A 110822-nucleotide genomic window follows, 5' to 3' on the forward strand; every position below is an offset into this window, starting at 1 on the left:
CAAACCTCAAGGCGGACGCGGCGCCCCTCTCCCGTGTCCGTTCAAGCTCTTTCAACACCGAGCCTGAACGTCTGTGCCCGTGATACAAGCCGGTAGGGAAACCACGGCTTTGACAACAAATACGCGATCGGTACGGCGTGTTCGAAGAAGGCTCGCCCGTTTTGAATAAAATCTGCGTCTCCAGGCTTGACATTAACAGCCGATCAGATGATAGGCTTAAAATCCTTAGCCTAGGACGGAGCCCCCAGCCATGCAGCCTGAGATCGAGAACGGTCCGCCGCCCCTGTCAAAGGCGGAAATCCGCCGAAACGAGAAACGCGACGCGCACGCCAACCCGAACCAGACCACGAAGAGCTGGGAAAAAATGCCCGACTACGGCGGTCTGCATCCCCTCAGCGAGCCGCCGACGCCCGAAAGCGGGCAGCTCGTGCCGGGGTCGCGCTTCACGGAGGAGCAGTGGGAGCGTGCGACCTACATGATCGCGGGGGGCTGCCCCTTCATCCAGGTGGCGAAGACGGTGGGGGTCAGCCGCACGACGCTCTGGCGGGCCTATCATCTGGCGCCGGACTTCCGGCACCGAGTCCATTGGGAGCGCCGCAACATCAGCCGGGAGGCGCAGGCGCGCGTCCGCTCGCTGGAACACATGGTGTCGGTGCAGTTGGAAAAGGCGGTGGCGCGGGGCGAGATGAAGACGATCCGCTGGCTCGCGGACCGGCTGGGGGTGATCGTCCCGGCGATGCCGAACGACACCGGCCCCGACGGCTTTCGGGAGGAGATACCTCCCTCCGACACAGTGATGCAGAACTTCGCCACCCAGCCGGAAGAGGAAAGACCCTACGGCTACCATCCCTATTCGCCGGAGGTCATCGAGAACCAGCCGGATTGGGACGGGCTGTATGAGGGGGAATAGAGTGCCCGCGCACGGCTCCGCGCCGGCCCCGGCGGATGAAACATCACGACGTTTCACGTTTCACGGTGTTTCAAACGTTTCAAACCGCCCGGATACCGGCCGGGGTCCAGGGGCCGTCCGGCCCCTGGCGAAGGGGGCCGGGGGGAGGCGGCGCCTCCCCCCGTTCACAAACGAGCCGGCTTCAGCCCCGGTCGGGCGTGCGGTGGCCGCCGCGGATGTTGGGGTCGTCCACGCCGCCCATGGTTTCCGGGTCCTGGCCGCCGTCGCGTTCGCTGCGCGGGCTCGGCATCTCGCCGGCGCCCTTCACGGCTTCGCTGCTGGGAATGCCCAGGTCGGTGTCGGTCCCGGCGCCGGGGCCTTCGATGTTCTGGAAGCCCATCTTCTGTTCGTCGGGGCCGGGGTTGTCGCGGGTGTCCGTGATGTCCAGCGGCACGGGGCGCTGATCGGGGGAGCTGGTGTCGGGCGTGCTGGCGAGGTCGCGGTCGGCTGCCATGGTGGGCTCCTGTCGGTTCTCTTGGACTGTGCGTTGCCTCCTTCAACAGGGCGGGGCGGCAGACATTGCGCGGGCGGCGCCTATCCGGGCGGGATCAGCCCCGCCACGTCGAACCAGCCTCCGACCTCGTGGATCAGGTCGCGGCGGCGGTCGGCCTCCGGCGCGGGGGCGATGTCCCAGCGCCAGGCGCGGTCGGGCGGGGGCATGGCAAGGCCCCAGAGCGAATCGTCCCGCTCCACCGGCCGGCCCTTCTCCAGCCAGACGCTTTCGGTGTCCGTGAACAGCGCGGCGCGGTCGGCGGCCTCCGCCAGCCACTCCAGATGCGTGCGGGCGAGCGATTGGGCGAAGGCCGCGCGCTCGGCCTCCGTCACCGCCGGCGCGCGGGCCTCCACCGCCTCCAGCGGCATCAGGGGAAGCTGGGAGAGCAGGTTGCAGGACACGGCGAAGGCGAAGCGCCCGCCCGGCGGGGGCGGGGGCTCCGGCCGGGGCAGGGCGGCGGGGGCGCTGGTCCGCGTGGCCGCCTGGCCGGTCAGGAACCGGGCCAGCGGCTCCAGCGTGCCGGTCACGTCCAGTTCCACCAGCCGGACGTTGGGGAAGCGCGCGGCCCGCCGCCGGGCGGAGCGGGCGTGGACGACGTCCGCCAGCACCACCTCCGCGAATCGGGCGGCCATGGCCTCCAGCGGCAGCTCGATCAGCAGGCCGGACCCGGCGACCAGCGCGCGGCCGCCCCTTTCGCCGCCTCTATTGCCGCCCGCCGCCCGCTCCATCGCCTCTTCCATGAAATTCCGGCAGGCCGCCACATGCGGCGCCCAGGCCCGCCGCTGCCGCCGGTGCCGCGCCCCCAGCGCCACCGCCTCCCCCAGATACCCGAACCGCCGCGCCGTGCGCCCGCAGGGGGTGGTCAGATATTCGAAGGCTTCGCGCAGCATCGGCGTGTTCCGATCGGTTTTGGCGTTCCTGGGGCGGACGGGAATGCGCGGCACTTTGGCTTCCCAGCGCAAGAACGTCGGTAGAAACAAGAGCTTAGCCGTCATCCCCGCGAAAGCGGGGATCCAGAGCCCGGCGAAGCGGCGCCTTCGGGCACTCCTGGATCCCCGCTTTCGCGGGGATGACGTGCAAGGTAGGAGGACCAAGAGAGTGCCTGTCATGTCGGCGTTGCGGGGCGGTGTCCTTTGCCCTGTGCTCCGATCCCATCGTTCCGGCCATTCTTCCGCCCCGGTTTCCCTTGACCGGCGCGGGCGGCAGGGTACCTATGGCGGCATGGTCGAAATCAAGAGGAAAGCCGCCCTGGTCACCGGGGCGGCCAAGCGGATCGGGCGGGCCATCGCGCTGGATCTCGCCGCCGCGGGCTGGGACGTCGCCGTCCATTACAACCGCTCCGCCGGGGAGGCGCGGGCGCTCGCCGCGGAGATCGAGTCGGCGGGCGGCCGTGCGCTGCCCGTGCGCGCCGACCTGTCGGTCGAGGCGGAGGTGCAGGCGCTGGTTCCGGCCACGGCACCGCTGGGGCCGCTGACGCTGCTGGTCAACAACGCCTCCGTCTTCGAGCTGGACGAGGCGGCGACGGCCACGCGCGAGTCGTGGGACCTCCATATGGAAACGAACCTGCGCGCACCCTTCGTGCTGTCGCAGGCTTTCGCCGCGCAGCTCCCGGACGAGCAGCGCGGGCTGATCGTCAACATCATCGACCAGCGGGTCTGGAACCTGACGCCGCACTTCCTCAGCTACACCCTGTCGAAGGCCGGGCTGTGGACGCTGACGCGCACTCTTGCGATGGCGCTCGCTCCGCGCATCCGCGTCAACGGAATCGGACCCGGCCCGACCCTGCGGAGCGACCGCCAGTCGGAGGAGCAGTTCGCCGCCCAGCGCGAGGCAACCCCGCTCGGCCGGGGCGCCCAGCCGGAGGAGATCGCGGCGGCGCTGCGCTACCTGATCGACGCCCCGGCGGTCACCGGCCAGATGCTGGCGCTGGACGGCGGGGAGCATCTGGGCTGGGCCCAGCCGACACGCGGATTCGTGCCGGAGGAATAGCACTCTCCGCCCCGCATCCCGGCAGTTTCGGGCGGATTGTTAAGTTTTCGTGGCAAAGGAGGTAGGGCGAAAGGGTGGCCCTTTTACACAGGCGTATGGGCGGATGCAAGACCCTTTGCTTTGGTGAAGCAAATTTTGCGGCAGAGGCCTGTTTCGGCCCCTTGACAGAAGCGGAATCAAGCGAAAACAAGGGCTTATGCGAAATGCCCAAAAAATGGGCATGCGCCGGGAACGCCTTGAGTCCCCTTGTTCCACACGTGGAAGCCCTCACCTTATCGACAGAGTTATCCACAGGAATCGTGGATAGTCCTGTGCGCTTCCGACTCCTTAGGCTTAACACAATGGTGGAGGGGGCGGTTGACCCCTCCGTCCCTCTCGACGACATTGCAGACCATGCCAGACAGCCCCTCCAACGCCCTCGAAAACGACAGCGGCACCGACGGCCAAAGCGCCGGGACGGTCCCGCAGCCGGAGCCCGAATCGGTGGCCGGCGCCGCGCCGGAAACCATGCCCGAGGCCAGTGCCGGGTCGATTGCCGAGTCCGCCGCCGATAGCGCGCCCGAGGACGGCTCCGCCCCGGTGGAGGGTGCCACGCCGCGGCTCCGGCGGCGTCCGGCCGACCTCGCCCGCGGGGCCGACGTGATCCGCGAGCATCTGAAAACCCTGCCGCAGACGCCCGGCGTCTACCGCATGCTGGCCGGGGACGGGGCGGTGCTCTATGTCGGCAAAGCCAAGAACCTGAAGCGGCGGGTCACCAACTACACCCAGGTGAACAAGCTGCCGGTCCGGCTCCAGCGCATGGTGTCGGAGACCGAGACGATGGAGTTCGTCACGACCCACACGGAGGTCGAGGCGCTGCTCCTCGAATCGAACCTGATCAAGCGGCTGATGCCGCGCTACAACGTGCTGCTGCGGGACGACAAGACCTTCCCGCACATCATGATCACCAAGGACCACGACTACCCCCAGCTCACCAAGCATCGTGGCGCCCGCTCGCGCGAGGCCGACTATTTCGGCCCCTTCGCCTCGGCGGGTGCGGTGAACCGGACCATCACGGCGCTCCAGCGCGCCTTCCTGCTGCGCAACTGCGCCGACACGGTGTTCAACAGCCGCACGCGCCCCTGCCTCCAGCACCAGATCAAGCGCTGCACGGCGCCCTGTGCCGGGCGTGTCACGCCGGACGAGTACAAGGCACAGGTCGGGCAGGCCCGCGCCTTCCTCTCCGGCAAGAGCCGCGACATCCAGACGGAGTTCGCGGCGAAGATGACGGAAGCGGCGGAGAACCTGGATTACGAGGCGGCCGCCCGCTACCGGGACCGGATCCGGGCGCTGACCGCGATCCAGGCGCACCAGGACATCAACGTCGAAGGCGTGATCGAGGACGCCGACGTCATCGCCGCCTACGCCGAGGGCGGGGTGACCTGCATCCAGGTCTTCTTCTTCCGGGGCGGGCGCAACTACGGCAACCGCGCCTATTTCCCCAGCCACGACAAGTCCGCCGAGACGGAGGAGGTGCTGGCCGCCTTCCTCGCCCAGTTCTACGAGAACAAGGCCGCACCCGGCCTCGTGCTGGTCAGCCACGAGCTGGCCGAACAGGAGCTGCTGAGCGAGGCGCTGGACCTGCGCGCCGGCCACAAGGTGGAGCTGGCCGCGCCCAAGCGCGGCGACAAGCGGCGGATCGTCGAGCACGCGCTGACCAACGCGCGCGAGGCGCACGGGCGGCGGCTGGCCGAAAGCTCCTCCCAGGCGCGTCTGCTGGAGGGGGTGGCCGGGCTGTTCGGGATGGACGCCCCGCCGGAACGGGTGGAGGTCTACGACAACTCCCACGTCCAGGGCGCGCACGCCATCGGCGCCATGATCGTGGCGGGGCCGGAGGGCTTCATGAAGAACGCCTACCGCAAGTTCAACATCCGCGCGCCCGAGGCGGCCGGCGACGATTACGCCATGATGCGCGAGGTGCTGCTGCGCCGATTCGGGCGCGCGCTGAAGGAAGACCCGGAACGGGCGCAGGGCACATGGCCGGACCTCGTGCTGATCGACGGCGGGCAGGGGCAGCTCAACGTCGCCATCGAGGTCTTCAACGAGCTGGGCATCGACGACGTCACGCTGGTCGCCATCGCCAAGGGGCCGGACCGCAACGCCGGGCGCGAGCATTTCTTCATGCCCGGCCGCCCGCCCTTCCAGATGGAGCCGCGCGATCCCGTCCTCTATTTCCTCCAGCGGCTGCGCGACGAGGCGCACCGCTTCGCCATCGGCACCCACCGGGCGAAACGGACCAAGGCGCTGGGCAAATCGCAGATCGACGAGATCCCCGGAATCGGCCCGACGCGCAAGAAGGCGCTGCTGCACCATTTCGGCAGCGCGGCCGCCGTGGCCCGCGCCGGGCTGGCCGACCTGGAGTCCGTGGAAGGGATCAATCGGGCAGTGGCGAAAAAAATCTACGAGCACTTCCATACGGATGGTTAGAATGGGTTCCGCCCGGTATGTGGGCCTCCGCAGCCTTTCGAGTTCGGACCGATGCTGACCAGCCTGCCCAACCTGCTGACCCTGTCGCGCATCGCGGTGATCCCGGTGGTGGTCGGGCTCTTCTACGTGCCGGAGGCCTGGGCGGCCTACGCGGCCTGCGCCCTGTTCGCGGCGGCCTGCATCACCGACTACATCGACGGCTACCTGGCCCGCGCCTGGGAGCAGGAGAGCGTGATCGGCAAGTTCCTCGACCCGATCGCGGACAAGCTGCTGGTGGCGGCGACCCTGATCATGCTGGTGGCCGTCACGCGGCTGACCGGCATCTCGGTCCTGGCCGCCGTGGTGATCCTGCTGCGCGAGGTGCTGGTGTCCGGCCTGCGCGAGTATCTCGCCGGGCTGAACGTCAGCGTGCCGGTCACCCGGCTCGGCAAGTGGAAGACCATGCTCCAGATGGTCGCGATCAGCATCCTGATCGTCGGCGACCACGGGCCGGCCGGCCTCCCGGTCACGGCCATCGGCACCGCCGGGCTGTGGGGTGCGGCGATCCTCACCTTCATCTCGGGCTGGGACTACATGCGCGCCGGGCTGAAGCACATGATGGAGGACCCCGCCTCCAAGCGCCCGGAACCGGGCGACGGCCGCGCCCGCACGCTGGGTTGAGGCCGTCCGGATGAAGCTTTTCGGCCTGACCGGCTGGAGCGGCAGCGGCAAGACGACGCTGATGGTCCAGCTCATCCCCGCCCTGACCCGGCGCGGCATCACCGTGTCCACCATGAAGCACGCCCACAAGGGCTTCGACGTGGACCATCCCGGCAAGGACAGCCACAACCACCGGCTGGCCGGCGCGACCGAAGTGCTGGTCAGCTCGCCGCGCCGCTGGGCGCTGATGCACGAGATCCGCGGCGACGAGCCGGAATTCACGCTGCAGGAACTGCTGCCGAAGATCTCGCCCGTGGACCTGCTGCTGATCGAGGGCTACAAGCGGGAGCCCCACCCGAAGATCGAGATCTGGCGCGCGGAGGTCGGCAAGTCTCTGATCGCCCGCGACGACCCCAGCATCGTGGCGGTCGCCAGCGACGGGCCGGTGCCGGACCTGTCCGTGCCGCTCCTCGACCTGGACGATCCCGACTCGATCGCCGACTTCATCGTCGCGCATTGCGGCCTGACGCCGCGCGCCTCCACGCTCTAGGCGCCGCGCTCCAGCTTTGCCCTTTCAGTTCAGGCGTCGGCCAGGGCGGATTCGGCGCGGGACGCTGCCGTTCCTTCCATGCGGACGCGGAAGCCCAGCATGGTGATGTCGTCGCGCTGCGGCTGGCCGCCCTGATGGGCGGCGAGCCCCTGCTCCAGCAGCGCCTTCTGGCCGGGGAGGTCGAGGTGGCGGACCCGGCCGATGCCATCCAGCAGCCGGCGCTTGCCGAAGCAGACCCCGCGCTCCCCGCCGCCCTGTTCGATCAGTCCGTCGGTGCAGAGATAGAAGGTCTGGCCGGGGCGCAGCGCGACCGTCCGGTTGCTGAGGCTCGGGCCGGCATCGCCCCGGCGGTAGCCCAGGCTCTGCCGCTCGCCCCGGATCTCCACCGTGCCGGACTCGTCCGCCAGGAACAGCGACAGCCGGGCGCCGGCGAAGGTCATGCGGCCCCGGCGCGGATCGACATGGCAGAGCGCCATGTCCAGCCCGTTGTCGAAATCCACCGGCGCCCCATCCTGGTGCAGCGCGGCGCGCACCTTGCGGTCCAGCGCGGTCAGCACGGCGGCCGGGTCCGACGCGCCCATCCCGTCGATGACGTGGTTCAGAACCGCGCTGGCCGTCATGGTCATGAAGGCGCCCGGTACGCCGTGGCCGGTGCAGTCGGCGACGCCGACGACGAAGCCGTCCTCCACCGCGCGGCAGAAATAGAAGTCGCCGCTGACCACGTCGCGCGGGCGCCACAGGATGAAATGGTCGCTCAGGCCCGCCGTCAGGTCTTCCGCCTTCGGCAGGATGGAGGCCTGGATGAGCTGGGCGTAGTTGATGCTGTCCATGATCTGGCGGTTCTGCTCCGCCAGCTTCTCGTTGGAGACGGACAGCGCCTCGGTCCGCTCCCGCACGCGGGCTTCGAGCCGCTGGGTGTGGTCCTGCACCGTCTCCGCCATGACGTTGAAGGCGCGGGCCAGCACGCCGATCTCGTCGTTGCGGCCCTCGACCGACGGGTCCGCGAGGCGCGCCGCGTAGTTGCCGGCCCCCAGCGCGCGGGAGGTCTGGGTCAGCCGGCTCAAGGGCCGCAGCACCAGCCGGTTGGTCAGCACGCTGATCACCAGGATGGCCGTCGCCAGCGAGGCGAGCAGCAGCCCGATCACCGGCATCAGCGCGTCGGCCGCGGCCTGCTCCGCCTCGCCCAGGGAATAGACCAGCCGCAGCACACCGACGATCTTCGTCCCGCCCTTGGGGTCGGACAGGCCGATCAGCCGCTCCACCGTGGCGGTCGCGGAATCGTCGTGGCTGTTGGCGTGGATCTGGACGAAGGGTTCCGTCCGGCCGATCTCCGCCACCGTGACGGAGCGGATCGCGCGGTCGCGGTCGCGGAGCGCCGTGATGACCTCCTGCGCGCTGCGCTGGTTCAGCTCCCACAGGGCGCCGCTCAGCGTGTCGGCCTGGAGCGTCGCCACCAGCTCGGCGCGGCGCAGCAGGGCGTCGCGCTGCTGGGTCTGGGTCACATGGGCGGACAGGGCGATGGCGAGCAGCCCGACCGCCACCGTCGTGACCAAGAGGATCGTGTTGACGCGGAACAGCAGCGAGGTGTCGCGTTTTTCGGAGCCTGAATCCCGCACCGTCATTCCACGATCCCCTGCTTCTTCCATAAGGCGGCGAGCTTGCCCTCGGCCTCAAGCCGGTCGAGCATCCCATTGATCCAGTCCACCCCGACCGGCGCGCCGCTGCGGACCAGCATCGTGTGGGCGTAGACCTGATCCATGCGGTCCGACACCAGCAGCCGCTCCGCCAGCGACGGGTCGCGGCGCAGGAACTGCACGAGATAGGACCTCGTCACGATGGCGAGGTCGGCGCGGCCGGCGGCGACGCTGCGCAGGTTGCCCTCATGCGTGACGGTCAGCCGCGCGTTGAAGCGGCGCTCCAGCAGGTCCGGGTCGGCGTTGAAGCCCGCGAAGGCGTAATGGAAGCCGAGCCGCCCGAGGATGCTCTTGCCCTCCAGCCGGTCGAAATAGGGCTGACCGACGCCCGGTCCCTTGCGGGCGACGAACACCTCCCCGTCGCCCAGGAACACGCGCGAGGCCGAGACCGGAAGCTTCCGCCAGCCCCAGTCGAGGCTCTCGAAGGCGATGACGTCGAAGCGGGCGCGCTGGAGGTCGTCGAAGCGGCGCTGGGGGGAGGTGGGCACGATCTCGAAGCGGAACTCCGCCTGCTCCCGGTTCAGAAGCTCGACGAAGGCCGGGGTCACGCCCTCCCCGCGCTCATCCAGATAGGGCGGGAATTCGTAGGCGCCGACCTTCACGAGCAGCCGTGCCTGCGACGGCGCCGCCGCCAGCGGGGCGGAGGCGAGAGCCAGGCCGAACAGAACCGCACGCCGCCGCAACGTCCATCCGCTCATCCCAAACTCCCGTACTACGCCCTTCAGGAGAGTGTAGTTCCCCCGGTCGGGTAGGCGCAAGCCATGGACCCGCAGCGGCCCTTACGAGGAAGCCCCGATCAGGCCGCCACGGTCGTGGCCGTGCGGACCTCCGCCAGCGCGACGAGTTCGGCGCCGCTCAGCGTCTCCCGCTCCAGCAGGGTCTCGGCGATGGCGTCCAGCGCCGCCCGGTCGGTGCGCAGGACGGCGCGGGCGTGCTCCATCCCCTCGTCGGTGATCCGGCGGACCTCCTCGTCGATGCGCCAGGCCGTCCGCTCGGAGCGGGGGCCGTCGGCGTCCTTGCCGCCATGGGATACGAAACCGATGGCGTCGCTCATGCCCCAGGCGGTGACCATGCGGCGCGCGAGGTCGGTGGCGAAGCGGAAGTCCGCCTCCGCCCCGTTGGTGACGGCGTCGGCGCCGAAGATCAGCTCCTCGGCGGCGCGGCCGGCCATGGCGACGGCGATGTCCGCCCGCAGCTTGGCGCGCGACACCGACACCCGGTCGCCTTCCGGCAGGCGCACGACCATGCCCAGCGCGCGGCCGCGCGGGATGATGGTGGCCTTGTGGATCGGGTCGGCCTCCGGGCAGCGGATGGAGACCAGCGCGTGGCCGGCCTCGTGGAAGGCCGTCAGGCGGCGCTCATGGTCGGTCAGGGCGAGGCTGCGGCGTTCGCTGCCCAGCAGCACGCGGTCCTTGGCGGCCTCGAAGTCGCCCATGGTGACGGTGGTGCGGCCGTTGCGGGCGGCGGACAGGGCCGCCTCGTTGGTGAGGTTGGACAGCTCGGCGCCGGAAAAGCCCGGCGTGCCGCGCGCGACCGTCCGCACGCAGACATCCGTGCTCAGCGCCAGGCCGCGCACATGCACGCCCAGGATGGCCTCGCGCCCGGCCACGTCGGGCAGGCCGACATGGATGTGCCGGTCGAAGCGGCCGGGGCGCAGCACGGCCGGATCCAGCATCTCCGCGCGGTTGGTCGCGCCGATGAGGATCACGTCGCCGGCCTCCACCACGCCATCCAGCTCGACCAGCAGCTGGTTCAGCGTCTGCTCGCGCTCGCTGTGGGAGTTGGCCTCGCCGCGCTTGCCGGCGAGCGCGTCGATCTCGTCGATGAAGAGGATGCAGGGGGCGGCGGCCCGCGCCGTGCGGAACAGGTTGCGCACGCGCGCCGCACCCAGCCCGACGAACATTTCCACGAAGTCCGAGCCCGAGGCGGCGAAGAAGGGCACGCCCGCCTCGCCGGCGGCGGCCTTGGCCAGCATGGTCTTGCCGGTGCCCGGCGGGCCGACCAGCAGCAGGCCCTTGGGCACCCGCGCGCCGGCCATGGCGAAGCGGCGCGGGTCGCGCAGGAACTCCACCGTCTCGCGCAGTTCCTCCTTGGCCTCGTCCACCCCGGCCACGTCGGCGAAGACGGTGTGGCTGTCCTGCGGGCGGATGCGGGTGGCCCGGCTGGTGCCCAGGAACTGTCCGCTGCACATCACCAGGGCACCGATCATCAGCGCCACGATGATGACCGGGGCCAGCTTCTCGAACACCGTCATGGTCTGCGGCACCAGCCCGCCGGGGCCGTCGTCGAAGGACAGGGCCACCTTGCGCTCGCGCAGCTCCTTCAGGACGTCGTCGGTGACCGGCATCACCGCGCGGTAGCGGGTGCCGTCCTTCGCCTCCGCATGGGCGAGGTCGGCGCCGAAGGTGACGGAGGCGATCTCGCCCCGCTCGGCCATCGCCATCATCTCGCTGTAGGTGGCCAGCGTCTCGTCCTTCCGCTCCGCGAAGTCGGACCAGGCGGCGAAGGCGAGCCAGCCGAGCAGGAGCGCCACGATGGCGATGGCGGAAACGATCAGGGGCTTCGGCAACTGCGGCATGTCATCCCACGCAAGGCAAGGCGGATCGGGCTTTCGGGTTAATCAATGAAGACGGGTGCGGGAGGCTTCAACCGCTTTCTCCCTCCGCCTTTTCTTTGACACGCCCGCAAGCGCCTTGATCGGCGGGGCGGTCCTCGCTATAGCCTCGCCCCTTCGTTTTTGGGGAGGGAAGGTCATGGCGTCCTGCGGTCTCGACTTCGGCACGTCGAACACGACGTTGGGGGTTGCCGGTGTCGGCGACCTGCGGCTGCTGCCCCTGGATGGCGCCCGGCCGACCCTGCCCAGCGCCGTCTTCTTCGACTTCGAGAGCGGGGCCGTGACGGTCGGACAGGCGGCCATCGACGGCTATGTCTCCGGGGTGGAGGGGCGCCTGATGCGTTCCATCAAGTCGGCGCTGGGCACCGGGCTGATCGACGCGGACACGGCGCTGCGCAGCGGCCGGATCACGTTCCGCGAGGTGATCGCCACCTTCCTGCGCGCGGCGAAGGAACGGGCGGAGGCCCAGGCCGGCGCCGAGCTGGACGAGGTGGTGCTCGGCCGTCCCGTGCATTTCGTGGACGGCGACGCGGCCGCCGACGCGGCGGCGGAGGAGGCGCTGGGCGCCATCGCCCGGACGCTCGGTTTCCGGAACATCTCCTTCCAGTTCGAGCCCATCGCCGCGGCGCTCGACTACGAGCAGCAGGTCGATGCCGAGGAGCTGGCGCTGATCGCCGACATCGGCGGCGGCACGTCGGACTTCTCCATCGTGCGCATCGGGCCGGAGCGGCGCGGGCGCGCCGACCGCGCCGCCGACATCCTGGCGAACGACGGCATCCGCATCGGCGGCACCGACTTCGACCGCGACCTCAGCCTCGCGACCGCCATGCCGCTGCTGGGCTACGGCAGCCCGATGAAGCGGAACGGGCTGAACGCGCCGAACAGCCCCTTCCTGGACCTCGCCACCTGGTCGAAGATCAACTTCCTCTACACCGCCAAGTCGCTGGCCGAGCTGCGGCGCCTGAAACAGGATTCGGCCGCGCCCGAGCTGATCGAGCGGCTGGTCGGCGTCGTCGAGCACCGTCTCGGCCACGCGCTGGCGATGGAGGTGGAGCGCACCAAGATCGCCCTGTCCGACGCGCCGCAGGCGGCCCTGACGCTGGACTGGGGCGACGACCGGCTCGCCCGGCCGGTCGAGGTGGCGGAGCTGAACGACGCGACGGGCGCGCTCGCCGGCCGCATCGGCGCCAGGGTGCGCGCCTGCCTCGCGGAGGCCGGCACCCCGGCCGACCGCATCGACGCGCTGTTCCTGACCGGTGGCTCGACCCAGCTTCCGCAGGTGCGGTCGGCGATCCTCGCCGAGCTGCCGGGCGCCCGGGTGGTGGAAGGCAACATCTTCGGTTCGGTCGGGCTCGGCCTGACGGTCGAGGCGGCGCGGCGCTACGGCCGGGCCTGAGGGAAAGGCGTGGCGGCGGGCAGGCCGGTATCGGGGCCTTTCCCCTTTATCTACTGCCGCGCGATGGAATTCCTGAAAATTCCCACCACATGATCCTTTGGGCTGGGGTACATTGCGACCCGCCTTGCGCGCGCAGGGCGGACGTTCGTGCGTCTTTGCCTTTCGTGCGCTTTCGCCAAGACCACCGGGATAATCGCTGAATGACCATTGCCGTTACCGCCACGCCGGAGCCCAGCCCCGCCGTGACGCCCAGCATCGATTCCGGCGCGGATGCCGGAAGCCGCAAGCGCACGGCGCGTTTCTGGGCGGAGCGTCTGGCGGCCTACAAGGAGCCGGAGGCGCGCCGCAGCATCGGCCAGCTCGCCAGCACCATCCTGCCGCTCGCCGGATTGCTCACGCTCATGGGTCTCAGCCTCCAGGTCGGTTACTGGCTCACGCTGCTTCTCGCGGTTCCGGCGGCGCTGTTCCTGGCGCGGCTGTGGATCCTCCAGCATGACTGCGGCCACGGCGCCTTCTTCCGGACCAGCCGGGCGAACGACTGGGTGGGGCGCTGCCTCGGCGTGCTGACGGTGACGCCTTACGAGATGTGGCGGCGCGACCACGCCGTGCACCACGCGACGTCGGGCAACCTGGACAAGCGGGGCTTCGGCGACATCGATACGCTGACGGTGCGCGAGTACCTGGCTCTGTCGCCCTGGAAGCGCTTCTGCTACCGCGTCTACCGCAACCCGCTCGTCCTGTTCGGCGTCGGCCCGACCTACCTGTTCCTGATCCGCTTCCGTTTCCCGCTCGGCCCCTGGTCGGACGTCCGCGCCTGGCTCAGCGTGATCGGCAGCAACGCCGCCACGGCGGCGGCGGTCGGTCTCTTCATCTACCTGTTCGGCGCCGCCCCGGTTCTGGGCGTCTGGCTGCCGGTGGTCCTGCTGGCGGCGACGATCGGCGTCTGGATGTTCTACATCCAGCACCAGTTCGACACGGTCTATTGGCGTTCCGGCAAGGAATGGGACTTCCACGACGCGGCGATCCACGGCAGCTCCTTCTACGACCTGCCGGGCTGGCTGCACTGGATGACTGCCTATGTCGGCTACCATCATGTGCATCACCTGGCGTCGCGCATCCCCAACTACCGCCTTCCGGACTGCCACCGCGCCATCGCGGAGTTCCAGGCCGTCCGCTCGATCACGCTGAAGGAAAGCCTGAGGTCCATCCGCCTCGCCCTGTTCGACGAGGACAGCCGGCGCCTGATCGGCTTCGGCGAGCTCAAGGCCAAGGCGGCCTGAGGGCCGCCGACCACCCCGCCAGGACGCAAAAAAGGGGCTGCCATATGGCAGCCCCTTTTTCGTACCTGCGTCCTTCGGACCGGTCAGGCCGTCCGGCGGCCGGCGACCATGCGGTAGATGGCGAGGATGATGACGGCGCCGACGACGGCACCGATGAAGCCCGCCCCCTCGCCGGCGCGGTACCAGCCGACCGCCTCGCCGAGATAGGTGGCGACGAAGGCACCGGCGATGCCGAGCAGCGTGGTGATGATGAAGCCGCCCGGATCACGGCCAGGCATCAGGAACTTGGCGATGACGCCCGCGATAAAGCCGATGATGATCGTCCAAAGGATGCCCATGGTCACTCTCCCATATGTTTCAGGACCCTTCCCATCACCTAAACGCGTGCGCCGCCGTTTGGTTCAGACGTGCGTGGGAGCCCATTATGGGGAGGCCGAATTTTCCTTCCCCTTCACCCCTCCCCGAATGGAGGGATGAAGGGAAGGGTGCCGGGTCAGGCCCGCAGGGCGGCCATGTTCTCGGCGTAGCGCGCGGGGCCGCCGGTGAAGGTGGCTGTGCCGGCGACCAGCACGTCGGCGCCGGCATCGATGGCGAGGCGGGCGGTTTCCCGGTTGATGCCGCCGTCGACCTGGAGGTCGATGGCCTTGCCGAGCGCGTCGATTCGCCCGCGCAGCTCGCGGATCTTCGGAAGCTGGCTGTGGATGAAGCTCTGGCCACCGAAGCCCGGGTTCACGGTCATCACCAGCACGAGATCCAGATCCTCGAGCAGATACTGGACGGCATCGACCGGCGTCGCCGGGTTCAGCGACACGCCGGCCTTCTTGCCGAGCGACTTGATGAGCTGGACCGTGCGGTGCAGGTGGGCGCCGGCCTCCGGATGCACGGTGATGATGTCCGCCCCGGCGTCGGCGAAGGCGGCGATGTAGGGATCGGCGGGGGAGATCATCAGGTGCGCGTCGAAGACCTTCGCGCTGTGCGGACGCAGGGCCTTCACGACGGCCGGGCCGATGGTGATGTTCGGCACGAAATGGCCGTCCATCACGTCGATGTGGATGTAGTCCGCCCCGGCCTCGTCGATGGCGCGCACCTCTTCGCCGAGCCGGGCGAAATCGGCGGAAAGGATGGAGGGGGCGATCTTGACCGGGCGCATGGACAGGGTTTCCCTGGAGGTGTGGAACGGCGCCCTCCCATAGCACCCTTCAGGCCGCCGCCCAACAGTTTCGCCTGCTCCTTCCGCTGCCGGGAACCTTCAAAAGGCGGCTTTCCCGCGCGCTGAGTTGTGGCATGCTCGGGGGCATGAAGATCATCGCCTATCCGCTGTCCGGCGTGGTTCCGGACATCCGCCCCGCCAGCAGCAGCCGCGACTGGATCGACGCCCTGCCGGAACAGTACGGCTACCGCTGCCTGCCGCTGAACATCGCGAGCATGCATGGCTGGGAGATCGGCGCCCCATGCCGCGTTCGGGCGGTGTGGAACGGCGGCGCGGCCCTGGACGCCATCCGGGTCGTGGCGGACGAGGCCCACCCGCTGCTGCCCGCCAGCCATTTCGGGAGCGGAGTCCTGACCTTCCATGTCGGCGCCCTGTTCCGCACCCCGCCGGGGGTGAACCTGATGGTGACCGGGCCGCTCAACCATGTGAAGGACGGCATCCAGCCGCTGGCCGGCATCATGGAAACCGACTGGTCGCCCTATCCCTTCACGATGAACTGGAAGTTCACCGCGCCGGGCAAGGAAGTGACCTGGGAGAAGGGCGAGCCCTTCGCCATGCTGATGCCGATCCAGCGCGGCCTGCTGGACTCCCTGGAGCCGGAGGTGCGCGACCTGGACAGCGATCCGGAACTGGCCGCGCAGTATCGCGGCTGGGCGGAGGCGCGGACGAAGTTCAACAAGGACCTTCAGACGCCGGGCAGCGACGCCATGACCCAGCGCTGGCAGAAGGGCTATTACCGGGGCATGCGCCCGGACGGGGAGCCCGGCCACCCCGACCACCAGACGAAGGTCCGCGCGCGCCCCTTCAAGATCACGCCGAAGGCGTGAGGACGGGCATCAGGCGCCGGTCTCCGGGTAGCGGATCGCGATGACCTCGATCTGCTCCGGGCCGGCGGGGGTGCGCAGATCGACGAGATCGCCCTCCTGCGCCTTCAGAAGGGCACGGGCGATCGGCGACACCCAGCTCACCTGGTTGCGGTCGATGTCCACCTCATCCACCCCGACGATCGTGATGGTGTTCTCGGCGCCGTCCTCACGCGCATAGGTCACGGTCGCGCCGAAGAAGACGCGGTCACGGGTCTTCTGCTCGGCGGGATCGACGACCTGGGCGATCTCCAGCCGCTTCGTGAGGAAGCGTATGCGCCGATCGATCTCGCGCAGGCGCTTCTTGCCGTAGATGTAATCGCCGTTCTCCGACCGGTCGCCGTTCCCGGCGGCCCAGGAAACCACCTCGACGACCTTCGGCCGCTCGACGCGGAGCAGGTTCCGCAATTCGTCCTGGAGGCGCTGGAAACCCTGCGGGGTGATGTAGTTCTTCGCCCCCTTCGGCAAGGGCTGTGCGCCTTCCGGGAGATCGTCGTCGGCGTCGTTGTCGCTTTCCTTGGTGAAGGCCTTGCTCATCGCGGTCTCGTGCGTCCCTGTGCCGGGAAGGGGATTGGGCTGAAACAGAAAAGGCGCCCGGAGGCGCCTTTTCCAGTGCTGATCCGGGAAACTCCGGCGTCAGCGGGCCCACCAGCCCCGGCGCGGCTTCGCGGGCGGGGCGTCGTTGGCCTCCGCCGGGTTGGCCGTGCCGGTTTCCGGCTGCGGCGCGGGAGCCGCTTCCGGTGCCGGGGCGGCTTCCGTGGCCGGCGGCGCCGGCGGAGCGGCCTCAGGCGCGGTCGCAGCGGGCGCGGCCTGCTCGGCGGCCGGTTCAGCAGCCGGTTCGGCGGCCTTGCGGCGGCGGGGAGCCGCACGCTTCTTCGGCTCGGCCGCGGCGGGCGGCTCGCTGACCGTCGCGGCGGGCGCGGCCTCGGCGGCAGCCGGTTCGGCGGCCTTCCGCTTGCGGGCGGCCGGACGCTTCTTCGCGGCGGGAGCCTCCTCGGCGGCCGGGACCGGTGCGGCGGGAGCCTCGGCTGCCGGAGCCTCGGCGGCGGTGGCCTCCTCGGTGGCCTTGCGGCGGCGCGGCGTGCGCTTCTTCGCGGCGGGAGCCTCTTCCGCAGCCGGTGCGGGGGCGGGAGCCTCGGCAGCCGGCGCCTCAGCAGCCGGCGCCTCAGCAGCCGGTGCTTCCGCAGCCGTCTCCGGTGCCGCCGGAGCCTCGGTGTCGTTCTCCGCCGGATCGACCGGTGCTTCGCCGGTCAGGATCCAGTCGAAGTCGATGGGCTCCAAGGCCGGAGCGGGAGCCGCCGGCGCGTCGGCCGCGGCCTCGTCCTGGGACTGCTCGTCGCCCTCGTAGCCGATCTCGCCCTCGCGCTGGCGGCTGCGGCGGCGTCCGCCACGCTTGCCCCGGCGGCGCTTCTTCCGGCCGTTCTGGTCGCCGTTGTCGGAGGCGAAGTCGCCACCTTCCTCGTCGCCCTCATCGTCCTCATCCGACTCGTCGGTCTGGTCGCCGTGCGCGTCGAGTTCGGCGTTTTCGAAATCGCCGGGCTGGGAGACCGTGCCTTCGGACTCCGCGTCTTCCGCGTCGCCGTCCTCGGCTTCGCCGTCGCTCTCGCCGTCGCCGGCTTCCTGGCCGCGGTTCTCGAAATCCTCGCGCTCATGGCGACCACGGCGGCGGCGACGGCGGCGGCGACGGCGGTCGCCTTCCGAACCGTTCTCCGCCGGACGCTCGGCACGCTCGGCCTCGGTCGCCTCCGCTTCGGTCTCGGCTTCCGTTTCCTCGACCTCGTGGATTTCCTCGACCTGGGCAGCCAGGGCGCGCTCGGTCTCGGCCATCACGCGTTCCGTGCTGACGAGCGGGGCATCGTCGCCCGGGCCGCGGGCGCGCACGCGCTCGATGCGGTGATCGGGCGCGATCAGCGTGTCGTCGGCCTGAACCATCACGCGGAAGCCGTGGCGCTCCTCGATCTTGGCCAGCTCGGCGCGCTTCTGGTTGAGGATGTAGAGCGCGATGGAGGTCGCCACATAGACCGTGACCTCGGCGGCGCGCTTGCGGATGCCTTCCTCCTCGATGCCGCGCAGCACGTGCAGCGCCGCCGACTCGACCGAGCGCACGACGCCGGTGCCGGCGCAATGCACGCAGCGCTCGAAGTTGGTCTCCAGCAGCGAGGGGCGCAGCCGCTGGCGCGACAGCTCCATCAGGCCGAAGGGGGAGATGCGGCCGAGCTGGATACGCGCCCGGTCATTCTTCATCGCCTCCTTCATGCGGCGTTCGACCGCCGCGTTGTTCTTCGACTCCTCCATATCGATGAAGTCGATGACGATCAGGCCGGCGAGATCGCGCAGGCGGAGTTGGCGGGCCACCTCCTCGGCGGCTTCCAGGTTGGTCTTGTAGGCGGTTTCCTCGATGTTCCGTTCGCGCGTCGACTTGCCCGAATTGACGTCGATGGAAACCAGCGCCTCGGTCGGGTTGATGACGATGTAGCCGCCCGACCGCAGATGGACCACAGGGCTGTGGATGGCGTCGATCTGCGTCTCGACCTGGTAGCGGTGGAACAGCGGGATCGTCTCGTCCGGATAGAGCTGCACGCGCTTGACGTGGCTCGGCATCAGCATCCGCATGAATTCCTGGGCGGTGCGGTAGCCGGCCTGGCCCTCGACCCAGATCTCGTCGATGTCGTTCGAATAGAGATCGCGGATCGAGCGCTTGATGAGGTTCGCCTCTTCATAGATGAGGCAGGGCGCCGAGGATTGCAGCGTCTGCTCGCGGATGTCGTCCCACAGCCGCAGGAGATATTCGAGATCGCGCTTGATCTCCGGCTGGGAACGTTCCAGACCCGCGGTGCGCAGGATGACCGCCATGCCCTCGGGGATGTTGAGGTCCGACAGCATCTCCTTCAGGCGCTTGCGGTCGGCGGGATTGGTGATCTTGCGGGAGATCCCGCCGCCGCGCCCGGTGTTGGGCATCAGGACGCAATAGCGGCCCGGCAGCGACAGGTAGGTGGTGAGAGCGGCGCCCTTGTTGCCGCGCTCCTCCTTGTTCACCTGCACCAGCATGACCTGCCGGCGCTTGATCACTTCCTGGATCTTGTAGCTGCGCAGCGGACGCTGGCGGCGGGGCTGAAGCTCCTCGGCCTCGTCGGCCTCGTCGAAGCCCTCGCCATGGGCGTGCTCGTGATTGTCATGGCCGTGCCGCTCGTCTTCGCCGTTCGGCTCCTCGTGGGCGGCGTCGCCGTTCGGCTCCTCATCCTCGCCGAAGGGGCCGGGCATGGGCGAGAACTGCTCGACGATCTCTTCGGAGCGCATCGGCTCGGCCATCACGGCGCCGTCGGCGGCGGCCTCGGCGCGGGCTTCGGCCTGCTCTTCCAGGCGGCGCTCCTCGGCCAGCAGGGCCTCGCGGTCGGCGACCGGAATCCGGTAATAGTCGGGATGGATTTCGGAGAAGGCGAGGAAGCCGTGCCGGTTCCCGCCATATTCGACGAAGGCCGCCTGCAGGGACGGTTCGACCCGGGTCACCTTCGCGAGATAGATGTTGCCCTTGAGCTGCTTCCGGCTCGCGATCTCGAAATCGAGTTCCTCGAGCCTGTTCCCATTGACCACGGCAACCCGGGTTTCTTCCGGGTGCGTGGCGTCCACCAGCATACGCTTGGTCATTCAAATTCCCCTGACGCCTCCGGGCCGGCCGTGCGACGACAGGCCGCCGGACGCGTCATTGTCTGAGCGAAGCACACGGAACCGGTCCAGACCTCGTCGAACGGCGCTGACGTGAGCAGCCAGTACAAGGCGGGCGGCGGCATCCGGGTTCCGGCCTTGCGGCCGCAACCAGCTTCGAGGTTTCGTCCACCCCACCGGCACGCCCAAGGCGCCTTCTCCCGGAACGCGGCCGCGTTTGTGATGCCCGGCCGTGCCCATTCCGTGTGCGGCGCCGCAGCGAGCTGTGAAGGGCTTCCGTGGGTGACAGGGAAGGCCCGGACAGGGCGCTGTCGGGGTGCGGTATGTCGCATCGCTACCATAGACAAGAGACAAGCCTTCCACAACGGGTGAAATAAAACGGGGTGCCCGGAGGTCTTTTTCGGAAAGGCGGCGGAACCTCAGCGGAGCCGCCGACGGACTGTTGCACGGAAGGCACCGCCGGGGGCGAACTCGGGGCCGGCTCAACCTTGTCCGTTGATCGCCTTGAATCCGCGAAGCTATAGGTGGAGGCTGTTTTCCGGTGTTGCGTCGTAGGTGAAACCATGCCCCGAAGGCTCGCGATGACCGTCGCACTGCTCGGCGTCCTGTTCGGGGCGGGCTTCGGCATGTTCGGATTCGCCCCCGGATTCGGCCCGTCCGCCGCCCGGGCGCAGGCCACGGCCGCACTTCCGCTCGCCGCGCCGAAGCCAAGCGTGCTGGGCGCGCGGCTGGGCATCCATCCCGACAAGACCCGATTCGTCCTGGAATTGAGCGAATCGGTGCCCTTCACGGTGGCGGTGCTGAGCGATCCCTACCGCGTCGTCGTGGACCTGCCGGACATGGCTTGGCCCGGCTCGGCGCCGGTCTATGGCGGCAAGGGGCTGATCAAGCGCTACGCCTTCAACGCTTCCGAGTTGGGAGGGCGGCGGCTCGTCCTGGAGACCGACGGTCCGGTGCGGGTGCGCGAGGCCTTCCTTCTGCCGCCGAAGGAGGGATACGGGCCGCGTTTCGTCCTCGACGTCGAACGGGGAAGCCGGTCGGATGTTCGGCCGGCTCCGGCCAGCCCCGCCAGCCCGGCCACTCTGCCCTCCGCCAATCTGCCGGCGCCCAAGCCTGCGGTGCCGTCCGCGCCGCGGGCGGTTCCCGCCCCGTTGGAGACGGAGACCGCTTCCCGGGTGGACGTGACGCCGGTCGCCGCCATGACGGTGCCGGTGCCGCCGGTCAGCCCGTTGCGGACGCAACGCTCCGCAGGCAAGCCGCTGATCGTCATTGATCCGGGTCATGGCGGCGCCGATCCGGGCGCCGTCGGCGTCGGGGGCGTCTTCGAGAAGGAAATCACGCTGGCGATGGCGCGCGAGCTGAAGCGCCAGCTCGAGGCGACGGGGCGCTACAGGGCGTTGCTGACCCGGGACAAGGACGTCTTCGTCCGGCTGCGCGACCGCGTCACCGTCGCCCGCGAGGCCGATGCGGACCTGTTCGTGTCGCTGCACGCCGACAGCATCGGATCGACCAACGTGCGCGGCCTTTCGATCTACACCCTTTCCGACAAGGCATCGGACCGCGAGGCCGAGATGCTCGCCGCCAAGGAAAACCGCGCCGACGCCATCGCCGGGCTCAACCTCGTGGCGGAGAACGACCAGGTGGTCAGCATCCTGATCGATCTCGCCCAGCGCGACACTATGAACCAGTCCAAGCGCTTCGCCAGCATGGCCCTGCAGAGCCTGAAGAAGGCGGTGACGCTGCTGCCGACCAACCCGCACCGCCAGGCCGGCTTCGCCGTGCTGACGGCGCCGGACGTTCCGTCGGTGCTGGTCGAGATGGGTTACCTGTCGAGCAGCAAGGACACCGACCTCCTGACCTCGCCGGACTACCGGCGGCGGATGGGTGCCGCCCTGATCAAGGGCGTCGATTCCTATTTCAAATGGCTGGACGGCGCCCGCCGTTCCTGACCGGGAGAGGCGCGCCAGTTTGCGCATGACGCCAAGCTGCGTGATGCCCCCGCCCTGGCCGGAGCCGGCGGCCTGCGCTCCCCGCGCCTTTGCGCCGTCACAATTTGCTGACATGCCTGCTTGGGGGTCGGCGTGCCCCGGTCCTTGCGTGTAGGATGGCCCCCGCCCGACCGCTGCGCTCCCGCGTTACGGTCGGGGGCCGCCTCGCTTCATGTGGGATTCGTCATGCGTTTTCTTCTGTCCGCCGTGATGGCATTGGTCACGCTGGCCCTGGTCGGGGCCGGCTTCGGCGTCTATCTGCTTGACCATTACAACCACGATCTGCCGGACTACACAAAGCTCGCCACTTACGAACCGCCCGTGACCACGCGCGTGCATGCCGGCGACGGCCGCCTGCTGGCGGAGTTCGCGTCCGAAAAGCGCGTCTTCGTGCCGATCACGGCCATTCCGAAGCGGGTGACCAACGCCTTCCTCGCCGCCGAGGACAAGAACTTCTACGAGCACCGCGGCATCGACCCCATCGGCCTGATCCGCGCCGTCGTGACCAACGTGGAGAATCTCGGCCGTGACCGGCGGCCTGTGGGTGCTTCGACCATCACGCAGCAGGTCGCCAAGAACATGCTGCTGACCAACGAGGTGTCCTTCGCCCGCAAGATCAAGGAAGCCATCCTCGCCGTCCGCATCGAGCGCGCCTTCACCAAGGACCGCATCCTCGAGCTGTACCTGAACGAGATCTTCCTGGGCTTCCGGTCCTACGGCGTGGCGGCGGCGGCGCTGAATTATTTCAACAAGGGTCTGGACGAGCTGACCATAGAGGAGGCCGCCTATCTGGCGGCCCTGCCGAAGGCGCCCAGCAACTACCATCCGGAACGGCAGCGCGATGCGGCGGTGGCCCGCCGCAACTGGGTCATCGGCCGCATGGCCGAGGACGGCCACATCACGCCGGAGGAGGCCCGCGAGGCGCAAGCCAAGCCGCTGACGGTGCGCCAGCGCGACGAGACGCAATACGTCACCTCCGAATATTTCGCCGAGGAAATCCGGCGCGAACTGGTGAAGCTGTACGGCGAGGAGGCCCTGTACGAGGGCGGCCTGTCCGTGCGCGCCTCGATGGACCCGGCGCTCCAGGCGGCGGCGAACAAGGCGTTGCGCAACGGGCTCATCGAGTATGACCGCCGCCACGGCTACCGTGGGCCGGTCACCCGGATGGAGGGGTTCGACGGATGGGCCAAGGCGCTCGCCGCCATTCCGGTCCCGCCGGGTTCCGAAGGCTGGCGGCTCGCCGTCGTGCTGAAGGACGACGCGGCCGACGCGCTGGAGATCGGCTTCGCCGACGGCACGCGCGGCCGCATTCCGCTGGCCGAACTGCGCTGGGCCCAGGCTCAGCGCGAGAACGGGTCGCTCGGGCCGGCCATCCGCCGTCCGTCCGACGCCGCCAAGCTCGGCGACGTGGTGCTGGTCGAGGCGGTCGAGAAGGACGGGCAGGGCAAGGCCTACCCGCCGGCCAGCTTCGGGCTGCGCCAGGTTCCGGCGGTGCAGGGCGGCCTGATGGCGATGGACCCGCACACGGGCCGCGTGCTCGCGATGGTGGGCGGCTTCTCCCCGGCCATGAGTTCCTTCAACCGCGCCACCCAGGCGATGCGGCAGCCGGGCTCCTCCTTCAAGCCCTTCGTCTATCTGACCGCACTCGACCAGGGCTTCACCCCGTCGTCGCTGGTCCAGGACGCGCCGTTCGAGTTCGACCCCGGCCCCGGCCAGCCGGTCTGGCGGCCCGCGAACTACAGCGGCCAGTTCTATGGGCCGACGCCCCTTCGCGTGGGCATCGAGAAGTCTCGGAACGTCATGACGGTGCGCCTTGCCCAGTCCATCGGCATGGACAAGGTGAAGGCCTACGCCGAGCGCTTCGGCATCGTCGACAACCTTCAGCCCTACCTGCCCATGTCGCTTGGCGCCGGCGAGACGACGGTGATGCGCATGACCGCCGCCTACGCCATGCTGGCCAACGGCGGCAAGAAGATCACGCCGACCTTCGTCGACCGCGTCCAGGACCGCACCGGAAAGACCATCTTCCGCCACGACAACCGCCCCTGCGACGGCTGCCGCGACGTGGAGTGGTCGCCGTCCGCCGCCGTCCCGGCCGTGCCCGACACGCGCGAGCAGATCGCCGACCCGCGCACCGTCTATCAGATCGTCTCCATGCTGGAGGGGGTGGTCCAGCGGGGCACCGCGGCCAAGCTGGCGGCGCTGGGCAAGCCGCTGGCCGGCAAGACGGGGACGACCAACGACTCGATGGACGCCTGGTTCGTCGGCTTCTCGCCGGACCTCGTGGTGGGCACCTACATCGGCTTCGACCAGCCGCGGACCCTCGGCGCCAAGGAGACCGGCACCTCGGCCGCCCTGCCGGTGTTCCAGGACGTGATGGAGGTCGCGCTCAAGGACAAGCCGGCCACGCCCTTCCGCGTGCCGCGTGGCCTGCGTCTCGTCCGGGTCAACCCGGCGAACGGCCAGCTGGCCCAGCCCGGCGAGAAGGCGATCTGGGAGGCCTTCCTGCCCGGCACCGAGCCGAACCCCGACCGGCCGCCGGCCGTGCTCGACGGTTCGGGCCAGATGGGCGGAACCGGGGCGTGGAGCGGCACGGCGGTGCCCGGGGAAACCTACGGTGTCGGGTACGAGCAGCCGCAGGAGTTCGGAACGCCCCCGGCCTTCGGTGCCCCTCCGGCCTTCGGAACGGCACCGTCCTTCGGCGCCGCCACGGGCGGAACAGCTCCCCCGGCGGGCGGCGCGCCGCCTGCGGCGGCACTGGGCTCCGGCGGTCTCTACTGATTCACCGCCCCGTACAGCGGGAATCCGGACAAGGAAAAACCCCTTCTTCCGCGAGGAAGAAGGGGTTGTTTGTCAGGGCCGGAACCCGGAATTGGTCAGGGCTGAGCGGAAACGGTCTGGGTCACGCTTCCCGTTCCGCCGTTGCCGAGCTGGGCAATGGCGTCCATCGGGCAGTTGCCGAGCGGGCGCAGCTCGTTCTCGATCTTGTGGAACATGTCCTGCACGCCCTCGGCGTTCACATGCAGCGGGTCCATGAAGTTCTGGTCTCCCTTGACCACCCGGCGGGCGTCGATCACGGCGACCTCCGGCGGCAGACGGCGCTTGAGGTCGTCGAAGAACTCCTCGAAGTTGCTGACCTTCTGGATGTAGCCGGGATAGTAGGGGGTGATGACGACGGCGACCTTCGTGCCGTGCTCGTGCGCGGTGCGGATGATGCTGTTCAGCGCGTCCCAGTTCGGCTGGAAGCCCTCCATCTTCTCCATGGGCAGGCGGTCGATGTCCCGCCGCTGCACGTCGGAGATGGTGCCGTGCAGCGTGCGGTCGTCCTTCTTCCCACGCAGCATGTCGAAGCCCATCCGGATCGTCTGGTTGTTGTTGAAGATCAGGAGATTGAAGGCCTGGTTCCCGGCCCACATGGAGAAATCGGCCTGGCGGATGAAGCCGTCCACCCGCGGGGAGTAGTAGCTCAGCAGCGGCAGGTCGGCGAGCGCCATGGGCTCATCGACCACGCTGGTGGGCTCCAGGACCAGCAGGCGCGGTGCGCCGTGCCGCTCCACATAGTCCTGGAACAGCAGGTTGGACACCGTCGTCGGCGCGCCGCCCATCCCGAGGTTGACCGCGCTCCAGCAGGTCATCTCCTGGACGGCCGAGGTCGGGAAGTGGTTGTCGGCGCGGGAGTTGCCGAGGATCAGCACGTCCGCGGCCTGGACCCCAGCTTCGCCGCCGGCGGACTGATCGGGCTTGTAGATGGACAGGAAGCGATCCCCCGACTGCAGGAACGCCGCGCCCAGTGAGGACGCCAGCACGCGGTCCATTGTGACGACCATGGCGAGGATCAAGCCCAGGGAAGCGAGGAGGCGGATCATGCGGGTTGCTCCATGCGGACCGGTCCCTCTCGGACCGGCGTTGGGGGGTCAGAACTGGAAGTAGATGAAGGAGCGGTTGCCGAAGCTGCCGAACAGCAGCAGCAGCAGGACCAGGGCCGAGCAGGCGGTGGAGCGGACGATGACGTTCACTCCGGCGTAGCGCTGGCGGGCGCCCATCTCGATCAGCGCGTCGATCAGCAGGACCACCGACCCGATCACCGCGACCCGCACGATGGAGGTCATCTGCTGCATGCCGGTCGGCAGCGAGAAGTCGTGCGCGGCGATGATGGACAGGATCGTCCAGACCTTGTCCATGTTCTCCGCCCGGAAAGGCAGCCAGGTCAGGGTGACCAGCATGAACATGAAGCCGATCAGCAGGAGCCGGCCAGGGCCGCGCGTCAGCCAGCCGAGCGGGACCGGGCTGCGGGCCGCGAGCCAGCGCACGCCGTCCTCCGCCACGGAAAGCAGGCCGTGCAGGGCACCCCACACTATAAAGGTCCAGCTCGCGCCGTGCCACAGGCCGGAGGCCAGCATCACCAGCACCACGTTGCGCATGCGCAGCCAGCGGGTGCGGCTGCCGCCCAGCGGCACGTAGACATAGTCGCGCAGCCAGCTCGACAGCGAGATGTGCCAGCGCTTCCAGAAATCCCGGAAGCCGATGGCGAAGTAGGGGCGGGCGAAGTTCTCGCACAGGGTGTAGCCGTAGATCTGCGCGATGCCGATGGCGATCAGCGAATAGCCGGCGAAGTCGCCATAGATCTGCAGGCTGAAGCAGATCAGCCCGATGATGTGGCTGAGCGCGTTGTAGAACTCCGGGTTGGCGAAGCGCGCGTCCACCACGGCGGCGGCGTTGTCGGCCAGACCGACCTTCAGGAAAAAGCCCCAGATCACCTTCTCCAGCCCGCCGAAACGGACCGCGAAGGGCACGTTGCGGGGGCCGTCCTGGATCTGCGGCAGCAGGTCGCGCGCCCTGACGATCGGCCCGGCGACGAGCTGCGGGAAGAAGGCGACGAAGGTCGCGTAGCGGACAAACGAACGCTCCGGCTTGGCGAGCTGCCCTGAATAGAGGTCCAGGCTGTAGCTCAGCCCCTGGAAGATGTAGAAGGAGATGCCGACCGGCAGGATGATGTCCAGCGTGCGCCGCGCGACGTCGACGCCCAGCGAGGCCAGCGCCACCTCCGCGCTGTCGACGAAGAAGTTGAAGTATTTGAAGAAGAACAGGATGCCGAGATTGGCGCCGAGGCTGAGGAACAGCCAGATGCGGGCGTCCTCGCGCCGCTTTGCATCCGCGATCCTCAAACCGCAGTAGTAATCGATGAAGGTGCTGGTCGCCAGCAAGGCGCAGAACCGGTAATCCCAGTAGCCGTAGAACAGGTAGCTGGCTACCAGCAGGAACGGCACGAAGGCGCGCGTCCTGGCCAAGGACATGAAGCCAACCGTGAACACCGTTATGAATAGAAGAAACTCTAAACTCGTAAAGACCATGATGTTCTCCACGATCATCTGTGGACTGGACAGAGCTAAGGGTTAGCCAATCCAGTCATGAAAAGGCTTCGCTACAACCACATGGAAAAGATGTTCCGCACGATCGCACGGGATCATGCGGCGTGTTTTGCTGTTACATAAATAGGCCCAAAGCAAAGGGAATGTCTTTGCTGCAATTGGGAAGGAGGGCGGTTGAATTGGATGCATTCGGCTGGTTAAGCCCTAGCTTGCCCGGCTTAGCCGCGACGCCACGGCCGCTCCCCTGAATTTTTCCTAAGTGGGCAGGAACAGCGCGATATAGCCCGCAATTTAGGGTAGGGCGCGCCAGCAACCGCTGGTCAGTTCCCCCGTCAAGCCGGGTGTGACGGCATTAAAGGGGTGCAATGCCGAACCCGAGGGGCTACATAAGACGCGAATTCCATTGCAACCCTGGCTGACGAGGAGGCCCGCATGCGAGCCGAGATCGAAGCGGCCGCCAGCGAGATTCGTGAATCGCTGGCGCTGCTGAGGAGGCATCTTTGACTGGGATAACGCGCTGCGTCGTCTCGACGAACTGAACGCCCTGTCCGAGGACCCCAAGCTCTGGGACGATCCCGACCGCGCCCAGAAGATCATGCGCGAACGCACCCAGCTCGACACCTCCGTGTCGGGCTACCGCGCGCTGGAACGCGACCTGTCGGACAGCCTTGAACTGATCGAGATGGGCGAGGCCGAAGGCGATCCGACCGTGGTCGCCGATGCCGAGGCCCAGCTCTATGCCCTGCGTGACCGGGCGGGCAAGCTGCAGCTGGAAAGCCTGCTGTCCGGCGAGGCCGACGCCAACGACTGCTTCATCGAAGTCAACGCCGGCGCCGGCGGCACCGAGGCCCAGGACTGGGCCGAGATGATGCTGCGGATGTATGTGCGCTGGGCCGAACAGCACGGCTTCAAAACCGAGTGGCTGGAAGAGAGCGCGGGTGAAGAGGCCGGCATCAAGTCGGCGACCGTGCAGATCAAGGGCCACAACGCCTATGGCTGGCTGAAGACCGAGGCGGGCGTGCACCGGCTCGTCCGCATCAGCCCCTTCGACGGCCAGGCGCGGCGCCAGACCAGCTTCGCCGCCGTCTCGGTGAGCCCGGTGATCGACGACAAGATCCAGATCGAGGTGAACGAGAAGGACTGCCGCATCGACACCTACCGGGCGTCCGGCGCCGGCGGCCAGCACATCAACAAGACCGACTCGGCGGTGCGCATCACGCACATCCCGACCGGCATCGCCGTGAGCTGCCAGCAGGAGCGTTCCCAGCACAAGAACCGCGCCAAGGCGTGGGACATGCTGCGCGCCCGCCTGTACGAACGCGAGCTGAAGATCCGCGAGGACGCCGCCGCGGCGCTGGAGGCCACCAAGACCGACATCGGCTGGGGCCACCAGATCCGCAGCTACGTCCTGCACCCCTACCAGATGGTCAAGGATCTGCGCACCAGCGTGGAAACGTCGCAGACGCAGTCCGTGCTGGACGGCGACATCGACCAGTTCCTGGAAGCCGCGCTGGCCGCCCGCATCAAGGGCCAGAGCGACGAGCAGGACGCCGCCTGACGCTAGGCCGCCCGTTTCTCGGACGGCATCCCCTCCGGTGGGTAAGAAAAAAGCCCTCCGCCTTGTTCAGGCGGAGGGCTTTTTTCTTGGCCGATGGGATATGGCCTAACTATGGAATTCTACAATATGCCTTCGGGTCCATGCGGGTCCCCGCCACGGGTATGGTCATGGCGGCGGCTGAAAGAATTCGTCGCGTGAATGGCGGCGCTTCGAGGGACGGGACGTCAGGCGACCGCGAGGTCGCTGCCGGCGCTCTCGCCGAAGCCGTTGTTCAGGGCCCAGATGGCGGCCTGGGTGCGGTTGGACGCGTTGATCTTGCGCAGCAGGCTCTTGAGGTGAACCTTGACGGTCGCCTCGGTGATGCCCAGCGAATTGGCGATCATCTTGTTGCTGTCGCCGGCCAGCAGGCGGCGCAGGATCTGGACCTCGCGCTGCGACAGGCCCTTGCGCGAGCCGGGATTGTCGGACACGGCGTGGCCGGTTACCTTGCCGCTGATCAGCAGGGCCGCCAGGTGTGTCGGGAACACCTTCTCGCCCATCATGACGAGCCGCAGCGACTGGGCCAGCGCCTCGATGGAGATGTCCTTCATCAGGAAGCCGTCGGCGCCCGCCTGGATCGCCGTGGCCATCACGTTCGCGTCCATCTGGCCGGTCAGCAGGACCAGACGCGCGTCCGGGCAGGCGGCCTTCAGCGCGCTCACCACCTGGGTGACCTCGCCCATGCCGGCCGGGTCGATGAGGAGGAGCTGCGGAGCATCGCCGCCCGAGACCAGGGGCAGAGCCTCGTTCAGGGACGTTGCCTCTTTGCTGATCTGGAAGTCCCGATCGGTGAAGAGGGCCTTCAGCCCTTCACGGAACAGCTTGTTCGCATCGATCAGGGCGACGGAGACGGATTGCATCGGCGGAGCACTCCCAAGGGGGTCTGACGTGAAGGCACTCTATCCGATCATAGGGGGGGGATCCACTGTTCGTTAGTAAATTGTTAACCAAAATTGGTGGTAGAGGAGTCACCCCCTATTCGGCTGGTCTGGCCTGATGATCCGGGTCCCGATCCCCACGGCTGAAGCGCCGGGACATGCGGGTGGACAGCCCCTCCAGATAGCTGAGGATCACCGGTACCACCAGAAGCGTCAGCAGAGTCGAACTGATGAGGCCGCCGATCACCGCATGGGCCATGGGCGCGCGCTGCTGCGCCCCTTCGCCGACCCCCAGCGCAAGCGGAAGCATGCCGAAGATCATCGCCATTGTCGTCATGACGATCGGGCGCAGACGGATGACCCCGGCTTCGACCAGTGCCGCCTTCAGATCCGCGCCGCGCGCGCGGGCCTGGTTGGCGAAGTCCACCAGCAGGATCGCGTTCTTGGTGACGAGCCCCATCAGCATGATGAAGCCGATGGCGCTGAAGATGTTGAGCGTGGACCCCGCGGCCAGCAGCCCCAGAAAGACGCCGACCAGCGACAAGGGAAGCGATGCCATGATGGCGAGCGGCTGAAGGAAGCTTCCGAACTGGGAAGCCAGGATCAGGTAGATCAGGATCACGGCCAGCGACAGCGCGGAGGTGGCGTAGCCCGTCGTCTCCGCGATGTCCTTGGTCGAACCGCCGAAGACGATCCGGTAGCCGGGCGGCAGCTCGATGCCGGCCAGCGCCCGTTGCAGCTCGCCGCCCGCGTCGCCGGCCGGGCGGCCCTGCACGTTGGCCTGCACGTTGACCTCGCGCTGGAGGTCGCGCCGGTTGATCTGGGAGGCGCCGAGCGTCGTCTCCACCTGCGCGATCTGCGACAGCGGGATCATGTGGGTTCCGCCCGCCGCGGAGCCGCCGCCAGCGCTTCCGGTCAGATAGATGCGGTCGAGGTCGGCGGGGCTGGTCCGGTCGCCTTCCGGCAGCCGGACCCGCACGTCGTAGCTCTCGCCGTCGGGCGCCTGCCAGCTCGACACGGTGTCGCCGGCGAAGAGCGGGCGCAGGGTGCCGGCGACGCGGGCCGTGCCGACGCCGAGGTCGCTGGCGAGATCGCGGTTCAGCCGCACCGACAGGGTCGGCTTGGCCGCCTTGAGCGTGCTGTCCAGATCCACGAAGCCGGGGATGGCGCGCATCCTCTCCAGCACCTGCTCGGAGATGCGGGCCAGCTCGTCGATCTCGCGGCCCTGGACCGAAACCTGAATCTGCTTCTGCACGCCGCCGACACCGGGGATGCCGATGCCGATGGTGATGCCGGGAATGGACGCCAGCCGCTCGCGGATCGGCACGGCGATCCCCTCGGCGGAGATCCGGCGCTGCTGGATCGGCACGAGGCGGACATAGATGTTCGCCCGGTTCTTGCCCGCCGACACGCCGCTGTTGATGGTGGCGTATGTGTAGGCGATCTCCGGCATCTCGCGCAGGGCCGCGTCCACCTGGCGGATCTTCGCCTCGGTGTATTCCAGCGAGGAGCCGACGGGGGTCTCCACCTCGACGATGGTCTCGCCGAGGTCGGCGGCCGGAACGAACTCCACGCCGATCATCGGCACCAGCGCGAAGCTGCCGAAGAAGATGCCGCCCGCGGTCACCAGCACCACCCAGCGCCGGCGCAGCGACCAGCCGAGCAGCCGGCCGTAACCCTGCGACAGCGCCTCGAACCGCCGCTCGAACCAGGCCGAGAAGCGGCCGAACAGGCTGCGCCCGTGGCGGCCGTGCGCCGCCGGGTCGTACCAGACGCTCGATAGCATGGGATCGAGCGTGAAGGAGACGAACAGCGAGATCAGCACCGCCGCGGACACGGTGATGCCGAACTGCAGGAAGAACCGTCCGATGATGCCGCCCATGAAGGCGACGGGCAGGAACACGGCGACGATGGTCAGCGTGGTGGCGAGCACCGCAAGCCCGATCTCCTGCGTGCCCTCCAGCGCCGCCTGCCGGTGACCCTTGCCGCGGTTCAGGTGGCGCATGATGTTCTCGCGCACCACGATGGCGTCGTCGATCAGGATGCCGATGGCAAGCGACAGCGCCATCATCGTCATGATGTTCAGGGTGAAGCCGAAGGCGGCCAGCACGCCGAAGGTGCCGAGCACCGCCACCGGCAGGGTCAGCGCCGTGATCACCGTGCTGCGCCAGGAGCCCAGGAACAGCATCACGATCAGCACGGTCAGGATGCCGCCCTCGATCAGCGTGCGCTGCACGTTGTCGAGCGAGTTGGTGATGCCGGTGGAGCTGTCACGCACGATCTCCAGCGCCACGTCGGCGGGCAGCGAGCCGTCCTGGCGCAACTCTTCGATGGCCTGCCGCAGACCCTTCGCCACCTCCACCGTGTTGGCGTCCTGCACCTTGACCAGATCGACGGCCAGGGCTGGCTCGCCGTTGTAGAGCGCGACCGACTCCCGCTCCTCCTGGCCGTCGATGACCTCCGCCACCTGGCCGAGCCGCACGGGCTCGCCGCCCCGGCGCGCCACGATGAGGTCGAGGAGCTGGCGTGGCTGGATCACGCGCCCGTCCACCTGGACGACGCGTTCGCTTCCGCCGCCCGAGATGCTGCCGGCCGGGAGGTTCTGGTTCTCCGTGCGGATGGTGTCGATCACCTCGTCCACGCCGACCTGCAGGGCCTCGAGCCGTTCGGGCCGCAGCCGCACCTGGATCTCGCGCGCGACGCCGCCGGCGATGGTCGCGCGCCCGACGCCCCTCACGTTCTGGAGCCTCTTGACGATGATCTGGTCGGCGATGGTCGTGAGTTCGCGCAGGCCCCGGACGTCCGACCGGACCGCCATCGAAATGATCGGCTGCTCGTCCGGGTCGAAGCGCGTGATCTGCGGGTCCTCGACCTCGTCGCGGAAGCGGGCGCGCAAGGCCGACACCTTCTCGCGCACGTCCTGGAGCGCGTCCGAGGAGGAGGTCTTCAGGTCGAACTCGGCGATGACGATGGACTGCCCCTCGTAGGAGCGGGAGGTCAGCGTCTTGATGCCGGCGATGGTGTTGACGGCGTCCTCGACAGGACGGGTGACGTCGGTTTCCACCGACTCCGGGCTGGCCCCGGGATAGGCGGTGGAGACCACCACCAGCGGGAAGTCCACGTCCGGGAACTGGTCGACGCTCAGCCGCTGGTAGGAGAAGAGGCCGAGCACCATCAGCGCCACCATCATCATGGTGGCGAAGACGGGGTTGTCGACGCTGATGCGGGTGATCGGCATGGGTCAGGTCCCCGCCAGGGTCACGGCGCGGCCGGCGGCCAGGCCGGGCAGGTTGGCCGTGACGACGACCTCCCCCTCGCTCAGCCCCTCCACCTGCACCAGCTCGCCGCGCGACCATGTGCCGGTCCGCTGGACCTTGCGGCGTTCGAGCCGCCCGCCCTCGACCACCAGGACGAAATCGCCGCCGGCGTCGCTGCGCAGGGCCGCTGGCGGAAGGGCGAAGGCCCCGTCCGCCTCGGCGACGACCGCGTCGCCGGAGGCGAACATGCCCCCGCGCAGGGCTCGGTCGGGATTGTCCACGATCACATAGACGGGAATGGAACGCGTTCCGGACAGCGCCACCGGGTTGATGCGGGCGATGGTGCCGTCGAAGCGGCGCCCGCCATGGCCGTCCACCTCGAGCCGCACCGGCTGTCCGGGCTTCAGCCGGGCCACCTCGTCCGCCGGCACGGCCGCGCGGACCTCCACGCGGCTGAGATCGACGACCACGAACATGCGCGCGTTGACCGCCAGGTTCTCGCCGGGATTGACCGCGCGCTCGGCGACGGTGCCGTCGATGGGGCTGCGGACCTGCGCGTCGCGCAGGGCCTTCTCCGCCAGCACCACCTGGGCCTCCAGGGCGGAGACCTGGGCACGCTGGAACTCGAAGTTGCTAAGCGCCTCGTCCAGGACCGTCTGGGACACGATGTCCCGCTTGCGCAGGGCCAGATTGTTGGTGCGGGTCTTCTCGGCGAGCGCGAGCTGTGCCCGGGCACCCTCCAGCGTGCTCTTGCGCTCGTTCAGCCGGGCGGTCAGCTCCGCCGTGTCGAAGCGGGCGAGCAGGTCGCCCCGCCGGACGTCCTGGCCTTCGCGGACCAGCACCTCGGACAGGGTCGCGGCGACCTCCGACTTGACGACCGACTGCTCCAGCGGCTCGACCGAGCCGCCGAGCCGCACCACGTCGGTCAGGCGGCGGGGAGCCATGCGGGTCACCTCGACGGGCGCAAGCTCGACCGGCCGGACAGTCGCATCGGCGGTGGCCGTGGCGGCCTGCGTCGCGCCGGCGCCGGGTTCCTCGCGGGACTGCCAGACATAGCCACCGGCGGCCAGCGCCGCGGCGATCAGCGCGGGCAGCAGGAGGCGGCGCAGCCGGCGGGGGCGGGGAGGCGGGGACTCGGTCATGATGGCTGTCCTTGGGACGAAGGCCCGCTCTCGGCCCGCAGCCCATGGAGCAGCAGGTCGAAATAGGCCGCGAGATAGGCGCCGGCATCGGCCTTCGCCGGATCGGGCTCGTAGGCGCCGAAGGAATGGTGGTTCAGCGACAGCATCGCCAAGGGTGCCACGATCACGCGGGCCATCTGCTCCACGTCCATGGGACGGAACTCGCCGCGCGCGATGCCGCGCTCCAGCAGCCTGACCACGAAACGGCGCCCCCTCAGGATCACTTCGTCCATGTAGAAGCGGGCAATGTCCGGGAAGTTCGTGCCCTCCGCGATCACCAGCTTGAGAAGCCCGCCGTTCGGCGACTGTTCCATTTCCCAGAACTTCGCGCCGAGTAGGCAGAACAGCTCGTGGCTGCTTCCGGGGAACCGCTCCAGCATTTCCTCGCCGGTCTCGAACAGGGGCATGAGGGATTCGCGGACGACCGCCTTCAGCAGCCCTTCCTTGTTCTCGAAATACAGGTAGGGCAAGCCGACGCTCACGCCCGCCCTGCGCGCGACCTCCTCCAGCTTGGTGGCGGCGTAGCCGCGGGCGATGAAGAGGTCGCGCGCGGCCTCGATCACCTCGGCCGGGCGGGCTTCCTTGCGCCGGGTGCGGCGTGGGACCCCTCGGGGGGCGGGCTGGGTTGCTGGGTCTGGCATGGCCGCCGCGCTAACTGAATGATCATTCATTTAGCGCGGCGCTGCGGGTTGTCAAGGCGTTGGCCCCCTCGCCACCCGACCGGCACACGTCTGTCAAGACCGCATCAAAGAATGCACGACAAAAAAAGATTAATCCTGTCCAAACCGGTTAAGGCGGAAGGGAAGGCCTGGCCGGGGCCGTTGTTGCTTGACAGACTTGGCGTATACCCTGAAAAAGCTTGGTAACACTTCCGGTGTTCCGCACCAACAGTACGGATTCTGCCTCGTGGATATTCGCGATCTCCGGTCGGTGCGTGCCACCGGCGCCATCCTGCTTCTTGCCCTTTCCGTGGCGGGATGCGCGTCCAACCAGCCTGAGGTGGCTGCCCTGCCGCCCAAGATGGAAGCGCCGCCGGTCGATCCGAACGATCCGCTGGCCAGCTGGGTGCCGTACATCCGGGAAGCGTCGGAACGTTTCGACATGCCCGAAGCCTGGATCCGCGCCGTCATGGTCCGCGAGAGCGGCGGGCGCGCCATGGTCAACGGCAAGCCGGTCACCAGCCCGGCCGGCGCGATCGGTCTGATGCAGGTGATGCCGGGCACCTACGGCGACCTGCGCGAGGCCTATGGCCTCGGCCCCGATCCGACCGACCCGCGCGACAACATCCTGGCCGGCACGGCCTATCTGCGCGAGATGTACGACCTGTTCGGGGCGCCGGGCTTCCTCGCCGCCTACAATTGCGGGCCGGCCTGCTACGCCTCCCATCTCGCCGGCAAGCACAAGCTGCCGCGCGAGACCCGCCTCTACCTCGCGGCCATCAGCCCGACGTTGGACAAGGCGGCGCCGCGCGCCCGTTCGCAATCCGAGAACGCGGTCATCGAGGTCGCCGTGGTGCCCGACAAGCCGGCGGTGCCGGTTGCCAAGCCCGTGCCCAAGGCCGAAACCGCGGTCGCCGAGCGCGCTCGGAGCAGCGCTCCCCAGGCGGCGCCCGCCGCCGAGGCCCCCATCCAGTTCGCCGCCGTCATGCCGCCAGCGTCCCCGGCCCGGGCGTCCCTTCCGGCCCCGGTTGCGGTTCAGGTCCAGGCTCCGCTTCAGGCCGCGGCGCCCAAGCCCGTGCCGGCGCCGCAGCCCGTGGAGCAGGCCGTCGCGGAGGCGCCCGCGTCGCTGCCGGCCGTCCCCAGGCCGTCCATCCCGACCCAGCTCGCCGGGGCGACCGACTGGAAGACCGAGCGCACGCCGTCGCGTCCTGGCGTCCTGGTCGCCGAGGCGGTACTGCCGCCGGATGCGACCACGCGCGGGGAGCGGGTGATCATCCGCTTCGTCTCGCAGCGCAAGGACGGCTGCGGCAGCCTGCAGGGGCGTGACCGCGCCTGCGTGATCCAATCGGCCCAGGCCGCCGACAAGGAGTCCTGACCCTCATCCTCCGCGCATCCGGCCTTCTTTCGTGGGAGGGCGGATGCGGGTGCGACCGAAAGCCGCGCCCGGCTGTTGTTCCTGCTGCCCCATCCCGCGCAGGTGCTGCCAATGTCGTGGATCCGCTTCTTTCTCGGCGTGTGCGCCGCCATCGTCGCGCTCGCCCTTCTTGGTGTCTGGGCTCTGCGTGGGTTCGACACCTTCGGCATGGGCTTCCATGGAATCCTGGCGCTGCTGCTGGGAGCCATCCTGTCGAGCGCGGTCGGGATCGGGTTGATGGCGCTGGTCTTCTTCAGCAACCGCAGCGGCCATGACGACGAGATCGGCCGTCCCGATCCGCCGGATGGACTTTTTTAAACACGGATTCTTTCAGATCCGCTTCTTTCGAACCCAGCCCTTCCGGTTGAGGGCTGTGCCGTCAGAGCGTCGCGCGCAGGGCCTTGCCGTTCCGCCGGATGATCGACCGTGCCTCGACGATCAGGTCATCGAAACCGAAAAGGCCGAGGAACATGGCCTCCACCCGCGCCTTTCCGCTGACGGTCAGCGTTCCGGTGCCGGGATCTTCGGCGATCGACAGGGCCGCCCGGTCGCACCCCAGAAAGCCCTTAGGGAAGGCCGCTTCGAAAAAGGTCTTGATGTGGCCGTCGCGCTGGTCGTCGAACATGACCCGGCCACCGGCCAGCGCCGCCGAGTCGACGGCCTGGGAAAGCTTGGCCTGCACCGCGTAGCCGCGGACCTGATCGACGGCGTAACCGACGGCACCGGCAAGGGGCAATCCGACCGCGAGAGCGACGATCAGGCCCAGGCGGCGTCCGCCGGTTCGCCGCTTCTCCTGTCCGAACGGCCTGAGGTTGTAGACCATCTCCATGAACCGGTCTCCGAGCCTTCGACGCAAGTTGAGGTCCGTGTAAATATGCGGCATGCCGGTTAAAGGCGGATTAACGGAAAGCAAATAAGCAAAGCCTACCAGTTCGGTAAGTTGAAAAGTTGTATAAAATTTGCGCTATACTGTCTTCTTCAGAGAAGGCGGGCAGCCGCCGCGCGGCCGCTCTCCCAGGCCGCCGCACTCTTTGCGCGCCCGCGCTGCCGCGCTACAGTCCTGGCCGGAAAAGAACGGGAAGGGGACGGCCCGATGACGGGCGGCACGGGGCGGGTGGCGATGATGGCCCTGGCGGTCGCCGCATTGGCGATGGCCTATCTCGGCGCCGAGGCCGGACGCGCGGTCGACGGCGACGTCATGATCTTCGCCATGGACATGGGCGTCCTTGCGGTGGGGCTCGCGGCACTTTGGCTGGTGTTCGCGCGGCTGGGCCGTCATTTCCGGGACTTGGAGAGGCTGCGCGACGCCATGGTCGAGCCGCGCATGCGCGGCGACGCGCTGGCCCGGTGGGACGGCGGGCGGGACGACGCCCTTGGCGGGCTCGCGAGGGCCGCGTCGGAACTGGCCCGCCGGGAGCGGCGTGGCGGCGACCGTACGGGCGACCGTACGGGCGACCGGTTGGCGGCGGTGGCCGCGCTGCTGGAGGAGCCGGTGCTGGTTCTCGGCAGCCAGGGGCGGGTCGAGGTGCAGAACGGAGCGGCGTCCTGGCTGCTGGAGACGGCGCCCGGCGACGACGTCTATGACCACCTGCACCGGCCCGACCTGTTCCGCGCCATCGAGCGGGCACGCGAGAGCGGCCAACCCGTCTCCGCCATCCTCCACCGCACGGACGGCACGGAGCTGCCGGCGCGCGTCGCCGACCTGGGCCTCAACGCGGGAGTCGCGCTGGTCTTCCCGGCTCGGCGGGCCGACGGGCGCGCGCTGGCCGGGGGCTCACGCTCCGTCGTGATCCCGAACGGGCGTGCAGCGCATCTCGGCGACGATCAGGCGCTGACCGCGCTGCCCCTGGTCGCGCTGTGGGTCGCGACCACCGCGGGCGGCCCCGGCGAATGGGGCGGTGAGGGGCAGGTGATCGCGGTCGGGACGATGCGGCTGGCCGGCGTCCGCGTCTTCCGGACGCTGTCGCTCGACTTCTTCGTGGATCCCGGAGAGCCGGTGCCCGAGGAGGCGACGGCCCGGCACGGCGTCACCACGAGCATGGTGGAGGGTGCGCGCCCCTTCGCCGACGCCTGGCCGGCCATCGCGGACGCGCTGCGCGGCTGCGTCGTCGTGGGGGTGGAGGTCCAGGCGTCGCTGGACGCGCTCGCCCGCGCCCGCGCCCGCGCGGGCCTTCCGGAGGAGGAGGCGCACCCTTCGCTCGACCTCGGGCGGCTGGCGAGGGCGCTCGACCCGGCGCTCGATGAGACCTCCCTGACCGGGCTTGCCCGTGCCTATGGCTTGGTCTCGGAAAACCATTCCTCCGATGCGAGGAGGGGCGTGTTCCTTCCCGTCGAATGGACGGCGGATCTCGCCTCGGCGGTGCTGACCCGCCTGTCCGAACGTGGCGTCGCCACACATGGCGAGGCGCGCGCCTTCGGTGCGCCGGACGCCGTCCCGCCTTCTACCGCCATTTCGGGCGGCGGCCCGCCTTGAGCGCCTGGACGGCCTGGTCCAGCGCCTGAAGGAACCGGGAACGGTCCTGCTGGGACATCGGGGCGTTGCCGCCGCCGACCACGCCCATGTCGCGCAGGTCGGCCATCAGGGCGCGCGTCGCCAGAGCCGTGCCGATGGAGTCGCCCGTGAAGGGCTTGCCGGTCGAGCCGATGACGACCGCCCCCTTCTTCACGCAGCGGTCGGCAAGCTGGATGTCGGCCGTGATGACGATGTCGTTCTCCGTGGCACGCTCCGCGATCCAGTTGTCGGCCGCGTCGAACTCCGAACCGACGACGACCAGTTCGGACAGGCACTCCGTCGGCAGGCGCAACGGGGCGTTGGAAACCAGGAAAACCTTGCTTCCGGTGCGGCCGGCGACCCGGTAGATCTCCGGCTTCACCGGACAGGCGTCGGCATCGACGTAGATATTCAGCACGGACCACCCATCCTTCGCCGTTTCACGAAGCGTTCTTATGCGCTAAAACCCTCGGTCAAGCGAAGTGGTGCCTCGACGGGCGCCCTTGATTTCTTTTCCCCGTGCAAAAGGGTCGGAGCGGCGCATGGCGTCCTACCAGTATGTCTACGTGATGAAGGGCCTGACCAAGGTTTATCCTGGCGGCAAGAAGGTCCTCGACAACATCTATCTCTCCTTCCTGCCGGGGGTGAAGATCGGCGTTCTCGGCGCGAACGGCGCCGGCAAGTCGACGCTGATGAAGATCATGGCGGGGATGGACAAGGACTTCTCCGGCGAGGCTTGGTCGGCCGAAGGCGCCAAGGTCGGCTATCTGCCGCAGGAGCCGCAGCTCGACCCCAGCAAGAACGTCCATGAGAACGTCATGGAGGCCCTGGCCGAGACCAAGGGCCTGCTCGACCGCTTCAACGAAGTGTCGAACATGATGGCGGACCCGGACGCCGATTTCGACGCGCTGATGGCGGAGCAGGCCGACCTTCAGGAGAAGATCGAGGCGGCTGACGCCTGGGACATCGACCGCACGGTCGAGATCGCCATGGACGCGCTGCGCTGCCCGCCGGGCGACGCCGACGTCTCCAAGCTGTCCGGTGGCGAGAAGCGCCGCGTGGCGCTCTGCAAGCTGCTGCTGGAGAAGCCCGACCTGCTGCTGCTGGACGAGCCGACCAACCATCTGGACGCCGAGTCCGTGGCCTGGCTGGAGCGCCATCTGCAGGAGTACAAGGGCACCGTCGTGCTGGTCACCCACGACCGCTACTTCCTCGACAACGTGACGGGCTGGATCCTGGAGCTCGACCGCGGCTCGGGCATCCCTTACGAGGGCAACTACTCCTCCTGGCTGGAGCAGAAGCAGAAGCGCCTCGACCAGGAAGGCCGTCAGGAGGAGTCGCGCCAGAAGCAGCTCGCCTCCGAGCTGGAGTGGATCCGGCAGTCGCCGCGCGCCCGCCAGGCCAAGAGCAAGGCCCGCATTTCCGCCTACGAGACGCTGCTCGCCCAGTCGAAGGATGTCTCGACCGAGAGCACGAAGATCGTCATCCCCGTGCCGCCCCGGCTCGGCAACGTGGTCATCGAGGCCGAGAACATCTCCAAGGGCTTCGGCGACCGCCTGCTGATCGACGGGCTGTCCTTCCGCCTGCCGCCCGGCGGGATCGTCGGCGTCATCGGGCCGAACGGCGCCGGCAAGACCACGCTGTTCCGCATGATCACCGGGCAGGACAAGCCGGATTCCGGCGATTTCCGCGTCGGCGACACGGTCCAGCTCGGCTATGTGGACCAGAGCCGCGACACGCTCGCCCCGAACAAGACCGTTTGGGAGGAGATCTCCGACGGGCTCGACATCGTCGAACTCGGCAAGCGGCAGATGCCGAGCCGCGCCTACGTCTCGGCCTTCAACTTCCGCGGCCCCGACCAGCAGAAGAAGGTCGGCCAGCTCTCCGGCGGTGAGCGCAACCGCGTCCATCTCGCCAAGATGCTGAAGTCCGGCGCCAACGTCCTTCTGCTCGACGAGCCGACCAACGACCTGGACGTCGACACGCTGCGCGCCCTGGAAGAGGCGCTCGAAGGTTTCGCCGGCTGCGCCGTGGTCATCAGCCACGATCGCTGGTTCCTCGACCGTATCGCCACCCACATCCTCGCCTTCGAGGGCGAGAGCCACGTGGAGTGGTTCGAAGGCAACTTCCAGGACTATGAGGCCGACAAGAAGCGCCGCCTCGGCGCCGAGGCCGAACAGCCGCACCGGATCAAGTACAAGCCGCTGGTCCGTTCCTGACCGGTACCGGCCGAGCAGGCCGTTCGATCCGGACAAAAGAAAACCGGGAGCCGTCGGCTCCCGGTTTTTTTATGCCTGCGGCTGGGGTCAGGCCGGCGGGGATTGGGACGCGAGCCGGTGGTGCTCATCGACGGCGGCGCGCAGGAGCGCCTTCAGTTCGTCGTCGCGCCGGTGGAAGACCGCGGTGACCTGTCCCTTGGCCCGGTTGATGTGCAGGATCTCGATCGGCACGGTCGCGGCCGGACCGCCGCCCGTGCCCAGGCTGACGCGCGCCTCGACCACCTCTCCGGCGCGGTAGTCGTGATCCGGCGCGTGGAGGCACAGGCCGCCGGCCGACCAGTTGTCGGTGACATGGGCGCCGCGTCCGGTCCGCACGATCAGGCCGGGGCGGGTGAAGCGCGTGTGGCCGCCCCCTTGCGGCCGCGTGCCCGCCGGAGCGCGCGGCGCGGGCAGGGCCGGGCTGGTGCCGGCCTTGTCCTCGATGCCGGTGCCGGCGAGCCGGGCCTCGCCGAACCGGGCGCCGTGCACCACCGCCTCGCCCATGTGGGCGTGGCTGAGGTCGGCGCCGGTGAAGTCGGCCCCCTCGAAGTTCGCCGGCCAGTTCCGTCCGCCGGACAGCGCGACCGGCCGGGCGTCGGCCCGCGACAGCAGCGTGCGGGCCAGGTGCGCGCGCCGGAGGTTGGCGCCCCGCAGGTCGGCCCCGCTGAGGTCGGAGCCGCCGAGATCGGTGTAGGAGAGATCGGCCATCTCCAGGCTGGCGCCGCCGAGCCTCGCCTTCGCCAGCAGGCAGCGTCGCATCCGCGCCGCGGACAGGGTGCGCCCGCGCAACTCCACCGACGGCACCACGGCGAGATCCAGGTCGATGCGCCGGCCCTGGGCTCCCCCGCTGCTCACCCAAAGCTCGTGCGCGGTGACCGCTTCCAGGAAGTCGGTGGCGGTGACAAGCTTGTAGGTGGGCTGGACGATCGCATCCGGCGGCAGGGCGAAGGGGATGTAGGTGCGCGCCAGGGTCGCCTGATCGAAGACCGTCCGGCCGAAGGTGACGCCCTCCAGCGTGGCGCCCGACAGGTCGGTGCCGATCAGCACGGCCGCAGACAGGTTCGCCCCGGTCAGATCCGCGTCGTTGAGGTCGGCGCCGGTCAGGTCGCAGCCGCCGAAATTGGCCCCGGCCAGCATCGCGCGTTCCAGCCGTGCCTCCGTCAGCCGGGTCGTGCCGAGCCCGCCGATCGGAGCCGAACCCTCCGCCGTCAGCGTTCCCGCCCGGAAATCGGCGCCGCGCAGGTTGGTTTCAGTCAGCAGCGCGCGGTGCAGGTTGGCGCCGCGCAGATCGGCCCCGAGCAGGGAAGCCCCGGTCAGGTTTGCCGCTTCCAGGTCGGCACCGAACAGATCCGCCTGCGACAGGTCGGCGCCGGCGAGCCGGGCGCCCGCGAGGTTCGCCCCGGCCAGCTTGGCGCCGGACAGGTTGATCCGTTCCAGGTTGAAGCGCGAGAGATCGCGGAAGCTGAGATCGGCGCGCCGGCCGCCCCGGTGCTTGAGCCATTTCTGATGGGCGGCCACGGCCGCCTTAATGGTCTCGACGTCGTTCGGAACCAGAGCGGTCATCGGAAGGCGGACGTCCCATGGCGGCAAGGAAGCTGATCCGACCAGCTTACCCCGTTTGGTTGCGCCAGTCACTTGATCCCTTCACTTCATCCGTTCACGCGCGGTGCGCCCCCCGCACGAGAAAAGGGCCGCCCCGGAGGAGCGGCCCTTCGCCGGAACCCGTCCGTTCGCCGTCCGGCGGATCAGCCGGCGCGCGCCGTCCTCTGGCGTAGCGCCCGGATCAGCCCGTCGATCCGGCCGCCGTTCTGCTCGATGACCGAGGCAAATTCCTGCCGCTGGGTGACGCCCATGCTGACGCCCTCGACCATCACGTCGATGATCTTGTAGGAGTCGCCGCGCTGGCGGACGCGCCAGTCCACATTGATCGGCGGGCCGCTGGGGCGCACGATCTGGGTCGTCACCATGCTGTCCGCCTCTCCGGCGGAACGGGTGTTGACGACCTTGAAGGTTTCGCCGGAATATTCGACGAACCGATTCGCATAGGTGTCGACGACCATTCGTTCAAACAGCGTCAGGTATTCTTCCTGCTGCTGCGGCGTCGCCTGGTTCCAGTAGCGGCCGAGAACCCAGCGCCCGATGTAGGGAACGTCGAAGCCCTCGTTCAGGAGCTCCCGGAAACGGGCCTGCGCCTGATCCTTGGGCGTGCTCTTGTTCGCGAAGGTCGCGATCGCCTGGTTTCCGAGTCTTTCGATGAACGCTCCGGCACCCTGGCCCGCGGTCTGGGCGAAGGCGGGAGACGCGACCCGGCTGCTCACCGCGAGCAGGGCCGCGCACGTCATGAACAAGCGGCGTGTCAGCATGTTAGGCAAAGTGGCAGCCATCGGACGGTTGTCAATATGTTACGGAAAAACAGCGGCGCGCCCGGTTGGTGCCGCGCCGCCGTGCCCGGCGGGCCGGATCACGTCGCGGATCACTGCGGGAATTCGGGGAAGTCCGGAAGCTGCTGCCCGGCGCCCGCACCGCCCGTCCGGCCGTCGCGGATCGCCGCCTGGCGCTGCTGGTGGTAGAGGCTGCGAGTGGTGGCGTAGGGATCGATCGAGTTGCGGCGGAGATCCTCGATCTCCCGCAGGAGGCCGGCCCGGCGGTCGACCGCGTAGGCGCCGGTGCGGCCGTAGAGCCATTCCTGATTGCCGCTGGCGTTGCCCCAGAGCCGGACCGGATCGGCGACCGTGTCCACGGCATAGCCGAAGGTGTCGCGCAGGTTCGACGGGCCGATGATCGGCAACACCAGGAACGGACCCTCGCCGACGCCCCAGGCGCCGAGCGTCTGGCCGAAATCCTCCTGGTCGTTCGGAATGCCGGCCGCGGTCGCCACGTCGGCGATGCCGCCGAAGCCCAGCAGCGTGTTGGTCATGAAGCGCCCGGTCGCCGTGCCGGCACCTTCCAGGTCGCCCTGGAGCAGGTTGTGAGCGATGTTGAACGGGCTGAGCAGATTGTAAATGAAGCTGTGGACGGCGACTCGGAGGGGATCCGGGACCACGGCGACATAGCCTTCGGCGACCGGCTGGAGCACGGCCTTGTCCACGGTCTCGTTGAACCCGAAGATGGCGCGGTTCACCGGCTCGAACGGGTCGTTCGCGCCGGCTTGCACGTCCTGGCCCACGGGCGCGTTCGGCGTTCCGGCGCAGCCCGCCACGCCGATGGCCAACAGGGCGGCCGTGGCCGTGCGGAGAAGGGGGCGGGTATAGCGGGCCAGCGTCATCTGTCAGGGCTCTTCTTCAGGCGTTCGTGCGTCGGCGGGCCACGGTCCGTCGGGTCCCGGCGATGACGCGTCGGGCGAAGCACCGTGCGCGACAAATCATTGAACTATCACAGCCCGTTTCGTTTGACCAGATCGCGGTGGAGCTTGCGTTGGGCCATGCACCGCATGGGTGCGGGCCGGCGGCCGGTGCCCCCCGGAACGGACCCTCCCGGCCGGGTGGCGTGCCGACGGCTCGAAAACAGGTTTACGTCGCATAAAGATATCTTTATATCTGTATCCGGACTGGCGGCCGGGGTGGCTTCCGGGACTTGCATTGCTTCTGGCGACCATGGACGATCTGCTTGCGACATTGAAGGCGGCGGCGGAGACCACCCGGCTCCGGCTGCTGGCCCTGTGCGCCGAGGGCGAGCTGACCGTGACCGAGCTGACGCAGATCCTCGGCCAGAGCCAGCCGCGCGTTTCGCGCCATCTGAAGCTTCTGTGCGATGCCGGTCTGCTCGACCGCTTCCGCGAGGGCACCTTCGCCTTCTACCGGCTGGCCGAGGCCGGTCCGTCGGCCGAGCTGGCGCGCGTGCTGGTCGCCGCGATCCCCGCCGACGACCCCACCCGGATCCTCGACCTGGAGCGGCTGGACTCCATCAAGCGCTCCCGCGTCGAGGCCGCCGCCAGCTACTTCCGCGAGAACGCGGGCCGCTGGCACGAGATCCGTTCCCTCCATGTGCCCGAGCGGGAGGTCGAGGCGGCCCTGCTGCGCCTCCTGCCCGACGAGGGGATCGGTGAACTGCTGGACATCGGCACCGGCACCGGCCGCATGCTGGAGGTGCTGGGGCCGCGCGCCCGCCGCGCCGTCGGGGTCGACCAGTCGCGCGAGATGCTGTCCGTCGCCCGCAGCAACCTGGAAACGGCGGGGCTGCGCCACTGCCATGTACGGCAGGCCGACATGTACCAGCTGCCCTTCTCCTCGGCCTCCTTCGACGCGGTGGTGATCCATCAGGTGCTCCATTTCGCGGAGGCTCCAGCCGAGGTGCTGGCCGAGGCCGCGCGGGTGCTGAAGCCAGGCGGGCTCCTGCTGGCCGCCGATTTCGCCCCGCATGGGCTGGAAAGCCTGCGCGCCGAACACGCGCACCGCCGCCTCGGCTTCGCCGACGAGGAGGTCGCCCAATGGTGCCGTCAGGCCGGGCTCGACTGCGGCGCGGTCGTGCATCTGCCCGGCGCACCGCTCACCGTTTCCATCTGGCCGGCGACGCGCAACGCGGCGGCCGCCACCATCGCCCCCATTCCTTTCCTCTCCATCAGCGGAGCCCTGTCATGACCACCGGCATCCCGTCGGTCAGTTTCGAATTCTTCCCGCCGAAGTCGGAGAAGATGGAACAGAGCCTTTGGAACGCGATTCAGCGCCTTGCCCCGCTGGAGCCGGCCTTCGTTTCGGTGACCTACGGCGCCGGCGGCTCGACGCGCGAGCGCACCCACGCCACCGTCACCCGCATCCAGAAGGAGACCGGCATCCCCGCGGCCGCGCACTTCACCTGCGTCGGCGCCACGCGCGAGGAGATCGACTCCATCGCCCGCACCTACTGGGACGCCGGCATCCGCCACCTGCTGGCCCTGCGCGGCGACCCGCCCGAATCCGAGGGCGGCCTGTCCGGCACCTACACGCCGCACCCCGGCGGCTACGCCTACGCGGCCGATCTGGTGGCCGGCCTGAAGAAGGTCGCCGATTTCGAGATCTCCGTCGCCGCCTATCCGGAAACGCACCCGGCGGCCCCCTCGGCCCAGTTCGACCTCGACAACCTGAAGCGCAAGGTGGACGCCGGGGCGACCCGCGCCATCTCGCAGTTCTTCTTCGACAACGACGTGTACTACCGCTTCCTCGACCGCTGTGCCGCGGCCGGCATCAACGTGCCGATCGTGCCCGGAATCCTGCCCATCACCAATTTCGCCCGTGCGGTGGAGTTCGCAGGGAAGTGCGGCGCCTCCATGCCGAAGGGGCTGGCGGAAACCTTCGAGGGGCTGGACGGCGATCCGGAGACGCGCCAGCTCGTCGCCGCCACGGTCGCCGCCGAGCAGTGCCAGGCCCTCCAGGCGCAGGGCATCCGGGACTTCCACTTCTACACCCTGAACCGCGCCGAGCTGACCGTCGCCATCTGCCGCCGGCTCGGCGTGCGCGCCCGGCAGCGCGGCGAAACGCAGGCGGTGGGCTGAGACGGTCTGAGTGTCCCATGTTAGGGTTGGGGATGCCATGCTGATGCGGAGGGCGGCCATGAGCGGCAAGTTCGCCTATGACGACGACTACTACGCCTGGACCCGGGAACAGGCGCGGCTTCTGCGCGAAGCCGCGTCGGAGCGCATCAACACGCCCATCGACTGGGAGCACATCGCCGAGGAACTCGACATCATGGGAGACCAGGTCAGGGACGCCATCGAGAGCCACCTGGCGACCGTGATCGAACATCTCCTGAAGCTGGAACATTCGCCAGATCCCTATCCGCGGCGGAAGTGGCGAATCTCGGTTTCCAAGGCGCGCCGTCATCTGGAGCGGAAGCTGCTCCGCCATCCGAGCCTGAAGGGCTGGCCTGCGGAGGCCTTGGCCGACGCCTATGCCGACGGTCGCGATGATGCGGTTCAGGATGACAGCCTCGAACCGGATGGCTTGCCGCGGGAATGCCCCTACACCCTCGACCAGATCCGCGACCCGGACTGGTGGCCGGCGAGCCGGCACGGTCTGGAGGGGTGAGCCATGGGCGCGCAGCCGGCCTACGACGATGATTTCTACGCCTGGACGCAGGAGCAGGCGCGCCTGCTGCGCGCGGCGTCGTCCGAGCGCATCAACACGCCCATCGACTGGGAGCATGTGGCCGAGGAACTCGAAAGCATGGGCAGGAGCGACCTGCGCGCGGTCAACAGCCATTTTGCCTGCATCATCGAGCATCTGCTGAAGCTGGAGTTCTCGCCGACGACCGAGCCGCGCGGCGGCTGGCGCAGGACGGTGCGCGAACAGCGCGCCTCCGCCCTGGACGCGCTGAGCGACAGCCCGAGCCTCCGGGGCAAGATCGACCTCGTCCTCATATTCCGGCGTGGCCGAGGCTTTGCCATGGACGGGCTCGGGCAGGATCGCGTAGACGAAGCCGATCTGCCCGCCCTATGCCCTTGCAGCCTTAAAGACATTCTCAATGAGGATTGGTGGCCGGCCAGCCGGCACGGTCTTGCCTAGCCTTTCGTGACCCCGCCCTTTCGCCCGAACGACCCCAGAACCGGAACCGAACAGTCCCATGGCCCACATTCTCGACACTCTGCGTGACCGCGTCCTGCTTTGCGACGGCGGGTTCGGAAGCCGCATCCAGGCGATGGACCTCGACGTGGAGAAGGATTTCTGGGGGCACGAGAACTGCACCGACATCCTGCCCCTGTCGCGCCCGGACATCGTGCGGGAGATCCACCGCGGCTATTACGAGGCCGGGGCGGACATGGTGGAGACCGACACCTTCGGCGCCTCCCCCATCACGCTGGGCGAGTTCGGGCTCCAGGACAAGGCGTTCGAGATCAACCGGACGGCGGTCGAGCTGGCGCGCGAGGCGGCGGAAACCTTCACGGACGGGCGGCCCCGCTTCGTGATCGGCTCGGTCGGGCCGGGCACCAAGCTGCCGAGCCTGGGCCACGCGCCCTACGCGGTGCTGGAGGAGAGCTTCCACGTCCAGGCGGCCGGGCTGATCGCCGGCGGCGCCGACGCGATCCTGGTGGAGACCTGCCAGGACCCGCTGCAGATCAAGGCCGCCGTCAACGGCATCAAGCGCGCCCGCAAGGAGGCCGGCTCCGAGACGCCGGTCTTCGTCCAGGTCACGGTGGAGACCACCGGAACGCTGCTGGTCGGCACCGACATCGCGGCGGCGGCCACCGTGATCCAGTCGCTGGACGTGCCGCTGCTGGGGCTGAACTGCGCCACCGGCCCGCTGGAGATGAGCGAGCATGTGCGCTGGCTGTCGCAGAACTGGCCGGGCTTGATCTCCGTCCAGCCGAACGCCGGCCTGCCGGAGCTGGTGGACGGCAAGACCCATTACCCGCTGCGCGCCGACGACTTCGCCAACTGGCTGGAGCGCTTCGTCGTCGAGGACGGAGTGAACCTCGTCGGCGGCTGCTGCGGCACCAACGTGCCGCACATCCAGGCGGCCGACGCCATGCTGCGCAAGCTCGCTCCGTCGGGCGGGCACCGGCCGAACGCGAAGGGGCGCACGGTCCACTGGGTGCCGGCCGTTGCCTCGCTCTACAGCCAGGTCACGCTGCGCCAGGAGAACGCCTTCTTCGCCATCGGCGAGCGCTGCAACGCCAACGGTTCCAAGAAGTGGCGCGAGTACCAGGAGCGGCACGACTGGGACGGCTGCGTGGAGATGGCGCGCGACCAGGTGAAGGAGGGCAGCCACGCGCTCGACGTCTGCACCGCCTTCGTCGGGCGCGACGAGATCGCCGAGATGAACGAGGTGATGAAGCGCTTCGTCGGCTCGGTCACGGCGCCGCTGGTGATCGATTCCACGGAGTTGCCGGTGCTCGACCAGGCGCTGCAGCTCTATGGCGGCAAGGCGATCCTGAACTCGATCAACTTCGAGGACGGGCTGGAGCCGGCGCGCAAGCGGCTGGAGCTGGCCAAGAAGTTCGGCGCCGCCGTCATCGCGCTGACCATCGACGAGGAGGGCATGGCCAAGACGCCGGAGCACAAGCTCCAGGTCGCCAAACGCCTCTACGACCTCGCGGTGAACGAGTACGGCCTTGCCCCGGCGGACCTGCTGTTCGACCCGCTGACCTTCACCATCGCGACCGGCAACGAGGACGACCGCAAGCTCGCCATCTGGACGCTGGAGGGCATCGAGGCCATCGCCAAGGAGATGCCCGGCTGCCAGATCATCCTCGGCCTGTCGAACGTCTCCTTCGGCCTGAACGCGGCGGCGCGTCATGTTCTGAACTCGGTCTTCCTCGACCATGCCGTCAAGCGCGGCATGACCGGCGCCATCGTCCACGTCTCCAAGATCATGCCCCTGCACATGATCCCGGAGAACGAGGTCAAGATCGCCGAGGATCTGATCTTCGACCGCCGCGCCGAGGGCTACGACCCGCTCCAGGCCTTCATCGCCCTGTTCGAGGGCCGCAAGGCCGCCGACGCCAAGAAGAAGGTCCGCGCCGAAACCGCCGAGGAGCGGCTGAAGGAGCGCATCGTCGACGGCGACCGGACGGGCCTCGAGGACGACCTGAAGGAGGCGCTGGAGATGCACCCGCCGCTGGACATCATCAACACCTTCCTGCTCGACGGCATGAAGGTGGTGGGCGAACTGTTCGGCGCCGGCAAGATGCAGCTCCCCTTCGTGCTCCAGTCGGCCGAGACGATGAAGGCCGCCGTCGCGTATCTCGAACCCCTGATGGAAAAGATCGAGGGGCAGGAGAAGGGCACGATGGTGCTCGCCACGGTGAAGGGCGACGTGCACGACATCGGCAAGAACCTTGTGGACATCATCCTCACCAACAACGGCTATAAGGTCGTCAACCTCGGCATCAAGCAGCCGGTCAGCGCGATCATTCAGGCCGCAAAGGAGCACAAGGCCGACGCCATCGGCATGTCCGGCCTGCTGGTGAAGTCCACCGTGGTGATGCGCGAGAACCTTGAGGAGATGACCCGCGAGGGGCTGGAGGTGCCGGTCCTGCTCGGCGGCGCCGCCCTGACCCGCGGCTATGTCGAGGAGGATTGCGTGCGCTCCTACGGCTCCGGCCGGGTGGCCTACGCGGGCGACGCCTTCGACGGGCTGTCGCTGATGGACAAGGTCGTTACCGGCAGCTTCGACCAGCAGCTCGCCATCCAGCAGGCCAAGCGCGCGGGCAAGGCCACCAACCGCCGCCGCGTGCTCGGCCAAGCCACCAGCGCGGCCACCGGCCCGGTGGACAAGGATGCCGTCCGCGCCCGCCGTCACCGGCTTGCCGAGGGCGTGCCGGTGCCGACCCCGCCTTTCTGGGGGCCGAAGCTGATCGAGCATGTGCCGCTCAAGACCCTCGTCACCTACCTGAACGAGCGCATGCTCTACCAACTCCAATGGGGCTACCGGAAGGACGGCAAGTCCTTCGAGGAGTTCAAGGATTGGGCGAAGAAGGAGCTGCGGCCGGTGCTCGACCGCATCCTCCAGATCGCCGCGAAGGAGGAGATCCTGCGGCCCCAGGCCGTCTACGGCTACTGGAAGGCGGCGGCCGACGGCAATGACGTGATCCTCTTCGCCGAGGACGGGACCAGCGAGGTCGCGCGCTTCTCGCTGCCCCGCCAGGCCAAGGAGGACGGCGAATGCATCGCCGACTTCCTGCGCGACGTGACCGACCCGGAGCGCGACGTGATCGGCCTCCAGGTCGTCACCATGGGCCAGCATTGCGCCGAGGTGGCGCGGGAGTGGTTCGCGGAGAACCGCTACCAGGATTATCTCTATCTGCACGGCCTGTCGGTGGAGATGACCGAGGCCATGGCGGAATACGTCCACGCCCGCATCCGCGCCGAGCTGGGCTTCGGCGCCGAGGACAGCCGCGACAAGGACAAGCTGCTCCAGCAGGCCTATCGCGGCTCGCGCTACAGCTTCGGCTATCCGGCCTGCCCGAACGTCGAGGACCAGGAGCAGCTGCTGCGCCTTCTCGACGCCGGCCGCATCGGCATCGAGCTGTCGGAAGGCTTCCAGCTCCACCCGGAGCAGAGCACCTCGGCCATCGTCCTGCACCACCCCAGGGCGAAGTACTTCTCGGTCTGAGGATGGGAGGGGACCGCTCCTTCGGAGGGGCGGTCCCTCTTTTGCGGTACGGACCGCGCCGTGGCCCAGGCTTGGCTGTTTGCCCTTCATGAACTTGGCGGCAGACAGGGGAGAGTGAGTCATGGCCGACACAAAGCCGAAGATCGTCCGCAGCGAAACCCAGGCACGGCAGGCGACCACGCCGCACGTGACCCGCTATGTGCTGGGCATCGGGCTTCCGCTCGCGATCCTGGCCTTCATCGTGGTGGCGCTGTTCTTCTGAGCGGAATGTTTCGGGCCGCGCCGGGTTCCAGGCCCTGGCGCGGCCAAGCTTCCGTTCGCCGTCTGGAAAATCCGCCGCTCGTCCCTATCTTTCGGGGGATGAAGAAATCGAACCTTGCCGGCCGCGCGGCAATCCTCCCGTCGCTGATCCTCTTGGGCACGCTCGTCCTCGGCTTTCCGGGGACGGCCTTGGCCGCCTGCACGGATCCGGCGCAGCCCGAAGTGAACTGGCGGCGCTGCTATCTCGACGGGCGCGACCTGTCCGGCACGGTGCTGCGCGACGCCATGCTGCGTGACGCCACCTTCCAGCGCGCCAATCTGAAGGGTGCCGACCTCAGCAAGGCCGACGCCTACCGCGCGAAGTTCGTCAGCGCCGAGCTTCCCGGCGCGATCCTCGACGGGGCGCGCCTGATCGAGGCGGACCTGACGCGGGCCAATTTGGACGGCGCCTCCCTCAAGGACGCGGACCTGCGCAACGCCCAGCTCTCCCACGCCTCGCTCAAGGGCGTGAACCTCACCGGGGCGCAGATCTCCGGCGCCAACCTGCGCGGAGCGAACCTCAGCGGTGCCACTTGGACCGACGGGCGGAAGGTCTGCGCCGAAACGTCGGTGGGCCAGTGCAACTGAGCCAGTGCAACTAAGCCCCGCGTAACTGATCTATCCTGGGCGGGGCGGGCCGTCACGCCCGCCGCAGCCACACCGCCGTGTCGTGGAAGGCGGCGCCGCCAGCCGGGGGGATCGGTTCGGGCGAGGTCAGGGTGTTGATGCCCAGCCCTTCCACGAAGGCGGTGTTCGGCCAGATGCCCTCCACGATGACCACCCCGCGCGGCACCCCGTCGAAGGGCTTGGCGTGGACGACCACGCTGCCCTGCGGGTTGCCGAGCCGCACCGCGTCGCCCTCGGCGAGCCCGAGCCCGCCGGCATCCTCGGAATGCAGCAGCACGGTCGGGCGTCCCTCACGGCGCTGGGCGGTTACCGTTTCGCTGAAGCTGGTGTTCAGGAACTGCCGCGCCGGTGCTGTGACGAGGCGGAAGGGATGCTCGGCGTCGGCCTCGCGGGCGGGGGGCATGTGGTCGGGCAGTTCCGGCATGCCGCCGTAGGGGCCGAGCGCCGCCCAATCCGGGGCGAAGCGGAAACGGCCGTCCGGGAAGGCGAAGCCCTTCAGGAAATGCGATGTCTCGAAGTCCGGCTGGGCGTCATGCCAGCGCTGCTCCGTCATCGCCTCGGCGTCCGGCAGGCCCGACGACACCAGCATGGCGTCGATGATCTCCAGGGCGCTCATCCCGAAGCCCGGATGCTCGGCGCCCAGCCGCCGGGCGAGCTGCTGGATGACCCAATGGTTCTCGCGCGATTCATGCTGAGGCTCGATCACCTTGCGGCCGATCAGGATGTGGCTCTGGCCGCCGCCACGGTAGATGTCGTCATGCTCCAGGAAGGTGGTGGCCGGCAGCACGAGGTCGGCGAGGAGCGCGGTGTCGGTCATGAACTGCTCATGCACCGCGACGAACAGGTCCTCGCGCAGGAAACCCTCGCGGATGCGGGCGGAGTCCGGGCAGATGGCGGCGGGGTTGGTGTTCTGGATCAGCATGGCGGTGACCGGCGGGCCGCCCTTCAGGTCGCGCGGATCGCCGGTCAGCACCGCGCCGATGCGCGACTGGTCGAAGGAGCGCACGCGCGTGTCCAGCCGGTCCAGCCCCTCCGCCAGGGTACGGTCGAGGCTGTAGATGCCCGAGGAGCAATAGAGCCCGCCGCCGCCCCGCTGCTGCCAGGCGCCGGTGACCACCGGCAGGCAGGACACCGCGTGCATCTGCGCCGCCCCGTTGTGGGAGCGCGTCAGCCCATAGCCGACGCGCAGGTAGCTGCGCTTGGTGGCGCCGTAGAGCCGGGCGAAGCCGGTGATCTCCTCCACCGTCAGGCCGGTGACGGCGGCTGCCCATTCCGGCGTGCGGCTCTCCAGATGCTCCTCCAGCCGCTCGGTTCCGGCGGCGAAGCGGGCGAGATAGGCGCGGTCGGCGTAGCCTTCCTTGAACAGCACATGCATGACCGCGCAGGCGAGCGCCCCGTCGGTGCCCGGCCGCAGCATCAGGTGCAGGTCCGACACCTCGGCCGTGCCGGTGCGGTAGGGATCGATGGTCACGAGCTTCGCCCCGCGGCCCTTCCGGGCGCGGCTGACATGAGTCATGACGTTGACCTGGGTCGCCACCGGGTTGCCGCCCCAGTTGACGATCAGGTCGCTCTCGGCCATTTCGCGCGGGTCGGTGCCCCGGATGTCGCCATGCCCGGCGAGCCAGCCCATGTTGGCCGGCGTGTCGCAGACCGTGCTGGTCTGGCGGGAATAGCCCTTCACATGGCGCAGCCGCTGGATGCCGCCGCGCTGCACCAGCCCCATGGTGCCGGCGTAGAAATAGGGCCAGACCGCCTCCGGCCCGTAAGTCCGCTCAGCGGCCAGGAAGGCGTCGGCGACGCGGTCCAGCGCCTGGTCCCAGCCAATGGGCGCCCACTGGCCGGAGCCCTTCGGACCGGTGCGCAGCAGCGGCGTCCGCAGCCGGTCGGGGGAATGCACACGCTCGGCGTAGCGGCTGACCTTCGCGCAGATGACACCGGCGGTGTAGCTGTTGTCGGCGGCGCCACGCACCTTGCCGATGCGGTCGGGCGCCAGCCGCTCGACTTCGAGGGCGCAGGTGCTGGGGCAGTCGTGCGGGCAGGCGGTGGGCTGGTAGCTGGACAAGGCGGGTCTTCCGGAGGGGCGGGTCGAGGTGCGCAGCTTAGCACAGCTTGCCGATACCCCATACGCCGGCTACATGCTCCAGCGGCTCACGCCCGAGGCGGAGGATCGGCGAGCCGGCTTTCCAGCGCGTCCATCGCGCGGACGAGCTCCTGGATCGTTTCGTCGGCGTTGAGGCGCGCGTAGGGCCACGCGTCGTCCGTGACCATGTGCGCCGCCTCGGCGCGCGCCATGGCGCGGTTGTGCAGGCCGCGGAGCGCGTCCAGCGTGCGCTCCAGCTCCTCCCGCCGGTCGGCCCCGCTGCGCTCGACGGCGTGGCGGAGCCGGTCCAGCCGCTCCGTCGCCGCGAGGATGAGATCGCGGCACTGCGCGTTGTGGGCTTGCCGGTTCAGGCAGCTCATTGCCATTTCCTCCCGCAGCGTCCCCGGAACGGAATGGCTTCGCTGCAGCGCAAAACAAAATGCGCCGCAGCGAAGAAACAGCCATGTCGAACGGTTCAAATTCCTGTGATGGTCCGTTCGCCGGTCCGGAGACGTTGGCGCATTCAGGCGCCGGTTCTTATTGTTTTCGGTCTTTTCTGGCGGGTTTGCTTGTCGAGGAAGCGCTCCGCGCCGTCCCGATACTCAAGCCCATCGGGGTGTACGCGTCAACCGAACCATGAGCCTATTACGGCCGAAGGGCTCCGGCCTCCCGCGCCCGGATGATGCCGGCCCTTATTGGCCGGCGGGCGCGCGAAGGGACCCGTGCCCCGGCCCGGCGGGTTACTCCGCCGCGACCCCGTAGGGAATGGCGTCGAGATTGGCGGGCTCGAAGACGGGAGCGGGCTGGTGGATGACCTGCGCGGGCGAGAGGGACGGGCAGGCAGCACAAGCCCCGGCGCAGTGTTCCTGCGCCATGCTGCGCATGGTCGGCACGCATTTGCCGCACTGGACTTGGCTGTCGCAAAAACGGAAGACCGAGGCCGGCGTGGTCGCTCCCTGAGCGAGGGCCTGCTTGACCTTTTTCTCGTTCAGGGCGTTGCAGATGCAGACGTACATGAAGCCTCGGCGGCGCTATCGCTTTGAACGCCCCAAGCAGTAGAGATAATGAGAATGGTTGTCAATCTCACGATCGAGGCAAACCCCGCCGCCGCGCGGGGTGCGCCGGTTTGTCACAGCCGTGCCCGGGCAGGGGAGGGCCGCCTAGCCCGCTTGCATTCCGCGGGCCGGAGGGGTAGCCCCTTGCCATGAACGACACGACCCCCGGCGCCCCGCCGCCCAACCGGCAATCCTCTCCGCAACCCTCCCGGCCCGCCGCCGACGCCGCGGCCCACGAGCCGTTCGGCCAGACGGTCTATCTGGCCCCGGAGGGATTCACGGACGACCTCGTGAAGGAACTGGGTGAGGTTTCCCTGGTCGAGGACCGGCTGGTTTTCGCGCCGGGTCCCGCGCGCCCCTCGGCCTGGGCGCAGAATGTGTGGATCGACCCGGTGACGATCCCCATCACTTCGATCAAGGGCGGGGCCAAGGCCTTGCGCGGCCTTCAGCGGAACTGGGCGCTCTGGCCTTTGCGCCACCATGGGCGCGCCAAGCTGATCCAGGAGAACCTTCCGCACGTCTCGGCCAAGCCGATCACCTTCCCGACGCCCCGGCCGACGGCGCCGCTGGGGTCATGGACGCTGCTGGACGAGAACACCATCCTGGCGGCCCCGCACTGCTCCAGCCCCTTCCGCCATGGCGAGGCGGTGTTCGTTGAGAACAGGACGGCCCCGCCGAGCCGCGCCTACCTGAAGCTCTGGGAGGCGCTGACGCAGCTTGGCCACTGGCCGGGGCCGGGCGACCGCTGCCTGGACCTCGGCTCCAGCCCCGGCGGCTGGACCTGGGTGCTGCACGAGCTGGGGGCGAGCGTGGTCAGCGTCGACAAGGCGCCGCTCGACCCGTCCGTCGGCCGGCTGCCGCGCGTCGAGTTCCGGCAGGAGAGCGCCTTCGGGCTGCGGCCGCAGGACATCGGGCCGGTCGACTGGCTGGTCTGCGACGTGATCTGCTACCCGACCCGGCTTCTCCGGCTGGTGCAGGGCTGGATGGAGAGCGGGCTCGCCAAGCGCTTCGTCTGCACGCTGAAGTTCCAGGGCGAGACCGACCACGAGACGGCGCGCGCCTTCGCCGCCATCCCGGGTGGCCGGGTCATGCACCTCTTCAACAACAAGCATGAACTGACCTGGATGTGGCCGGGACCCTGACGGCGTTCCGGCTCTCCGCGATAGGACAGGCGGGCGGTCATAGGGGCGCCGCCGCGAGACTGTTCTATGGCGCGCAGGGGTGTCGGCCCTTCGGCCGGCCCAGGTTTATGAAAAATTGAGGGCAAAGATCTTATACTTTTGAGCGTTGGTGTGTCTTCTTGGTCACCTGTGGTCATTTTCGGCGAATGCTGCGGATGAACTCCCTTCCGCGCCGCGTTAACCAAGCATCAACTGGTCGCGTGCACAATATTCGCAGCAGCGGGTTTGCTTGCGGATGGCGGGAGTTAGGCCATGGCCCAGGAATTGAAGAGTTTCCGGAAGGATTGGCAGCGCTGGTCGCGGACCGAGCGCGCCATGGCCGTGGCGCTGGCCGTCCTGGTGGCCGCGATCCTCGGCGGACCCATCTCGCAGGGCCTGTTCTGAGCAGCAGTGCTGCGGCTTCCATGAACAGGCCCACTGTTCGCGGGCCAGCCTTCGTCCCGGCAGGTTCTCCCGCCAGGTTCCCGGTCAGGTCAGGACCGGTGTCTTCCGTCTCTTGCATATGATACCGGGTTCCGGAAAATTCCGACCTCCGAACCGGGTATAGGGCCGCGACTGCGGCCCCGCGCCCCCTGGCGCAGAAATCGTGGCGCGGAAGTCCTGACCACAGGTCAGGACTTCATGAAAATCGTATAAGTCCGATGGCTGCCGGCACGGCCCTGTCCGACCTGCCTGGCCGCGTCTCGTGCGTCAGCGCCGCCGCCAGCCGGTGCCCTGAAGGCCGTTCCCTTGCAGGCCCGTGCCAAGCAGCTTGGCGCCGGTCAGGTCTGCGCCCTCCAGGTCGGCCTGGTCGAGCTTCGCTTCGCTGAGATTGGCCTGGACCAGGCAGGTGCCGTTCAGGTGGGCGCGGGTGAGGTTCGCGCCCATCAGGTTGGCGGCCCAGCTCCGCCCCGTGGAGCGGCCCGCCGGGTCCTTGATCTCGGCGGGACCAAGGCGCACGCGCGTCAGGTCGGCCTCGCCGAGCTGGGCGTAGCTGAGATTGGCGCCGGACAGGTCGGCGCCGATGAGGTTGGCCCCCTCCAGATTGGCGCCGGACAGGTCCGCCATCATCAGACGGGCGCCCGACAGGGCCGATCCCGACAGGTTCGCGCCGCGCAGGGACGCCGCGCTGAGATTGACGCCGCGCAGGTCGGCGCGCGACAGGTCGGCCCCGTCCAGGTCCGCCCGTTCGCCGCGCTGGCCGAAGCTGTCGATCCAGCGCTCATGGTCGAAGATGGCGCGCTGGATCTCCGATCCCATGGCGTCCAGGGGGCGCGCCATGAGAGCCGCGCCGAGGTTCACCTGGGCCAGGTCGCAGTCGGCCATGCGCGTGCCGACCAGATCGGCCCCGTTGAAGACCGCTCCCTCCAGCACCGCGCCGGACAGGTTGGCGCCGTTCAGCCGGGCGCCGGTCAGGTTGGCCCCGCTCAGGTTGGCCCCGCCGAGATCGGCGTTGTTGAGGATGCCGCTCGTGAGGTCGGCGCCGCTCAGGTTGGCGTTGCGCAGCACGGCGCCAGTCAGGTCGGCGCAGGGCTCCTCCTCGCCGCCTTTGCCTTCCGCCGTGCGGCGCGCGAGGACGGACCTGTGCAGTTGGCGCAGCGTTTCCTGCTCCTGCGGGCTTGATGCGCCGGAACGGCGGACCGGGCCGCCGGCATCCAGCGCGCCGGCGCGCAGGTCGGCGCCGCGCAGGTTCGCCTCCGTCAGGTCGGTGGCGCGCAGGCGCACGCCGCGCAGATCGGTCTGAGAAAGGTTGGCGCGGCTGACGTCCGCGTCCTCAAGCTCCGCGCAGAACAGGTCGGCGCCGGCGAGGTTCGCGTTGCTCAGGCGGCATTTGGACAGGCGCGCCCCCGCCATCTGCGCGGCGCGCAGATCGCGCTGCGACAGGTCGGCGCCCTCGAGGTCGAGGCCCGACAGGTTCGCGCGCGCGCCGCCGGGCTGGCCCTTGACCCAGCGGGCATGGCGCTCCAGAACCTCGGCCAGTTGATCCGGGCGGAGTGAGGAAGCGCTGAGGGACGGGGGGAGTGTGGCCGTTGGCAAAACACGCCTGAGCGAGTTGTTTCACTACCCCTATTGTGTGGGATCAAACGTTACTGAAGCCTAAACGTAGCCTTTCGCTGCATTGCGATTTTGTAACCGGATTTTGTTGCTCCCTTGTCACAGCATGAGGCGGCAAAGAAACACATTCTGGACAGGCGGCCGAGCTTTGCACTACGGATCCGCCAAACCAGGGGTCCATCATGACACGCCTAGCGTCACTTCTGCTCGCCTGCCTCCTCGCGCCCATGTCCATCCTGGGTAATTCTTCCGCGCTGGCTGGCGTCCAGGAGCGTGCCGGGCCGGAGATCCTGCCGGGTGCCGGCCTTTCCGGCACCCAGGCCATCGCGGCACCCGCGGACGCGGCCGGGCTGGACGCCGCCATCGCCGAACGTCTGGCGGAAGGCCGCCGGACCGTCGCGGGCCGCCCGGTCGGGGTCGAGACGTTGCGGCGCCTCTACGCGCAACGCGGCTTCGCGCCGGTGTGGGTCGGCAGCGGCAGCGTCCATGCCGCGGCGCAGGCCCTGCTGGAGGCGTTGGACGGAGCCGAAGCGGAAGGTCTGACCGCCGCGGACTACCACCCGGACCACATCGCCGAGCGGCTCTCGGCCCTGCCGCGCCTGACCTTGGCCGAGCGGGCGGAACTGGACCTCCTGCTCACCGACGCGGCCCTGCGCTACGGGAGCCATCTGCGCTCCGGCCGGGTGGCGCCCAAGGCGATCAACCCCGAATTCGCCATCACCCCGCCGCGCGTCGAGCCGGCAACCCTGCTGTCCGGCCTGCTCGGTGCTTCGGACGTCCGCGCCTATGTCCAGGCGCTGGCACCGAGCCGGTCCGAATACGGCGCTCTGAAGACGGCGCTGCGGCAGTACCGGGACCTTGCGGCGGCTGGCGGCTGGCCCGCCGTGCCGAGCCCGCGCGTGGCGAAGCTGGAACCCGGCATGACCGATCCGGCGGTCAAGGCGCTGCGCAAGCGGCTGGCGGTGACCGGCGAGTACAAGGGCGATGTCAAGAGCAAGGCCGGCGACCTGTACGATCCGCCCCTGAAGGCGGCGGTCGAGCGGTTCCAGGCCCGGCACGGGCTCACCGTGGACGGGGTGGTCGGACCCGGCACCCTCACGGCGCTCAACATGCCGGCCAGCGAGCGGGTGGAGCAGATCCTCTCCAACCTGGAGCGGCTGCGCTGGCTGCCCGACAGCTTCGGCGACCGCTACGTGCTGGTGAACATCCCCGAATTCACCCTGAAGGCCTTCGACGGCGGCGCCGTGGCACGGGAGATGCGGGTGATCGTCGGCACCCCCGTGCGCGCGACGCCCATCATGTCGAGCACCATCACCTCGGTGACGCTGAATCCGACCTGGACGATGACGCCCAAGCTGGCGCGAGAGGATTACCTGCCGAAGTTCATCCGGGATCCGAGCTACGTCACCAGCCACAACTTCACGGTCTTCGCGAGCTGGGCGCCGGACGCTCCGGCTCTCGATCCGCGGCGCATCAACTGGAAGACGCTCGGCAACGGCATCAACAAGCTGCGCATCCGGCAGGCGCCAGGGCCGGAGAACGCGCTGGGGCAGATCAAGTTCAACATCCCCAACGCCTTCGACGTGTACCTGCACGACACGCCGGGCCGGGAGAAGTTCGACAAGACGGTGCGCATCTTCTCCTCCGGCTGCGTGCGGCTGGGCGACCCGATGGCGCTGGCGGAATTCGTCTTCAGCGAAACGCCGGACTGGCCGCTGGACCGCCGCAACCGGCAGCTCGACTCGGGCGAGACCAAGATCGTCCCGCTTAAGAAAGCCGTGCCGGTGCATCTCCTCTATCAGACGGCCTGGGTGGATGGGCATGGCGCGGTGCAGTTCCGCACCGACGTGTACGGGCGCGACGCCGAGGTGCTGGACGGCATCGCGCGTCGCGGCTTCGCCCCCCAGCGCGTCCAGCGCGTGGCCGACGCCCAGCGCTGACGCCGGAAAGCCCGTCCCGCCTTTTCCTGCTTCGCGGCGTGGCGGGAAAAGGGGGCGGGAGTCCTTGCGTTGCCCGGCCCCGGCGTGCGACACCGCGCGGAATTCCCGAAACCGCCGGTGCTTGCCGTGGCTCCCGCCATCTTCAAACGCTTCAAGATCCACTTCACGCGGCCGCTGCCCGGCCTGCGCCCCGGCCGTCCGGAGCGCGACGCCATGGTCGAACGCGTGAAGCGCTTCGCCTCCGAAAACGGCATGGCCGGTGACCTGCATTCCATCGCGCCCTCGGCCGCCTTCGGCATCCTTGAAGTGCTCTGCACCGAAAAGCTCGCCCGCCGTCTGAGCGACCTGTCGGAAGTGGAATCCGTCCTGGAGGCCTGAAACCCGCCGGCCTTCTGCCATCCGGCGACTTGACGCCGCCGGCGTGCCCCTCGGCCTTGCGGGCGCCCGCCGCGCCACCCATGTGGGTGACATCCGAGGCCGCCCCATGGGGGGCTCCTCAGTCCCCCTTTTTCCCGAAGACCGAACGGGGCAGGCGCGACACCGCCGGCCGCGCCCGGCCGGGCCGTTTCCTGCAGGGCCGATTCCGCGATGTCCTTCATCTCATCCCCGTCCGCCACCGCCATTGCCGCCACCACGTCCGGTGCCGCCGGGAGCGCTCCGGAGGGTCTCTATTCCGGCCTCGTCGTGTTCGGCGACAGCCTGTCCGACACCGGCAACGCCGGGCACCGGCGCTTCTCCAACGGCCCGCTCTGGGTGCAGCGGCTGGCCGACGCGCTCGGACTTCCGCTCGTCCCCTCTACGGCGGGCGGCACAAACTACGCGATCGGCGGCGCGCAGACCCGGGGCGGCGTCGCGTCCCACAGCCTGCGCGGGCAGGTGGACCGCTTCCTGGGCCAGGCGGGGCGGGCCGATCCGGACGCGCTCCACATCGTTTATGGCGGGGGCAACGACCTTCGCGCGGCCGTGGCGGCGTCCGACCCCTGGGGGGCCGTGATGGGTGCCGCGGCCGGAGCCGGCGGGATCATCGCCGATCTGGCCGCGGCGGGCGCGCGCCATTTCCTGGTGCCGAACCTGCCGGATCTCGGCCGCGTGCCCGAGTTGCGCCGCTTCGGTCCCTTCGCCGTCCAGGTCGCTGGCCTCGTGTCGTCCGCCTACAACCAGGCGCTCGCCTCCGGGCTCGACGATCTCGAACGTCGGGCGGCGGAACAAGGATGGGACATCCGCCTGCATCGGCTGGACGTCTGGACCCTGCTGGAAGAGGTTGTCGCGGACCCGGCGGCGGCCGGCTTCTCGAACGTCATCGATGCCTGGCCGGGCGCCGGCTCCGGCCGGGACGCGGACCGGTACCTGTTCTGGGACGGCATCCATCCCACCGCCGCCGCGCATGCGAGGCTCGCCGAGGCCGCACGAAAGGCCGTCGTGTCTGTTTAAGACCAAGAACGCCGTTAGGACCTGCCGCATGGATCCGCTTTTGCTCGCCGATGTGCTGGAGCCGGTGCTGAACGCGTCGGAGAACGACGACGGCGCCCTCATGGAGGCCGTCAACCTGTCCGCCGAGGCCTTGGCCGCGCTGGGCGCCGTGATCCTCGACCGCAACGGCCGGCCGGCGGACGGGGTCACCGACGAGCGCGCGGTGGTGGCCGCCCTCAACACTCATGCCAACACGCTGATGCGCGCCGGCCGGCTCGACGACGTGGTCGAGGCGCTGCAGCTCGCCCAGCGCATCGGGCTGCTCGCCCACCCGCACCCGCGCACCGCCTGACGGCTGCGTTCCGGTCGGGGCGCTCCGGTCCCTGGAGACTATGGAAATCCAATAGTTTTCCGCAGGTGAGAACAATCGCGGGACCTCCCTGTTGAGCGACGGTGCAAGCCGCTCAGCACGGAGAAACCCCTTGGCCACCGCTCGGAATTTCGACGCCGTCCCCAGCCCCATCGAGGGCGAGGCGCTCGCCCTTCTCCAGGACAATCTGCTGCCCGGCTTCCTGTCCGCGCGGCGCTGGTACGCCGCAAAGGACGCCGGGACGCCGCGCGTGCGGATCGTCGACGCGCTGCCGCTGCCGCTGGGGAACGGCGTCGCGCAGCTCTGCCTCCTTCAGGTCGAGCCGCCGGGACGCGAGCCGCAGCTCTACCAGCTTCCGCTGGTGCTCGACCGGGAGGGCCGCGCCGAGGCCGGCGATCCCTTCGTCATCGCCGGGCCGGAGAGCACGCCCTGGGCGGGGAGCCTGCGCGACGGCTATGGGGACGTGGCGGTGGTCCGCGCGCTGCTGGACGGCATCCGGGGCAGGCAGGCGGGCGGCGGGAAAGGGCTGGGATACGGACGGACCGAGGCCTTCGCTGGCCTCCAGGACCAGCTGGGCGGAGTGGTGGCGCTGCGCTGGATGGGAGCCGAGCAGTCCAACACCTCCATCCGGGTCGGCGACGCCGCGATCCTGAAGGGGCTGCGCAAGCTGGAGAGCGGCATCCATCCGGAACTGGAGATGAGCCGCTTCCTGACCGAGGTCGCGCGTTTCCCGAACACACCGCCCTTGCTGGGCTGGGCCGAGCGGGTGGGCGAGTCCGGCTCCACCGCCCTGTGCATCCTCCAGGGACTGGTGCCGGAGGCCGAGGACGCCTGGGGCCATGTGACCGGGCGGCTGACCGCGCGCATCGAGGCCTTCGACGGCCGGGACCGGGCGGTGGCCGAGGCGGCGGAGATGGAGCTGTTCCTGCTGATGCGCCGGCTCGGCCGCCGCACGGCGGAGATGCACCGGGCGCTTGCCACCCCGACGGACGACAGTGCCTTCACGCCCGAGCCGGCCACGCCGGCGATGCTCCGCGACTGGGCTGAAGGCGTCCGGCGCATGGCGCGCACCACTCTGGCCCGCCTGCGCGAGGCGCTGCCGGGCATCGAGGGGTCCATGGCACCCTTCGTCGCCTCGCTCGCCGAGGGTGAGGAGGCGATCATGGCGCAGATCGACGCGCTGACGCCCGAACAGGCCGGCCTCAGCGCCATGCGGCTGCACGGCGACTATCACCTGGGCCAGGTGCTGGTGTCGCGCGGCGACGTGCAGATCGTGGATTTCGAGGGCGAGCCGATGCGCCCGCTGGCCGAACGCCGGGCCAAGCACTGCATCCTGCGCGACGTGGCCGGCATGCTGCGCTCGGTCGCCTACGCCGCCGCGACGGCACGCAAGGCCATCCCCGAGGACATCGGGGAAACCCGCCGCGGCGCCCGTGAGGCCTGGGTCGCCTGGTGGGAGGGCGAGGCTTCCTCCGCCTTCGTTGCCGGCTACCGCGAGGGGATCGGCGACTGCCCCGGTTTCCCGGCCGATCCGGCCGCGGCAGCACGGCTCCTGAAGCTGTTCCTGCTGGAGAAGTCCCTCTACGAGGTCGGATACGAGCTGGCGAACCGGCCGGACTGGGTTGGGATTCCGCTGGCCGGCGTGCTCGCCATCCTGCGCGCTGACGCCGGGCCGGAGGTCGCCGACCGCATGCCCGACCCAATGGGGGAAGGCGTCCTGCCGCTCGACCGGCTGGCCGAACGGATGGGCATCGAGGCGGAGTTCGTCAATGCCGCCGGCGAGACGGTCCGCACATCGGCCGAGACCAAGCGGACACTGCTGAAGGCCATGGGGATCGACGCGCCGGATGAGGCGGCGGCGGGTGAAAGGCTCGCCGAACTGGAGCGGGCGGAGCTGTCGCGTCCGCTGCCGCCGGTAGCCGTGCTGCGCATCGACCGCCCGCCCTTCGCCGTCACCGTCGCCCTGCCGGAGGGAACCGGCGAGCTATCCTGGACTTTGGCGGAGGAGGATGGAAAGGCGCGCAAGGGCCAGATCGCCTTCGAGGAGCTGCCGCTGGTGAGCCGGACCGAGTTGGACGGCCGGGTGGTGGAGCGGCGCCGGCTCGACCTCGGCACCACCCCGCCGCTGGGCTATCACCGCTTGTCGGTGGAGGCCGGCGAGGTCCGTGGCGAGATGGCGCTGATCGGCGCGCCCGGTCGCTGCCACCTGCCGGTTCCCCTGGAAATGGGCGAGCGCATCTGGGGCCTGTCGGCCCAGCTCTACACGCTGCACAGCGGCAATGACTGGGGCATGGGCGATTTCGGCGACCTCGCCGAGCTGGCGGACATCGCTGCCGGGCAGGGTGCCGCCGTGATCGGGCTGAACCCCTTGCACGCGATGTTCCTCGACGATCCCGACCGGGCGAGCCCCTATTCCCCGGCGAGCCGCCTGTTCCTGAATCCGCTCTACATCCAGGTCACGTCGGTGCCGGAGATGGCCGACTGCGAGGAGGCGCGCAACCTCATCGCGTCGGACGGCTTCAGCCAGCGGATCGAGGAGGCGCGCGGCGAGGCCTTCGTCGATTACGAGGCCGTCCTCAAGCTGAAGCTGCCGATCCTGGAGCGGCTCTACCGCACCTTCCGGGAGGAGGGGGCGCCCGAGCGCAAGTCCGCCTTCAAGAGCTTCCGCAAGCGGCTGGGCACGGCCCTGGAGCGCTTCTGCGCCTACCAGGCCCTGCGCGAGCATTTCGCCCATGAGGGCAAGCCCGACTGGCGGAGCTGGCCGGAGCCGTTCCGCGACCCGGCGTCGGACGCCGTCGCCGGATTCGTCCATGACCATGCCGACCGGGTGAGCTTCTTCGCCTGGCTGCAATGGGTCGCGGACAGCCAGCTCGGCGAGGCGGCGGAGCGGGCGCGGGCGGGCGGCATGGGGATCGGCTTCTACCGCGACCTCGCCGTCGGCGCCGATTCGTCCGGCGCGGAGACCTGGGCGGCGCCCGGCGTGATGCTGGCGTCGGTTCATGTCGGCGCGCCCCCGGACCTGTTCAACCCGGCCGGCCAGGACTGGGGGCTGCCGCCCTTCCACCCCCACCGCCTGCGCGAGGAGGCCTACGCAGGCTTCATCGACTTGGTCCGCGCGAACATGCGCCATGCCGGCGCGCTGCGCATCGACCATGCCATGGCCCTCCAGCACGTCTACTGGATCCCGGAGGGCAGCGCCCCCTCCGAAGGGGCCTATGTGGCCTATCCAATGGATGACCTCCTTGGAATTCTGGCCTTGGAGAGCCTTCGCCACAATTGTCTGGTGGTCGGGGAGGATCTCGGGACCGTGCCCGAGGGCTTCCGCGAACGCATGGCCGAGGCCGGGATCCTGTCCTATCGCGTGGTGTTCTTCGAATACTCGGAGAAGGACGGTTTCGTCGGTCCGGAGGATTACCCGTACCTGGCTCTGGCGACGGTGGGCAGCCACGACCTCGCCACCCTGCGCGGCTGGTGGGAGGGGCACGACATCGAATTGAAGAGCGAGAAGGGCCTGTATCCCGCCGAGGACGAGGTACTGAAGCAGCGCGACCGGCGTGCGGCCGAACGCCGCGACCTGCTCGACGCCCTGCGGGCGGCGGAGCTGGAGTTGCCTTCGGGCTTCACGGCGGACAGCGCCTATGACCGGGCGCTGGGCCGCGCCGTGCATGCCTTCCTGGCGCGCAGCAACGCCGGGCTGGCGATCGTGCAGCTCGACGACCTCACCGACGAACGGGCGCAGGTCAACCTGCCGGGCACCGTGGACCAGTACCCCAACTGGCGGCGCAAGCTGTCGCTGACGCTGGAGGAGCTGGCCGGCGCCCCCGAGGCCGTGGCCATCACCGGCCTGTTCGCCGGCAGCCGTTCGGTTCAAAGCAACTCCGATCAGCCCAACTCCGACCACCCCAACTCTTAAGTTAGGAGCGCACGCACATGGCGTCCGACGCCGGCAAACCGATCCCCCGGGCCACCTACCGGGTGCAGCTCAACGCACAGTTCGGTTTCGATCGCACGGCGGAGATCGCCGACTACATCGCGAGGCTGGGGGTGAGCCACCTCTACGCCTCTCCCTACATGAAGGCGCGGCCGGGCAGCACGCACGGCTACGACATCGTGGACCACAACGCGCTCAACCCCGAGTTGGGCGACGAGGGTGCCTTCGCGCGGCTGGTCGAGGTGCTGAAGGACGCCGGCCTCGGTCAGATCCTGGACTTCGTGCCCAACCACATGGGCGTCGGCGGCGCCGACAACGCCTTCTGGCTGGACGTGCTCGAGTGGGGACCGGACAGCCCCTTCGCGGGCTTCTTCGACATAGACTGGGAGCCCGACCGCCGCTATCTCCAGGGCAAGGTGCTGGTGCCCTTCCTGGGCGACCAGTACGGCGTCGTGCTGCAGTCCGGCTCGCTGGAGCTGCGCTTCGACAAGGAGACGGGCAGCTTTGCCGTCTGGGCCTACGGCAGCCACAAGCTGCCGATCAGCCCCGGCATGTACGGCGACATCCTCGGCACCGACCATCCGGAGCTGGAGCGCATGGGCGACGCCTTCGCCCATCTCGCCTACGCGCACCCGCACGAGATCCGGCGCGCCGCAGCACTGAAGGAGGAGCTGGCGCTGCTCGTCGCCAACCGGGACGATGTCGCCCAGGCGGTGGACCGCGCCGTCTCCGCCTTCCGGGGCGAGCCGGGCGAGCTTGAGAGCTGGAAGACGCTCGACGCGCTGATTGCCCGCCAGCACTGGCGGGCCGCTTACTTCAAGGTGGCGGCGGATGACATCAACTACCGCCGCTTCTTCAACATCAACGACCTCGCCGGCCTGCGCATGCATGAGCCGGAGCTGTTCGAGCACGCCCACCGGCTGGTGCTGCGCATGGTCGAGGACGGGACGCTCGACGGCATCCGCATCGACCACATCGACGGGCTCTTCGATCCCAAGGGCTATTGCGAGCGGCTGGTCGCGGCGACCTCCAAGCCCTTCTACCTCGTGGTCGAGAAGATCCTGGCCCGGCACGAGCGGCTGCGCGAGGACTGGCCGATCGACGGCACCACCGGCTACGAATACACCAACCTGCTGGGCGGCCTGTTCGTCGATCCTGACAAGGAGGAGGCCTTCAGCCGCCTCTACGCCGACTTCACCGGCCAGGACGAGCCGTTCGAGGAGGTCGTGCGGGTCGCCAAGATCCGCATCATGGAAAGCGAGATGGCGAGCGAGCTGCACGTGCTCGCCCGCGAGGCATCCCGCATCGCCCGCTCCAACGTCCTGACGGCCGACTTCACGGTCAACATCCTGCACCAGGCGCTGAAGGAGACGATCGCCCGCTTCCCGGTCTACCGGACCTATGTGGACGGAAGCACGCCGACGGAGATCGACCGGCGCGACATCGACTGGGCCATCGCCCAGGCGCGCAGGGCTCCCGACGGGCCGGACGCTTCGGTCTACGACTTCCTCCAGAAGCTGCTGACGACCGATCTCGTCGCCCAGGCCAAAAGCGGCTACAGCCGCGAGCGGGTCGTCCGCTTCGCGATGCGTTTCCAACAGTACAGCGGCCCGGTTATGGCCAAGGGGCTGGAGGACACCGCCTTCTACCGCTACAACCGGCTGGTCGCACTGAACGAGGTCGGCGGGCACCCGGACCATTTCGGCGTCAGCGTCCCGGCCTTTCACCGGGCCAACCAGGAGCGGCTGCGCTTCTGGCCGGGCAACATGCTCAGCACCACCACCCACGACACCAAGCGCGGAGAGGACACCCGCGCGCGGCTCTACGCCCTGTCCGAGATGCCGGAGGAGTGGGAGCGCCAGATCAACGCCTGGAGCCGCCTGCTGCGCGCGCGGCGTGGCGACGTGGAGGGCAAGGCGCCGCCGGACCGCAACGACGAGTATCTGTTCTATCAGCTCATCCTCGGCGCCTGGCCGGCGGAGCTGACGGGCGCCGATCCGCAGACCATCGACCAGAAGACGATGAGCGAGTTCGCCGAGCGCATCGTTGGCGCCATGACCAAGTCGATGCGCGAGGCCAAGGTGCATTCGACCTGGGCCGCGCCCGATGAGGCCTATGAGGGCGCCGTCGTCAGCTTCATCCACGACGCGCTGGACACCACCCGCCGCAACGCCTTCCTGGAGGCCTTCCTGCCCTTCCAGGCGGCGGTCGCCCGGCTGGGCATGATCAACGGCCTGTCGCAGGCCCTGCTCAAGCTGACCAGCCCCGGTGTTCCCGACGTCTATCAGGGCTGCGAGCTGTGGAACCTCAGCCTCGTCGATCCGGACAACCGCCTGCCGGTGGACTATGACCGCCGCTGCACGCTGCTGGACGAGGTGGAAAAGCTGTACGAGGGCGGCGAGGCCGCCATCGGGTCGCTGCTCGACCGCTGGCAGGACGGAGCCGTGAAGCTCGCCGTGACCTGGAGGAGCCTGCGGCTGCGGGCCGAGAAGCCAGAGCTGTTCGCCAAGGGGGACTATCTGCCGCTCGAGGCTGCCGGCGCCAAGGCCGCGCATCTCTGCGCCTTCGCGCGGGTGTCGGGTGAGGACGCGGCGGTGGTCGCGGTGCCGAGGCTGGCCGGCGGATTGGGCTTCGCGTCCGGATCCTCTCCGGACTGGGCGGACACGACTCTGCCGCTGCCGCCGGGCACGCGCTGGCGCAACCTGCTGACCGGGACGTTGCTGGACGCCTCCGGCTCGGTCGAGGCGGGAACCCTGTTCCGGGACTTCCCCCTTGCCCTGCTGGTGCGGGAAGCCTGAGCCTCCCGTTTCCGTTCCGGCGGCGATCCTTTTTCAAGGGATCGCCGCCGGAACGAAGCGAAGCCTGCCGAAACGAGCCAGCCAAATGCGAAGAAGGGCGCGCACCGACGTGCGCGCCCTTCTTCTTGGCGTCCCTGCCGGGGGCACCCCTTGGAGCGCCCCCGGCAAGAAGTGGCCGGTGGGGAGCTTACTGGCCGCCGCCCGCACCACCCGAACCGCTCATCGTGCCGGAACGGCCGTTGCGGTTGGTGTCGACGTCGGTGTCGGAGCTGTGGATCGTGTCGGCGGAACCGACGGAGTCCATCGCGCCGCCCGTGGTGGCGCCCGTCGAGCCGGTGCCCTGATCGGTCGTGACCTTGTTGCTCTCGTTCATGGTGGCGCCGCTGCTCTCGCGCTTCGCGTCGCCCATGCCCGAGTCGCCCTTGCCGAGGTCGGCCGGCGTGTCGGCGGTGTTGCTGCTGGTGGCCGCCGGGCCGACGTTGCTTCCGGTGCTGCCGGCGCCCCCGCCGGACTGGGCGAAGGCCGGGGCGGACATCAGGGCCACGGCGGCGGCGGCGATCATGATCTTCTTCATCTTCGTTCCTTCCGATTGGTGTCTTGCCCCTCTGCAAGGGGGCTTTGCTGTGGAGCGGTCCACGCCGTCGGCGCGTCCCGTTCGCTCCTGGCCTTAACAACGGGGGTACGTCCTGGTCGTTCCACGCTCTTCGAAAAAACAGTTTTCTTTTTGCGCTGTTTAGGAGTTGCAGCAGCGAACGTGAAAAGGGAGATGCTGGATGAACCGCGTTCTGGCCGGAGCCTTGGCCGGCTTTGCCGCGACGGCGCCGATGACTTGGGCGATGAACCGGATGTTTCGCCGCCTTCCTGAGCGCCAGCGTTATCCTTTGCCGCCGCGCCTGATCACGGAGCGCCTCGCCGAGCGGGGAGGCTTGGCCGGAAGGCTCACGGAACCGGGCATGGCGGAGGCGTCCCTGGCGGCCCATTACGCCTATGGTGCCGCCACCGGCGCGCTCGGCGCGCCGCTCCTGCGCGGGGCCGGCGGGCAGGGCGGGGCGCCGGTCGCGGCCGGGGTCGCCTATGGGCTGGGCGTCTGGGCGGCGAGCTATCTCGGCTGGATTCCGGCGGCGGGCATCCTGCGCCCGGCGACGGAGCATCCGCGCGAGCGGGTGGCGCTGATGCTCGCCGCCCATGTCGTCTGGGGCGGGGCCACAGGCTATCTCACGGCGGTTCTTGCCGATTGGGGGGAGCGTTCGCCCGCGCGCGGTCCCTGGCTCCTGGACGGGCCGGAGGACGAAGCGGGTAGTCGGCTGCGCGGAACCACCATCGCCCACGAAAGCGCTAATCCCGCGGACCACCGGTGGAGAGGAGCGCGACGAGACCGGATGGCTGCTGTTGAAACCGGCATCTCAGCGCACCAAACAGGTTCATACGAAACGGCTTTGAACGCCAACATCTCTGGCGCGCGGGAAGGGGACGATGATGAGCGATATTCGCCAATGGGTTCTGCTCGATCCGACCAACGGCATGGGTAGCGAAGCACCGGAAGGGGAGGCACCCGCCGCCGAGGCTCCACCGGGGACCGCTGCCGCGGAGACCTCCGCGCCCGCCGGTGACCGGTCCGCCGGTTAGGCGGCTTCCCTGAGCCGGGGTCAGCCTTCCTGGGGGCCTTGAAACAGTTCGAGCGAGGAGGGGATGGAGGAGGGGCGGAGCCCGCCCAGAAGCTCGGCCACCGCTCCTACCGAAGCCGACAGCGCGTCGGGCGTGAAGGGCTTGCGCAGCACCCCGACGGCGAAATCGCGGGCTTCGTCGGCCCGGTGGTCGAAGCCCGTGACGAGGAGGGAGGGCAGGCTCAGTTCCTCCTTCAGCCGGCGGGCCAGGGTCAGGCCGGTCTCGCCGCCGGCCAGGAACACGTCGACGAGCGCCAGGTCCGGCTTCTCGCGGATCGCCAGGCGCATCGCCTTCGCGGCGTCGCGCAGAGGGCCGACGACGGTGTAGCCGGCATTCTCCAGAACCGCCTTCACGGCCGGCCCGATCAGCGGATCGTCCTCGACGACGAGCAGCTTCAAGCGACGTGCTCCTTATGCGGCGCTGTGGAATCGGAACGGCTCATGCCCCTGCCCGTGCCTCCGCTCATACCCATGTTCAAGCTTGGAGCGTTCATGTCAGTCGGGCCGGGCCGGTCTTCAAGAGGCTCCTCCGGCGGCTTTCGAAACCGCGATGGAAAGAACGCCGTCCGGGTTTCCCGCAGGACGGAGCCGGCGGGCGGCTGTTAAAGCAGAACCGAACACAAAGGGGAAGCCGCATGAGGTTCGTGGAATTCAAGGACGTCTCGGGTGCGGTGGTCCTGGTCAACGCCGCAGGCATTCTCTTCCTGCGCCCGGCCGAGAGCGGCTGCACGGACGTGCATTTCGCCGGCCGGCAGGAGCCGCTGCGCCTGGACGCCCGCGTGCATGAGGTGGCCGAGGCGCTGGAGGAGGCAGCGCCGGAGCCGCCCGAGCCGATGATGTCGCTTCTGTCCTGATCCGGCCCGGCCAGGTGCCGCCTAGCGGGCGTGCTGCTAGCGGGCGTGCTGGTCTAGGAATTGGCGGCAGGAATCGAAGTCCTGCGCCACGGCCGGCGGCAGCTCGATGCCCTTCCGTTCGGCGAGGCTGCGCGCGAAGGACACCATGCGGTCGGTCGGGGTGCGGCGCTTGCCGGAGCCGGTTCCGCCCGAAAGCGCCGCCGGCTGGTCGGCGACGCTTTCCAGGACCGGCGCGGTTGCCGGAGCCTTCGGTTTCCGCGTGGTCTTGCGCGCGGTGCGCGCCACCGTGGGGCTTTCCGTTCCGGTCTTGGCGGCTGCCGCGCGCGGTGTCCGCCTGACCCGCGCCGTCGCGGCACCGGGCTTTCCGGCAGCGGCCGTTCCGAATCCGGTGGTGCGCCGGCGCGCGCCGCGGAAGGGGGCCGCGGGCACGCCGAGATCCACCGTCGCGCCCCGGCTGCCCTGGAGCACGCCGATCAGCCGTCCGGCCTCTCCGGCGATGTCGTCGATGACCGCGCGGAAGTCGGCGCGGCCCGTGACCACCTCGTCCAGCCGCATCTCCCACAAGGCGGTGGTGCCCGGATCGACCAGGGCCGGGGCGGCTCCCCGCAGGGTTTCGAAGAGCTGGAGGCCGGCCGGTGTCGGCACCAGCCATTTGCCGTCGGCGTCCAGCAGGTTCTGCCGCCGCAGCCCCTTGATCACCTCCGCGCGGGTCGCCGGGGTGCCGATGCCCTTGGCCTCCTTCAGCCGGTCCCGGAGCGCGGGGTCCTCCACGAACCGCCAGGCGTTCTGCATGGCGTCCACCAGCGTGCCCTCGTTGTAGCGCGGCGGGGCCTGGGTGCGCTTGGCCTCGACCTTCGGGTCGGAGAGGGTGGCCCGTTCGCCGTCCGCGAGCGGCGGAAGGGTCTGCTCGGCCTCGTCCTCCGGCTTTCCCTCCGCCTCGGCCGAGCCGAAGGCCGCCTTCCAGCCGAGCCGCAGGGGGATGCGGCCGACGGCCCGGAAGGCCACCGGCTTTCCATCCACCGGCACCGGCATCGTCACGGTCGTCTGCCGGTACTCGTAATCCGGCATGACGGCGGCGAGATAGGAGCGGCAGATCAGCGCGAACAGACGCTTTTCGTCGTCGGTCAGCCGGGAGAGCCGCGATTCCAGGTCGTCCATGACGTTGACGTTCGGCACGATAGCGTGGTGGGACACGCCTTCCAGCGCCTTGTCGCAGAAATGGCCCGACCGGCCCCGCCGGATCACCGGGCGGCCGATCTCCAGATGGGCGAAGCCGCGCAGCCGGGTCAGGGCGCCGGTGATGGCGCCGACGTCGGCGATCTGGTTTTCCGACAGGTAGCGCGCCTCGGCGCGCGGGTAGGTGATGAGCTTCTTGCCCTCGCCGTCATACAGCTCCTGCGCCACCGCCAGCGTCCGGTCGGCGTTCCAGCCCCAGCGCTGGCCGCAGGTCTTCTGGAGCGACGGCAGGTCGTAAAGCTTGGGCGGTGCCTGCCTGCGTTCCTCCACCGTCACGCCGAGCGGGCCGGCATGGCCGGACGCCGCGCGCGCGATCGCCTCGGCGCGGGCGCGCTCCTTGATCCGGTCCTTGGGCGCCGGCGCATGGCGCATCAGGAAGCTGCCGCCCTCCACGGTGGCGGTGGCGGTGATCTCGAAATAATCCTCGGGCTTGAAGTTGCGGATCTCCAGCTCGCGCAGGCAGACGATGGCGAGCGTCGGTGTCTTCACCCGGCCGATCCCGATCACCCCGCGCACGCCGGGCGCCAACAGCGTCTTGGTGGCCGTGCGGGTCAGGGACAGGTTGAAGATCTGGTCGGCCTGCTGCCGCGCCACCGCCGCCTCGTAGAGGGGGCGCAGGTCGGCGTTGGGCTTCAGCTTCGCGAAGGAGTCGCGGATGGTCTTGGGGTCCTGGGCGGTGAACAGCGCGCGCAGCACGCGGCCGCGGTAGCCGACATGCTCCAGGATCTCCTGGCCGATCAGCTGCCCCTCGCGGTCGCAGTCGGTCGCCAGGATCACTTGGTCGCAGCCCTTCAGCGCGGCCTTGATCGCCTGGAACTTCGTCGCCTTGTTGCCGCCCGAGTCCGGCTTGGTCGGGTAGAGACCGTCGGGCTTCAGCAGGGTGGCGCTCCAGCGCTTCCAGGCGGGATCGACCTCGTCCGGCTCGGCGAGGCGCAGCAGGTGCCCCTCCGCCGGCAGGATGCGGCCGAACCGCTCGCCCAGGGCGGCGCGCAGGTCCTTCGCTTGACTCGATTTTTCGGTGATGATGAGGGTTGCCATGCCCGGCGCCCGTTGCGAATTTCTGCCCCGAGGATAAGGGGCAAATGAAAACATATCAAGAACGCCTGATCGGGATGGCGGTGATGGCGGCGTTTCTGGCCGGCACCGTCCCCGTCGTGGCGGGCGCCGTACCGGCCAGGGCGGAGCCGCCGCCGCTGCCGGGGATCGGGGCCGAGGACCGGCGCGCGCCGGTGGACCCGGAACAGGCGCCCTGGGGCAGCCTCGTGAAGATCCAGACCAACCTCGGCGGACGCTGCACGGGCGTGCTGGCGGGCCGGCGGGCGGTGATGACGGCGGCTCACTGCCTCTACAACGCCCGGACCCGGCGCTACCTGCCCCCATCCTCGCTGCACGTCCTGTTCGGCTACCGGCGGGGCGACTACAGCGGGCATTCACGTGTCGCGGGCTTCACCGTGGACCCGAAGCACGATCCGGTGCGGCCGCTGGAAGGGCTGGCCGGCGACTGGGCCGTGCTGGAACTGGCGGAGGACGCGCCGCCCGGCATTCCGGCTCTGGCGCTGGAGGAATCGGCGCCGCCGGAGGGCGCCGCGGTGGCGCTCGGCGGCTACAACCAGGACAAGGCGCAGATCGTCACAGCCGACACCGCCTGCCGGCTGCTGGGCCGGGTGCGGGTTCCGGACGGGGACCTGCTGATGCACGACTGCGCCGGGACGCGCGGCACCAGCGGTGCGGCACTGCTGGCCGAGCGGGAGGGAACATGGCGGGTGGTCGGAATCGCGGTCGCGGCGGGCGGCGGGCCGGAGCGCCGGAACCTCGCCGTGCCGGCCGCCGCCGTGGCACCGGCCCTGCGGGCATTGGTGGAGACGGCGGGACGGGGCGAAAGGAAGGGCGGCGGCGCGGGACAGCCTTGAAAAGGTCGACGCATTTTTTTCTATGTCACGGCGGCCGGATCGCATAGACGTACGGCCTTCCGCAGCAGAAAAACCCAACTTCGCCGAACACCGGAGACGGACGTATGTCGATCCAGCGCTTTCACAGCGGCCCCCGCATGAGCCAGATGGTGGTTCACAACGACACGGTCTATCTCGCGGGCCAGGTCGCCGACAACGCGGGCGCCACGGCCGATGTGACGGAGCAGACCGCGCAGGTGCTGCGCCAGATCGACGCCCTGCTGGCCGAGGCCGGCACGGACAAGAGCAAGCTTCTCTCGGCGACCATCTTCCTGCCGAACATCGCCAGCTTCGGCGCGATGAACAAGGCGTGGGAAGCCTGGGTGGACGCCAAGAACACGCCCGCCCGCGCCACCGTCGAGGCCCGCCTTGCCGGTCCCGAATATCTCGTTGAAATCCAGGTCGTCGCCGCTAAATAAGCTGCGTCGGAGGGGACCCGGCTCCGGCGGCGTCTTACATGCGCCGCAAGATCACCTTGAAGTTCGGCGAAGTTTGCGGCACAAAGCGCCCGCGAAGAGTCGACTATGGTTGGATCGCGGGCGGCTTGGTCCCCCGCGGAGCCCGTTGGTATAGCCCTTCTGGTGCCGAAAGACGTTAACAGCGCCTTAACCGATCGACCGTAGAACCCAGATCACCCATCGCAGCCGGAGCGGACGAGCATCGTTACGCTTCGATCGCCGCTTTACTGTAATGGACCCGCAACATGCCGCGCCAAACGCCACTTTCCGATATCCGTAACATCGGCATTATCGCCCACGTCGACGCGGGTAAGACCACGACGACCGAGCGCATCCTGTACTACACCGGCCGCAAGCACACGATCATCGACGTCCACGAGACCAAGGATCTGAAGACGTCGACGACGACCGACTACATGGAGCAGGAGCAGAAGCGCGGCATCACCATTCAGTCGGCCGCCGTTTCGACCTTCTGGCGCGGCAAGAAGATCAACGTCATCGACACCCCGGGCCACGTGGACTTCACCATTGAGGTGAACCGTTCGCTCCGCGTGCTCGACGGCGCGGTGGTGGTGTTCGACGGCGTCGCCGGCGTGGAGCCGCAGTCCGAGACGAACTGGCGCCTGGCCGACAACTACAACGTCCCGCGCATCTGCTACGTCAACAAGATGGACCGCTCGGGCGCCAACTTCGCGCGTTGCGTGGACATGATCCGCACCCGCCTCGGCGCGCGCCCGCTGCCCATCCAGGTCCCGCTGGGCTCGGAAGACAACTTCCGCGGCATGGTCGACCTGATCGAGATGAAGGCCTACGTCTGGTTCTCCGACGACAAGGACGCCAAGTGGGAGGTGTGGGAGATCACCGACGACCTGGCCCAGAAGCTGAACATCACGGTCAAGGAAGACCTGGACAACATCGCCTCCATCAAGGCCCTGCGCACGGAGCTGGTCGACAGCGCGCTGGAGCATGACGAAGCGGCGATGGAAGCCTACCTCGATTCCGGTGAGGATCCCTCGCCCGAGACGCTGCGCAAGTGCATCCGCCAGGGCACGCTGGTCGGCTCCTTCTTCCCGGTCCTGTGCGGCTCGTCCTACAAGAACAAGGGCGTGCAGCAGGTTCTCGACGCCGTCGTCGATCTGCTCCCGGCCCCGACCGACGTTCCGGCCATCAAGACCGTGGACGAGGACGGCAACCCGAACGGCGAGCGCGCCAGCTCGGACGAGGCGCCGTTTGCCGCCCTGGCCTTCAAGGTGCTCAACGACACCTACGGCTCGCTGACCTTCATCCGCGTCTACTCGGGCGTGCTGACGAAGGGCATGTCGGTCCTGAACTCGACCCGCGGCAAGCGCGAGAAGATCGGCCGCATGGTCGAGATGTTCGCGCAGCAAGCCAACCCGATCGAGGAAGCCCGCGCCGGCGACATCGTGGCGCTCGTCTCGCTGACCGAGACGGAGACCGGTGACACGCTCTGCGACTCCGCTCACCCGGTGATCCTGGAGCGCATGCGCTTCCCCGAGCCCGTCATCAGCGTCTCGGTCGAGGCGAAGAGCAAGGCCGAGCAGGAGAAGTTCTCCCTGGCGCTGGGCAAGATGGTCCGCGCGGATCCGTCGCTCCGCCTGGAGACCGACCGTGAAACCGGCCAGACCATCCTGCGCGGCATGGGCGAGCTGCACCTCGAGGTGACGCTGGACCGCATGCGCACGGAGTTCGGCGTGGAAGGCAACATGGGCAAGCCCCAGGTGGCCTACCGCGAGACGATCACCAAGCCGGTCGAATACACCTACACCCACAAGAAGCAGACCGGTGGTTCGGGCCAGTTCGCCGAGGTGAAGATCATCTTCGAGCCGCGCGAGCGTGGTGAAGGCTTCGAGTTCAAGGACGAGACGGTCGGCGGTTCGGTGCCGCGCGAGTACGTCCCGTCGGTCGGCAAGGGCCTGGAGATGCAGAAGGAAGAGGGCGTGCTCGCCGGCTTCCCGACGGTCGACTTCCGCGCCCGCCTGGTGGACGGCAAGTACCACGACGTCGACTCGAACGCCCTGACGTTCGAAATCGCCGCCAAGGCTTGCTTCCGCGAGGGCATCAAGCAGGCCGCTCCGATCCTGCTGGAGCCGGTCATGAAGGTCGAGGTCGTGACGCCCGAGGATTACCTCGGCGACGTGATCGGCGACATCAACCGCCGCCGCGGCACGGTCATGGGCCAGGGCGACCGTGGTTCGAACATCGCCGTCGAGGCGACCGTTCCGCTGAACGAGATGTTCGGCTACATCGGCCAGCTCCGTGGCATGACCTCCGGCCGTGCGTCCTACAGCATGGAGTTCAGCCACTACGAGCCGGTGCCGCGCAACGTCACCGAGGAGATCGTCAGCGGCCGCGACAAGGCTGCCTGATCTCGGGCTCCAAGAGTTCGGTTTGTTGAAAGGGAAGGGCCGGCGGAATTCCGCCGGCCCTTTCTTTTGGCGGGGTGGTCCTACGCCCCCGCCAAGCCTCTCCTGGGCTTTCGCGTCAGACGCGCGATTTTGCGGGTTATGACCCGCCACACGGTTGAGTGACCAAAGAAGGGCTTGGCAAGAACGAAGCGCGATTCCAGCTTCATAGTCATGATCAAGCGCCCGAGAATCCTCGCAAACGCCGTCGCATCGCTCCTTTTGGGCGCGCTGGTCGCGCTGTGGGGGATCACGGCGCCCGAATCGGCCTGGAGCAGCCAGTCCGACTCGCGTCTCGCCAGCCTGTTCCAGGAACTGCGGACCGCGCCCGACGGCCCGTCGGCGGCGTCGGTCGAGGACCAGATCTGGACCATCTGGCTCGATCATCCCGGCGACGAAGTTCTCTTCCTCATGCAGGACGGCGTGTCGGGCATGAACGAGGAGGATTACGCCCGCGCGCTGGAGGCCTTCAGCGCGGTGACGGAAATCGCGCCGGACTATGCGGAGGGCTGGAACAAGCGGGCGAACGCCAATTACCTTCTGGGCGACTACGCGGCCGCGGTCGCCGATATCCGCCGTGTCCTGATGCTGGAGCCGCGCCACTTCGCGGCGCTCGCCGGGCTCGGCCTGATCTATCTGGAATTGGACGAGGCGGACGGCGCGCTGAAGGCCTTCTCGGCGGCGTTGGCGATCAACCCCCACCTGGAAGGCGTGCGCGAACACATCGCCGACCTCCAGCACCAGCTCGCCCGCTCGACCTTCTGACGCCCTGTCCGCCGGTACCGGCCCGGCTGGCCCCGGTCAGGCCCCGGTCAGGCCCCCTCCACCCAGGCGATCCGCAGGATGTTCGTGTTGCCCGGCGTGCCGAAGGGCACGCCCGCCGTGATGACGAGGCGCTGCCCTTCCAGCGCCAGCCCGTCGGCGTAGGCGATCTGCGTCGCCTTCTGGACCATCTCCGCGAAATTGGTGACGTCCGCCGTCTGCACGCTGTGGACGCCATAGGCGAGCTGCAACCGGCGTGCGGTCTCGATGTGCGAGGTCAGGCAGAGGATCGGCACCTCCGGCCGTTCCCGCGTCGCGCGCAGCGTGGTCGAGCCCGACGTCGTGTAGGTCACGATGGCCGCCGCCTGGATCGTGTGGGCCACTTGGCGGGCGGCTGCGGTGATCGCGTCGGCGGCGGTCTGGTTGGGGTCGGGGTGCCGCGCGTCGATGAGGGTGCGGTAGAGCGGGTCGTGCTCCACGCGGGTCGCGATGCGGTCCATCATCGACACCGCCTCCACCGGGTAGGCGCCGGAGGCGGACTCGGCCGACAGCATGACCGCGTCGGCGCCGTCATAGACGGCGGTCGCCACGTCCGACGCCTCGGCACGGGTCGGGGCGGGGCTTCCGACCATCGACTCCAGCATCTGCGTCGCCACGATCACCGGCTTGCCCGCCGTGCGGGCCTCGCGGATCATGCGTTTCTGGAGGATGGGAACGTCCTCGGGCGGCAGTTCCACGCCCAGGTCGCCGCGCGCCACCATGATGCCGTCGGACAGCTCGATGATCTGGTCGAGATGCGCCATGGCCTGCGGCTTTTCCAGCTTCGTCATCAGCGCGGCGCGCCCGGCGACCAGCTTGCGCCCCTCGGCCACGTCCTCCGCCCGCTGGACGAAGGACAGGGCGACCCAGTCCACGCCGAGATTCAGCGCGAAGGCGAGGTCGGCCCGGTCCTTCTCGGTCAGGGGCGACAGCGGCAGCGTCACGCCCGGAACGTTCACGCCCTTGCGGTCGGACAGCCGGTTGCCCGACACGACCACCGTGTCGGCATGTTCCGGGCTGCAGGACACCACGCGCAGCCGCACGCGCCCGTCATCCAGCAGAAGGTCGGTGTCCGGCACGAGGGCCGCGAAGATCTCCGGATGCGGCAGCCCGACACGGGTCGTGTCCCCCGGCTCACGGGAGAGATCGAGCCGGAAGGACTGGCCGGCTTCCAGGTCGATCGGGCCGTTGGCGAAGGTGGCGACGCGCAGCTTCGGCCCCTGGAGGTCGGCCATCACCGCGATGGGGTGCCCGGCCTCGGCCTCCAGCTCGCGGATGATCCGCAGCCGTTCGGCGTGGTCCTCGTGCGTGCCGTGGCTGAAATTCAGGCGGAAGCAGTCCACCCCGGCCTCGAACAAGGCGCGCACCGTCTCCGGCGAACTGGAGGCCGGCCCCAGCGTGGCGACGATCTTGGTCAGACGATGACGGCGGATGCGGCTCGCTTTGTGGGTCATGAATCCTGCCTTGAGGTTTGCCGGACACGGTTGGTGGCGGCCCGCCCTGCTCCTGGGAACGGCGCGGCCCCGTTGCGAACAGGTGGGGGGCATCGCCGTTCCCCTGGACCAGGCCGGAACGTGACGGGGGGCAATGACAAAGCGTGGGCGTGGCCTTGTCAAGCGGCGGGACGCCCGGTTCCCTCCTATTCCGGCAGGCGCATCCGGTGATAGCGGTCGAGCACCCAGCCGAGATGGGCGGTCACCGCGGCGGCGGCGGCGTCCGGGTCGCGCTTCGCGATGGCGTCGTAGATTGCGCGGTGATGGTCCACCAGCAGCGCCTCGCTGCCTTCGGTGAAAGGCTCCGTGTGGTGCGCCTCCAGCAGATGGCCGAGGATGTCGCGGATCGTCGCGAGAAGGTGGAGGTAGACGGGACTTCCGGCGGCCTGCGCCACCGCGAGGTGGAAGTCCATCTCGTCATCCGCCGAATGGGCCGGCGGATGGACCGCCGCCTGGCCCGCGCCCTTGCCCATGGACGCCCCCATGGACGCGATGATCCGGCCGATGGTGTCCACCTGTTCGGGGGTGGCGCGCTCGGCGGCGCGGCGCGCCGCCCAGCTTTCCAGGGCCATGCGGATCTCGACGAGGTCGCAGAGGTTCGCGTGCTTCACCCGCACCATCTCGGTCAGCGCGTCGTCCATGGCGCCGGCCGAGGAGACCACCCGCGTGCCGCCGCCCTGGACCGCCGTCAGGAAGCCCTGCGCCTTAAGCGTCTGCAGGGCGGCGCGCACCGAAACGCGGCTGACGTTGAGCTGTTCGGCGAGCTGGCGTTCTCCCGGCAGCCGTTCCCCCGGCACCAGCTCGCCCTTGGCGATGCGGTCGAGGATGCGCGCGGCGACCCATTCGGAAATCCTTTGGGCCGGCACGGCGGGGGGCGGGGAGGGCGAGGTCTCCTCGGCGTCGGACACGGGCGGCGCCCCTTTTCTCTTGCTGACCGGACCCCACTCCGTAACCGAGGTTCTCCCGCCGCGTCAACGGCTGCCCGGCCGTGCCGGAAGGAATCCGGGACCGGACTCCAAGACCGGCGGCGGAGAGCAGGCTGGCCGACATGGAGGTGCGGGCAGAAAGGGGCCGACAGGGCGAACAAAAGCCCTTACATGTGTTTCATAGCCGTGCCGCCCCTTCCGTCCTTTCCGGCGGGCGGGATTTTCCGTCCGGACGCCTTCCGGGAACCGCCAACCGTTGCCAGATCCTGCAAGCATGACCCTGCCGACGTCACAACCCGTCAACGCCGCCCCGCCACCTCCCCTGCTCGGGCCGGACGACCCGCCGCCCTTCACGGTGCTGAAGCCGGACTCGGATTCGCCGGTCCTCCTGCTCTGCGACCATGCCTCGCGCGCGGTGCCGAAGGCGCTCGGCGATCTCGGCCTGACCGAGGCGGAGATGTGCCGGCACATCGCCTACGACATCGGCGTGGCGGATCTGACCCGCCGGCTGTCGGACCGGTTCGGCGCGACGGCGGTGCTCTCCGGCTATTCGCGGCTGATCGTCGATCCCAACCGGTCGCTCGACGACCCCACGGCCATTCCCGTGGTCAGCGACGACACCGTGATCCCGGCCAACCGGTCGCTGGACGCGGCGGAGGTGCGGCGGCGGGTGGACGCGATCTTTCGCCCCTACCACGAGGCGGTGGCCGCGCAGATCGCCGCCAAGCGCGCGCGCGGGCTGGTGCCGGCGGTGGTGTCCATCCACAGCTTCACCCCCGTGATGCGTGGCGTGGCGCGCCCCTGGCATGTCGGCATCCTGTGGGACCGCGACCCGCGCATCCCCGTGCCGCTGATGGAACGGCTGCGGGCCGATGGACGTTGGTGTGTCGGCGACAACGAGCCCTACACCGGGCGCACGACGACGGGCGGCACCATCGAGACGCACGCGACCCCGGCGGGGCTTCCCAACGTCCTGATCGAGGTGCGGCAGGACCTGGTCGCCGTGCCGGAGGGGGTGGCGCTCTGGGCCGAGGTTCTGGGCGACGCGCTGGAGCCTGTACTCGCCGATCCGGCCATCTACCGGATTCAGCTTTATCCACGGGAGTGACCGCATGGAGCCGGCCTTTACCCTGGGCCTCGAGGAAGAGTACCTGCTGGTGGACCGGGGCACCCGCGACCTGGTGCACAGCCCGCCCGAGGAGATGCTGAAGGCCTGCCAGGACCAGGCGCCCGACCGCATCCATCCGGAATTCCTGCGCTGCCAGATTGAGGTCGGCACGCCCGTCTGCGCCGACATCCAGGAGGCGCGGACGCAGCTCGCCTCGCTGCGCGCCATCGTGGCGGGGGTGGCGGACCAGTATGGGCTGGCGCCCATCGCCGCCTCCACCCATCCCTTCGCCGCCTGGGAGCCGCAGAAACACACCAACCGCGACCGCTACAACATGATGGCGCGGGACATCGGCGCGCCGGCCCGCCGCCTGATGATCTGCGGCATGCACGTGCATGTGGGGATCGAGGACGACGACCTGCGCATCGACCTGATGAACCAGGCGCGCTATTTCCTGCCGCACCTTCTGGCGCTCTCCACCTCCTCCCCCTTCTGGCGGGGGCGCGACATGGAGCGCAAGAGCTACCGCCTGTCGGTCTGGAACGAGCTGCCGCGCACCGGCATGCCGGAGGAGTTCCGCAGCCACGGCGAGTATCTCCAGCATGTGAACATCCTGGTGCAGGCGGGCATCATCGAGGATTCCTCGAAGCTCTGGTGGGACATCCGCCCCTCCTGCCGCTTCCCGACCTTGGAGATGCGCATCACCGACATCTGCACCCGGCTGGAGGATGCGGTGACGGTCGCGGCCTTCTACCGGTGCCTGCTGCGGATGCTGTGGCGGCTGCGCGCGCGCAACGTCACCTGGCGCGCCTACAAGAACCTGCTGATCGAGGAGAACCGCTGGCGTGCCCAGCGCTACGGGCTGGACGACGGGCTGGTCGATTACGGGCGCGGCCGCATCGTGCCCTATCCCGAGCTGCTGGACGAGCTGCTGGAGCTGACCCGCGAGGACGCGGAGCATTTCGGCTGCGTCGCGGAGCTGGAGAACGCCCGCGCCATCCTGGCCCGCGGCACCAGCGCCCACCATCAGGTCGCCGTCTACCGGAAGGCCCTGGAGCAGGGGGCGGCCGAGGGCGAGGCGCTGTCCAGGGTCGTGGACTGGCTGATCGGCGAAACGATGGTCGGCGTCCGCGACGCGGCGGCGGAGGTGCCGTCCGCTTCCGCTTGACGCTGCCCGCCGCGGTCCTTAACCTCCCGTTCATCAGCTCGGACGGGTTGAACAGGGCAGGCAAGAACAGCGTCCGACTCCGCCGTGCGGAAGGCACCGGCGGAATGGACGCGGAAAAACACGCCGAAAACACCGGGGGCCGCTTTCACGGAAGCGGCCCCCATCCTATTTGGAAACGCCCGAGGTGGCGTCCGGGCAGCCCGCCCCGCATCCCGTCACCCCCACCGCAACCCCTCGCCGCATCAGAGAGTTCCCATGGCCCGCAAGAGCAAGAAAACATCCGAAAGCGAATTCGTCCTGTTCGACGTCCTCTACCAGGACGGCGCCCAGACCTCCAACCGCCGGGTTCCCCGTGCCATTCTCGAAGGGCTGGACGGCGACGAACCGGCCCGCGGCGTCATAGAGGAGCAGGACCGCAAGATCGCCGAGATGTCGGGCAACCCGCGCGGCCCGATCAAGACGATCACCCGCTCGCCCAACCAGTGACGGCACTGCCGGTCGCATTCCTCCCCGGAGCGACGAACCGCAAAAACAAAAAAGGCGCCCCGGATGTCCAGGGCGCCTTCTTGCTGTTCAGGCCTGGTGAGCCGGTTTGACCGGGATCAGGCGGCCTGATGGGTGATGGCCGGCTGGTCGTTGGCGCCGGTCGCGATCTGAATGGTGCGGGGCTTCATCGCCTCGGGTACCTCGCGCACCATTTCGACGTGCAGGAGGCCATTCAGAAGATTGGCGCTCGTCACCTTGATGTAGTCGGCAAGCTGGAAGCGGCGCTCGAAAGCGCGGCCGGCGATACCCCGGTAGAGGAATTGGCCGGCCTCCTCCTCCTTCTTAGCTTTAGCCTTGACCAGCAGCGAGTTCTGCTGGGCGGTGATCTCCAGGTCTTCCGGACCGAAGCCGGCGACGGCCATGGTGATCCGGTAGTGGTCCTCACCCAGCTTCTCGATGTTGTAGGGCGGGTAGGAGGCGGGCGCGTCGTCGCCGGTCATCGCGGTCTCCAGGAGACGCGAGAGGCGGTCGTACCCGATGGTCGAACGGAACAGGGGCGAAAGGTCGTAGCTACGCATGACTTATCCTCCGACAGAGCGATAGTGCGGTCCGGGATCACGGATACCGTCGATCCCCGGCTTTGCAGATCCGGCCGACCCCTGATGGGCATCGTCCGGTGGCCTAGAGATAGGTAGGCCGAAATCGCCGTCAAGAGGGTGCCGTGCGCGTCCGCCGCCCTAACTTACGCATTGTTAATCAGTTGCGGCGAGGGTCGGTCATGGGCCATCCAGCCGCGGGAGGAACACGGCCGTGCTTGGATCTGCCACCTTCTTCAACGGACCTTACGACGAGACGATGGCGCTGCTCGTCGAGGCGCGCAACTACATCGCCTATCACGAGGCCTACGACCAGAAGGATCTGCCGCCGCACGTCCGGCTCCAGATATCCTACGAATCGATGCGGGTGACGAGCCGGCTGACCCAGGTCATGGCCTGGCTGCTCGCCCAGAAGGCCGTGCACGCCGGCGAGATCTCGCGCGAGCAGGGCGCCAGCGAGGAGTTCGCCCTGTCGGGCGGCGACATCTGCACCGACCCGTCGGGCGCCGACAACGAACAGCTGCCCTCGGGTCTGCGCAGCCTGCTGGAACGCAGCCACCGGCTCTACATGCGCGTCGCCCGCCTGGACGAGCGGGTGCGTATGGAGGTCCTGCGCGAGGCCGTGTGACGCGGCCCTGCCGGGACGGCGCGGAAGCAAGACGCGCGAAAACGAAAAGGGGCGCCCGGATGGCCGGGCGCCCCTTTTCGTTTCGAAGCCGAGACGCTTACTTCTTCAGGCCGAAGTTCGCGAAGCGCTTGTTGAACTTGGCGATCTGCCCGCCAGTGTCCAGCAGCTTCTGCACGCCGGTCCAAGCCGGGTGGGACTTCGGATCGATGTCGAGGCGCAGCGTGTCACCCGGCTTCCCCATCGTGGAGCGGGTCGTGAACGAGGTGCCGTCGGTCATAACGACGTTGATCTCGTGGTAGGCGGGGTGAATGTCAGTCTTCATGGCCGGGGTTCCTGCTATGCGAGCGGCGTCTATACCAAAGGGCGCCCTCCGATGCAACCCGCTTCCCCGTGCCGGACCGATAAAGCTGCGGAACGGGGAGCGGGCCGGCGGGCGCCGGGCGATCAGGGCGCCATGGGATCAATGTGCGGGCAAGCGGCGATCAGACATGGTCCGACAGGATCGCCTCGGCGTCGCCACCGGTGCCGCGTCCCGGAAGGATGGCATTCAGCACCACGCCCAGCACCGCCGCCAGCGCCATGGACGACACGACGAAGCCGCCGTCGCCGAACTTCAGCGTGGCGCCGCCGATGCCGATGACCAGGATGGTGGAGGAGATCAGCAGGTTGCGCTTGTCGCCCAGATCCACCTTGCCCTCGATCAGCGTGCGGATGCCCGAGGAGGCGATCACGCCGAACAGGGCGATGGACACGCCCCCCATGACGGAGGTCGGGATGGTGGACAGGAAGGCCGACAGCTTGCCCACAAATCCCAGGATCACGGCCAGCGTCGCCGCGCCGCCGATCACCCACACGCTGAAGACGCGGGTGACGGCCAGCACGCCGATGTTCTCGCCGTAGGTCGTCGCCGGCGGGCCGCCCAGCGCCCCGGCCACCATGGTGGCGACGCCGTCGCCGAAGATCGAGCGGTGCAGGCCCGGATCGGCGATGAAGTTGCGGCCGACCACGCGGCTCAGCACGATCTGCCCGCCAATGTGCTCGGCGATGGTGACGAGCGCCACCGGTGCCACCAGCAGGATCATGGCCAGGGCCGACGCGCCCTCCTTCATGCCCGAGAAGAGCAGGTGGAAATCCGGCATGCGGAACAGCGGGGCCGCGGCGACGGCGGAGAAGTCCACCATGCCGGCGAGCGCCGCGATGACGTAACCGGTCAGGATGCCCAGCAGGATCGGCACCACCGTGAAGAAGCCGCGCAGCACGATGGAATAGAGGAAGATGCTGCCCAGCGTCAGCAGGGCGACGATGAAATGCGGCAGGCTGTATTCGCCGCCGCCAGCCGTGTTCTGCGCCATGCCCACGGCGACCGAGGCGAGGCCGAGCCCGATCACCACGATCACCGGCCCGACCACGATGGGCGGCAGGATGCGCAGCAGCCACCGCACGCCGAAGGCGCGGATGAGCAGCGCCACCGCGACATAGACCGCACCCGCGGCGCAGGCCCCGATCAGCGCGCCGCCGACGCCGCCGATCTGGGTGGCGGTGACGATGGGACCGATGAAGGCGAAGGAGGAGCCGAGATAGGCGGGCAGCCGCCACTTGGTGAAGGCCAGGTAGATCAGCGTGCCGAGCCCGCTGGTGACCAGCGCCACCGACGGGTCGAGCCCGGTGAGGATCGGCACCAGCACATTGGCGCCGAACATGGCGAAGAGATGCTGAAGGCTGAGCAGAAGGAACGTCCCGGGCGGCGGACGTTCGTGGACGTCCAGCACCCGGTCGCTTGGCGGCGTCATGAAAGGGGTTCCCGTGGCGATTATGGTTCGGGGCGGAGGGGTAGCGCAGCCGGGGCCGGGCGGTCAAACGCTCCGGCCCCGCCCCTCGACCTCTCGGCCCATCAACCGGCTTCGGCCGTGGAGGAGTTCCGCCACAGGTTGATTTCGCCGTCCACCGCGAAGCGGTCGATCTCCGCCAGCTCCTCCGGCGAGAAGGCGGTGTTCTGGAGCGCGTCGAGCGAGTTGTCGAGCTGCTCCACGTTGCGGGCGCCGATCAGGGCGGAGGTGATGCGCGGGTCGCGTAGCACCCAGGCGATGGCCATCTGCGCCAGCGTCTGGCCGCGGCGCTGGGCGATCTCGTTCAGCGCCCGCACCCGGTCCAGGTTTTCCTGTGACAGGAAATTCGCCCGCAGCGACCCGCCCTTGGCGGCGCGGGCGTCGGCCGGCTGGCCGTTCAGGTATTTGGTGGTCAGCAGCCCCTGGGCCAGCGGCGAGAAGGCGATGCAGCCGATGCCCAGATCCTCCAGCGTGTCGAGCAGCCCGCCCTCGACCCAGCGGTTCAGCATGGAATAGGAGGGCTGATGGATCAGGCAGGGGGTGCCGAGATCCTTCAGGATCGCCGAGGCCCGGCGCGTCATCTCCGGCGAGTAGGAGGAGATGCCGACATAGAGCGCCTTGCCCTGCCGCACCGCGTGGTCGAGCGCGCCCATCGTCTCTTCCAGCGGCGTGTTCGGATCGACGCGGTGGGAATAGAAGATGTCCACATACTCGAGCCCCATGCGCTTGAGGCTCTGGTCCAGGCTGGCCGTCAGGTACTTGCGCGAACCCCAGCTGCCGTAGGGGCCGGGCCACATGTCGTAGCCGGCCTTGGTCGAGATGACCAGTTCGTCCCGGTGCGCGCGGAAATCGGCCGCCATCACGCGCCCGAAATTCTCCTCCGCCGAGCCCGGAGGCGGGCCGTAGTTGTTGGCGAGGTCGAAATGGGTGACGCCCCGGTCGAAGGCCCGGCGCAGCACGGCGCGGCCCGTCTCGAACACGTCGGTCGCGCCGAAATTCTGCCAGAGCCCCAGCGAGATGGCCGGCAGGTCGAGCCCGCTCCGCCCGGAACGGCGGTAGCTCATCTTCTCGTAGCGGGACGCGTCGGGGCGGTAGGTCGACTGCATGGGCTTCTCCTGCTTCTCGTTTCGCCGGGGTGCCGGTGTTCGGAACTCTGATATATCAGAATGCCGACATTCGGCGACGCGGAAAACCGGAGGGCGGCCATGCGCGGCGGGGTGGGAGCGGCGCGTCAGGCTTCATGAACGACGAACCGGGCGCGAGACGGCGATGGCAGACGAAGAGGAACTATCCCTATTCGCTGAGCCGGTTCGGGTAAATATGACCGGCCCGGCGTCCGGTTATATGCGGCTGCATGACTTGTCTTCCCGCAGGGCGGTCGGACAAGAATGACGCCATGACCACACCGAACGACCTCCCCCTCCAGGATCTCGTGCACCACGACAAGGTGCATCGGTCCGTCTACACCGACCCTCACATCTTCGACCTGGAGATGGAGCGGATCTTCGGCCGCGCCTGGATCTATGTCGGGCACGAGAGCCAGATCCCGGAGCCCGGCGACTATCACGAGGCGCTGCTGGGCCAGCAGTCGGTGCTGATGGTGCGGGCGAGTGACGGGCGGGTGCATGTCCTGTTCAACCGCTGCCCGCACAAGGGGGCCAAGCTGGCGACGTTGCCCTGCGGCAAGCTGGGCAAGGTGATCCGCTGCCCCTTCCATGGCTGGAACTTCGCGCATGACGGGCGGCTCGCCTCGGTCCCCGTGCGCAAGGGGTACGAGGGAACGGCCTTCGACGAATCCGACCCGGACTTCTCGATCCGCCGCGTTCCGCGCACCGGCTCCTACCGGGGCTTCGTCTTCGCCAGCTTGGCCGAGGACGGGCCGGACCTTGAGACCTTCCTGGGCGGCATCCGAACCTCGCTGGACAACTTCTGCGACCGCGCGCCCGACGGCGAGGTGGAGGTGGCGGGGGGCGTGTTCCGGGTCTGGCAGAATTCCAACTGGAAGATCTTCCTGGAGAACCTGAACGACACTTCCCACCCGATGGTCACCCACGAATCGGCCATCAACGCCGCGCGCGACGGGCATTCCGACGCCGAGGGCGGCATGCCCTTCCGGCTGCACATCATCGCCGGCAACGGCGAACCCTACGTCTTCTGGGACGAGCTGGAGATGGTCGCCTTCGACCGTGGCCACAGCTACATGGGGGCGATCTTCACTCCGCCGAAGGACCCCGTCTCGCTCGCCCACATCGCGGCGCTGGAGGCCGTGCACGGGCCGGAGAAGACTCGCGAGATCCTGTCCGTCCAGCGCCACAACTCCGTCATCTACCCGAGCTGCTCGCCCCATTCCTCCTTCCAGCAGCTCCGCGTCATCCGCCCGGTGGCGGTGGACCGCACCCTGGTCGAGATCTACACCTTCCGCCTGAAGGGCGCGCCGCCGGAGGTCTTCCAGCGGGCCGTGGTCTACGCCAACGTCGTCAACTCCCCGTCCTCAAACGTCATGCCGGACGACATCGAGGTCTATGCCCGCTGCCAGGAGGGGCTGAAGGGCGACGGCGGCGACTGGGTCAGCCTGCACCGCGACGCCGGGCGCGACCGGTTCGAGGACGGCCGTTACGTGGCGAACGGGCTCAGCGAGCTGCCGATGCGCAACCAGTACCGCGCCTGGGCGCGCTACATGTCCGGGGAGGACGCGTGATGGGCGCCGGCGCACAGAACGGGCAGGGCGGGTTGCCGGACATCCGGTCGATCGAGCGGTTCCTGTACCGGGAGGCGCGGCTGCTGGACGAGCGGCGCTGGTCGGAGTGGCTGGCCCTCTTCGCGGAGGATGGCGTCTATTGGGCGCCGCTGACCCACGACCAGCCGGACTGGATCGACCACGCCTCCCTCTTCCATGAGGACGCGCTGATGCGCCAGGTGCGCGCCCGCCGGCTGGAGGAAAAGCGCGCATGGTCCCAGCAGCCGCCCACCCACACGGCGCGGATCGTCGGCAACGTCCATTTCGACGAGGAGGCGCGGTGGCCAGGGCCAGGGCCAGGGCAGGGACCGGAGCCGCGCATCGTGGTCCGCTCGACCTTCCACGTGATGGAATGGCGGCACGACACCAAGCGGCTGCTCGGCGGCTTCTACACCTACCATCTCCTGCCGGAAGGCGAGAGCTTCCGCATCGCGCTGAAGCGAGTGGACCTGATCGACCGCGAGGGCGCCCACGAGATGCTGGAGGTCTTCCTGTGACGGGCCTTCCCGTCACGGACTCGCTCGGTGCCGCCCTCGGCCTCCAGGGCAAGGCCGCCATCGTCACCGGCGCCGCCCGGGGCATCGGCGCCGCCATCGCCCAAGGCCTGCACGCCGCCGGCGTCTCCGTCGCCCTCGCCGACATCGACGGCGCGGGCGTGCAGGCCGGCGCCGCCGCGCTGGGCGAACGGGCGCTGCCCGTCGCGATGGACCTGCGCGACGACCACTCCCTCGACGCCTGCGTCGAGGCCGCCGCGACGGCCTTCGGCCGTCTCGACATACTGGTCAACGCCGCCTGCACCTACCAGGACAAGGGCCTGGGTTCCACCCGCGCCGAGTGGCTGGAGGCCCTGAACGTCAACCTTGTCGGCGCCGCCATCCTCACCGACAAGGCCGCCGCCCGCATGGGCGAAGGAGGCGTGGTCGTGAACATCGGCAGCGTCGGCGGCAAATTCGGCGCCGCCGGCCGCGCCCTCTACCCGGCCTCCAAGGCCGCCCTGATGCAGTTCACCAAGAACGCCGCCGTCTCCCTCGCTCCAAAGGGCATCCGCGTCGTCACCGTCTCGCCCGCCTGGACCTGGTCGCCCGCCCTGGAGGCACTGGCCGGCACGCCGGAGCATGCGGACGCAGTGGGCGGCAGCCTTCACCCCGCCGGCCGGGTGGGGCGGGGGGAGGATGTGTCGGGGGCGGTGCTGCTGGCCTGTTCGGGGCTGGCGGGGTTCGTCACCGGGGTGGATATCCCGGTGGACGGGGGATTCTCCGCGCTGGGGCCGGACCAGGGGCGGGGACCTAAGGGGTGGTTTGGGGTGGGGTAAGAAACGCCGGTTTTGAAAAAGCGCTTTATTAGGAATTTGAAAAAAGAAAGGGACCGAGCCCAAAGGCTCGGTCCCTTTTCATTAGCAACCTTTGCTCACTCCACCGTAACCGACTTCGCCAAGTTCCGCGGCTGGTCCACATCCGTGCCCTTCAGCACGGCGGTGTGGTAGGCCAGCAACTGCACCGGGATGGCGTAGAGCAGGGGGGCCACCAGCGGGTCGCAGGCGGGGAGTTCGACGGACCAGCGGACGCGGTCGCCGAGCTTGTCCACGCCCTTCTTGTCGGCCAGCAGCAGCACCTTGCCGGAGCGGGCGCAGACTTCCTGGACGTTGGAGACGACCTTTTCGAACAGGTTGTCCGTCGGCATCAGCACGATGACCGGGACGTTGTCATCGATCAGGGCGATTGGGCCGTGCTTCAGCTCGCCGGCGGCGTAGCCTTCAGCGTGGATGTAGCTGATCTCCTTCAGCTTCAGGGCACCCTCCAGCGCCAGCGGGTACATGGCGCCGCGGCCGAGATACAGCACGTCGCGGGCCTCCGACACCTCCTGGGCCAGTTCCTTCAGCCGCTCGTCGTGGGCCAGCACGTCGGCGGCGCGGGCCGGGACCTCGCGCAGGGCCTGGGCGATCTGCTGCATGCGCTCGGCCGGGATGGCGCCGCGGGCGTGGCCGACGGCGACGGCGAGGCAGGCGAGCGTGGTGAGCTGGGTGGTGAAGGCCTTGGTGGAGGCGACGCCGATCTCCGGGCCGGCCATGGTCATCAGCACCGCGTCGCTCTCGCGGGCGATGGTGCTCTCCGGCACGTTGACGACCGACAGGATCTTCTGACCCTTGCGCTTGCAGTAGCGCAGCGCCTCCAGCGTGTCCAGGGTCTCGCCGGACTGGGAGATGAACAGGGCCACGCCGCCCTCGGGCATCGGGGCCTCGCGGTAACGGAACTCCGACGCGATGTCCACCTCGACCGGCAGCTTGGCGATGGTCTCGAACCAGTATTTCGCGACCACGCCGGCGTAATAGGCGGTGCCGCAGGCGACGATGGTCAGCCGCGTGGCCGAGGCGATGTCGAAGGGGAACTCCGGCATCGTCACGGTGCTGGTGCCCGGATTGATGTAGGCGTTCAGCGTGTCGCCGATGACCTGCGGCTGCTCGTAGATCTCCTTCAGCATGTAATGGCGGTAGCCATCCTTGCCGATCAGCGCGCCGGACAGGGCGGTGGTCTTGACCGGGCGCTCCACCACCGCGTCGCCGGCGTCGTGGATGGTGCAGCCGGCATGGGTCACCTCCACCCAGTCGCCGTCCTCGAGGTAGCAGATGCGGTTGGTCAGCGGCGCGAGCGCGAAGGCGTCGGACGCCAGGTACATCTCGCCTTCGCCGTAGCCCACGGCCAGCGGCGTGCCGTGGCGGGCGCCGATCATCATCTTGTGCTCGCCCGCGAAGATCAGCACGAGCGAGAAGGCGCCGGTGAAGCGCTTGAACGCGGCGGAGGACGCCTCGACCGGCGTCATGCCCTCCTTCTCCAGGTAGTGGGTGACCAGATGGGCGATCACCTCGGTGTCGGTCGCGCTCTCGAACACGTAGCCGTGCCCGATCAGCTCGTCCTTCAGCTCCTGGTAGTTCTCGATGATGCCGTTGTGGACGACGGCCACGCGGGGGGTGGCGTGCGGGTGGGCGTTGTCCTCGGTCGGGCCGCCGTGGGTGGCCCAGCGCGTGTGGCCGATGCCGATGGTGCCCGGCAGCGGCGCGTCGCGCAGCTTCATCTCGAGGTTGACCAGCTTGCCCTCGGCCCGGCAGCGCTCGATCCGGCCGTTCACGAGCGTCGCGACGCCCGCGCTGTCGTAGCCGCGGTATTCGAGCCGGCGCAGACCCTCCACCAGACGGGGGGCCGCGTCATACGTGCCGATGATGCCGATGATGCCGCACATGAACCGGAACTCCTGATAGGGTGGCAGCGGGGCGTCCGAACCGATGGGCCGACCGGAAAGGCCGGCGACGATCCTACGCCTTTTTTGCTTTCTCTTTTTGTTTTCCTTCGCGGAACCGCGTGGCCCAGCCGGGGTAAGACTGCTGACGCGCCCGCGAGACGACCAGCGCGTTGGCCTCGACGTTGGCCGTCACCACGCTGCCCGCGCCGACGATGGCGCCGTCCCCGACCGACACCGGCGCCACCAGCGCCGTGTTGGATCCGATGAAGGCTCCGGCGCCGATGTCCGTGTGGCTCTTGCTGAAGCCGTCGTAGTTGCAGGTGATGGTGCCGGCGCCGATGTTCGCCTTGGCCCCCACCCGCGCGTCGCCGACATAGGTCAGGTGGTTGATCTTGGCGCCGGGCTCGACGACGGCGTTCTTCACCTCGACGAAATTGCCGATGTGGACGTCGGCGCCGATCCGCGCGCCGGGCCGCAGCCGGGCGTAGGGGCCGATCTGCGCGCCAGCGTCGATGGTCACCTGCTCCAGATGGCAGAAGGGCTTGATCTCCACCCGGTCGCCGACGGTCACCCCGGCGCCGAACACCACGCCCGGACCCACCACCACGTCGCGGCCGAGCCGCGTGTCGGCGCTGAAGAAGACGCTGTCCGGGTCGATCAGCGTGGCGCCGCCGTCCATCGCCGCCCGGCGCAGGCGCCGCTGCAGCAGCTTTTCCACCTCGGCCAGCTCGGCGCGGGAATTGACGCCGACGACCTCCGACGGGTCGGCCTCCACCACGGCGCAGGCCATGCCGGAGGCGCGGGCGATCTGCACCGCGTCGGTCAGGTAGAATTCGCCCTTGGCGTTGTCGCTGCCGATGCGGCCGATCAGGTCGAACATCCGCGCCCCGTCGAAGGCCATCAGCCCGGCGTTGCACAAGGTGACGGCGCGCTCTTCGGCGGACGCGTCGAGATACTCGACGATCTTCTCCAGCCCGCCCCGCCCGTCGAGGATCAGCCGGCCATAGGCGCCGGGCTCGTCGGGGCGCATGCCCAGCACGACCACCGCCGGGTCCTCCGCGCCGCGCCGCGCCGCGACCATGGCACGCAGGGTGTCGGGCGAGACCAGCGGCGTGTCGCCGTACAGCACGATCACGTCGCCCGTGAACCCCTCCAGCAGCCCGAAGGAGGCGCGCACCGCGTCCGCGGTGCCCAGCTGCTCGGTCTGGACGGCGGTGGGGAAGGGGGCGACCGCCGAGGCGACCTGCTCCATGCCGGGGCCGACCACGACGACGACGCGGTCGGGCTCGAGCGCCTGTACGGCGGCGAGCACATGGCCCACCATCGGCCGTCCGGCGACGCGGTGCAGGACCTTCGGCATGTCGGACTTCATGCGCGTGCCCTTGCCGGCGGCAAGGATCACGCAGGCGAGCGGACGGTTGGTCATGCCTTTCTCGAATCCCCTGACTGGAATCCCCTGGTGCCGGCGCGCGGGAAGCGCTGCGCGCGGCGTCTCGATCCTCTGATTGCCACAGCCGGGGCACCAAACCCAAATCAACTTTACGGACAGGACGTTATATGCACCGTGAAAGGACTGGTCCGCCGGTCGTATTTCCGTGACCTCGGCCATCACTTTGGCGATCACTGCGCCATGCGACCTGATGTCCCATGACCGGGCGCGCGCGTGACGGCGCGGAGCATCCCTGCTATCGATTCGGCAAGCAAGAATCCAAAACGAAACGCTTGGGAGGATTTCGATGCGCTTTCCTTATTCCGCGCTGGTCTTCGACTTCGACGGCACGCTGATCGACAGCGCGCCGGACATCACCCGCGCGCTGAACCGCACGCTGGCGCAGTATGGCCGGCCGGAGGTGACGGTGGCGCAGGTGCGCACCATGATCGGCGACGGCTCGGCCATGCTGCTGCGCCAGGCCTTCGCCGCGACCGGCGGCGAGCTGGACGCGGAGGCGGCGAAGCCCGTCCTCGCCAACTACATGGACGTCTATTTCGAGGAGGCGTCGCAGCCCTCCACCCCCTTCCCGGACGTGGCGGAGACGCTGGGCTGGTTCCACGGCCAGGGGGTGAAGCTCGGGCTCTGCACCAACAAGCCGGAGAAGATCACGCGCAAGCTGCTCGGCCTGCTCGGGCTGGATCACCTGTTCAGCGCCGTGGCCGGCGGCGACACGCTGCCCGTGCGCAAGCCCGACGGGCGCCACCCCGGCTGGGTGCTGGAACAGCTCGGCGTCGATCTCGCCGCCGGCCACCGGGCGGCGATGATCGGCGACAACGCCCACGACGTGAAGGCCGCCCGCTCCGCCGGCATCCCGGTGATCGCCATGAGCTACGGCTATCCCCGCATGCCGCTCGACCAGCTCGGCGCCGACCTCATCGTCGACCGCTTCGCCGACCTGCCGGACGCGTTGCGGCGGCTGGCCGGTTAAGGCTTCGCCGCCGGACGAGTGCCGGACGCGGAGACGGGCCGGGGCAGGGGCGACGCCCCGGTCAGGTGGACCACCACCCCGCCCAGCCCGCTTTCCGTCTCGATCCGCACCGGCACCGGGGGACCGCCCTCGGTGACCGGGGCGAACCAGACCTCCACCGGCGGGCGGGGCTCGCCGTCGCCCTCGCTCCGGGCGAACAGGCGCTGTCCCATCAGGCTCGGCGGCGGCTTGCGCGAATAGCCGGCGATCGGCTTGTAGGTCACCTGGCAGCGCCGCGCCGCCCCGGAGAAGGCCGAATAGCCGGACGGCGCGATGCGGTCCATGCCGAGATCGGCGAAGACCATGTCGTAGCGGCGGCGGCCGTCATAGACGGGCATTGTGCCGGCGCAGCCGCGCCCCTCGCCCGCCCCCAGCATCACGGCCAGCATCGCGGTCACCGGGTCCAGCGTGCCGCGCTGAAGCTCGTCGGGCACCGGCTCGCGCTCGTCCTCCTCCGGCGGCGGGACCGCCGTGACCTGCACGCCGCCGCGCGCGTCGTAGCGCAGGGTGACGTCGCGCGGCTCTCCCCGCCACAGGCTCGACAGCTCGTACAGCTCCGGGCGCGGCACGCCCCGTGCGAGGGTGCCCAGGCTGGTCACCCGCGATTGCCAGCTCAGCAGGCGCCCGACGAAGCCGTCGGTCTCCGCGTCGATCCGCAGGCTGTAGCGGCCGGCTTCCATCACCAGTTCGGCCTGGCCCTTCAGGGGACTCATCCCGCCGACATGCGCCTGATAGGCGGCGCGCATGCCCTGCGCGCCCGCCATGTCCGGCACCAGGAGCGAGGCGAGGAGCACCGCCGGCAGAAGGGAGCCCGATCGCCGCCGTCCCGCCGCACCCCCGGTCGCCTGCCGCATGTCCCGCATCCATCCCTGTTTCGGAGAGAAGGCCTGTTTCGGAGAAAAGGCCTGTTTCGCAGAAATGGATTATGGAGCGAAAAGCCGCGCTTGACATCCCGGAACCGCATCTTTAGAAAGCCGCTCACCGCAGCCGAGCGCTCCGCCGAACACCGGCGGGAAGGCACTCCGGCAAAGGCTTCGGGACTGGTCCCGGTTCGAACGAACCCGGCACGGTCCCTCTGGGATGGGCGCATAGCTCAGCGGGAGAGCACACCCTTCACACGGGTGGGGTCGTAGGTTCAATCCCTACTGCGCCCACCATCCCCTTCCTCCGAACATCGGAGATCCGGGGGATGATCCGTCCCAAAACACCTCAAAAACACTGTCTGCTGAAATGGACCGGGCGCGGCGCGCACCGGTTTTTTTGTCGTGTCTCGGCTCTGCCTTAGACCCGTCAAATTCCGGATGAGGGCGCCCGGTTGCGCGGGTAGGAGGCGAAGGGCACGGACTCCTCCGCGGACACGTCCCCGTCCGCCGAGATGGTCTGCGCGCTGGCGGACACGCCGGCCTCCTCGGACGCGGCACCGCCCTCCGCGACCTGGTTCTCTCCCGTGGCGCAGCCCGCGAGAAGGAGCGCGGCCAGGCAGCCCGCCGCTAAAAATCCGTGCCTCAATCGAGCCTCCCAGCCACTGGTCGATGCCGGTGCCACGCACCGCGTCTTCGGAAACAAGGCGGAGGCCATCGCGTTTCAGCCACGCCGTGACAAAATTGGGCGCGCCAGGGACCGGACGGACGGCGCGTTGCCGGAGGGGGACGAGCGGACGCGCGCCCTGTTGAGGACTCACGGGCGCTGGAGCGGATCGCGGCCTCTTGCCACCCCTCGCACGCTGCCCGGCTCCCTGGGAGGGGCGCCATGAGCGAATCAGCAACGCTTGCCGACGGGCCGGGAGACGCCCGGCTTCCCTTCGTGAAAAGCCGGTCCTGGGTCTGCCCGAAGAACAGCCGGCCCAGGCTGTACCGCGTCGGCTTCGACCGCGATAACCGGCCCGTCCGCTTCGAAAGGCTGGGCAGCCTCCATGAACGGCGCGCGCTGGTCGTGGCGTGGCGCACGGCCTGCGGCGCCTGGGTCGGCAAGTACCGCGCCGACACGGGTTACGTGACGGCGCGCCTGTCCCCGGCGGAGGTCGCCTACATCGAGGCCGTGGGCCGGATCGCGCTGACCGCCTGACCCGCTACCAGCCAACGGAACAGCCGGACTCGACGGGGAAGCCGAGCAGCGCGAGGTTTTCCCGCTCGAACAGCTCCAAGGGGTCGCCGGCGTTGAGCGATATCTCCGTCGCGCGCCCTGTGAAGAAATGGGTGGTCTCGGAAACGATGTTGTCGAACAGGCTGTAGGCGACGTTCGCCGTGTCCTCATCCTGAACGCTGTAGGTCAGTTCCTGCTCCAGGGAGATGCTGTCGGTGAAATCCCCGTCGGGATTGACCAGGAACAGGAAGGAATCGTGGAAGAAGGAAAAGGTCCCGCTTTCCCCGCGCAGGAAGGCGGACAGGCCGTCCGCGCCGGTGTCCGGGCGATCGTCCGAAATGCCGAGCGTGGTCCGGTCGGTTTCCTGCGGCCCGGCCGTGTTCTCGATCACGTCCTCCTGCCGGATCCCGCCGACCTCGGCGGAGATGATGACGCTGTTGTATCGCGGCTCCTGGTCGATGTAGCTGGTGAAGCTGGTCCCGTCAGTCTCCACGACGGGGTCGTTGAAGTTGATGGCGTAGGACAGGGTGAACTCCTCGCCGGAGATGTCCTGGCCTAGGAACATGCCGCGTTCGGCAACGCCGGTCGCACTGACCACATACAGCCCTTCGAAATCATCGTCGGCACCGTGGCCTTTCCCGTGATCCTTGCCGTGGTGGCCGTCATGCCCGCGGCCATGGCCGCTCTTCTCCCGGTCTTTTTCGTGCCCGTCCGTCCTGTTCGACATGGTTTCCTCCCCGAAATCCGATGGCACCGGACCCTGCCGATTCTGCTTCCGGCGGAGCCCCCGGCAGTGGGCGCGTTGGTACAGTGACCCTCTTGCCGATCCCGCTCGCCTGAGGAGCGGAAAGGAAAAAGCGGCGCCCGAGGGAGCAGGCCGCCCCTTCACCCGTTATCCAGACCGAGACGATCATTGGAGGGACGAGCGATGAAGGGTCTGCGTCTGGTTCTGGTCGCCGTGGCCGTGGCGGTTTCGGTCGGCGCGTGCAGCAAGGGCGCCACGGTCGGCGGGCTGGGCGGCGCTGCCGGCGGCTACGCGGTGGACGGCAAGCGGGGCGCCGTGATCGGCGGCCTTGGCGGTGCCGCCATCGGCTCCGTGGTGGACTGAATTTCGGCCTGAGGGGCGGCCCGCGCCGGGCGGCGGGAGGGGCCATGCGCCTTCCCGGCCCCGGGCGCGGCCCCTGCGAAAAAATCCTGCACGGCGAGGCTTGCCTTTCCTGCCGCGCCGGTGCTAGGGTCCCGCCGCAATCGCTTGAGACCAAAGCGGTTTTGCCTGGAATGGGCGCATAGCTCAGCGGGAGAGCACACCCTTCACACGGGTGGGGTCGTAGGTTCAATCCCTACTGCGCCCACCATCCCTTTCCCCCGAATGCCGGGGACGCAGGGATGGACCATTCCACTTTCTTTCCGAACCTTCCCGTCTCCTGGGCACCGGACCCGTGATGCCGCCGAACGAACGTCCGGAACCGGGTTTCTCCGCATCGACCATCAGGCTGAGCCGCGAGCTGCTGGAGCGGCTCCAGGCGCGGGCCGCCGCCGAGGGCCGCTCCGCCGAGGAGTGGGCCGAAGCCGCCTTGCGCGCCCTTCTGGCCGATGCAGCTTCGGACACCGCTCCGCAAGAAGAAGCCGACCCTGCACGGCGGGCGGCCGCCTTGCGGCGCAGCGGGCATTCCTTCAACGAGATCGCGAAGCTGGCCGGGCTGCCCTACGCGCATGTGCGGGATGAGTGCTCCGGCGTGGCGGTGGACGCGCGGGCGACCATCGCGCGTCTGTGGGGCGAGGGCATGGAGGCTGCGCAGATCGCCGACGCTCTGGCGGCGCTGCGCGTCGCCCACGATCCCGCCGACATCGCCAGGCAGGCGGACCGCAATCCGCACCGCACCGTCGGGCTGGACGTCTATCGCTCCTGACGGGCGGTCATCCCTTTCTCCGGATCACCCTACCGGCGCGGCATGCGCGCGATGCCGGCCTTGAGCGCGGCCATCTCCAGCCGGATGGCCTGATATTCCTGCTCGGCCGCCCGGTCGAGGCGGCGGAAGGCGTAAAGCACCGCCGGAATGGCCATGAGCAGGAGCGCCATGACCAGAGGTTCGAAAAGGCCTTGGAAGAGCATGGCTCCATCCCTCCTTCTGAAGTCCAGGAGAAGTCTGGCGACAGAGAAAGGGCGGCGCCTGTGATGTTTCTGTGATTCGCCTTCCCGGATAGACGATAAATCATAAGACCTGGAGATTAGCCAAAATGGTTAATGTGGCAGATCCACAACGAATTCCGGCTTTGCTTCGGCGTTAACCAAGTTCCGATTTACGAAAAGCGCGTGTGGAGCAATCATGGCGTCGTCGCCATGAAGAGCGACGGTCCCCGACGGAATGGTGCTGCGATGCTCAAAGAGGAAGTCTGCGCCCTCGATCAATACATTACGTCCATCCCGAAGGAATTGTGGGCCTTGGCTCGTGATGCCTGGAAGGAACTGGCCGACAATCCTTTCATTCCGATCCTCGACAAGGATGAAATCGCCCGGCTGATCTGCTCTCCGGGGTTCCAGGGATACTTGGAAAGCGAACGACGTCTGCGCCAGGACACGCTGTCCTGCAAGAGCCTTTGCTGACGGGAACGCGGAACAGGACGCCTGGCCGAGGGGCATAGCGGCCACCGTCCTGGCCGCATAGCCCGAATGTTTTTCAATCTTCTCCCGGTACGCGTGCGTATTGCTGTTCACGAGGCAATGATGAGCGCCGTCCCAAAATGCACATTTCCAACGCCCCCGTTGCAGAGCAGTCACACCCGTTCTCGGCGCTCGCGACCACGCGCGGGGAGCGTCCCGTGCTCGCCGCCGTCGGCAAGCGGCTGACCGAGATGGACACGGACGCCCTGGTGTTCCTGCACCGGATCTCGCGCCGGCAGTTGCTGGAGCATGTCTATGGCGATGAACTCCGGAAGCTGACGGGCGGGTTGCTGATGATCCGGCTCGAGGTGCGGAGGCGCGGGCTCGACCCGCAAACGCTCCTGTAGGCTCCGGCGCACTCCGGCGGCTCACTTCTACCCGACGCTCCACCAGTCCGGTTCCGCGGCCGGGCTGGCCCAGTCCCGTACCGCTAGGGCGAGGTTGAGGGCAGGGTGGGGAGCCTTGTGGAAAAGGAACCACCGCCGCCCCTCGATGTCCGCAGTCCAGGCGCCCTCGCCGGGGCCCTCGGCGACCCGGTCCTTGCGGTCGGCGACCTGCGTGATGCCGACGGACGTGGCTTTGGCCACCGCCTCCCGCAGCGTCCAGATGCGATAGAATTCGTCCGGGCCGGCAGCGGCGCGCGCGCATTCTTCCGGCCCGAAGGCGAAACGCGCGATTCCCGCGAAGTTGCGGGAGGGCCGGTGCGCCTCCACGTCGATGCCGACCGTCCCCACGGCGCAGACCGCCGCCGCGACCCATCCTCCCGAATGGGACAGCGAGACGGAGGGGCCGGGCGTGTCCTTTCCCGTGACCGCGACTGGACGGCCGGACGCCTCCGTCACGATGCGCCACTCCTCGGCCGCCAAGCCCGTGGCCGTGCCCAGCATGCCGCGCAGCAGGGCACGTCCCACACGGCTGCGGCGCTGCGCTCCCTCGACCGCCGCACCCCAGCGGCGCAGGGCGGTCTCGGCCTCGGGGCTGTCTTCTTCCAGCAGAATTGCGAGCATCGGCGGGTCCGGAACATGCGGCGGGCGCGCGACTATAGGCCGCCCGGCCGCGATTGACACGCCCGCGCCCGCCCGCCGACTATAGCCGCGGACCGGGGGGCATGGCATGGGCATGGCGTTGGTGGTGTATGCGGGCGCGGCCCTGGCGGAGATCGCCGGATGTTTTTCCTTCTGGGCCTGGCTGCGGCTCGACCGGTCGCCGCTCTGGATCGTGCCGGGAATCCTGTGCCTACTCGCCTTCGCCTGGGCGCTCACGCGCATCGACACCGATTTCGCCGGGCGCGCCTACGCGGCCTATGGCGGGGTCTACATCGCGGCGTCGCTGGCCTGGGCCTGGGCGGTGGAGGGAAACCCGCCGGACCGTTGGGACCTGATCGGCGCCGCCGTCTGCCTGACCGGGGCCGGCATCATCCTGCTCGGTCCGCGCGCCGGCTGATCGTTCTTCCGTAGGCGTCTCCACCTGCCGGAAATGATCGGTCGAAAAGAAAGCCCCGCTGGACAGGAACAATCGTTCCGGAGTATTCCCACGCGAAATTCGACGCCCCAGCCCCCTGTCGTGGAGATGCCGCCGTGCCGACCCTGGCCCCCGCCGCAAGAACCGAAGGGAACGCGCAGCTGCCCGTCGCGCGCACGGTGGCGGACCTGCGCGCTCGGGTTGCCGCTTGGCGCCGGGAGGGGCAGACGGTTGCCCTGGTGCCGACCATGGGCGCCCTGCACGAGGGGCACCTGACGCTGGTCCGGCAGGCGAAGGAGCGGGCCGGCCGCGTGGTCGCCAGCCTTTTCGTGAACCCGACCCAGTTCGCTCCGCACGAGGATTTCGACCGCTACCCGCGCGACGAGGCCGGCGATGCGGCGAAGCTCGCTTCGGCCGGCTGCGACCTGCTCTACGCCCCGTCCGTCGGGGAAATGTACCCGGAGGGGTTCGCGACCTCCATCGCCGTCGGCGGCCCGTCGGAGGGGCTGTGCGGCGCCTTCCGCCCGCACATGTTCGGCGGCGTCGCCGTGGTCGTGACCAAGCTCTTCCTGCAGGCGCTTCCGGATGTCGCCCTGTTCGGGGAGAAGGACTACCAGCAGCTCATGGTGATCCGGCGCTTCACCCGCGACCTCGACATTCCGGTGCAGGTCGTCGGTGTGCCGACGGTGCGGGAGCCGGACGGACTCGCCCTGTCCTCGCGCAACGCCTACCTCACGGCCGATGAGCGCGCCCGCGCGCCCGAATTGAACCGGGCGCTGGCCGAGGCCGCCGCCGCCCTGACGGCGGGCGCCGAAGCCGCCGAGGTGATCGAGCGCGCCCAGGCGCGCATCGCCGCCGCGGGCTTCGGCAACATCGACTATGTGGAGCTGCGCGACGCGGAAAGCCTGGAGCCGGTCGCGCGGGTGGAGCGTCCGGCGCGGCTGTTGGCCGCCGCCTGGCTCGGCAAGGCGCGGCTCATCGACAACCTGCCGGTCGCGGCGGGCTGAGCGGATGGCAGGCGACGCCTGCGCCGTGGTTTGACGGCATCTGCCGTCGGGCCTAAGTTTCGTGGGAACTTCCCAGGGTCCGTCCGGACCGGAAAGGCGCGACGTGAAGTTCTTTCCGCGGAACGAGGACGGCGAGCCCGCGTCGCTTCTCCCGGTCTTCGTCGTGGCGGGGCTGCTCGGGCTGACGGTGCTGGGCAGCCTCGGCGCCTGGGTGATGTCCGGGGCGCAGCCCGACGTCGAAGCGCGCATGGGGCCGAAGAAGACCTACGCGCGGCTTCCGGAAATGTCCTTCACGCTGGGCGGCGGGGCCGGCCGCAATGTCGACATCCAGGTCCTGCTGGAGGTCGATCCCGGCGTCGGCGGGGCCGACGTCGATCCTTATGCCCCGCGCATCGCGGACCGCTTGGCCGACCACCTCCGCGACGTCGATCCGGCGCAGCTCTCCGGTGCCGGGGGCGCCAGGCTGATGAAGGACAGCGTCGCCGCCGCGGTCGGCCGGGAGCTGCGCGGCGTCCGGGTGCGCAACGTGCTGCTCGACCGCATGGTGGTGCGTTAGCCGAGGCGCGGGGTGAAGTCCGTGTCCGGCGTGATCCGCCGGCAGAAGGCGGCCATCAGCCGCGCGCAGTTTTCCACATCCGTCAGGCTCACCAACTCGCAGGGCGTGTGCATGTAGCGCAGGGGAATCCCGAGAAGCCCCGTCGCCATCCCCGGCCCGTTGATCTGCATCGCGTTGGCGTCGGTCGGGGTGGCCCCCGGCGCGACGCGGAGCTGGAAGGGAATGCCCTCCTCGCTTGCGGCCCTGCGGACCAGGTCGAACACCACCGGGTTGGTGTTGGCGCCGCGCGAGACGCTGGGCCCTTTCCCGAGGTCGAGCTGGCCATATTGGGCCTTGCTGACGCCGGGATAGTCGATGGCGTGGTCCACGTCGACCGCCAGCCCGGCCTGCGCGCCGATGGCCTGCGCCGCCGTCCGGGCGCCGCGCGACCCGATCTCCTCCTGGACGGTCCCGACGGCGTACACACCCACACCCTCGTGCAGGCCGCCCTCCTCCTTCAGCAGGCGCAGGGTTTCGGCGACGATGAACAGGCCCAGCTTGTTGTCGAAGGCGCGCGCGGCGGCGCGGTCGCCCAGCAGCGGTTGGAACTCGTGCTGGTAGGTGACGACGTCGCCGACCTGCACCGCCTCTTCCGCCTCGGCGCGCGAGGAGGCGCCGATGTCGATCCAGAGGTCGCGGAGTTCCGGCTTCTTCTTGCCCTCTTCCCCGCCGAGCAGATGGATGGCCTTGCGGCCGATGGCGCCCGCGACACGGCGGCGGCCATGCACCCAGACCATCTGGCCGACCGGAATGATGCTGTCATGCCCGCCGATGGCGCTGAAATAGAGCAGCCCTTCGTCGCTGATGTGATGGACGATGAAGCCGATCTCGTCCATGTGTCCGGCCAGCATGATCTTCATGGTGGCACCCGTGTTCACCGCCGCCGTCACGTTGCCGTGCACGTCGGTGGTGATGCGGTCGGCGTAAGCTTCGGCGTAGTCCCGGTAGAGCTGCGCCACGTGCTGTTCGAAGCCGCTGGGGGATGGGGCGCTGATGAGCCGCTTCAGGAATTCGAGCGATTGTTCGCGCATCGGGCAGGGGACTCCTGGCGGGTGGGGCTGTGCTGCGCAGGTAACTCCCTATGGTCCGATACGTTCCCTTCGATGCCGGGGCTATGCGCCTGGACAAAAGGCATATACAAATTAGCTAAGTTTTTATCCACCGGAGAGGATCATGACTTTCGACGCGTTCGCCGAGCAGTCCGCGCACAGCTTCATCGCGGAAATCGACGAGGTCGCGGCCCATCGGGGCCTGCGGTTCGAGGAGGCGGTCGAGGCCGTCTACGACATGCTGGAACAGCCCTGGGGCCACGCCGCCATGCGCCAGATGGTCTGGGACAACCTGCGCGACGCCGAAACGGCGGAGCAGGAGGAGCGGGCGGCCAAGCTCCGCGCCTTGTACAAGGATGTCTGCCGCCGCTACACCGGCCACCATGACCGGCGCGCCGAATCCGGCCGGGACACCGCACCCGTCTGGCACTGACGCCATCGGCCACTCCACTCATGAAAATCCCCTTTCACGCCGGGCGGAAGAGGGGATGAGGAGAAGCGCCGGACCGGGGCCGCGGGTGCGGCCGCCGGGCTTTACTCCGCGGCGGCGCGGCGGGTGACGTCGCGCTGGCCGCGCGTCTTCTTCAGCTCGTCGGAGAGCAGGAAGGCTAGCTCCAGCGACTGGCTGGCGTTCAGGCGCGGGTCGCAGGCGGTGTGGTAGCGCAGCGCCAGGGCGTGATCGGTGATCGCCTGGGCGCCGCCGGTGCATTCCGTGACGTCCTGGCCGGTCAGCTCGAAATGGATGCCGCCGGCGTGGGTGCCCTCGGCCTGGTGCACGGCGAAGAAGCCCTTGCACTCGCTCAGCACGCGTTCCACCGGGCGGGTCTTGTAGCCGTTCGACGCCTTGATGGTGTTGCCGTGCATCGGATCGCAGGACCAGACGACCGTCCGGCCCTCGCGCTGGACCTTGCGGACCAGGGCCGGCAGCTTGTCCAGCACCTTGTCCGAGCCCATGCGGACGATCAGCGTCAGGCGACCGGCCTCGTTCGCCGGGTTCAGCAGGTCGATCAGCCGGATCAGCTCGTCCGGGTCGAGCGACGGGCCGCACTTCAGGCCGATCGGGTTCTTCACGCCGCGCAGGAACTCGATGTGCGCGCCGTCCGGCTGGCGGGTGCGGTCGCCGACCCACAGCATGTGGGCGGACACGTCGTACCAGTCGCCGCTGGTGCTGTCGACGCGGGTCAGCGCCTGCTCGAAGGGCAGGAGCAGCGCCTCGTGGCTGGTGAAGAAGTCGGTCTCGCGAATCTGCGGGGTGGTCTCGGCCGTGATGCCGCAGGCCTCCATGAAGGCCAGCGTCTCGTCCAGCCGGTCGGCCAGCTCCTGGAAATGCTCGCCGGCCGGCGAGCGCTCGACGAAGTCGAGCGTCCACTGGTGGACCTTGTGCAGGTCGGCGTAGCCGCCCTGGGCGAAGGCGCGCAGCAGGTTCAGGGTCGAGGCGGCCTGGGTGTAGGCCTGCATCATGCGTTCCGGGTCGGGAACGCGCGCACCCTCGGTGAAGTCGAAGCCGTTGATGATGTCACCGCGGTAGGAGGGCAGCTCCACCCCGTCGATCATCTCCATGTCGGCCGAGCGCGGCTTGGCGAATTGGCCGGCCATGCGGCCGACCTTGATCACCGGGATGCCGGCGCCGAAGGTCAGCACGACGGCCATCTGCAGCAGCACGCGGAAGGTGTCGCGGATGTTGTTCGGGTGGAACTCCGCGAAGCTCTCGGCGCAGTCGCCGCCCTGCAGGAGGAAGGCCTTGCCGGCGGCGGCATCGGCGAGCTTGCTCTTCAGGCGGCGGGCCTCTCCCGCGAAGACGAGCGGCGGAAAGGAGGCCAGGCGCTGCTCGACGGCTTTGACCTTCGCCGCGTCCGGATAGGACGGCAGCTGCTTCGCCGGCTTAGACCGCCAGCTGTCGGGTGCCCAACGCTCGACCATGACGCCTGCTCTTCCTTGCCAAGAGAAATCCAAGAAAAATCTGCCCTTCGGCCGATGACCAGCCGAATGGATCAACCCTATAGCGCGCGACCGGCAACTTTTCCATCTTTTTGGGTTCGCCGGCGCACAGGAACTTGCGGCGCCGCGTCCGAAAAAGCGCTCTGGCCCGGGACGGACGGCGGGCTTATACAAAGGTGCAGATGTTCGATTCGATGGGCGGGTGTCCGGTGAAGCTGTCGTCCTGGGGCTCCGCCCTTGCCGTGTACCGCGATCGCCGCGTTCTGGCGATGCTCTTTCTGGGCTTTTCGGAAGGGCTGCCGCTGGCGCTCACCGGATCGACCCTGTCCTATTGGCTGAGCGAGAACGGCGTCAGCCGGCAGGCGGTCGGACTTTTCGCGCTGGTGACGCTTCCCTACGCCTTCAAGTTCGTCTGGGCGCCGCTGATCGACCGGCTGCGGCTGCCGCTGATGACGCGGCTGTTCGGGCGGCGGCGCGGCTGGGCGCTGACGACGCAGGCCGGGCTGGTGCTGGCCCTGCTGGGGCTGGGCAGCACCAACCCGGCCGACGATCTCTGGTGGACGGCCTTCTTCGCGGTCGTGGTCGCCTTCTGCTCGGCCAGCCAGGACATCGTGGTGGACGCCTTCCGGGTGGAGACCCTGTCCGCCGAGCAGCAGGGCGCGGGCGCCGGCGCGCTGGTGCTGGGCTACCGCTTCGGCATGCTGGCGGCCGGTGCCGGCGCGCTCTTCGCGGCGGAGGCCTTCGGCTGGCAGACGGCCTACACGCTCATGGCGGCGCTGGTCTCGGTCGGCATGGTGACCATCCTGCTGAACCGGGAGCCGGCGGTGCCCGTCTCCGCCGACGTCGCGGCGCGCGAGCGCCACGTCGCGGAGTGGCTGGCCGCGCGCCCGCACCTGCGCGGACGGCGGGCGGAGCTGATGACCTGGCTCTTCGGTGCGGTGGTGGCGCCCTTCGCGCAGTTCATGACCCGGCGCAGCTGGGCGCTGATCCTGCTGTTCATCGCCACTTACAAGCTGGGGGAGGTGATGGCCGGGGTGATGACCAGCCCATTCTACGTCGATCTCGGCTTCGAGAAGAGCGAGGTCGCGGCGGTGTCGAAGATCTTCGGGCTGTGGGCGACCATCGTCGGCGGCCTGATCGGCGGCCTTCTGGTCGGCCGTTTCGGTGTCAACCGCGCCCTGCTGTTCGGCGGCCTGGCGCAGGTGGTGTCGAACCTCGGCTACGTGATGCTGGCGCTGGCCGGCCATGACGTGACGATGCTGGCGACGGCGGTGGCGGTCGAGAATGTCTGCGGCGGCATCGCGACCTCCGCCTTCGTCGCCTATCTCTCGGGCCTCTGCAACGTCGCCTACACGGCCACGCAATACGCCCTGCTGACCAGCTTCACCAAGCTCGGCGGCGACCTGTTCGGGGCGACCAGCGGCTTCCTCGCCGCCCGCATGGACTGGTCCAGCTATTTCCTGCTGACGACCGCCGCCGGCCTGCCGGCCCTGGCGCTGCTGCTCTGGCTCCAGGGGCGGGAACGGTCCGAGCCAGCGGTGCCGGCGGCGGCGGCGGAGAGTGCCTGAACAGGGCAGGGGCGTAAGGCGGCCAGGACCCTAAGCGGCCCGGTGCGCGCAGAGGGCGCGCACCGGGCCGCTGCGGCCGTCAGGCCACCGGCTTCGGCTCGGGAGCCTTCTCGCGCATCAGGACGAACTCCTCCGCCGTGGAGGGGTGCAGCGCCATGGTGCGGTCGAAGTCCTGCTTCGTCGCCCCGCAGTTCAGCGCGATGGCGAGGCCCTGAACGATTTCCGGCGCGTCCATGCCCATCATGTGGCAGCCGAGCACGCGCTGGCTCTCGCCATCCACCACCAGCTTCATGAGCACGCGCTCGTCGCGTCCCGACAGGGTGTGCTTCATGGGGCGGAAGCCGGCCTTGTAGATGTCCACCTTCGCGAAGCGCGCCCGCGCCTGTTCCTCCGTCAGCCCGACGGTGCCGAGCGGCGGCAGCGAGAAGACGCCCGTCGGAATGTTGTCGTAGCTCACCGTCGTCGGGTTGTCGTTGAACAGCGTCTCGGCCAGCGCGCGCCCCTCTGCGATGGCGACGGGGGTCAGCGCCACCCGGTCGGTCACGTCGCCGATGGCGTAGATGTTGTCGATGTTGGTGCGGGAATTGGCGTCCACCCGGATGGCGTCGCCCTCGCCCAGCTCGACGCCGGCCGCTTCCAGCCCCAGGCCGCGCGTGTTCGGACGGCGGCCGGTGGCGGCCATCACGAGCCCGGCGGAATGGCCGCGCCCGAGATGGTCGGTCACGGTGTAGCCGCCGGGGCCGTGTTCGACCTTCACCGGCTGGGCGCGGGCGAGGATCTCGATGCCGCGCTTGCGCAGCTCCTGCGCCAGCGCAACGCGGATATCGTCGTCGAAGCCGTTCAGCAGGTCCTCGCCGCGGATCATCAGAGTCACCTCGGCACCCAGGCCGCGGAAGATGCTGGCGAACTCGACCGCGATGTAGCCGCCGCCGATGATCAGGACGGAATGCGGCAGCGTCGGCAGATCCAGCGCCTCGTTCGAGGTCACGGCGTGCTCGATGCCCGGGATCTTGGGCATCGCTGGCCAGCCGCCGGTGGCGATCAGGATCGTCCTGGCCGTGTAGCGCTTGCCGTCCACCTCCACCGTGTGGCGGTCGATCAGCCGGCCGAAGCCGTTGAACAGGGTGACGCCCGAATTCTCCAGCATCCGGATGTAGATGCCGTTCAGCCGGTCGATTTCCTTGTCCTTGTTCGCGATCAGCGTCGCCCAGTCATGGGTGTGCGCCTGCGGCGCCCAGCCGTAGCCGCAGGAATCCTCGAACCCGTCGCGCTGCTGGGCCGCGTAGACCAGCAGCTTCTTCGGCACGCAGCCGCGGATCACGCAGGTGCCGCCGACGCGGCTGCCCTCGCAGATTGCCACGCGCGCGCCGTAGGAGGCCGCGCGCCGGCTGGCGGCGACGCCGCCGGACCCCGCGCCGATGGTGAAGAGGTCGAAATCGAACTCGGCCACTGCCGTCTCCTCTGGTACCAGAATGCCCACCCCCGAATCGGGGCGGAGTGTTCCGCATTCCATCCCGTCTGTCGAGGGGGCTGCCTAGCAGGCCGGGGTCAGCGCAGAAGCATGTCCTGGATCAGCACGCGGCCGGCCGGCAGCGACGCGATCCGGAGGGAGCGGAGTTCACGGTTGGCGACCTCCGACACGGCCGACTTGATGTAGGAGGAGCCGGCGGAGCCCTTCAGCGAGTCCGGGGAGACGTCGAGCATGCGGCCGTTCATGGCATCGGCGATGCGGGGCACGAAAGGCGCCACCTGGGCCGCCTCGTCCGGCGAAGCCAACTCCAGCACCACCCGAACGCTGACCTCGCGCAGGCGGCTGCCGGCGTTCAGCGTGAAGGTCATCGCGGGAAGGGGGGCATACCCCGGCATGGACGAGGCCGAAATGCCCTGAGGCGCGCTGGGCCGCAGCTTCGCCTTCAGAACAAGAGCGCCCCCGGCGCCCGCCAGCACCAGCATCGCCATTGCCATGAGCAGCAGCGGCAGGAAGAAACGGCCGTCCTTGCCGACCCGAAGGCCCGATCGTTCTGGCGTGTGTATGGCGGTGGCGGACATGCCGTTCCCTCGGTTCCCCTGAAAGGAGATCGCGCGGCGCCGTATCCCGGCGGCAGCGGCCCTCCTTGTTCTTGGAAACCGTAGAGGTTGTGAAAATCACCGTCAAATAAAGGTATTTTATGCTTATGCAGACTGTTCGCCGGCCCAGGTGAAGGCCAGCCCAACCTCAATCCTGGTGGCCGGAAATCTTCATGCAGTTTTATAAAATTTTTCCCTTATTCAGACGACAACCCCGTGGGGTGAAGAGCCGCGGGGTGTGCCGTGAAACGACACCGGCGAGAACGCGTTTACAATGCCGGAAGGCCCTTCCACGGGGGGCGCCGCCCGTATAAAGCATGCTGACGCGCCGGACCGCAAAAAGGGACCCGCGGCACCGCCGGACGCGCGCCGGGACGGTGGAGGCACGAGAAGGGAAACGTCATGGACCAGAAGCACACGCAGGTTCTCTACCCCTCCGCCCCGGAGATCGCGGATTGGACCGACACCTATTTCCGGCGGACCAAGGAGACGGTGGGCAAGTTCGGCGACAAGCGGGTCACCTACGCGATCTTCATGCGCCGTCCTGTCGTGTTCGCGCCGCGCCTTGCCATCAACTGGCTTCAGGGCATCGCGAAGGAACGGGGCTTCGAGGTCGAGATCGAGCTGAACTATCCGGAAGGCCGCTGGGTGGGCGCCGGTGAGCCGATGATGTACATCAGCGGTTCCTTCTACCATCTGGTGGACACGGAAACGCTGCTGCTCCAGAAGCTCGGCCCCGCCTGCGTCGGCGCCTACAACGCCTTCACCATGTGCGCCGACCTGCCCAAGGTCGCCTTCCTCGCCATGGACGCGCGCCACTGCGCGGGCACGGAAATGGCCGAGATCATGGCCTATGCCGCCGCGGTCGGCTCCGACCGTGCCAAGCGCAAGGTTGGCGCCAAGGGCTTCATCGGCAACGCCACCGACGCCACCTCCCATTATTTCGGTCAATCCAAGGGCATGGGCACCATGCCGCACGCGATGATCGGCTACGCGGGATCGACCGTCCGCGCCGCGGAGATGTTCCACGAAACCTTCCCGGACCAGCCCCTGACCGTGCTGGTCGATTATTTCGGCCGCGAGGTCACGGATTCGCTGGCGGTGTGCCGGCGCTTCCCCGAGTTGGCGGCCCAGGGCAAGGTTGCCGTGCGTCTCGACACGCCGGGCGGCCGCTTCGTCGAGGGGCTGGACCCGCCGGGCTCCTACGCGGTGCTGGAGCGCCACGCGCCGCACGCCATCCGCGGCTATCGCGACGAGACCCAGCTCCGCTACCTGATCGGCACGGGCGTCTCGGCCGCCGCGATCCATTACGTCCGGGAGAGGCTGGACGAAGCCGGCTTCCCGGCCGTGAAAATCGTCGCCTCCTCCGGCTTCGGCCCGGCGAAATGCCGCCTGATGGCGGAGGCCAACGCACCGGTGGACATCATCGGCACCGGCAGCTACCTGCCGGAGAAATGGAACGAGACCTACGCGACCGCCGACATCATCGAGTATGACGGCGAGCGCCGGGTCAAGATGGGGCGCGAGTTCCTGTTCCGGCGGTAGGGCCGGGCTGCAGAGATGCTTGCAGAATGAAGAAGGGGGCTCCGCAGCGCGGAGCCCCCTTTGCTTGGTGCGCCCAGCATGGGCGTTCTCTTGTGGGTGCAAGTCCCATCGTAAGCTGATCACGGCGAGCGAAGTGAAGCGCAACTGCGGAA

Annotated in this window: 99 protein-coding genes and 2 tRNA genes; 57 read left to right on the forward strand and 44 right to left on the reverse strand. The window is 68.9% G+C overall.

From position 1 onward, the window contains the following. Positions 1–250 precede the first annotated feature (250 nt). Complete coding sequence (locus tag JUB11_RS17440) at positions 251–910, forward strand: hypothetical protein (RefSeq protein ID WP_207459853.1); 660 nt, start codon at positions 251–253, stop codon at positions 908–910. 181 nt (positions 911–1091) lie between these two features. Here the strand turns inward: JUB11_RS17440 and JUB11_RS17445 are convergent, their stop codons facing one another. Beyond that, positions 1092–1403: a hypothetical protein gene (locus JUB11_RS17445; RefSeq protein ID WP_207459854.1), complete on the reverse strand. Its 312-nt coding sequence runs from the start codon at positions 1401–1403 to the stop codon at positions 1092–1094. 80 nt (positions 1404–1483) lie between these two features. After that, entirely contained in the window at positions 1484–2332 is an 849-nt protein-coding gene (locus JUB11_RS17450; RefSeq protein WP_207459855.1) for a hypothetical protein, read from the reverse strand. 331 nt (positions 2333–2663) lie between these two features. On the opposite strand from JUB11_RS17450, the gene JUB11_RS17455 reads away from it, so the two are divergent. The 4 genes from JUB11_RS17455 (at position 2664) to mobB (ending at position 7086) form a co-directional block, all read left to right on the forward strand. Then, positions 2664–3431 carry an SDR family oxidoreductase gene (locus JUB11_RS17455; protein WP_207459856.1) on the forward strand — a complete coding sequence of 256 codons (768 nt, stop codon included), beginning with the start codon at positions 2664–2666 and terminating at the stop codon, positions 3429–3431. Positions 3432–3938: 507 nt separating this feature from the next. Continuing rightward, entirely contained in the window at positions 3939–5897 is a 1959-nt protein-coding gene (gene uvrC / locus JUB11_RS17460; protein ID WP_207459941.1) for an excinuclease ABC subunit UvrC, read from the forward strand. A 51-nt stretch (positions 5898–5948) separates the two neighbouring features. Continuing rightward, a complete protein-coding gene (gene pgsA / locus JUB11_RS17465) occupies positions 5949–6557 on the forward strand; it encodes a CDP-diacylglycerol--glycerol-3-phosphate 3-phosphatidyltransferase (RefSeq protein ID WP_207459857.1) in 609 nt (202 codons plus the stop codon). Positions 6558–6567: 10 nt separating this feature from the next. Next, a complete protein-coding gene (gene mobB, locus JUB11_RS17470) occupies positions 6568–7086 on the forward strand; it encodes a molybdopterin-guanine dinucleotide biosynthesis protein B (protein ID WP_207459858.1) in 519 nt (172 codons plus the stop codon). 29 nt (positions 7087–7115) lie between these two features. On the opposite strand, the gene JUB11_RS17475 is transcribed toward mobB, so the two are convergent. From JUB11_RS17475 to ftsH, 3 genes are all read right to left on the reverse strand, one after another. Beyond that, on the reverse strand, positions 7116–8708 hold the full coding sequence (locus tag JUB11_RS17475) for a SpoIIE family protein phosphatase (RefSeq protein ID WP_207459859.1): 1593 nt from the start codon (positions 8706–8708) through the stop codon (positions 7116–7118). Then, on the reverse strand, positions 8705–9478 hold the full coding sequence (locus tag JUB11_RS17480; protein ID WP_207459860.1) for a transporter substrate-binding domain-containing protein: 774 nt from the start codon (positions 9476–9478) through the stop codon (positions 8705–8707). Before JUB11_RS17480 ends, JUB11_RS17475 begins: the two co-directional genes overlap by 4 nt. A gap of 98 nt (positions 9479–9576) precedes the next feature. Next, complete coding sequence (ftsH, locus tag JUB11_RS17485; protein ID WP_207459861.1) at positions 9577–11358, reverse strand: ATP-dependent zinc metalloprotease FtsH; 1782 nt, start codon at positions 11356–11358, stop codon at positions 9577–9579. 175 nt (positions 11359–11533) lie between these two features. Here ftsH and JUB11_RS17490 point away from each other — a divergent pair, with 175 nt between their 5' ends. Next, a complete protein-coding gene (locus JUB11_RS17490) occupies positions 11534–12790 on the forward strand; it encodes an Hsp70 family protein (protein ID WP_207459862.1) in 1257 nt (418 codons plus the stop codon). 200 nt (positions 12791–12990) lie between these two features. Next, complete coding sequence (locus tag JUB11_RS17495; protein ID WP_207459863.1) at positions 12991–14070, forward strand: fatty acid desaturase; 1080 nt, start codon at positions 12991–12993, stop codon at positions 14068–14070. 83 nt (positions 14071–14153) lie between these two features. On the opposite strand, the gene JUB11_RS17500 is transcribed toward JUB11_RS17495, so the two are convergent. Then, the gene (locus JUB11_RS17500; protein ID WP_207459864.1) at positions 14154–14408 is read right to left on the reverse strand and encodes a GlsB/YeaQ/YmgE family stress response membrane protein; all 255 of its coding nucleotides are present in this window, start codon (positions 14406–14408) and stop codon (positions 14154–14156) included. A gap of 155 nt (positions 14409–14563) precedes the next feature. Then, positions 14564–15220 (reverse strand): ribulose-phosphate 3-epimerase, encoded by a 657-nt coding sequence (rpe, locus tag JUB11_RS17505; protein WP_207459865.1) that lies wholly within the window; start codon positions 15218–15220, stop codon positions 14564–14566. 134 nt (positions 15221–15354) lie between these two features. Here rpe and JUB11_RS17510 point away from each other — a divergent pair, with 134 nt between their 5' ends. Beyond that, a complete protein-coding gene (locus JUB11_RS17510; RefSeq protein ID WP_247887138.1) occupies positions 15355–16107 on the forward strand; it encodes a DUF6065 family protein in 753 nt (250 codons plus the stop codon). Positions 16108–16116: 9 nt separating this feature from the next. Here JUB11_RS17510 and greB read toward each other — a convergent pair whose 3' ends face one another. Both greB and JUB11_RS17520 read right to left on the reverse strand, forming a co-directional pair. Next, on the reverse strand, positions 16117–16680 hold the full coding sequence (greB, locus tag JUB11_RS17515; protein ID WP_207459866.1) for a transcription elongation factor GreB: 564 nt from the start codon (positions 16678–16680) through the stop codon (positions 16117–16119). Between the two features lie 99 nt (positions 16681–16779). Then, positions 16780–19788 carry a ribonuclease E/G gene (locus JUB11_RS17520; protein WP_207459867.1) on the reverse strand — a complete coding sequence of 1003 codons (3009 nt, stop codon included), beginning with the start codon at positions 19786–19788 and terminating at the stop codon, positions 16780–16782. Positions 19789–20387: 599 nt separating this feature from the next. On the opposite strand from JUB11_RS17520, the gene JUB11_RS17525 reads away from it, so the two are divergent. Further along, entirely contained in the window at positions 20388–21755 is a 1368-nt protein-coding gene (locus JUB11_RS17525; protein WP_247887139.1) for an N-acetylmuramoyl-L-alanine amidase, read from the forward strand. A gap of 225 nt (positions 21756–21980) precedes the next feature. Continuing rightward, entirely contained in the window at positions 21981–24575 is a 2595-nt protein-coding gene (locus tag JUB11_RS17530) for a penicillin-binding protein 1A (protein ID WP_207459869.1), read from the forward strand. Between the two features lie 95 nt (positions 24576–24670). On the opposite strand, the gene JUB11_RS17535 is transcribed toward JUB11_RS17530, so the two are convergent. Together JUB11_RS17535 and JUB11_RS17540 are read right to left on the reverse strand one after the other, a co-directional pair. After that, positions 24671–25660: a hypothetical protein gene (locus JUB11_RS17535; protein ID WP_207459870.1), complete on the reverse strand. Its 990-nt coding sequence runs from the start codon at positions 25658–25660 to the stop codon at positions 24671–24673. Between the two features lie 48 nt (positions 25661–25708). Continuing rightward, positions 25709–27088, reverse strand: a complete 1380-nt coding sequence (locus JUB11_RS17540) for an MBOAT family O-acyltransferase (RefSeq protein WP_247887140.1) — start codon at positions 27086–27088, stop codon at positions 25709–25711. Between the two features lie 507 nt (positions 27089–27595). On the opposite strand from JUB11_RS17540, the gene prfB reads away from it, so the two are divergent. Then, positions 27596–28721 (forward strand): peptide chain release factor 2 gene (prfB, locus tag JUB11_RS17545; RefSeq protein WP_207459872.1). Its coding sequence is split into 2 segments (ribosomal slippage): positions 27596–27664 and positions 27666–28721, totalling 1125 coding nucleotides; the frame shifts between segments, so codons are not numbered across the junction. Between the two features lie 224 nt (positions 28722–28945). Here the strand turns inward: prfB and JUB11_RS17550 are convergent. The 4 genes from JUB11_RS17550 to JUB11_RS17565 form a co-directional block, all read right to left on the reverse strand. Then, complete coding sequence (locus JUB11_RS17550; protein ID WP_207459873.1) at positions 28946–29620, reverse strand: response regulator transcription factor; 675 nt, start codon at positions 29618–29620, stop codon at positions 28946–28948. Positions 29621–29735: 115 nt separating this feature from the next. Then, positions 29736–32876: an efflux RND transporter permease subunit gene (locus JUB11_RS17555; RefSeq protein ID WP_207459874.1), complete on the reverse strand. Its 3141-nt coding sequence runs from the start codon at positions 32874–32876 to the stop codon at positions 29736–29738. Between the two features lie 3 nt (positions 32877–32879). After that, positions 32880–34037, reverse strand: coding sequence for an efflux RND transporter periplasmic adaptor subunit (locus JUB11_RS17560; protein ID WP_207459875.1), 1158 nt, complete (start codon positions 34035–34037; stop codon positions 32880–32882). Then, a complete protein-coding gene (locus JUB11_RS17565) occupies positions 34034–34717 on the reverse strand; it encodes a TetR/AcrR family transcriptional regulator (protein ID WP_207459876.1) in 684 nt (227 codons plus the stop codon). The genes JUB11_RS17560 and JUB11_RS17565 overlap by 4 nt, the downstream gene beginning before the upstream one ends. 265 nt (positions 34718–34982) lie before the next feature. Here JUB11_RS17565 and JUB11_RS17570 point away from each other — a divergent pair, with 265 nt between their 5' ends. Together JUB11_RS17570 and JUB11_RS17575 are read left to right on the forward strand one after the other, a co-directional pair. Continuing rightward, a complete protein-coding gene (locus tag JUB11_RS17570; RefSeq protein WP_207459877.1) occupies positions 34983–36110 on the forward strand; it encodes a transglycosylase SLT domain-containing protein in 1128 nt (375 codons plus the stop codon). A gap of 75 nt (positions 36111–36185) precedes the next feature. After that, the gene (locus JUB11_RS17575) at positions 36186–36467 is read left to right on the forward strand and encodes a hypothetical protein (protein ID WP_247887141.1); all 282 of its coding nucleotides are present in this window, start codon (positions 36186–36188) and stop codon (positions 36465–36467) included. Between the two features lie 61 nt (positions 36468–36528). Here the strand turns inward: JUB11_RS17575 and JUB11_RS17580 are convergent, their stop codons facing one another. Beyond that, a complete protein-coding gene (locus JUB11_RS17580; protein ID WP_207459878.1) occupies positions 36529–36978 on the reverse strand; it encodes a pilus assembly protein TadG-related protein in 450 nt (149 codons plus the stop codon). Between the two features lie 264 nt (positions 36979–37242). Between JUB11_RS17580 and JUB11_RS17585 the strand changes: the two genes are divergently transcribed. After that, complete coding sequence (locus JUB11_RS17585) at positions 37243–38622, forward strand: exonuclease domain-containing protein (protein WP_207459879.1); 1380 nt, start codon at positions 37243–37245, stop codon at positions 38620–38622. Here the strand turns inward: JUB11_RS17585 and JUB11_RS17590 are convergent. Beyond that, positions 38591–39055, reverse strand: a complete 465-nt coding sequence (locus JUB11_RS17590; RefSeq protein ID WP_207459944.1) for a YaiI/YqxD family protein — start codon at positions 39053–39055, stop codon at positions 38591–38593. The two genes, JUB11_RS17585 and JUB11_RS17590, sit on opposite strands and share 32 nt — an antisense overlap. A 127-nt stretch (positions 39056–39182) precedes the next feature. Between JUB11_RS17590 and ettA the strand changes: the two genes are divergently transcribed. Beyond that, positions 39183–40859 (forward strand): energy-dependent translational throttle protein EttA, encoded by a 1677-nt coding sequence (gene ettA, locus JUB11_RS17595; RefSeq protein WP_207459880.1) that lies wholly within the window; start codon positions 39183–39185, stop codon positions 40857–40859. An 87-nt stretch (positions 40860–40946) separates the two neighbouring features. On the opposite strand, the gene JUB11_RS17600 is transcribed toward ettA, so the two are convergent. The 3 genes from JUB11_RS17600 to JUB11_RS17610 form a co-directional block, all read right to left on the reverse strand. Further along, on the reverse strand, positions 40947–42461 hold the full coding sequence (locus JUB11_RS17600) for a pentapeptide repeat-containing protein (RefSeq protein WP_207459881.1): 1515 nt from the start codon (positions 42459–42461) through the stop codon (positions 40947–40949). A 182-nt stretch (positions 42462–42643) separates the two neighbouring features. Beyond that, on the reverse strand, positions 42644–43282 hold the full coding sequence (locus JUB11_RS17605; protein ID WP_247887142.1) for an ABC transporter substrate-binding protein: 639 nt from the start codon (positions 43280–43282) through the stop codon (positions 42644–42646). 89 nt (positions 43283–43371) lie between these two features. Next, complete coding sequence (locus JUB11_RS17610) at positions 43372–44163, reverse strand: VacJ family lipoprotein (protein ID WP_207459882.1); 792 nt, start codon at positions 44161–44163, stop codon at positions 43372–43374. A 328-nt stretch (positions 44164–44491) separates the two neighbouring features. On the opposite strand from JUB11_RS17610, the gene JUB11_RS17615 reads away from it, so the two are divergent. The 7 genes from JUB11_RS17615 (at position 44492) to JUB11_RS17645 (ending at position 51812) form a co-directional block, all read left to right on the forward strand. Beyond that, positions 44492–45475 (forward strand): metalloregulator ArsR/SmtB family transcription factor, encoded by a 984-nt coding sequence (locus JUB11_RS17615; RefSeq protein WP_207459883.1) that lies wholly within the window; start codon positions 44492–44494, stop codon positions 45473–45475. Beyond that, positions 45472–46365 carry a methylenetetrahydrofolate reductase [NAD(P)H] gene (gene metF / locus JUB11_RS17620; RefSeq protein ID WP_207459884.1) on the forward strand — a complete coding sequence of 298 codons (894 nt, stop codon included), beginning with the start codon at positions 45472–45474 and terminating at the stop codon, positions 46363–46365. Before JUB11_RS17615 ends, metF begins: the two co-directional genes overlap by 4 nt. Before the next feature lie 58 nt (positions 46366–46423). Next, positions 46424–46897, forward strand: coding sequence for a DUF29 domain-containing protein (locus JUB11_RS17625; RefSeq protein ID WP_207459885.1), 474 nt, complete (start codon positions 46424–46426; stop codon positions 46895–46897). A 3-nt stretch (positions 46898–46900) separates the two neighbouring features. Further along, positions 46901–47374: a DUF29 domain-containing protein gene (locus JUB11_RS17630; RefSeq protein ID WP_207459886.1), complete on the forward strand. Its 474-nt coding sequence runs from the start codon at positions 46901–46903 to the stop codon at positions 47372–47374. 58 nt (positions 47375–47432) lie between these two features. Next, positions 47433–50924: a methionine synthase gene (metH, locus tag JUB11_RS17635; protein ID WP_207459887.1), complete on the forward strand. Its 3492-nt coding sequence runs from the start codon at positions 47433–47435 to the stop codon at positions 50922–50924. Positions 50925–51045: 121 nt separating this feature from the next. Next, entirely contained in the window at positions 51046–51186 is a 141-nt protein-coding gene (locus JUB11_RS17640) for a hypothetical protein (protein WP_207459888.1), read from the forward strand. Positions 51187–51284: 98 nt separating this feature from the next. Further along, positions 51285–51812: a pentapeptide repeat-containing protein gene (locus tag JUB11_RS17645; RefSeq protein WP_207459889.1), complete on the forward strand. Its 528-nt coding sequence runs from the start codon at positions 51285–51287 to the stop codon at positions 51810–51812. 52 nt (positions 51813–51864) lie between these two features. On the opposite strand, the gene JUB11_RS17650 is transcribed toward JUB11_RS17645, so the two are convergent. The 3 genes from JUB11_RS17650 to JUB11_RS17660 all read right to left on the reverse strand — a co-directional run bounded on the left by JUB11_RS17650 (position 51865) and on the right by JUB11_RS17660 (position 54947). Next, a complete protein-coding gene (locus tag JUB11_RS17650; RefSeq protein ID WP_207459890.1) occupies positions 51865–53913 on the reverse strand; it encodes a molybdopterin oxidoreductase family protein in 2049 nt (682 codons plus the stop codon). Between the two features lie 86 nt (positions 53914–53999). Continuing rightward, on the reverse strand, positions 54000–54311 hold the full coding sequence (locus JUB11_RS17655) for a hypothetical protein (RefSeq protein WP_207459891.1): 312 nt from the start codon (positions 54309–54311) through the stop codon (positions 54000–54002). Between the two features lie 360 nt (positions 54312–54671). Further along, positions 54672–54947 carry a (2Fe-2S)-binding protein gene (locus JUB11_RS17660; protein ID WP_207459892.1) on the reverse strand — a complete coding sequence of 92 codons (276 nt, stop codon included), beginning with the start codon at positions 54945–54947 and terminating at the stop codon, positions 54672–54674. Between the two features lie 188 nt (positions 54948–55135). Here JUB11_RS17660 and JUB11_RS17665 point away from each other — a divergent pair, with 188 nt between their 5' ends. Continuing rightward, positions 55136–56128, forward strand: a complete 993-nt coding sequence (locus JUB11_RS17665; protein ID WP_207459893.1) for an SAM-dependent methyltransferase — start codon at positions 55136–55138, stop codon at positions 56126–56128. Positions 56129–56419: 291 nt separating this feature from the next. Then, positions 56420–56551: a hypothetical protein gene (locus JUB11_RS33215; protein WP_282189089.1), complete on the forward strand. Its 132-nt coding sequence runs from the start codon at positions 56420–56422 to the stop codon at positions 56549–56551. Between the two features lie 306 nt (positions 56552–56857). Here the strand turns inward: JUB11_RS33215 and JUB11_RS17670 are convergent, their stop codons facing one another. After that, positions 56858–58183: a pentapeptide repeat-containing protein gene (locus JUB11_RS17670; protein WP_207459894.1), complete on the reverse strand. Its 1326-nt coding sequence runs from the start codon at positions 58181–58183 to the stop codon at positions 56858–56860. Between the two features lie 200 nt (positions 58184–58383). Between JUB11_RS17670 and JUB11_RS17675 the strand changes: the two genes are divergently transcribed. The 6 genes from JUB11_RS17675 (at position 58384) to treY (ending at position 68650) form a co-directional block, all read left to right on the forward strand. Further along, complete coding sequence (locus JUB11_RS17675; protein ID WP_207459895.1) at positions 58384–60141, forward strand: L,D-transpeptidase family protein; 1758 nt, start codon at positions 58384–58386, stop codon at positions 60139–60141. Between the two features lie 126 nt (positions 60142–60267). Further along, the gene (locus JUB11_RS17680; protein ID WP_207459896.1) at positions 60268–60519 is read left to right on the forward strand and encodes a hypothetical protein; all 252 of its coding nucleotides are present in this window, start codon (positions 60268–60270) and stop codon (positions 60517–60519) included. Positions 60520–60729: 210 nt separating this feature from the next. Then, positions 60730–61572: an SGNH/GDSL hydrolase family protein gene (locus JUB11_RS17685; RefSeq protein WP_207459897.1), complete on the forward strand. Its 843-nt coding sequence runs from the start codon at positions 60730–60732 to the stop codon at positions 61570–61572. 28 nt (positions 61573–61600) lie between these two features. Beyond that, positions 61601–61903: a hypothetical protein gene (locus tag JUB11_RS17690; protein WP_207459898.1), complete on the forward strand. Its 303-nt coding sequence runs from the start codon at positions 61601–61603 to the stop codon at positions 61901–61903. A 130-nt stretch (positions 61904–62033) separates the two neighbouring features. Next, positions 62034–65834, forward strand: coding sequence for a 4-alpha-glucanotransferase (gene malQ, locus JUB11_RS17695; RefSeq protein ID WP_207459899.1), 3801 nt, complete (start codon positions 62034–62036; stop codon positions 65832–65834). Between the two features lie 17 nt (positions 65835–65851). Next, complete coding sequence (gene treY, locus JUB11_RS17700) at positions 65852–68650, forward strand: malto-oligosyltrehalose synthase (RefSeq protein ID WP_207459900.1); 2799 nt, start codon at positions 65852–65854, stop codon at positions 68648–68650. 187 nt (positions 68651–68837) lie between these two features. On the opposite strand, the gene JUB11_RS17705 is transcribed toward treY, so the two are convergent. Then, positions 68838–69224: a hypothetical protein gene (locus JUB11_RS17705; RefSeq protein ID WP_207459901.1), complete on the reverse strand. Its 387-nt coding sequence runs from the start codon at positions 69222–69224 to the stop codon at positions 68838–68840. 199 nt (positions 69225–69423) lie between these two features. Here JUB11_RS17705 and JUB11_RS17710 point away from each other — a divergent pair, with 199 nt between their 5' ends. Continuing rightward, complete coding sequence (locus JUB11_RS17710) at positions 69424–70179, forward strand: hypothetical protein (RefSeq protein WP_207459902.1); 756 nt, start codon at positions 69424–69426, stop codon at positions 70177–70179. Positions 70180–70296: 117 nt separating this feature from the next. On the opposite strand, the gene JUB11_RS17715 is transcribed toward JUB11_RS17710, so the two are convergent. Then, positions 70297–70713 (reverse strand): response regulator, encoded by a 417-nt coding sequence (locus JUB11_RS17715; RefSeq protein WP_207459903.1) that lies wholly within the window; start codon positions 70711–70713, stop codon positions 70297–70299. Positions 70714–70949: 236 nt separating this feature from the next. Between JUB11_RS17715 and JUB11_RS17720 the strand changes: the two genes are divergently transcribed. Continuing rightward, complete coding sequence (locus tag JUB11_RS17720) at positions 70950–71168, forward strand: hypothetical protein (RefSeq protein WP_207459904.1); 219 nt, start codon at positions 70950–70952, stop codon at positions 71166–71168. Positions 71169–71204: 36 nt separating this feature from the next. Here the strand turns inward: JUB11_RS17720 and JUB11_RS17725 are convergent, their stop codons facing one another. Then, positions 71205–73442 (reverse strand): DNA topoisomerase, encoded by a 2238-nt coding sequence (locus JUB11_RS17725; protein WP_207459905.1) that lies wholly within the window; start codon positions 73440–73442, stop codon positions 71205–71207. 44 nt (positions 73443–73486) lie between these two features. Between JUB11_RS17725 and JUB11_RS17730 the strand changes: the two genes are divergently transcribed. The 4 genes from JUB11_RS17730 (at position 73487) to JUB11_RS17745 (ending at position 77999) form a co-directional block, all read left to right on the forward strand. Continuing rightward, positions 73487–74314 (forward strand): trypsin-like peptidase domain-containing protein, encoded by an 828-nt coding sequence (locus JUB11_RS17730; protein WP_247887143.1) that lies wholly within the window; start codon positions 73487–73489, stop codon positions 74312–74314. A gap of 104 nt (positions 74315–74418) precedes the next feature. Further along, on the forward strand, positions 74419–74772 hold the full coding sequence (locus tag JUB11_RS17735) for a RidA family protein (RefSeq protein ID WP_207459906.1): 354 nt from the start codon (positions 74419–74421) through the stop codon (positions 74770–74772). Between the two features lie 284 nt (positions 74773–75056). Further along, positions 75057–77198, forward strand: a complete 2142-nt coding sequence (gene fusA, locus JUB11_RS17740) for an elongation factor G (RefSeq protein ID WP_207459907.1) — start codon at positions 75057–75059, stop codon at positions 77196–77198. 174 nt (positions 77199–77372) lie between these two features. Then, positions 77373–77999, forward strand: coding sequence for a tetratricopeptide repeat protein (locus tag JUB11_RS17745; RefSeq protein ID WP_247887144.1), 627 nt, complete (start codon positions 77373–77375; stop codon positions 77997–77999). Positions 78000–78046: 47 nt separating this feature from the next. Here the strand turns inward: JUB11_RS17745 and pyk are convergent, their stop codons facing one another. After that, the gene (gene pyk, locus JUB11_RS17750; RefSeq protein ID WP_207459908.1) at positions 78047–79489 is read right to left on the reverse strand and encodes a pyruvate kinase; all 1443 of its coding nucleotides are present in this window, start codon (positions 79487–79489) and stop codon (positions 78047–78049) included. Between the two features lie 185 nt (positions 79490–79674). Then, entirely contained in the window at positions 79675–80436 is a 762-nt protein-coding gene (locus tag JUB11_RS33385; protein ID WP_207459909.1) for an FCD domain-containing protein, read from the reverse strand. 292 nt (positions 80437–80728) lie between these two features. Between JUB11_RS33385 and JUB11_RS17760 the strand changes: the two genes are divergently transcribed. The 3 genes from JUB11_RS17760 (at position 80729) to JUB11_RS17770 (ending at position 83216) form a co-directional block, all read left to right on the forward strand. Next, on the forward strand, positions 80729–81562 hold the full coding sequence (locus JUB11_RS17760) for an N-formylglutamate amidohydrolase (RefSeq protein WP_207459910.1): 834 nt from the start codon (positions 80729–80731) through the stop codon (positions 81560–81562). 4 nt (positions 81563–81566) lie between these two features. Then, complete coding sequence (locus JUB11_RS17765) at positions 81567–82730, forward strand: carboxylate-amine ligase (protein ID WP_207459911.1); 1164 nt, start codon at positions 81567–81569, stop codon at positions 82728–82730. 255 nt (positions 82731–82985) lie between these two features. Continuing rightward, positions 82986–83216 (forward strand): hypothetical protein, encoded by a 231-nt coding sequence (locus JUB11_RS17770; protein WP_207459912.1) that lies wholly within the window; start codon positions 82986–82988, stop codon positions 83214–83216. Between the two features lie 116 nt (positions 83217–83332). Here the strand turns inward: JUB11_RS17770 and JUB11_RS17775 are convergent, their stop codons facing one another. After that, positions 83333–83794, reverse strand: coding sequence for an Hsp20 family protein (locus tag JUB11_RS17775; RefSeq protein ID WP_207459913.1), 462 nt, complete (start codon positions 83792–83794; stop codon positions 83333–83335). A 232-nt stretch (positions 83795–84026) separates the two neighbouring features. Here JUB11_RS17775 and JUB11_RS17780 point away from each other — a divergent pair, with 232 nt between their 5' ends. Beyond that, positions 84027–84440: a DUF1465 family protein gene (locus JUB11_RS17780; protein WP_207459914.1), complete on the forward strand. Its 414-nt coding sequence runs from the start codon at positions 84027–84029 to the stop codon at positions 84438–84440. 97 nt (positions 84441–84537) lie between these two features. Here the strand turns inward: JUB11_RS17780 and rpmE are convergent, their stop codons facing one another. The 3 genes from rpmE to mgrA form a co-directional block, all read right to left on the reverse strand. Further along, positions 84538–84762, reverse strand: coding sequence for a 50S ribosomal protein L31 (rpmE, locus tag JUB11_RS17785; RefSeq protein ID WP_207459915.1), 225 nt, complete (start codon positions 84760–84762; stop codon positions 84538–84540). Positions 84763–84922: 160 nt separating this feature from the next. Beyond that, positions 84923–86230 carry a solute carrier family 23 protein gene (locus tag JUB11_RS17790; protein ID WP_207459916.1) on the reverse strand — a complete coding sequence of 436 codons (1308 nt, stop codon included), beginning with the start codon at positions 86228–86230 and terminating at the stop codon, positions 84923–84925. 101 nt (positions 86231–86331) lie between these two features. Then, entirely contained in the window at positions 86332–87372 is a 1041-nt protein-coding gene (gene mgrA / locus JUB11_RS17795; RefSeq protein ID WP_207459917.1) for an L-glyceraldehyde 3-phosphate reductase, read from the reverse strand. Positions 87373–87662: 290 nt separating this feature from the next. Here mgrA and JUB11_RS17800 point away from each other — a divergent pair, with 290 nt between their 5' ends. From JUB11_RS17800 to JUB11_RS17810, 3 genes are read left to right on the forward strand one after another with little or no spacing between them, the layout of a single operon-like run. Then, entirely contained in the window at positions 87663–88964 is a 1302-nt protein-coding gene (locus JUB11_RS17800; RefSeq protein WP_207459918.1) for an aromatic ring-hydroxylating dioxygenase subunit alpha, read from the forward strand. Further along, on the forward strand, positions 88964–89500 hold the full coding sequence (locus JUB11_RS17805) for an aromatic-ring-hydroxylating dioxygenase subunit beta (RefSeq protein ID WP_207459919.1): 537 nt from the start codon (positions 88964–88966) through the stop codon (positions 89498–89500). Before JUB11_RS17800 ends, JUB11_RS17805 begins: the two co-directional genes overlap by 1 nt. Next, complete coding sequence (locus JUB11_RS17810) at positions 89497–90315, forward strand: SDR family oxidoreductase (RefSeq protein WP_207459920.1); 819 nt, start codon at positions 89497–89499, stop codon at positions 90313–90315. The genes JUB11_RS17805 and JUB11_RS17810 overlap by 4 nt, the downstream gene beginning before the upstream one ends. 95 nt (positions 90316–90410) lie before the next feature. On the opposite strand, the gene glmS is transcribed toward JUB11_RS17810, so the two are convergent. Further along, positions 90411–92237, reverse strand: coding sequence for a glutamine--fructose-6-phosphate transaminase (isomerizing) (gene glmS, locus JUB11_RS17815; protein ID WP_207459921.1), 1827 nt, complete (start codon positions 92235–92237; stop codon positions 90411–90413). 73 nt (positions 92238–92310) lie between these two features. Further along, entirely contained in the window at positions 92311–93663 is a 1353-nt protein-coding gene (glmU, locus tag JUB11_RS17820; protein WP_207459922.1) for a bifunctional UDP-N-acetylglucosamine diphosphorylase/glucosamine-1-phosphate N-acetyltransferase GlmU, read from the reverse strand. A 310-nt stretch (positions 93664–93973) separates the two neighbouring features. Between glmU and gph the strand changes: the two genes are divergently transcribed. Continuing rightward, positions 93974–94657, forward strand: coding sequence for a phosphoglycolate phosphatase (gene gph, locus JUB11_RS17825; protein ID WP_207459923.1), 684 nt, complete (start codon positions 93974–93976; stop codon positions 94655–94657). On the opposite strand, the gene JUB11_RS17830 is transcribed toward gph, so the two are convergent. Continuing rightward, positions 94654–95550: a DUF3108 domain-containing protein gene (locus JUB11_RS17830; protein ID WP_207459924.1), complete on the reverse strand. Its 897-nt coding sequence runs from the start codon at positions 95548–95550 to the stop codon at positions 94654–94656. The genes gph and JUB11_RS17830 overlap by 4 nt on opposite strands. A 228-nt stretch (positions 95551–95778) precedes the next feature. Here JUB11_RS17830 and JUB11_RS17835 point away from each other — a divergent pair. After that, a tRNA-Val gene (locus JUB11_RS17835) sits at positions 95779–95853 on the forward strand. 133 nt (positions 95854–95986) lie between these two features. Here the strand turns inward: JUB11_RS17835 and JUB11_RS17840 are convergent. Beyond that, positions 95987–96205, reverse strand: a complete 219-nt coding sequence (locus JUB11_RS17840; protein WP_207459925.1) for a hypothetical protein — start codon at positions 96203–96205, stop codon at positions 95987–95989. 240 nt (positions 96206–96445) lie between these two features. On the opposite strand from JUB11_RS17840, the gene JUB11_RS17845 reads away from it, so the two are divergent. Beyond that, the gene (locus JUB11_RS17845) at positions 96446–96760 is read left to right on the forward strand and encodes a hypothetical protein (protein ID WP_207459926.1); all 315 of its coding nucleotides are present in this window, start codon (positions 96446–96448) and stop codon (positions 96758–96760) included. Between the two features lie 4 nt (positions 96761–96764). On the opposite strand, the gene JUB11_RS17850 is transcribed toward JUB11_RS17845, so the two are convergent. Further along, positions 96765–97505: a hypothetical protein gene (locus tag JUB11_RS17850; RefSeq protein ID WP_207459927.1), complete on the reverse strand. Its 741-nt coding sequence runs from the start codon at positions 97503–97505 to the stop codon at positions 96765–96767. Positions 97506–97706: 201 nt separating this feature from the next. Here JUB11_RS17850 and JUB11_RS17855 point away from each other — a divergent pair, with 201 nt between their 5' ends. The 3 genes from JUB11_RS17855 to JUB11_RS17865 all read left to right on the forward strand — a co-directional run bounded on the left by JUB11_RS17855 (position 97707) and on the right by JUB11_RS17865 (position 98688). After that, the gene (locus JUB11_RS17855; RefSeq protein WP_207459928.1) at positions 97707–97886 is read left to right on the forward strand and encodes a hypothetical protein; all 180 of its coding nucleotides are present in this window, start codon (positions 97707–97709) and stop codon (positions 97884–97886) included. Between the two features lie 172 nt (positions 97887–98058). Then, a tRNA-Val gene (locus JUB11_RS17860) sits at positions 98059–98133 on the forward strand. Between the two features lie 87 nt (positions 98134–98220). After that, entirely contained in the window at positions 98221–98688 is a 468-nt protein-coding gene (locus JUB11_RS17865; protein ID WP_207459929.1) for a ribbon-helix-helix protein, CopG family, read from the forward strand. Between the two features lie 29 nt (positions 98689–98717). Here the strand turns inward: JUB11_RS17865 and JUB11_RS17870 are convergent, their stop codons facing one another. Beyond that, the gene (locus JUB11_RS17870) at positions 98718–98891 is read right to left on the reverse strand and encodes a hypothetical protein (RefSeq protein ID WP_207459930.1); all 174 of its coding nucleotides are present in this window, start codon (positions 98889–98891) and stop codon (positions 98718–98720) included. Between the two features lie 132 nt (positions 98892–99023). On the opposite strand from JUB11_RS17870, the gene JUB11_RS17875 reads away from it, so the two are divergent. Then, the gene (locus JUB11_RS17875) at positions 99024–99383 is read left to right on the forward strand and encodes a hypothetical protein (RefSeq protein ID WP_207459931.1); all 360 of its coding nucleotides are present in this window, start codon (positions 99024–99026) and stop codon (positions 99381–99383) included. A 137-nt stretch (positions 99384–99520) separates the two neighbouring features. Beyond that, the gene (locus tag JUB11_RS17880; protein WP_207459932.1) at positions 99521–99787 is read left to right on the forward strand and encodes a hypothetical protein; all 267 of its coding nucleotides are present in this window, start codon (positions 99521–99523) and stop codon (positions 99785–99787) included. 27 nt (positions 99788–99814) lie between these two features. On the opposite strand, the gene JUB11_RS17885 is transcribed toward JUB11_RS17880, so the two are convergent. Further along, positions 99815–100447 carry a 4'-phosphopantetheinyl transferase superfamily protein gene (locus JUB11_RS17885; RefSeq protein WP_207459933.1) on the reverse strand — a complete coding sequence of 211 codons (633 nt, stop codon included), beginning with the start codon at positions 100445–100447 and terminating at the stop codon, positions 99815–99817. A 112-nt stretch (positions 100448–100559) separates the two neighbouring features. On the opposite strand from JUB11_RS17885, the gene JUB11_RS17890 reads away from it, so the two are divergent. The 3 genes from JUB11_RS17890 (at position 100560) to JUB11_RS17900 (ending at position 102464) form a co-directional block, all read left to right on the forward strand. Continuing rightward, entirely contained in the window at positions 100560–100883 is a 324-nt protein-coding gene (locus JUB11_RS17890; protein ID WP_207459948.1) for a YnfA family protein, read from the forward strand. A 134-nt stretch (positions 100884–101017) separates the two neighbouring features. After that, positions 101018–101908 (forward strand): pantoate--beta-alanine ligase, encoded by an 891-nt coding sequence (gene panC, locus JUB11_RS17895; RefSeq protein ID WP_348771458.1) that lies wholly within the window; start codon positions 101018–101020, stop codon positions 101906–101908. Between the two features lie 103 nt (positions 101909–102011). Continuing rightward, positions 102012–102464: a flagellar basal body-associated FliL family protein gene (locus JUB11_RS17900; RefSeq protein ID WP_348771459.1), complete on the forward strand. Its 453-nt coding sequence runs from the start codon at positions 102012–102014 to the stop codon at positions 102462–102464. Here the strand turns inward: JUB11_RS17900 and JUB11_RS17905 are convergent. Continuing rightward, the gene (locus JUB11_RS17905) at positions 102461–103534 is read right to left on the reverse strand and encodes a M20/M25/M40 family metallo-hydrolase (RefSeq protein ID WP_207459935.1); all 1074 of its coding nucleotides are present in this window, start codon (positions 103532–103534) and stop codon (positions 102461–102463) included. The genes JUB11_RS17900 and JUB11_RS17905 overlap by 4 nt on opposite strands. 142 nt (positions 103535–103676) lie before the next feature. Here JUB11_RS17905 and JUB11_RS17910 point away from each other — a divergent pair, with 142 nt between their 5' ends. Continuing rightward, positions 103677–103985 carry a hypothetical protein gene (locus JUB11_RS17910; protein WP_207459936.1) on the forward strand — a complete coding sequence of 103 codons (309 nt, stop codon included), beginning with the start codon at positions 103677–103679 and terminating at the stop codon, positions 103983–103985. Positions 103986–104086: 101 nt separating this feature from the next. Here the strand turns inward: JUB11_RS17910 and JUB11_RS17915 are convergent, their stop codons facing one another. Continuing rightward, positions 104087–105472: a 3-deoxy-7-phosphoheptulonate synthase class II gene (locus JUB11_RS17915; RefSeq protein ID WP_207459937.1), complete on the reverse strand. Its 1386-nt coding sequence runs from the start codon at positions 105470–105472 to the stop codon at positions 104087–104089. Between the two features lie 200 nt (positions 105473–105672). Here JUB11_RS17915 and JUB11_RS17920 point away from each other — a divergent pair, with 200 nt between their 5' ends. Further along, a complete protein-coding gene (locus tag JUB11_RS17920; RefSeq protein ID WP_247887145.1) occupies positions 105673–107058 on the forward strand; it encodes an MFS transporter in 1386 nt (461 codons plus the stop codon). Positions 107059–107137: 79 nt separating this feature from the next. On the opposite strand, the gene gor is transcribed toward JUB11_RS17920, so the two are convergent. Both gor and JUB11_RS17930 read right to left on the reverse strand, forming a co-directional pair. After that, the gene (gene gor, locus JUB11_RS17925; RefSeq protein ID WP_207459938.1) at positions 107138–108508 is read right to left on the reverse strand and encodes a glutathione-disulfide reductase; all 1371 of its coding nucleotides are present in this window, start codon (positions 108506–108508) and stop codon (positions 107138–107140) included. A 98-nt stretch (positions 108509–108606) separates the two neighbouring features. Then, positions 108607–109107 carry a flagellar basal body-associated FliL family protein gene (locus tag JUB11_RS17930; protein ID WP_207459939.1) on the reverse strand — a complete coding sequence of 167 codons (501 nt, stop codon included), beginning with the start codon at positions 109105–109107 and terminating at the stop codon, positions 108607–108609. A gap of 420 nt (positions 109108–109527) precedes the next feature. Between JUB11_RS17930 and JUB11_RS17935 the strand changes: the two genes are divergently transcribed. Then, positions 109528–110670 carry a nicotinate phosphoribosyltransferase gene (locus JUB11_RS17935; protein ID WP_207459940.1) on the forward strand — a complete coding sequence of 381 codons (1143 nt, stop codon included), beginning with the start codon at positions 109528–109530 and terminating at the stop codon, positions 110668–110670. Positions 110671–110822 lie beyond the last annotated feature (152 nt).

The sequence above is a fragment of the Azospirillum sp. SYSU D00513 genome (assembly GCF_017356015.1).
In the GTDB taxonomy this organism is placed as follows: Bacteria; Pseudomonadota; Alphaproteobacteria; order Azospirillales; family Azospirillaceae; genus Azospirillum.

Excerpts from the sequence above, each read along its gene's own strand:
- JUB11_RS17765 (WP_207459911.1), top strand. The coding sequence starts at position 81,567 with ATGGAGCCGGCCTTTACCCTGGGCCTCGAGGAAGAGTACCTGCTGGTG.
- pgsA (WP_207459857.1), top strand. The coding sequence starts at position 5,949 with ATGCTGACCAGCCTGCCCAACCTGCTGACCCTGTCGCGCATCGCGGTG.
- JUB11_RS17905 (WP_207459935.1), bottom strand. The coding sequence starts at position 103,534 with ATGCGCGAACAATCGCTCGAATTCCTGAAGCGGCTCATCAGCGCCCCA.
- mobB (WP_207459858.1), top strand. The coding sequence starts at position 6,568 with ATGAAGCTTTTCGGCCTGACCGGCTGGAGCGGCAGCGGCAAGACGACG.
- JUB11_RS17725 (WP_207459905.1), bottom strand. The coding sequence starts at position 73,442 with ATGGCAACCCTCATCATCACCGAAAAATCGAGTCAAGCGAAGGACCTG.
- JUB11_RS17910 (WP_207459936.1), top strand. The coding sequence starts at position 103,677 with ATGACTTTCGACGCGTTCGCCGAGCAGTCCGCGCACAGCTTCATCGCG.
- JUB11_RS17720 (WP_207459904.1), top strand. The coding sequence starts at position 70,950 with ATGAGGTTCGTGGAATTCAAGGACGTCTCGGGTGCGGTGGTCCTGGTC.
- JUB11_RS33215 (WP_282189089.1), top strand. The coding sequence starts at position 56,420 with ATGGCCCAGGAATTGAAGAGTTTCCGGAAGGATTGGCAGCGCTGGTCG.
- glmU (WP_207459922.1), bottom strand. The coding sequence starts at position 93,663 with ATGACCAACCGTCCGCTCGCCTGCGTGATCCTTGCCGCCGGCAAGGGC.
- JUB11_RS17660 (WP_207459892.1), bottom strand. The coding sequence starts at position 54,947 with ATGTACGTCTGCATCTGCAACGCCCTGAACGAGAAAAAGGTCAAGCAG.
- glmS (WP_207459921.1), bottom strand. The coding sequence starts at position 92,237 with ATGTGCGGCATCATCGGCATCATCGGCACGTATGACGCGGCCCCCCGT.
- JUB11_RS17930 (WP_207459939.1), bottom strand. The coding sequence starts at position 109,107 with ATGTCCGCCACCGCCATACACACGCCAGAACGATCGGGCCTTCGGGTC.
- JUB11_RS17625 (WP_207459885.1), top strand. The coding sequence starts at position 46,424 with ATGAGCGGCAAGTTCGCCTATGACGACGACTACTACGCCTGGACCCGG.
- JUB11_RS17935 (WP_207459940.1), top strand. The coding sequence starts at position 109,528 with ATGGACCAGAAGCACACGCAGGTTCTCTACCCCTCCGCCCCGGAGATC.
- rpmE (WP_207459915.1), bottom strand. The coding sequence starts at position 84,762 with ATGAAGACTGACATTCACCCCGCCTACCACGAGATCAACGTCGTTATG.
- JUB11_RS17855 (WP_207459928.1), top strand. The coding sequence starts at position 97,707 with ATGAAGGGTCTGCGTCTGGTTCTGGTCGCCGTGGCCGTGGCGGTTTCG.
- treY (WP_207459900.1), top strand. The coding sequence starts at position 65,852 with ATGGCGTCCGACGCCGGCAAACCGATCCCCCGGGCCACCTACCGGGTG.
- JUB11_RS17655 (WP_207459891.1), bottom strand. The coding sequence starts at position 54,311 with ATGAGCTGCCTGAACCGGCAAGCCCACAACGCGCAGTGCCGCGATCTC.
- metF (WP_207459884.1), top strand. The coding sequence starts at position 45,472 with ATGACCACCGGCATCCCGTCGGTCAGTTTCGAATTCTTCCCGCCGAAG.
- JUB11_RS17865 (WP_207459929.1), top strand. The coding sequence starts at position 98,221 with ATGCCGCCGAACGAACGTCCGGAACCGGGTTTCTCCGCATCGACCATC.
- JUB11_RS17915 (WP_207459937.1), bottom strand. The coding sequence starts at position 105,472 with ATGGTCGAGCGTTGGGCACCCGACAGCTGGCGGTCTAAGCCGGCGAAG.
- mgrA (WP_207459917.1), bottom strand. The coding sequence starts at position 87,372 with ATGCAGTCGACCTACCGCCCCGACGCGTCCCGCTACGAGAAGATGAGC.
- JUB11_RS17490 (WP_207459862.1), top strand. The coding sequence starts at position 11,534 with ATGGCGTCCTGCGGTCTCGACTTCGGCACGTCGAACACGACGTTGGGG.
- JUB11_RS17770 (WP_207459912.1), top strand. The coding sequence starts at position 82,986 with ATGGCCCGCAAGAGCAAGAAAACATCCGAAAGCGAATTCGTCCTGTTC.
- JUB11_RS17510 (WP_247887138.1), top strand. The coding sequence starts at position 15,355 with ATGCTCGGGGGCATGAAGATCATCGCCTATCCGCTGTCCGGCGTGGTT.
- ettA (WP_207459880.1), top strand. The coding sequence starts at position 39,183 with ATGGCGTCCTACCAGTATGTCTACGTGATGAAGGGCCTGACCAAGGTT.
- JUB11_RS17775 (WP_207459913.1), bottom strand. The coding sequence starts at position 83,794 with ATGCGTAGCTACGACCTTTCGCCCCTGTTCCGTTCGACCATCGGGTAC.
- JUB11_RS17665 (WP_207459893.1), top strand. The coding sequence starts at position 55,136 with ATGAACGACACGACCCCCGGCGCCCCGCCGCCCAACCGGCAATCCTCT.
- JUB11_RS17585 (WP_207459879.1), top strand. The coding sequence starts at position 37,243 with ATGACGGGCGGCACGGGGCGGGTGGCGATGATGGCCCTGGCGGTCGCC.
- JUB11_RS17760 (WP_207459910.1), top strand. The coding sequence starts at position 80,729 with ATGACCCTGCCGACGTCACAACCCGTCAACGCCGCCCCGCCACCTCCC.
- JUB11_RS17610 (WP_207459882.1), bottom strand. The coding sequence starts at position 44,163 with ATGACGCTGGCCCGCTATACCCGCCCCCTTCTCCGCACGGCCACGGCC.
- JUB11_RS17645 (WP_207459889.1), top strand. The coding sequence starts at position 51,285 with ATGAAGAAATCGAACCTTGCCGGCCGCGCGGCAATCCTCCCGTCGCTG.
- JUB11_RS17605 (WP_247887142.1), bottom strand. The coding sequence starts at position 43,282 with ATGGCTGCCACTTTGCCTAACATGCTGACACGCCGCTTGTTCATGACG.
- JUB11_RS17710 (WP_207459902.1), top strand. The coding sequence starts at position 69,424 with ATGAACCGCGTTCTGGCCGGAGCCTTGGCCGGCTTTGCCGCGACGGCG.
- ftsH (WP_207459861.1), bottom strand. The coding sequence starts at position 11,358 with ATGCCGCAGTTGCCGAAGCCCCTGATCGTTTCCGCCATCGCCATCGTG.
- JUB11_RS17880 (WP_207459932.1), top strand. The coding sequence starts at position 99,521 with ATGCACATTTCCAACGCCCCCGTTGCAGAGCAGTCACACCCGTTCTCG.
- JUB11_RS17440 (WP_207459853.1), top strand. The coding sequence starts at position 251 with ATGCAGCCTGAGATCGAGAACGGTCCGCCGCCCCTGTCAAAGGCGGAA.
- JUB11_RS17675 (WP_207459895.1), top strand. The coding sequence starts at position 58,384 with ATGACACGCCTAGCGTCACTTCTGCTCGCCTGCCTCCTCGCGCCCATG.
- JUB11_RS17830 (WP_207459924.1), bottom strand. The coding sequence starts at position 95,550 with ATGCGGCAGGCGACCGGGGGTGCGGCGGGACGGCGGCGATCGGGCTCC.
- JUB11_RS17475 (WP_207459859.1), bottom strand. The coding sequence starts at position 8,708 with ATGACGGTGCGGGATTCAGGCTCCGAAAAACGCGACACCTCGCTGCTG.
- JUB11_RS17555 (WP_207459874.1), bottom strand. The coding sequence starts at position 32,876 with ATGCCGATCACCCGCATCAGCGTCGACAACCCCGTCTTCGCCACCATG.
- JUB11_RS17535 (WP_207459870.1), bottom strand. The coding sequence starts at position 25,660 with ATGATCCGCCTCCTCGCTTCCCTGGGCTTGATCCTCGCCATGGTCGTC.
- JUB11_RS17845 (WP_207459926.1), top strand. The coding sequence starts at position 96,446 with ATGAGCGAATCAGCAACGCTTGCCGACGGGCCGGGAGACGCCCGGCTT.
- JUB11_RS17615 (WP_207459883.1), top strand. The coding sequence starts at position 44,492 with ATGGACGATCTGCTTGCGACATTGAAGGCGGCGGCGGAGACCACCCGG.
- JUB11_RS17800 (WP_207459918.1), top strand. The coding sequence starts at position 87,663 with ATGACCACACCGAACGACCTCCCCCTCCAGGATCTCGTGCACCACGAC.
- fusA (WP_207459907.1), top strand. The coding sequence starts at position 75,057 with ATGCCGCGCCAAACGCCACTTTCCGATATCCGTAACATCGGCATTATC.
- JUB11_RS17790 (WP_207459916.1), bottom strand. The coding sequence starts at position 86,230 with ATGACGCCGCCAAGCGACCGGGTGCTGGACGTCCACGAACGTCCGCCG.
- JUB11_RS17690 (WP_207459898.1), top strand. The coding sequence starts at position 61,601 with ATGGATCCGCTTTTGCTCGCCGATGTGCTGGAGCCGGTGCTGAACGCG.
- JUB11_RS17630 (WP_207459886.1), top strand. The coding sequence starts at position 46,901 with ATGGGCGCGCAGCCGGCCTACGACGATGATTTCTACGCCTGGACGCAG.
- JUB11_RS17480 (WP_207459860.1), bottom strand. The coding sequence starts at position 9,478 with ATGAGCGGATGGACGTTGCGGCGGCGTGCGGTTCTGTTCGGCCTGGCT.
- JUB11_RS17705 (WP_207459901.1), bottom strand. The coding sequence starts at position 69,224 with ATGAAGAAGATCATGATCGCCGCCGCCGCCGTGGCCCTGATGTCCGCC.
- JUB11_RS17870 (WP_207459930.1), bottom strand. The coding sequence starts at position 98,891 with ATGCTCTTCCAAGGCCTTTTCGAACCTCTGGTCATGGCGCTCCTGCTC.
- metH (WP_207459887.1), top strand. The coding sequence starts at position 47,433 with ATGGCCCACATTCTCGACACTCTGCGTGACCGCGTCCTGCTTTGCGAC.
- JUB11_RS17890 (WP_207459948.1), top strand. The coding sequence starts at position 100,560 with ATGGCGTTGGTGGTGTATGCGGGCGCGGCCCTGGCGGAGATCGCCGGA.
- pyk (WP_207459908.1), bottom strand. The coding sequence starts at position 79,489 with ATGACCCACAAAGCGAGCCGCATCCGCCGTCATCGTCTGACCAAGATC.
- JUB11_RS17530 (WP_207459869.1), top strand. The coding sequence starts at position 21,981 with ATGCGTTTTCTTCTGTCCGCCGTGATGGCATTGGTCACGCTGGCCCTG.
- JUB11_RS17685 (WP_207459897.1), top strand. The coding sequence starts at position 60,730 with ATGTCCTTCATCTCATCCCCGTCCGCCACCGCCATTGCCGCCACCACG.
- JUB11_RS17540 (WP_247887140.1), bottom strand. The coding sequence starts at position 27,088 with ATGTCCTTGGCCAGGACGCGCGCCTTCGTGCCGTTCCTGCTGGTAGCC.
- uvrC (WP_207459941.1), top strand. The coding sequence starts at position 3,939 with ATGCCCGAGGCCAGTGCCGGGTCGATTGCCGAGTCCGCCGCCGATAGC.
- JUB11_RS17500 (WP_207459864.1), bottom strand. The coding sequence starts at position 14,408 with ATGGGCATCCTTTGGACGATCATCATCGGCTTTATCGCGGGCGTCATC.
- JUB11_RS17885 (WP_207459933.1), bottom strand. The coding sequence starts at position 100,447 with ATGCTCGCAATTCTGCTGGAAGAAGACAGCCCCGAGGCCGAGACCGCC.
- JUB11_RS17640 (WP_207459888.1), top strand. The coding sequence starts at position 51,046 with ATGGCCGACACAAAGCCGAAGATCGTCCGCAGCGAAACCCAGGCACGG.
- JUB11_RS17525 (WP_247887139.1), top strand. The coding sequence starts at position 20,388 with ATGACCGTCGCACTGCTCGGCGTCCTGTTCGGGGCGGGCTTCGGCATG.
- greB (WP_207459866.1), bottom strand. The coding sequence starts at position 16,680 with ATGAGCAAGGCCTTCACCAAGGAAAGCGACAACGACGCCGACGACGAT.
- JUB11_RS17730 (WP_247887143.1), top strand. The coding sequence starts at position 73,487 with ATGAAAACATATCAAGAACGCCTGATCGGGATGGCGGTGATGGCGGCG.
- JUB11_RS17520 (WP_207459867.1), bottom strand. The coding sequence starts at position 19,788 with ATGACCAAGCGTATGCTGGTGGACGCCACGCACCCGGAAGAAACCCGG.
- JUB11_RS17920 (WP_247887145.1), top strand. The coding sequence starts at position 105,673 with ATGTTCGATTCGATGGGCGGGTGTCCGGTGAAGCTGTCGTCCTGGGGC.
- JUB11_RS17560 (WP_207459875.1), bottom strand. The coding sequence starts at position 34,037 with ATGACCGAGTCCCCGCCTCCCCGCCCCCGCCGGCTGCGCCGCCTCCTG.
- JUB11_RS17580 (WP_207459878.1), bottom strand. The coding sequence starts at position 36,978 with ATGGAGATGGTCTACAACCTCAGGCCGTTCGGACAGGAGAAGCGGCGA.
- JUB11_RS17850 (WP_207459927.1), bottom strand. The coding sequence starts at position 97,505 with ATGTCGAACAGGACGGACGGGCACGAAAAAGACCGGGAGAAGAGCGGC.
- gph (WP_207459923.1), top strand. The coding sequence starts at position 93,974 with ATGCGCTTTCCTTATTCCGCGCTGGTCTTCGACTTCGACGGCACGCTG.
- JUB11_RS17445 (WP_207459854.1), bottom strand. The coding sequence starts at position 1,403 with ATGGCAGCCGACCGCGACCTCGCCAGCACGCCCGACACCAGCTCCCCC.
- JUB11_RS17450 (WP_207459855.1), bottom strand. The coding sequence starts at position 2,332 with ATGCTGCGCGAAGCCTTCGAATATCTGACCACCCCCTGCGGGCGCACG.
- JUB11_RS17455 (WP_207459856.1), top strand. The coding sequence starts at position 2,664 with ATGGTCGAAATCAAGAGGAAAGCCGCCCTGGTCACCGGGGCGGCCAAG.
- JUB11_RS17875 (WP_207459931.1), top strand. The coding sequence starts at position 99,024 with ATGTGGCAGATCCACAACGAATTCCGGCTTTGCTTCGGCGTTAACCAA.
- rpe (WP_207459865.1), bottom strand. The coding sequence starts at position 15,220 with ATGCGCCCGGTCAAGATCGCCCCCTCCATCCTTTCCGCCGATTTCGCC.
- JUB11_RS17550 (WP_207459873.1), bottom strand. The coding sequence starts at position 29,620 with ATGCAATCCGTCTCCGTCGCCCTGATCGATGCGAACAAGCTGTTCCGT.
- JUB11_RS17805 (WP_207459919.1), top strand. The coding sequence starts at position 88,964 with ATGGGCGCCGGCGCACAGAACGGGCAGGGCGGGTTGCCGGACATCCGG.
- JUB11_RS17735 (WP_207459906.1), top strand. The coding sequence starts at position 74,419 with ATGTCGATCCAGCGCTTTCACAGCGGCCCCCGCATGAGCCAGATGGTG.
- JUB11_RS17565 (WP_207459876.1), bottom strand. The coding sequence starts at position 34,717 with ATGCCAGACCCAGCAACCCAGCCCGCCCCCCGAGGGGTCCCACGCCGC.
- JUB11_RS17495 (WP_207459863.1), top strand. The coding sequence starts at position 12,991 with ATGACCATTGCCGTTACCGCCACGCCGGAGCCCAGCCCCGCCGTGACG.
- JUB11_RS17600 (WP_207459881.1), bottom strand. The coding sequence starts at position 42,461 with ATGACCGCTCTGGTTCCGAACGACGTCGAGACCATTAAGGCGGCCGTG.